We start from the raw sequence: 111681 nt of genomic DNA, 5'->3' as shown, positions 1-111681 counted from the left end.
GTCGCGCAGCGTGCCGGTCTTGATGTGCGCGTTGCCGAGCACGCCGGCGTTGGTCAGGCGGTTCTTCATCGTGCCGTCGATGCCGGCGATCGGCAGCGAATCGATAAACGCCTGCGCGACGGGGCTCGCGTTCGCGGCCTGCAGCAGCGCGGCGAGCGACTGCGCGCTCACGTGCTCCTCGCGCGACAGGCCCGAGCCGTTCTCGAGATCGAGGTCGGGCATCGCGATTCCGCTCTTCTGCAGGAACGCGTGAATCGCGCGGCTCGACTGCTCGGGGCTCGCGGGCGGCTTGCCGGCGGCCGCGCCGATCGTCAGGAACAGGTTGCGCGCCATCACGTTGTTGCTGAACTTGTTGATGTCGTAGACGATGCTGCCGAGCACGGGGCTGTGATGGACGGCGAGCGGGCGCGCGGCGGTCGGTACCTTGCCTTCGCTGACGGGGCCCGCGATCGTCCCGCCGTCCTGCTGCCACAGCGCGAGGAAGCCGCGCGCGAAGAACGTCGTGTGATCGAGGATCGCGAGGTTGGTCGTGTGCGCACCGCAGCGCAGCGGATAGTCGCCGGCGAACGACGCGGTCATGATCCCGCCGCCGGCCGACAGCGTCGGGCGCGCGGCAGCGGCAGCCGCGCCGCACGACCCGGTGCCTTCGTACAGCTGATTGTCGATCGACAGGTTCGCGAGCGGCGGCAGCACGTCGACGGCGATCTTGCCGTCGTCGCCCGGCGTGACCGTGAACGACACGGCCTTGAACGCATACAACAGCGGATCGGGGCCGACGTTGTACGGTGCGCTCGCATCATCGTCGAACGACGGCAGGTCGCGCGTCGACGCGGCGAAATAGCTCTTGTCGAGCACGAGCCCGCCGGCCACGCGCTTGACGCCGGCCTTGCGGATCTTGTCGACGAGGTCGATCAGTTCCTCCGGTACGAGCTTCGGATCGCCGGTGCCCTTGATGTACAGGTTGCCCTGCAGCGTGCCGTCCGGATCGACCGGGCCGTCCGCGTACGCGGTCGTGCGCCAGCGGTAGTCGGGGCCGAGGATCGACAGGCCCGAGAAGGTCGTGACGAGCTTCATCGTCGACGCCGGCATCATCGGTCGGTTCGCATTCCATGCGATCAGCGGCTCGGGGTCGCCGACGCGCTCGACGACGACGCTCATCGCCGATGCCGGCACCTTCGCGCGCTGCAGCGCGACGAGTACGGACGCCGGCAGGCCGGCCGCCCGCGCGGCGGGCGACACGACGGCGGTCTTGCGCGCTTCCTTGTGGGGCTTCTTGCGGGCCTGCGCGGACGGCGCGAACGCAAGGGCCGTGCAGGTGGCGACGACGGCGGCCGCGCGCAGGAACGGGCGGGCGCGGGGGGCGAACCGGGCGGAAAGATCGGAAATCGGCATGGGCGAATACGGGAAAAGCACGGGATTCGGGCAGGGCGCGCGCGGCGCCGGAGCGCACATTGTAGAGACAAGTGCGCACACGCCCCTTGCAATCCGCCTTTCTGTTGCATTGCACGGGGCGCACGCGTTTCGCGGCGCTACAATGGTCGCCATGTTTCACTCGCCCGATGGGTTCCAGCTCCGATGCGGATTCTGCTTGTTGAAGACGATCGAATGATTGCCGAGGGCGTACGCAAGGCGTTGCGCGCCGACGGCTTCGCAGTCGACTGGGTGCAGGACGGCGACGCCGCGCTCACGGCGCTCGGCGGCGAGACGTACGACCTTTTGCTGCTCGACCTCGGCCTGCCGAAGCGCGACGGCATCGACGTGCTGCGCACTTTGCGCGCGCGCGGGCTGTCGTTGCCGGTGCTGATCGTCACCGCGCGCGACGCGGTGGCCGATCGCGTGAAGGGGCTCGACGCGGGCGCCGACGACTACCTCGTCAAGCCGTTCGACCTCGACGAACTGGGCGCGCGGATGCGCGCGCTGATCCGCCGCCAGGCGGGGCGCAGCGAGTCGCTGATCCGTCACGGCGCGCTGACGCTCGATCCCGCGTCGCATCAGGTGACGCTCGACGGCGCGCCCGTCGCGCTGTCCGCGCGCGAGTTCGCGCTGCTCGAGGCGCTGCTCGCGCGGCCCGGCGCGGTGCTGTCGAAGAGCCAGCTCGAGGAAAAGATGTACGGCTGGGGCGAGGAGATCGGCAGCAACACGGTCGAGGTCTACATCCACGCGCTGCGCAAGAAGCTCGGCTCGGACCTGATCCGCAACGTGCGCGGGCTCGGCTACATGGTCGTCAAGGAAAGCTGACGCGTGAGGTCGATTCGTCATCAATTGCTGATCTGGCTGCTCGCGATCGTCGTCGCGGGCGTGGGCGCCGCGGGCTGGCTCATCTATCGGCAGGCGCTCGCCGAGGCGAACGAGCTGTTCGACTACCAGCTGCAGGAAATTGCCGCGGCGCTGCCGTCCGAGCCGTTTTCGCAGGTGTTCGGTTCGCGCACCAACGGCGACGAAGGCATCGTGATCCAGATCTGGAACCGCAACGGCGTGCTGATGTACTTCTCGCATCCGCGTGCGCCGATCGCGCCGCGCGCGGAGCTCGGCTTCTCGACCGAGCGCACCGATCGCGGCGAATGGCGTGTGTACGGCGCGATCGTCGGCGACAACGTCGTGCAGCTCGCGCAGCCGCTGTCGGTGCGCAACCGGCTCGCCGCGAACGTGGCGCTGCGCACGCTGTGGCCGCTGATCGTGCTGCTGCCGTTCCTCGGCGCGGCGGTCTGGGTGATCGTCGGGCGCGGGCTCGCGCCGCTCGGCCGCGTGACGCGCGCGGTCGAGGCGCGTCGGCCGGAAGCGCTCGATCCGTTGCCCGATGCGCGTCTGCCGCTCGAGGTGCAGCCGCTCGTGCGTGCGCTGAACGGGCTGCTCGCGCGGCTGTCGGCGGCGCTCGACACGCAGAAGGCCTTCGTCGCCGATGCCGCGCACGAACTGCGCACGCCGCTCGCGGCCGTGCAGATCCAGGCGCAGCTCGTCGCGCGCGCGAAGGACGACACGTCGCGCCGCGAGGCGGTCGCCGATCTGCAGGCCGGCGTCACGCGCGCGACGCGCCTCGCCGAGCAGTTGCTCGCGCTGGCGCGCGCCGAACCGGACGGCGCGACGATGCGCGAGCCGGTCGATCTGCAGGCGCTGCTCGTCGAATGCGTGGCCGCGCATGCGCCGCTCGCGCAACGGCACAGCATCGATCTCGGCTTCGAGGAGAGCAGCGCGGCGACCGTCGTCGCGGATGTCGGCGCGTTGCGCGTGATGTTCGGCAACCTGCTCGACAACGCGGTGAAGTACACGCCGGACGGCGGCCGCATCGACGTGTCGCTGACTCGCGACGCGGCCGGCCGCGTGTGCGTGCAGATCGGCGACAGCGGCCCCGGCATCCCGGCCGACGAGCGCGAGCGCGTGTTCGACCGCTTCTACCGCGACAGCTCCGCGCGGGCGCGCGCCGACGTGTCGGGCAGCGGGCTCGGGCTGGCGATCGTCAAGCGCGTCGCGGCGCAGCAGGGCGCGACGGTGACGCTCGGCGACGCGGCCGCGGGCGGCCTGCTCGTGAGCGTCGTGTTCCGCGACGCCGAGATGCCGGCGCAGGTGCCGCAGGCATCCGAATCCGTATGACGAACGGCGCCGGCGGTGGCCTAAGCCCCGTTTAAGGTCGATTAAGCCTCCTTTAAGTCAGGGTCGTTACGCTGCGTCCTAACAAAGAGGAGGTCCTACGATGAACACCCGATTCCTTGCGCGCGGCGCCGTCGCGGTCGCCGTGGCGGCTGCCCTGTCCGCCGGCTATGTCGCAGGCACCCGCCGTGCCGATCCGCAGATCATCACGCCCGCGCAGGCCGCCGCGCTGATGCCGGCCGAGGCCGCGGCGAAGACCGGCATTCCCGATTTCTCCGGGCTGGTCGAAACCTACGGCCCGGCGGTCGTGAACATCAGCGCGAAGCACGTCGTGAAGCAGGTGTCGCGGCGCGTGCCGCAGCCGCAGCTGCCGATGGATCCGAGCGATCCGTTCTACCAGTTCTTCAAGCACTTCTACGGCCAGATGCCGGGCATGGGCGGCGACACGCAGCCGGACGACCAGCCGAGCGCGAGCCTCGGTTCGGGATTCATCGTCAGCGCGGACGGGTACATCCTCACCAACGCGCACGTGATCGACGGCGCGAACGTCGTCACGGTCAAGCTGACCGACAAGCGCGAGTACAAGGCGAAGGTCGTCGGCGCCGACAAGCAGTCCGACGTCGCGGTGCTGAAGATCGACGCGAGCGGCCTGCCGACCGTGAAGATCGGCGATCCGGCACAGAGCAAGGTCGGCCAGTGGGTCGTCGCGATCGGTTCGCCGTACGGCTTCGACAACACGGTCACGTCCGGCATCATCAGCGCGAAATCGCGCTCGCTGCCCGACGAGAACTACACGCCGTTCATCCAGACCGACGTGCCCGTGAACCCCGGCAACTCGGGCGGCCCGCTGTTCAACCTGCAGGGCGAGGTGATCGGCATCAACTCGATGATCTATTCGCAGACGGGCGGCTTCCAGGGCCTGTCGTTCGCGATCCCGATCAACGAGGCGATCAAGGTCAAGGACGAGCTCGTGAAGACGGGCCACGTGAGCCGCGGCCGCCTCGGCGTCGCCGTGCAGGGGCTGAACCAGACGCTCGCGAGCTCGTTCGGGCTGCAGAAGCCGGACGGCGCGCTCGTCAGCTCGGTGGACCCGAACGGCCCGGCCGCGAAAGCGGGCTTGCAGCCGGGCGACGTGATTCTCGCGGTCAACGGCTCGCCGGTTGCCGATTCCACGTCGCTGCCCGCGCAGATCGCGAACCTGAAGCCGGGCTCGAAGGCCGATCTGCAGGTGTGGCGCGACAAGTCGAAGAAGTCGATCAGCGTGACGCTCGGCGCGATGTCCGACGCGAAGCTGGCCTCGAACGACGGCGGCCCCGTCGAGCAGGGGCGCCTCGGCGTCGCGGTGCGTCCGCTCACGCCGCAGGAGCGCAGCGCCACCAGCCTGTCGCACGGGCTGATCGTGCAGCAGGCCGGCGGTCCGGCAGCCAGCGCGGGCATCCAGCCCGGCGACGTGATCCTCGCGGTGAACGGCCGCCCGGTCACGAGCCCCGAGCAGTTGCGCGACGCGGTCAAGGGAGCGGGCAACAGTCTTGCTCTCCTGATCCAGCGCGATAATGCACAGATCTTCGTGCCGGTCGACCTGAGCTGACCGGCGGCCGCTGCGGGCCGGCTTCGCCGGCCTTGGCGGGCGCTGCCGGCGTTCGGCCCGTGGTGCTGTGTTCCGACCCGAAAAGGAGGGAGCCATGCAATATCTACGCAACGTGTCCCGATTTGCCGCCGCCGCGGCGCTGGCCGCCGGCTTCGCCGTCGCCGCGCCCGGCGCGTACGCGCAATCGGACGGCTTGCCCGCGGCGAGCCAGCAGGGCGATGTCAGCTACGTGTCGGGTGGCATCGGCAAGGATCAATCGACGGCATTCGAGCAGAGCGAAGCGGCGTGGCCGCTCGCACTGCGCTTCACCGGCAAGGGTGGCGAATTCCTGGCCGACGTCCATGTGCGGATCGTCGACGGCAAGGGCACCGAGTTGCTGACGACGGATGCGCGCGGGCCGTACATGCTCGTGAAGCTGCCGCCTGGGCGCTACACCGTGCACGCGTCGTACCAGGGCAGCGACGAATCGCGCGCGGTCACGGTCGGTGCGAAGGGCGGGGCGAAGGCCGCATTCCAGTGGAGTGCGCAGTAGCGTATCGCGCGGGCGCGGCCAGACCGCGCAATCGGAGGCGGTTTCGCCCATAATGAGAGCCACGGCACCTGTGCCGTGGCTTTTTCGTTTCGTGCGCCCGGCTTGCCCGCCGGGGCCGCCGTCCGGAGGAGAAACGATGTCCGACGCTGCCGACCCTCGCCTCGAGATCGTGCCGAACCGCCACCGCGTGCGCGTGATCCATCGCGGCATCACGTATGCCGATTCGCACGGCGCGCTGACCGTGCGCGAAACGGGCCTGCCGGACATCCATTACCTGCCGCGCGGCGACGTCAACATGCACCGGCTCGTGAAGTCGAGCGTCACGACGGATTGTCCGGTGAGGGGCCGTGCGGTGTATTTCAACCTGCAGACGGAAGACGGCGTGATCGAGAACGCCGCATGGAGTTACGAGGCACCGGGGGAGACCGCGTCCGCGCTGGCGCACTACGTCGCCTTCGATGTCGCGCGGGTCGACAGTCTCATCGAGACGTCCTGATGCGGCGCGCGTTCATCGGGGAGGCATCATGGAACTGAACGACACGTTACGCGTACCGCTCGCGCCGGCCGTCGTGCGGGAAGCCCTCGAGGATCTCGCGTTGCTGCGGGCGAGCTTCGACCATTGCGAATCCTTCGTGAAGCACGCGCACGGCGAATTCGCGCTGACCATCACGGTGCCGCTCGGCCCGCTGCGTGCGCGCTACGACGTGCGTGCGCATTCGGCGAGCGAGCAGGGCGACGCGGAAGGCCAGCCGCGCCGCGTGCTCAACTTCAAGGCGCGGGCCGACGGCCTCGGCGCGCTGCGTGGGCAGGTCGAGCTGGTGCTGCGGCCGGACGATGACGACGCGGCCGCGACGCGCATCGAATACGTCGTGTGGGCGAAGGCGAGCGGGCCGCTCGCCGAACTGCCGGCACGGCAGATCGAGAATGCGCTGCACGCGTGGACCGACGATTTCTTCCGGGAATTCTGCGCGGTCGTGCAGGCGAAGCACGGTCTCGTGCCGAACCGCGCGCGTTCGAGCCCGCAGCGTCGCCAGCATGTGTTCCTGCGGCCCGCGTCGCTGGTGGCCGCGGCGAAGCGTCCGCTGCCGCCGCACCTCGGCGACGCGCTGAGCGGCCGCGTCGCGAGCGCCGTGCATCATCGCGAATCCGGCCCGCTGCCCGTCTGGGCGTGGGCGGCGATCGTCGTGTTCGTCGCGCTGCTGCTGTATGCGGCGCGCTGGATCAACGGCGTCTGAGCGGCCGGCGGCCACCGCCATACGCGGTCGAGCGCCGGCGGCGCGGCGGCCATTAGCGCCGCGCATCGGGCGCGGCGCCGCGAAATTCCCTCCGATAGGCCGACGGCGACGTGCCGAGCGCGCCCGCGAAATGCTGGCGCAGCGACACGCTCGAGCCGTAACCGGCCGCCTGTGCGATGGCGTCGATCGATTGTCCCGTCGTTTCCAGCAGATGCTGCGCGCGCGCGAGCCGCTCGGCCTGCAGCCACGCGGTGACGGTCGCGCCGGTCGCCTGGCGGAAGTGGCGCGTGAATGTGCGCCGGCTCATCAGCACGCGCTGGGCGAGCGAATCCACGCTGTGCGCGATGTCCAGATGCGCGCGTACCCAGTCGAGCAGGCCGGCGAGCCGCTCATCGCGCGGATGGGCGGCAACCGGCTGCGGTACGTATTGCGCCTGTCCGCCCTGGCGGTGCGGCGGGATCACGAGACGGCGTGCGATCCGGTTCGCGGCGTCCGAGCCGAAGCGCCGCCGCACGACGTGCAGGCAGCAGTCGAGCCCCGCGGCCGTGCCGGCCGACGTCATCAGGTTGCCGTCGTCGACGTACAGCACGTCGGGGTCGAGCTTCACGCGCGGAAAGCGCTGCGCGAAGTCGTCGGCCCACGCCCAGTGCGTCGTGGCCGGGCGCCCGTCGAGCAGCCCGGCCGCGGCGAGCACGTACGCGCCGAGGCACAGGCCGACGACCTGCGCGCCGCGCGCGGCGGCCGCGCGGACCGCATCGACCAGCACGTCAGGCGGTGCTTCGTCGGGGTCGCGCCATGCCGGGACGATGACGATGTCCGCGTCGTCGAGCGCCTCGAGCCCGTACGGCGCGGTGATCGTGAAGCCGCCCGTCGTCGACAGCGGGCCGCGCTCGGCCGAGCACACGCGGAACTCGAACGCGGGCATCGCGGCCGCGTCGCGTTCCTTGCCGAACACGACGGACGGCACCGACAGGTGAAACGGGCTGATGCCGTCGTACGCGATCACGGCGACGACGGTCGGAGCAGGGGCAACGGACGACGCGGCGGCGCGCATGGCGGGCTCCGGAAGGGTGATGGCCCGATTCTATCGAAGAATGGCTATCGGGCCACTGTCCGTCAGCGCGATGCGATCCGACAATGCATCGCATCGCGCTGCTGGCCGCCCCGTTCCGGAGCGGGGCGGCGCCGCCGAAACCGGAGCCTGCCATGTCGAATGCCCAATTGACTTCCGCTTCCCGCCGTGCGCTGATCGTGATCGATGTCCAGAACGAATACGTGACGGGCAACCTGCCGATCGAATATCCGCCCGTCGACGCATCGCTGGCGAACATCGGCCGCGCGATCGACGCCGCGCACGCGGCCGGCGTGCCCGTGATCGTCGTCCAGCACGTCGCGCCGGCGGGCGCGCCGATCTTCGCGCCGGGCACGGACGGCGTCGCGCTGCATCCGGTCGTCGCCGACCGGCCGTATGCGCACCTGATCGTGAAGGCGCAGGCCAGTTCGTTCGCCGGCACCGATCTCGCCGCATGGCTCGACGCGCGCGGCATCGACACGCTCGCGGTCGCCGGCTACATGACGCACAACTGCAATGCGTCGACGGTCTATCACGCGGCGCACGCGGGGCTCGCCGTCGAGTATCTGGCGGACGCGACCGGTGCGTTGCCGTACGAGAACGAAGCGGGCGCGGCGAGCGCCGAAGAGATTCACCGCGCGTACACGGTGGTGTTTCAGTCGAATTTCGCGGCCGTGATGTCGACCGATTCATGGATCGCGGGACTCGGCGGCGCGGCGATGCCGGCGCGCGATTCGGTGGCCGCGTCGAACCGGCGGGCCCGCGCGCAACGCGCGAAGGCGGCCTGAGCGAATCGGGGAGGGCAGGGGGCGACCGGGCGGAGCGGCGCTGCCGCCCGCGCGTGGCCGGATCGACCGGCCGGTCGCGATGCCACGGTGCGCGGCGCGCCGGCGGAGGGGCCGCCGGTCAGTCGTTCGTCTTCAGCATCGCCGGGCTGTAACGCATCATGTCGAAGCAGCCGTCGACGAGCTGTTCCGCATGCTGCTCGGCGTCGATCTCGTCGGGCAGCATCAGCATGTCACGCACGAAACCGCTGACGAGCGTGTGCAGCATCAGCGTCGCACGCCATGTGTCGAGCCGCTCGGGCAGCAGCTTGAGCCGCACGGCGCCCGCGAGATCGGCATCGATCGCGTGCAGCGCCTCGCTCATCCCCGCGCGGTTGCGCTGCAGCAGCGGCTCCATGTCCGCGACGTACTCGCACTTCATGAACAGGATGCTGAACACGCGCCGCAACTGCGAGTCGCGCTGCACGCCGAGCAGGCACCAGATCAGGATCCTGCGGATTTTCTCCAGCGGATTGCCGCCGGGCGCATCGAGCGGCATCCGCTTGAGTTCGTCGATCGGCAGGAACACACGGTCGAACATCGCGTCGAACAGCTCGCTCTTGTTCGCGAAATGCCAGTAGATCGCACCGCGCGTCACGCCTGCGTGCTGGGCGATGTCCGCGAGTGAAGTGTGCGACACGCCCTTCTCGAAGAACACGTGTTCGGCGGCGTCGAGAATGCGGTTGCGCGTCTCGAGCGCCTCCTCCTTGGTGCGTCTGACCATGTGCAGGCCTGAATGAATCGATCGTAGATGAATATAGGGTCCGTAACCCTCGTCGTCGCTGTGCGGACGGGCTATGCTTGCGACTGGTAATAATTCGTAAGACCTAGCGGTTGGCGAAGGGCGAGCGGGCTTTTTACATACATTCGTGAATGTATATACAATACCACCCTACGATCGAATGACCAAAGTGGCAATCAGTTAATATCCCACTCTGCTGATTCCCGCCAAAGTACCAGTCCGCAGTTCGCGGCATCTCGTCGGCATGGAGGTCTCGTGCCGACTTGCTGTATCCAGCAGTCCAGTAATTCAGGTGTTCGATCTGCGCCGCGAGGCGCATCCGTGTTGCGCTCCCGTCGGGTGCTGCACTTATTCCATTGGTTACACACAGAGGTCGCTCCATGCGCGTCGAACGGGTTCCATACCGCTTGATCACTGTCGCGGCAGCCGCGGTTTTCCTGGCTGCATGCGGAAAAAAAGAATCGGCACCGCCGCCGCAAACGCCGGAAGTCGGCGTCGTCACCGTCCAGCCGCAAGCCGTGCCCATCTTCAGCGAACTGCCGGGCCGTACCAGCGCATTCCTCGTCGCGCAGGTGCGCGCGCGGGTCGACGGCATCGTGCTGCGCCGTGAATTCACCGAAGGCACCGACGTCAAGGCTGGCCAACGTCTCTACAAGATCGATCCGGCGCCGTACATCGCGGCATTGAACAGCGCGAAGGCGACGCTCGCGAAGGCGCAGGCGAACCTCGTCACGCAGAACGCACTGGTCGCGCGCTACAAGGTGCTCGTGGCCGCGAACGCGGTCAGCAAGCAGGACTACGACAACGCGGTGGCCACGCAGGGGCAGGCCGCGGCGGACGTCGCGGCCGGCAAGGCGGCGGTCGATACCGCACAGATCAACCTCGGCTACACGGACGTGGTCTCGCCGATCACGGGCCGCGTCGGCATTTCGCAAGTGACGCCGGGCGCCTACGTGCAGGCGAGCCAGGCGACGCTGATGTCGACGGTGCAGCAGCTCGACCCCGTGTACGTGGACCTCACGCAATCGAGCCTCGAGGGGCTGAAGCTGCGCCAGGACGTGCAGAGCGGCCGCCTGAAGACGAGCGGTCCGGGCGCGGCGAAGGTGTCGCTGATCCTCGAGGACGGCAAGACGTATTCGGAAGCCGGCAAGCTGCAGTTCTCCGACGTGACGGTCGACCAGGCAACCGGCTCGGTGACGATCCGCGCGGTCTTCCCGAACCCGGGCCGCGTGCTGCTGCCGGGGATGTTCGTGCGCGCGCGGATCGAGGAAGGCGTGAACGAGAACGCGTTCCTGGTGCCGCAGATCGGCGTCACGCATGACCAGAAGGGCCAGGCGATCGCGATGGTGGTGAACGCGAGCAACAAGGTCGAGCCGCGTCAACTGAAGACGTCGGGCATGCGCGGCCAGGACTGGATCGTCGAAGGCGGTCTGCAGGCGGGCGATCACGTGATCGTGCAGGGCGTCGAGAAGGTGCGTCCGGGCGCGACCGTGAAGTCGGTGGAGGCACAACTCGCACCGGCGGCCGGCGCCGCATCGGGTGTCGCCGCTGCCACCGCCGCGCCGGCTGCCGCCGGTTCCGGCGCCGCCGCCGCGTCCGGTGCCGCCGCATCGGGCGCCGCGCCGGCGAGTGCTGCCGCTGCTTCGAGCGCGCAATAACAGGGAGCCTGTTTCATGGCAAAGTTTTTTATCGATCGCCCGATCTTCGCGTGGGTGATCGCCATCATCCTGATGCTGGCTGGGGTCGCGGCGATCTTCACGCTGCCGATCGCGCAGTATCCGACGATCGCGCCGCCATCGATCCAGATCACCGCGAACTACCCGGGCGCTTCCGCGAAGACGGTGGAAGACACGGTGACGCAGGTGATCGAGCAGCAGATGAGCGGTCTCGACAACTTCCTGTACATGTCGTCGACCAGTGACGACTCGGGCAACGCGACGATCACGCTGACGTTCGCGCCGGGCACCAACGCCGACATCGCGCAGGTCCAGGTGCAGAACAAGCTGTCGCTCGCGACGCCGGTTCTGCCGCAGGTCGTGCAGCAGCTCGGCCTGTCGGTGACGAAGTCGAGCAGCAGCTTCCTGCTGGTGCTCGCCTTCAACTCCGAAGACGGCAGCATGAACAAGTACGACCTCGCGAACTTCGTGGCGTCGCACGTGAAGGATCCGATCAGCCGGCTGAACGGCGTCGGCACCGTCACGCTGTTCGGCTCGCAGTACGCGATGCGGATCTGGCTCGACCCGACCCGCCTGACGAACTACGGCCTCACGCCGGTCGACGTGAGCTCGGCGATCACCGCGCAGAACGTGCAGATCGCGGGCGGCCAGATCGGCGGCACGCCGGCCAAGCCGGGCACCGTGCTGCAGGCGACGATCACCGAATCGACGCTGCTGCAGACGCCCGAGCAGTTCGGCAACATCCTGCTGAAGGTCAACCAGGACGGCTCGCAGGTTCGCCTGAAGGACGTCGCGCAGATCGGCCTCGGCGGCGAAAACTACAACTTCGACACGAAGTACAACGGTCAGCCGACCGCGGCACTCGGTATCCAGCTCGCGACCAACGCGAACGCGCTCGCGACCGCGAAAGCCGTGCGCGCGAAGATCGACGAGCTCGCACCGTTCTTCCCGCACGGCCTCGTCGTGAAGTATCCGTACGACACGACCCCGTTCGTGAAGCTGTCGATCGAGGAAGTGGTCAAGACGCTGCTCGAAGGTATCGTGCTCGTGTTCCTCGTGATGTATCTGTTCCTGCAGAACCTGCGGGCGACGATCATCCCGACGATCGCGGTGCCGGTGGTGCTGCTCGGCACGTTCGCGATCATGTCGCTGGTGGGCTTCTCGATCAACACGCTGTCGATGTTCGGCCTCGTGCTCGCGATCGGCCTGCTGGTCGACGATGCGATCGTGGTGGTCGAGAACGTCGAGCGCGTGATGGCGGAAGAGGGCCTGTCACCGAAGGAGGCGACCCGCAAGGCGATGGGCCAGATCACCGGCGCACTCGTCGGCGTGGCGCTGGTGCTGTCGGCGGTGTTCGTGCCGGTCGCGTTCTCCGGCGGTTCGGTCGGCGCGATCTATCGTCAGTTCTCGCTGACGATCGTGTCGGCGATGGTGCTGTCGGTGCTGGTCGCGTTGATTCTGACGCCCGCGCTGTGCGCGACGATCCTCAAGCCGATCCCGCAAGGGCATCACGAAGAGAAGAAGGGCTTCTTCGGCTGGTTCAACCGCACGTTCAACAACAGCCGCGACAAGTACCACGTCGGCGTGCACCACGTGATCAAGCGTTCGGGCCGCTGGCTCATCATCTACCTGGTCGTGATCGTCGCGGTCGGCCTGCTGTTCGTGCGCCTGCCGAAGTCGTTCCTGCCGGATGAAGACCAGGGCCTGATGTTCGTGATCGTGCAGACGCCGTCGGGCTCGACGCAGGAAACGACCGCGAAGACGCTCGCGAACATTTCCGACTACCTGCTGAAGGACGAGAAGGAAATCGTCGAATCGGCGTTCACGGTCAACGGCTTCAGCTTCGCGGGCCGCGGCCAGAACTCCGGTCTCGTGTTCGTGAAGCTGAAGGACTACTCGCAGCGTCAGCATGCGAACCAGAAGGTCCAGGCGCTGATCGGCCGGATGTTCGGTCGCTACGCCGGCTACAAGGACGCGATCGTGATCCCGTTCAACCCGCCGTCGATTCCCGAACTCGGTACGGCCGCGGGCTTCGACTTCGAGCTGACGGACAACGCCGGTCTCGGCCACGACGCGCTGATGGCCGCGCGTAACCAGCTGCTCGGGATGGCCTCGAAGGATCCGACGCTGCAGGGCGTGCGCCCGAACGGCCTGAACGACACGCCGCAGTACAAGGTCGACATCGACCGCGAGAAGGCGAATGCGCTCGGCGTGACGGCGGAGGCGATCGACCAGACGTTCTCGATCGCGTGGGCGTCGAAGTACGTGAACAACTTCCTCGATACCGACGGCCGGATCAAGAAGGTGTACGTGCAGGCCGACGCGCCGTTCCGGATGACGCCGGAGGACATGAACATCTGGTACGTGCGCAACGGGTCGGGCGGGATGGTGCCGTTCAGCGCGTTCGCAACCGGCCACTGGACGTACGGTTCGCCGAAGCTTGAGCGCTACAACGGCGTCTCGGCGATGGAAATCCAGGGTCAGGCCGCGCCGGGCAAGTCGACCGGCCAGGCGATGACCGCGATGGAAGGGCTCGCGAAGAAGCTGCCGGTCGGTATCGGCTATTCGTGGACCGGCCTGTCGTTCCAGGAAATCCAGTCGGGTTCGCAGGCGCCGATCCTGTATGCGATCTCGATCCTCGTCGTGTTCCTGTGTCTGGCGGCGCTGTATGAAAGCTGGTCGATCCCGTTCTCGGTGATCATGGTGGTGCCGCTCGGCGTGATCGGCGCACTGCTCGCGGCGACGATGCGCGGCCTCGAGAACGACGTGTTCTTCCAGGTCGGCCTGCTGACCACCGTGGGCTTGTCCGCGAAGAACGCGATTCTGATCGTGGAGTTCGCGCGCGAACTGCAGATGACGGAGAAGATGGGGCCGATCGAGGCCGCGCTGGAAGCAGCGCGTCTGCGGCTGCGTCCGATCCTGATGACGTCGCTCGCGTTCATTCTCGGCGTGATGCCGCTCGCGATCAGCAACGGCGCGGGTTCGGCGAGCCAGCACGCGATCGGCACGGGCGTGATCGGCGGGATGATCACGGCGACGTTCCTCGCGATCTTCATGATCCCGATGTTCTTCGTGAAGATCCGCGCGATCTTCAGCGGCGAGAAGGAAGACGTCGACCAGGCGCTGCGTCTGGCTCAGGAGCACTCGCACCACGAAGAGAAGCCGGGCAACGGCGACGAAGGCAACAAGGGACAGTGATGATGCAAAAACACGCTTTGACTGCAATCGCGGTCGCGCTCTTTGCCACGGGCTGCACGATGGCGCCGCATTACACGCGGCCCGACGCGCCCGTCGCGCAGGCGTACCCGGCCGGCGGCGTCTATGCGACGCAGCCGGGCGCTGCCGGCGCGCGCAGCGCGAACGGCCAGGCGGCGACCGCCATCGGCTGGCGCGAATTCTTCGTCGATCCGCGCCTGCAGCGGCTCATCGAGATCGCGCTGAAGAACAACCGCGACCTGCGCGTGTCGGTGCTGAACATCGAGGCGGCGCGCGCGCAGTACCAGATCACGCGCGCGGGCCTGTTCCCGACGCTCGACGGCACGGGCACGGGCAGCATCCAGCGCGTGCCGCAGGGCCTGTCGCAGACCGGGGCGCCGTATATCTCGCGCGCCTACAACGTCGGCGTTTCCGCGTCGTGGGAACTCGACCTGTTCGGTCGCGTGCAGAGCCTGAAGGACCAGGCGCTCGCGCAGTATCTGTCGACGTCGTATGCGCGGCAGGCGACCGAGATCTCGCTCGTGTCGCAGGTCGCGGACCAGTATCTGACGCTGCTGTCCACCGACGACCTGCTGCAGGTCACGGAGAACACGCTGAAGACGGCACAGGCGTCGTACGACCTCACGAAGCTGCAGTTCGACAACGGCACGGGCTCCGAGCTCGAGCTGCGTCAGGCGCAGACGGTCGTCGAGACGGCGCTCGCGAACCAGCAGGCGCAGGCGCGTGCGCGTGCGCAGGCGCTGAACGGGCTGGTGCTGTTGATCGGCGAGCCGCTGCCGGACGACCTGCCGCCCGGCATGCCGCTCGACGCGCAGAACTTGCTGACGGACGTGCCGGCCGGTCTGCCTTCCGACCTGCTGACGCGTCGTCCGGACGTGATGCAGGCCGAGCAGACGCTGCTGGCCGCGAACGCGAACATCGGCGCGGCACGCGCTGCGTTCTTCCCGCGCATCTCGCTGACGGGCGCGTTCGGCACCGGCAGCCCGACGCTCGGCGGCCTGTTCAAGGCCGGCACGGCGGCGTGGTCGTTCGCGCCGCAGATCACGATGCCGATCTTCGAAGGCGGGCAGAACATCGCGAACCTGAACCTCGCGAACGTGCAGAAGCGCATCGAGATCGCCAACTACGAGAAGGCGATCCAGTCGGCGTTCCGCGAAGTGTCGGACGGGCTGGCTGCACGCGGCACGTACGATCAGCAGATCGCCGCGCTCGAGCGCAACGAGCACGCGCAGCAGCGACGCTTCGACCTGTCGGACCTGCGCTACAAGAACGGTGTCGACAGCTATCTGTCGGTGCTGACCGCGCAGACCGACCTGTACTCGGCGCAGCAGTCGCTGATCAGCGCACGTCTGGCACGCTGGACGAACCTGGTCACGCTGTACCGCGCATTGGGCGGCGGCTGGATCCAGCGCGCCGGCGAGACGCCGCGTGCGCCGGACGAAACCGTCGACTACGACAAGGCGGCCGCACCGGCGCCTGCGTCGGCAGCGGCGACGAACGGGTAAGCACGAAGGCGGGCAGGGGCGGGCGACCGCTCCGGTTCGCTGAGGTCGCGGTCTCCGGGATGCGACGACGCCACGGACGAAAGTCCGTGGCGTTTTTTTTTGCGACCGGTTTGGGTAAGCAGCGATCGCGGATCGTCATCGCCGGCGCCGCCGGCACCACCGCTATCGTCGCCCAATCACTCGCCACAAAGCAAAACGCCACGGCAAGCCGTGGCGTTTTTCCTCTCCCGTATCGCGCCATGCCCTGGCGCATCCGGGTCGGATCGATCAGTGATGCGCGTCGGCCGGGCGTCCGTCGAAGTCGTGCCCTGCGCGGCGGATTTCGCAACGTGCATCCTTCTCGCCCTTCACGCCGTTGAACACGATGTTCAGGATCACGGCGGAGGCGGACGCAAGCAGGATGCCGCTGTGCAGGATCGGTGCGAGCGCGGGCGGCAGCTTCGAGAAGAAGTGCGGTGACACGACCGGCACGAGGCCCATCCCGACGCTCACGGCGACGATGAACAGGTTGTGCGAGTTGTTCACGAAGTCGACCTTCGACAGCACCTTGATGCCGTTCGCGGCCACCATCCCGAACATCACGATGCCCGCGCCGCCGAGCACGAACGGCGGCACCGAGGCGACGACCTGCGCCATCTTCGGGAACAGGCCGAGCAGCACCAGGATCACGCCGCCCGTCGCGCAGACGTACCGGCTCTTCACGCCCGTCACGCCGATCAGGCCGACGTTCTGCGAGAACGACGTATGCGGAAACGAGTTGAAGATGCCGCCGATCAGCGTGCCGAGACCATCGACGCGCAGGCCGCGCACGAGGCGCTCCTGGTTGACCGGGCGATCGACCATGTCGCCGACCGCGAGGAACATGCCGGTCGATTCGATGAACGTGACGAACATCACCGTGACCATCGTCGCGATCGACAGCGGGTCGAAGTGCGGCAGGCCGAAGTGGAACGGCATCACGAAGCCGACCCACGGTGCGTGCGCGACGCCGTCGGTATTCACGCGGCCGATCGCGAACGCGATCACGAAGCCGGCGACGATGCCGAGCAGCACCGAGATGTTCGCGAGGAAGCCGCGGCCGAACTTGTTGATCAGCAGGATCAGCGTGAGCACGAGCAGCGACAGGCCGAGGTAGACGGGGCTGCCGTATTCCGGATTGCCGACGCCGCCCGCTGCCCAGTTGATCCCGACTTCCATCAGCGACAGCCCGATCACCGCGATCACGGTGCCGACGACGACCGGCGGGAAGAACCGCAACAGCTTGCCGATCATCGGCGCGAGCACGATGCCGATGATGCCGGCCGCGATGGTCGAGCCGAAGATGTCGAGAATGCCGAGGCCGGGGTTGGTGCCGATCGCGATCATCGGGCCGACGGCCGCGAACGTGCAGCCCATGATGACGGGCAGGCGGATCCCGAAGATCCACAGGCCGAGCGTCTGGATCAGCGTGGCGATGCCGCACGAAAACAGATCGGCGCTGATCAGGAACGCGATCTGGTCTTTCGGCAGCTTCAGCGCGCCGCCGACGATAAGCGGCACGGCGACGGCGCCGGCGTACATGACGAGGACGTGCTGGAGACCAAGCGTTACAAGCTTGCCGGTCGGCAGCACCTCATCGCACGGATGGACCGTGTTCGATTGCATCTGTCTCACTCCATGATCTTGTTTTCGGGGTGATACGAAGTTATGCGGAATGGAACATCGCAACAAGAGCGCTGGGTTCTATTCCGTTCTTTGCTGGTTCGATATGCCATTTCGGCATGAAACAGGGTGTCGATCATCGGGAAACGCCGCTGGAGTGAGGTTCCCCGGTTTTATAGCCCTTCAAAATAGTGCAGGCCCCCATGTCAAATATCGGCGGCTTTATGGTGTGTATCGCGACCGCGGCATAGTGGAAAAAACGACCGGCGGAAAATCGCGCCGGGTTAACCCGCTGGCGGCCGTTTTGGCACGCCATGTGCAGCCGGGTGAAACCGGTCGTGCGCGGCTTCGTTCTATCGCGTCGCCAGCGCATCAAAATCGCCGCGCAAATCGGGCTGCATGTCGCGATCCCGCTATCATCGATATCCGTTTATTCGAATACGCCAACCCGTCATGCGCCTGCTCGGAATCGACCTCGGTACCGGCTCCGTCAAACTCGTCACGCTCGATGCCGATGGCGTCGAGCGCGCGGTTGCGAGCGAACCCTATGCGTTGTCGTCGCCGCAGCCCGGCTGGGCTGAAATCACCCCCGACGTGTGGTGGCAGGCGCTCGTGCGCGCCGCTGCGCGATTGCCGGCCGACGAGCGCGCGCAGGTCGCGGCGATCGGCTTCTCCGGCCAGATGCACGGCGTCGTGCTGATCGATGCGGCCGGGCAGCCGGTGCGGCCCGCGCTGTTGTGGCCCGATACGCGCGCGGCGCGCGAAGCGGACGCGGCCGACTGGCCGGGCGCGCCGAATCCCGTCGCGCCCGGCATGGCGGGCCCCCTGTTGCGCTGGGTGGCCGCACACGAACCGCAGGCGTGGCGGGACGCACGCTGGGCCGTGCAGCCGAAAGACTGGCTGCGCGTCGCGCTGGGCGGCGAGGTCGCGGCCGATCCGAGCGACGCATGCGCGACCGCGCTCGCGACGCCGGACGGCGCCTGGGATACGGCGCTGATCGACACGCTCGGCTTGCCCGTCGACCGGTTCGCACCGGTGCGGGCGTCGGGTGCGCGCTGCGGCGTGCTCGATGCGAAGGCGGCGGCGGCACTCGGGCTGCCGGCCGGCGTGCCGCTCGCGACGGGGGCGGCCGATACCGCGTGCGCGGCGCTCGGCAGCGGGCTCGTCGCGGCCGGCGACGCGCTGCTGACCACCGGCAGCGGCGGTCAGATCGTCGTGCTCGCGGATGCGTTGCCGCCCGCACGGCGCGGGCTGCACCGTTATCGCACGGCGGCCGGCGGCGGCTATTACACGATGGCCGCGATGCAGAACGTCGGGCTCGCGCTCGAAGCCGTGCGCGGCTGGCTCGGCTATTCGGGCTGGCCGGATGCGTACGACGACGCATTCGCGCAGTCGGCGTCGGCGCGGCTCTGCTTCTTGCCGTACCTGACGGGCGAGCGTTCGCCGTGGATGAATCCCGACGCGCGCGGCGGCTGGCTCGGTCTCGGCCTCGGCGACACGCGCGGCGCGATGATGCGCGCCGCGTTCGAGGGCGTCGCGTTCGCGTTGCGCGCGGGGCTCGATGCGATCCGCGATGCGAATCGGGCCGATCCGGTGACGACGTTGCGCCTCGCCGGTGGCGGCTCGGTCGATCCGCGCTGGCGCCAGTTGCTCGCGGATGCGCTCGGCGCGTCGCTCGACGCGGTCGATTGCCCGAATGCCGCGACGCGCGGTGCCGCGCTGCTCGCGGGCGTCGCGATCGGACACTGGCGCGACGACGCGCTGCGCACGCTGGCGCCGACCGCGTCGCCGGTCGCCGCGCCGCACGACGATCGCGCGCTGGCCGCACGCCATGCGCGTTTCGTCGATCTGTATGCGCGAACGGATGCGTGGTTCACGACCGGCGTTTAAACTCGGGCACGTGTCCTGTCGCGACAGCGGTGACGCGTCGCGGCAAGCCGGCGGCTGTTTCCCGCACGCGACGGGCGGCGGGATCGGGGATCATGACGGGCCCGCCACGGGATCGCCGTGTCGCGCGGCGCGGCTCGACCTGATCACGCACGCGCTGCCGCTCGAGACGCTCCACGGCGCCGCCGACCCGATGAAGAAGGGCGAATCGATTCGCCCGATCGTGCTGTATTGAACGGAAGGGAACCCCATGCTCGAACTCGTTTCTTCGCATGCTTGCCACGGTGGCGAGCAACGCTTCTATCGCCACGATTCGAAGGCGATCGGTCTGCCGATGAAGTTCTCGGTGTATCTGCCGCCGCAAGCGGCGCACGGCCGCGTATCGGCGCTGTTCTATCTCGCGGGGCTCACGTGCACCGAGGAGACGTTTGCGATCAAGAGCGGCGCGCAGCAGTACGCGGCGCAGCACGGCCTCGCGCTCGTGATGCCCGATACGAGCCCGCGCGGCGCGGGCGTGCCGGGCGAGGCCGATGCGTGGGATTTCGGCGTCGGCGCGGGCTTCTATGTCGACGCGACGCAAGCGCCGTGGTCGACGCATTACCGGATGGAGTCGTACGTGACGGGCGAGCTGCGCGAGCTCGTCGCGGCCGAGCTGCCGATCGACGGCGCGCGGCTCGGGATCTTCGGCCACTCGATGGGCGGGCACGGCGCGCTGACGCTCGCGCTGCGTCACCCCGACTTGTACCGGTCGGTGTCGGCGTTCGCGCCGATTGCCGCGCCGACGCGTTGCCCGTGGGGCGAAAAGGCGTTCTCGGGGTACCTCGGCGATGATCGCGAAGCGTGGAAGCAGCACGACGCGAGCGAACTCGTCGCGCGCGCCGATGCGCCGAAGTTCGCGGACGGCATCCTCGTCGATCAGGGCTTGGCCGACCAGTTCCTCGCGAACCAGCTGAACCCCGACGTCTTCGAAGCCGCGTGCGCGAAGGCCGGCCAGCCGCTGACGCTGCGCCGCCATGCGGGCTACGACCACGGTTACTACTTCATCTCGACGTTCATTGCCGATCACGTCGCGCATCATGCGCGGGTGTTGTCACGTTAGTGCGGCGAACCGGCCACGCTATCCCGCATCAGCGAGTGGCGTGGCGCTTCGACTTTCGCAGCAGGTGCAAGGCGAGCCATGTCGCCGGTATCACCATCGCAAGCGCTATCAGCAAATGCACGACGATGACGAGATCATCGCCCGCCTCGCCGTCCCAGAACCCGGGAACATGCGTGAAGAGCCAAGCCCACGCGCGATCGGGTATCGGTAGTGCGAACGACGCGTGAGTGAGGCATAGCCTCGCAAGCGACACGGATGCCACGAGTACCCACGCGGTGACTGCGGCTCGGTACACGATTCGCTTCATTTGACGGTAATCGTGCCGTATGCCCGCACGGAGGAGCCCGGGATCGGAATGGGCTTCTGCGCGGTCAGCAAGTCTTTCAGTCGCGCGTAATCGATCGTCGATTCGATGGTCACGCATCCCCTGCTGATTCCCCGCACGCCTTTTGGGTGAAGGCGAAAACTTCCGCGTCGGACGTCGTCGCAAAGTACGTAATCGTCGATGTTGTCGTCGGCGGCGTAGAGCGCAAACCAGTCTCTCTTGTCGCTGAAGAGTTCTCGCAGCGGGCCCAGCATGCCGCCGGTTGGCCGATCGACGATGTAGTAGCGGCCTGGCGGAATGGCGCCTTCACCGACGAGGCACGACGACGAGCGGCGATTGCGGTGACGCGCGCTGCCCGAAAAGGCTGGAAAGGACATGGCGCCGCATTGCAGACGACTCATGTCCTGATCGCTCAGATCGAATGTGCATTCGAGCATGGCAGGTATGGCTCAGCCGGAGTGGGGGCTGAACATCCTGCCATGGTCGATGTGGCGCGCGCGATCGGATTGGTCCGAAAATATCGGGTGCGCCGACAGGCACGGTTGCGAGGCATGCCGGGAACCAGCTGAACGTCATGTGCGTCGCCGCAACAGGCTCGCGCCATACACGAGCGCGGACAGTGCTGTGATCCAGAAGCTCGTCGGCCAGTCGGTGTGATACGCGAGCGCGATCCCGGCCCACGCTTCGAACAGCGCGAACAGCGCGGCGAGCAGCACGCCGGTCGACAGCCGCGTCGACACGTTCTGCGCGGCCGCGGCCGGCCCGACCAGCAGCGTGAACACGAGCAGCACGCCGACGATCTGCGTCGCCGCGGCCACCGCGAGCGCGCATACCGCGAGGAACAGCATCGACACCGTGCGCAGCGACACGCCCTTCGCTTCGGCCAGTTCGGGCTGCAGCGACGCGAACAGCAGCGGCCGCGCGATCAGCGCGAGCGCGACGAGGCTCACCGCGCCGATGCCGGCCAGCACCGCGAGCGTGTCGTGGTTGACCGCGAGCACGTTGCCGAACAGCAGTGCGGTGACCTGCGTCGCGAACGACGTGTAGAAGTGCAGGAACAGCAGGCCGAACCCGAGCGCGCCCGACAGGATCACGCCGATCGCGACGTCGCGGCCCGCGAGCCGTTCGCCGAGCGCGCCCATGCCGATACCGGCCGCGAGCGTGAAGCCGACCATCCCCCAGATCGGCGAGATGCCGAGCAGCACCGCGCCCGTCGCGCCGGTGAAGCCGACGTGCGACAGCGCGTGGCCGGCGAAGGTTTGTCCGCGCAGCACCAGGAAGTAGCCGACGATGCCCGCGAGCACCGCGACGATTCCCGACGCGGCGAACGCGTTGATCATGAAGTCGTATTCAAACATCGTGCGAATGCCCCGGATGAGCGTGTCCGTGGTGATGATGGTCGTGGCCGCCGCCACCGCCGTGCGAGTGGCCGTCGTCGTCCTCGTGTTCGTGATCGTGCTTTTCGATTTCGACGTCGCCCGACATCACGAAGATCTTGCCGTTCACGCGCATCACGTCGATCGGCGAGCCGTAGAGCCGCGACAGCACGGGCTTGGTGATGACCTCGTCGACGGTGCCGAGCGCCGCGACGCCGTTGCCGAGATACAGCACGCGGTCGAGCGCGTTCAGGAGCGGATTCAATTCATGCGCGGAAAACAGCACGGTGATGCCGAGTTCGCGCTGCACCTTGCGCACGAGTTCGACGACGCCGCGCTGGTGGTTCGGGTCGAGGCTGATCAGCGGTTCGTCGAGCAGCAGCAGCTTCGGGTTGCCGAGCAGGCACTGCGCCAGCAGCAGGCGCTGCCGCTCGCCGCCCGACAGCTCCGACAGCGGCCGGCGCGCGAGCGTCCGGCCGCCGACGAGGTCGAGCACGCGGTCGACGTCACGCCGCGTCGCGGCGTTCGTGTGCGGCAGCCCCCAGCGGTGGCCGTCGGCGGCCATCGCGACGAAGTCGTAGCCGCGCATCCGGCGATTTGCGAGGCCGCTCCTGATCTGCGGCATGTAGCCGATCGACGCGTTGCCGCGCGCGACCGGCACGCCGCCGACCGACAGCGTGCCGCCGGCGACGGGCACGAGACCGAGCACGGCGCGCATCAGCGTCGTCTTGCCGGCGCCGTTCGGCCCGAGCACGCCGACGAATTCGCCGGGCTCGATCGAGAAACTCACGTCGCGAAGGATCGTGCGTCCGCCCAGTTCGAGCGTGACGCGATCGAGTGCGAGTGCGTGGGGAGTGTCGGTCATGGCGTTGCGTAAGTCATTTCTTGCTGGCGGCCAGCGCGGCGGCGAGCGCGTCGAGCTGGCCGGCCATCCATTGCTGGAAGGTCTTGCCGGCCGGCTGCGTCTCGGTGACGCTCACGCCCGGCACGCCGCTGTCGCGCGCGATCTTCAGCAGGCGCTTGGTCATCGGCGCTTCGGCCTGGCTGTTGTAGATCAGCACGCGCACCTGCTTCTTGCGCAGGTCGTTCTCGAACGCGGCGACGTCCTGCGCGCTGGCTTCGGTGTCGTTCATCGTCGCGAGCTGGAAGCGCTGGTTGCGCATGTCGAGGCCGATCGCGTCGGACATGTAGCCGAACACCGGCTCGGTGGCCGTCACCGGCACGCCCTTGTATTGCGCGCGCAGCGCGGCGACCTTGTCGTCGACGGGCTTCAGCGACGCGACGAACTTCTGCAGGTTCGCGTCGTAGTCGGCCTTGTTCGCCGGATCGGCGCGGCCCAGCTCGGCCGCGATCGCGCGCGCGGCGGCCGGCATGGTCGCCGGGTCGTACCACAGGTGCGGGTTGTCGCCGGCCTTCTTGCCGACGAGATCCGCGACGACGATCGTCGCGCGCTTCGCCTGCTTCGACGCGCCGAGCAGCTTGCCCATCCACGGATCGTAGTCCGCGCCGTTGTAGATCACGACCTGCGCGTGCTGCAGCGCGCGCGCGGTCTTCGGGCTCGCTTCGAACAGGTGCGGATCCTGATCGGGATTGCTGAGGATGCTGGTCACCGCGACGTGGCGGCCGCCGATCTGCGATGCGACGTCGCCATAGAAATTCTCGGCGGCGACCACGTTGACGGTCGCGGCCTGCGCGAAGGCGGGTGCGGCGATCGACAGCGCGGCGGCCGCGGCGGCGAACAGACGGGCAAGCGGCAGGGCGCGCCGCGGCGCGCGCTTCAGGGCAATGGACATGAAACTCCTCGTTGGAAGGGGCGGCGCGTGCGCCGCGCGTGTGCGGTGTCAGCGTTGCGCGGGCTTGCCCTTGCAGTGCCCGCACAGGCCGTTCAGCTCGACGACCTGGTGGTGGACTTCGAACCCGTGCGCGGGCGCGCTCGCGGACAGCTGTTTCGCGAGGTCGCTGCCCGGAATCTCGACGGTCTCGCCGCACGAGTCGCAGATCAGGAACTGGCCTTCGTGCGGCACGCCGATCTCGCAGCACGCGAAGAACGCGTTCTTCGATTCGATCCGGTGGATGAAGCCGTGCTCGACGAGGAAATCCAGCGCGCGATAGACGGTCGTCGGCGGCACGCGGCCGCGCTGCGGCTCGAGCTCGGCGAGCAGGTCGTACGCGCCGATCGGGCGCTGCGCGGCCAGCACGCGTTCGTAGACCTGGCGGCGCAGCGGCGTCCACGCGAGCCCGTGCTCGGCGGCGAATGCGTCGGCCCGGGACAGCCGGGCGTCGATGGGCGATGAGGTGGCCATGGCGTGAAGCAGGCAATGAAACGAAGTATCGCGATGATATAACGTATCTTCTCGTCGTGCAGCCCGAATTCCGCCCCGCGCACCGGCTCCGTCCCCTTCATCGCCATTTCAGCCGCGCCGCACCCAGCGCGCCGCGCCTTGCCGCGCGCGGTTCCCCACGCGACGCGCGGCGCGATCGTGCCGCAGCGCATCATCGAAAGCCGCCGTGCCGCCTTGACAGCGTGAATCGCGTATCCGATCATTCGACCAACAACAGAGCAATTGATCGGTCGGCGAGCGTTCGCTCACCTCGCTGCCTTCGCACAGCAGAACGAACCGGAGACAACCAGTGAGACTGGAAGACAAGGTCGCGATCCTGACGGGCGCGGCAAGCGGCATCGGCGAAGCGGTCGCGCAACGCTATCTGGACGAGGGCGCGCGCTGCGTGCTGGTCGACGTGAAGCCCGCGGGCGGTTCGCTCGCACGGCTGATCGAGGCGAACTCCGGCCGCGCGGTGGCCGTCACCGCGGACGTCACGCGCCGCGACGATATCGAGCGCATCGTCGCGACCGCCGTCGAGCGCTTCGGCGGCGTCGACATCCTGTTCAACAACGCGGCGCTGTTCGACATGCGCCCGATCCTCGACGAATCCTGGGACGTGTTCGACCGGCTGTTCGCGGTCAACGTGAAAGGGCTGTTCTTCCTGATGCAGGCCGTCGCGCAGCGGATGGTCGAGCAGGGCCGCGGCGGCAAGATCGTCAACATGTCGTCGCAGGCGGGGCGTCGCGGCGAGGCGCTCGTTTCGCACTACTGCGCGACCAAGGCCGCGGTGATCAGCTACACGCAGTCGGCCGCGCTCGCGCTCGCGCCGCACCGGATCAACGTGAACGGCATCGCGCCGGGCGTGGTCGACACGCCGATGTGGGAGCAGGTCGATGCGCTGTTCGCGCGCTACGAGAACCGGCCGCTCGGCGAGAAGAAGCGGCTCGTGGGCGAAGCCGTGCCGCTCGGCCGGATGGGCGTGCCGGGCGACCTGACCGGCGCCGCGCTGTTCCTCGCGTCGGCCGACGCCGACTACATCACCGCCCAGACGCTGAACGTCGACGGCGGCAACTGGATGAGCTGACATGGCGCCGCTCGCACGCGCAACCCGGGCGACCGCGCCGCGCGCGGCCGCCGCCGCACGAGGGCACGCATGATGGCCGAGATCGTCGTCGCCGGCGAACTGCTGGCCGAATTCGTCGCCGCCGAGCGCGGCCAGGGCTTCGACACGCCGGGCCTGTTCGCGGGGCCGTTTCCGAGCGGCGCGCCGGCGATCTTCGCCGACCAGGCCGCGCGGCTCGGCGCGCGCGTCGCGTATGCGGGCTGCGTCGGGCGCGATGCGTTCGGCGACGCGATCGTCGCGCGGCTCGAGCACGACGGCGTCGACGTCGCGCGCATTCGTCGTGTCGCGCGTCCCACCGGCACCGCGTTCGTCGCGTATCGCGACGACGGCTCGCGCAGCTTCGTGTTCAGCTTGTCGACCAGCGCGGCCGCGTGCGTCGATGCATCCGACGTCGACACCGCGATGTTCGACGGCTGCCGCTACTTCCACGTGATGGGCTCGTCGCTGACGAGCGAATCGGCGATCGCGGCGGTCCAGCGCGGCGTGATCGAAGCGGCGCGCGTCGGCGCGAAGGTGTCGTTCGACCCGAACGTGCGGCCCGAGATGCTCAGCTTCCGTCCGATGCGCGCGGCGCTCGACACGATGCTCGCCGCGTGCCATCTGTTTCTGCCGAGCGAGGCCGACCTGCCGTTCTTCTGCGGGCCGCAGCCGGCCGAGCGCGCGATCGCGGGGCTGCTCGCGACGCATCCGCTGCTCGAGCGCGTCGTGCTCAAGCGCGGCGCGGCCGGCAGCGCCGCGTTCGACCGTGCGAGCCGTGTGGACGTGCCGGCCTGGCCGGTCGACGAAGTCGATCCGACCGGCGCCGGCGACTGTTTCGGCGGCACGTTGGTCGCAAGCCTCGTCGCCGGCCTGCCGATCGACGTCGCGCTGCGCCGCGCGAACGCGGCCGGCGCGATCGCGGTCACGCGGCGCGGCCCGATGGAGGGCAACAGTAGCGCGACGGAAATCGACCGCTTCCTGACCGAACGAGGTGTCGCATGTCCGGCCTGACCCCCGTCGCCGAACGCCCGCGCAACGCGCACGCCGACACCGTGCTGCGGATGATCTTCGACGCGAACCGCGCGGATGCCCAGCGCGGCATCTATTCGGTCTGCAGCGCGCACCGGCTCGTGCTGGAGGCCGCGTGCGAGGCCGCGCGCGCGGACGGCTCGCCGCTCCTGATCGAGGCGACCTGCAACCAGGTGAACCATCTCGGCGGCTACACGGGCATGACGCCCGCCGATTTCCGGCGCGACGTCGATGCGATTGCGCAGCGCTGCGGGCTCGCGCCGTCGGCGCTGGTGCTCGGCGGCGACCATCTGGGCCCGAACCCGTGGCGGCACCGCCGCGCGGCCGATGCGATGCGCGAAGCGGCCGCGATGGTCGCCGCATACGTCGAAGCCGGTTTCGAGAAGATCCACCTCGACGCGAGCATGGCGTGCGCGGACGATCCGGCGCGGCTCGACGACCGGACCATCGCCGCCCGCGCGGCCGAGCTGTGCCGCGCGGCCGAAGACGCGGCGGCGCGCGCCGGCGTCGCGCCCGTGTACGTGATCGGCACCGAGGTGCCGACGCCGGGCGGCGAAGTGGCTGGCGGCACGGGCGGCGATGCGATCGCGCGGATCGCGGTCACGCGCAGCGACAGCATCGCCGCGACGCTGGACGCGCATCGCGGCGCATTCGCGGCGGCCGGGCTCGACGACGCATGGACGCGCGTGGTCGCGATCGTCGCGCAGCCGGGCGTCGATTTCGACGATCGCCACGTGCTCGACTACGACAGCGCGAAGGCCGCGTCGCTCGGCGCGAGCATCCTGCGCACGCCGCGCCTCGTGTTCGAAGCGCATTCGACCGACTACCAGACCGAAGGCGCGCTCGCCGCGCTCGTGCGCGACCACTTCGCGGTGCTGAAGGTCGGGCCCGCGCTGACCTTCGCGTTGCGCGAGGCGCTGTTCGCGCTCACCTTCATCGAGGACGCGCTGATCGACGACGTCGCGCAGCGCTCGCGGTTGCGCGACGTCGTCGACGCCGCGATGCGCGCGCAGCCCGAGCACTGGGCGCCGTATTACCGCGGCGACGAAACCGAGCAGCGGCTCGCGCGCCAGTTCAGCTACAGCGACCGGATCCGCTATTACTGGCTGCAGCCGGCCGTCGCGGCGGCGGTCGAGCAGTTGTTCGACAACCTTGCGCGGCAGCCCGTGCCCGAGACGCTCGTCGCGCAGTGGCTGCCGGACGTGTACGCCGCGTGCCGCGCGGGCGGCCTTGCGAGAGAGCCGCGCGCATGGGTGCGCCACCGGATACGCGACGTGATCGCGCACTATGCGCGCGCGTGCGGGATGCAGCGGCCGGCGTGACGGGCCGCGAAGGAAGCGAGGCAATACGAAACGCGCAATACGCAACACGCAACACCGACGACAGTTCGAACAATCACAGGAGACATGCCATGCAACGAAAGATGCTCGATGCCGCCGCACGCTGCTTCGCCGGAGCCGCGCTCGCGACGGCCGCGTGCGCGGCGTCCGCCGGCACGCTGACGATCGCGACGCTGAACAACCCGGACATGATCGAGTTGAAGAAGCTGTCGCCGGCGTTCGAGAAGGCGAACCCGGACATCAAGCTGAACTGGGTGATCCTCGAGGAAAACGTGCTGCGCCAGCGCGCGACGACCGACATCACGACCGGCAGCGGCCAGTTCGACGTGATGGCGATCGGCACGTACGAGACGCCGCAGTGGGGCAAGCGCGGCTGGCTCGCGCCGATGACGGGCCTGCCCGCCGACTACGACCTGAACGACATCGTGAAGACGGCGCGCGACAGCCTGTCGTACAACGGCCAGCTGTATGCGCTGCCGTTCTACGTCGAAAGCTCGATGACGTTCTACCGCAAGGACCTGTTCGCGGCGAAGGGGCTGAAGATGCCCGACCAGCCGACCTACGACCAGATCGCCGAATTCGCGGACAAGCTCACCGACAAGGCGAAGGGCACCTACGGCATCTGCCTGCGCGGCAAGGCCGGGTGGGGCGAGAACATGGCGTACGTGTCGACGGTCGTGAACACGTTCGGCGGGCGCTGGTTCGACGAGAACTGGAACGCGCAGCTGACGTCGCCGGAATGGAAGAAGGCGATCAATTTCTACGTGAACCTGCTGAAGAAAGACGGCCCGCCGGGAGCAAGCTCGAACGGCTTCAACGAGAATCTGACCCTGACCGCATCGGGCAAGTGCGCGATGTGGATCGATGCGACGGTCGCGGCCGGGATGCTCTATAACAAACAGCAGTCGCAGGTCGCCGACAAGATCGGCTTCGCGGCCGCGCCGGTCGCCGCCACGCCGAAGGGCTCGCACTGGCTGTGGGCATGGGCGCTGGCCGTGCCGAAGACGTCGAAGCAGCAGGACGCCGCGCGCAAGTTCATCGCGTGGGCGACGTCGAAGCAGTACATCGAGATGGCCGGCAAGGACGAAGGCTGGGCGTCGGTGCCGCCGGGCACGCGCGCGTCGACCTACCAGCGCCCCGAGTACAAGGCCGCCGCGCCGTTCTCGGACTTCGTGCTGAAGGCGATCGAGACGGCCGACCCGAACGATCCGTCGCTGAAGAAGGTGCCGTACACGGGCGTGCAGTATGTCGGGATTCCTGAATTCCAGTCGTTCGGCACGGTGGTCGGACAGGCGATCGCGGGTGCGGTGGCCGGCCAGATGACGGTCGACCAGGCGCTCGCCGCCGGGCAGGCCGCCGCCGATCGCGCGGTGCGTCAGGCCGGCTACAAGAAGTAACGCGGCCCGCACCGTGCGCGCCGCCGCGCACGGTGCACGTCGCCGAAGCAGACAGGCCGGGCGGCCGTTCGCGCCCGCGCCTCAACCGGAGGGACTCCGATCATGCGTCATTTGCGTCTTCCCCTGAGCCACGCGCCGTCGGTCGGCGACGCGTCGTCGCCGCCGGGCGCGCCGCGCCGCGCGCGCGGCGGCGCCAGCTGGCTCGTGTCGCCGTCCGTCGCGGTGCTGCTGCTGTGGATGTCGATCCCGCTCGCGATGACGATCTGGTATTCGTTCTCGCGCTACAACCTGCTGAACCCGGACGTGAAAGGCTTTGCCGGGTTCGACAACTACCGCTTCCTCGCGACCGATCCGTCGTTCCTGCCCGCGATCTGGCACACGCTCGTGCTGATCGGCGCGGTGCTCGCGATCACCGTGGTCGGCGGCGTGCTGATGGCCGTGCTGTTCGACCGCAAGTTCTACGGGCAGGGCGTGGCGCGCCTGCTCGTGATCGCGCCGTTCTTCGTGATGCCGACGGTCGCCGCGCTGATCTGGAAGAACATGATCCTGCATCCGGTGTACGGGCTCGTCGCGAACGCGATGCGCGCGCTCGGGATGACGCCGATCGACTGGTTCGCCGACTACCCGCTCACCGCCGTGATCATCATCGTCGCGTGGCAGTGGCTGCCGTTCGCGTTCCTGATCCTGTTCACCGCGATCCAGTCGCTCGACCAGGAGCAGAAGGAAGCCGCGCGCATCGACGGCGCGGGCGCGATCGCGATGTTCTTCTACATCACGCTGCCGCACCTGAAGCGCGCGATCGCCGTGGTCGTGATGATGGAGACGATCTTCCTGCTGTCGATCTTCGCGGAGATCTACACGACGACGGGCGGCGGCCCCGGCAACGCGACGACCAACCTGTCGTACCTGATCTATGCGCTCGGCCTGCAGCAGTTCGACGTCGGCCTCGCATCCGCGGGCGGGATCATCGCCGTCGTGGTCGCGAACGTCGTGTCGTTCTTCCTGGTGCGGATGCTCGCGCGCAACCTGAAGGGGGAGTACGAGAAATGAGCGACCTGACTTTCGAAGGCCGGCGCGCGCCGGCCGCGTTCGCCCTCGTGCGGCGTGCGCTGCCCGGCGCGCTCGCGTGGCTGCTCGCGCTGCTGCTGTTCTTCCCGATCTTCTGGATGGCGATCACCGCGTTCAAGACCGAGCAGCAGGCGTACGCGTCATCGCTGTTCTTCATGCCGACGCTCGACAGCTTCCGCGAGGTGTTCGCGCGCAGCAACTACTTCGCGTTCGCGTGGAATTCGGTGCTGATCTCGGCCGGCGTCACCGTGATTTCGCTGCTGCTCGCCGTGCCTGCGGCTTATGCAATGGCGTTCTTCCCGAACCACCGCACGCAGAAGGTGCTGCTGTGGATGCTGTCGACCAAGATGATGCCGTCGGTCGGCGTGCTCGTGCCGATCTACCTGCTGTGGAAGAACGCGGGGCTGCTCGATACCGTGTCGGGCCTCGTGATCGTGTACACGCTGATCAACCTGCCGATCGCGGTCTGGATGACCTTCACGTATTTCAACGAGATCCCGAAGGACATCCTCGAAGCCGGGCGCATCGACGGCGCGTCGACGTGGCAGGAGATCGTCTATCTGCTGATGCCGATGGCGCTGCCGGGTCTCGCGTCCACCGCGCTCCTGCTCGTGATCCTGTCGTGGAACGAGGCGTTCTGGAGCATCAACCTGTCGAGCTCGAACGCCGCGCCGCTGACCGTGTTCATCGCGTCGTACTCGAGCCCCGAGGGGCTGTTCTGGGCGAAGCTGTCTGCGGCTTCCCTGCTGGCCGTCGCGCCGATCCTGATCGTCGGCTGGCTGTCGCAGAAGCAGCTCGTGCGCGGGCTCACGTTCGGGGCGGTCAAATGAGCGCGGCCGGCGAAGGCGCGGGCGGAAAAGGCGCGGTCGGCCACGGGATGAACGTGCTGATCTGCGATTGCGACGGCGTGCTGATCGACAGCGAGGCCGTCGCCGCCGACGTGATCGTGCGCGAGCTGGACGCGCGCTGGCCGGGCGTCGACGCGCGGCCGGCGGTGATGCCGCTGCTCGGGCTGCGCATCGAGCGCGTGCTGGCCGGCGCGAGCGAGGCGGTCGGCCGCACGCTGACGGCGGGCGACGTCGACGCGATCCGCCGCGCGGTCGAGGCGGCGGCGGTCAACGCGCCGATGGTCGCCGGCATCGATACGGCACTCGCCGCGATCGGTCTGACGACGGCATGCGCGAGCAACAGCTACCGCGCATACGTCGAGGCGGCGCTCACCCGCACCGGCCTCGCGCGTTTCTTCGGCGACCGGCTGTTCTGCGCGGACGCCGTCGCCAGGCCGAAGCCCGCGCCCGACGTGTATCTCGCGGCCGCACGCGCACTCGGCGCGGTGCCCGCGCAATGCCTCGTCGTCGAGGACAGCGTGACCGGCATCACCGCGGCCGCCGCGGCCGGCATGACCGTGCTCGGCTTCATCGGTGGCGGGCATGCGTCGGCCGCGCAGATTGACGCGCTGCGCGGGATCGGCGCGCGTCACGTATTCGACGACATGCACGAGCTGCCCGGCTACGTCGCGCGCTGGCAGGCGACCGGCACCGTGCTGCCGAATTAGTACCACGAACGATTGCGCCGCATCGAATGCGGCGCATCACGAACGAACGGAGACAGATCATGGCAAGCGTGCTCCTGCGCAACATCGCGAAGCGCTACGACGACACCGAAGTGCTGCGCAACGTGAACCTCGACATCGCCGACGGCGAATTCGTCGTGTTCGTCGGGCCGAGCGGCTGCGGCAAATCCACGCTGATGCGGATGATCGCCGGGCTCGAGGACATCTCGAGCGGCGACCTGCTGATCGACGGCGCGAAGGTCAACGACGTGCCGAGCGCGAAGCGCGGCATCGCGATGGTGTTCCAGTCGTATGCGCTGTACCCGCACATGACGCTGTACGACAACATGGCGTTCGGCCTGAAGCTGGCCGGCGCGAAGAAGCCCGAGATCGACCAGGCGGTGAAGCAGGCCGCGAAGATCCTGCACATCGATCACCTGCTCGACCGCAAGCCGAAGCAGCTGTCGGGCGGCCAGCGGCAGCGCGTCGCGATCGGCCGCGCGATCACGCGCAAGCCGAAGGTGTTCCTGTTCGACGAGCCGTTGTCGAACCTCGACGCGGCGCTGCGCGTGAAGATGCGGCTGGAATTCGCGCGGCTGCACGACGAGCTGAAGACGACGATGATCTACGTGACGCACGACCAGGTCGAGGCGATGACGCTCGCCGACAAGATCGTCGTGCTGTCGGGCGGCGCGGTGCAGCAGGTCGGCACGCCGAACGCGCTGTACCACGCGCCGGCCAACCAGTTCGTCGCGGGCTTCATCGGCTCGCCGAAGATGAATTTCCTGACGGGCACGGTCGAGTCGACCGATGCGACCGGCGTGCTGGTGCGCTTCGGCAGCGGCGAGACGCAGCGCGTCGCGGTCGACGCGGCCGGGTTGCAGCGCGGCGCGGCGGTGACCGTCGGCGTGCGGCCCGAGCATCTGATGGTGGCGCAGGCGGCAACCGGCGTCGCCGCGCGGACGATGGCCGTCGAATCGCTCGGCGATGCCGCGTATCTGTACGCGGAGTCGGCCGTCGCGCCGGACGGGCTGATCGCGCGGATTCCGCCGCTCGACACGTACCGCACCGGCGAGGCGCTGCACGTGCATGCGCAGGCCGAGCACTGCCACCTGTTCGACGAACACGGGCAGGCGTTGCGCCGGCTGAGCCCGCACGCGAAGGCGGCGTGACGGCCGGGCGCGGTCAGATGCGCAGGTGCGCGACCATGTAATCGACGAAGGCGCGCAGTTTCGGCGTCGGATGTCGCCCTGACGGCCACAGGACGTAGATCGGCGTGCGGCTCGCGACGTATTCGTCGAGCACTGCATGCAGCGTGCCGTCGTCGAGCGCGTCGCGCACGAAGAATTCGGGCAGGCACGCGATGCCGAGCCCGCGCTGGGCGAAGCACAGGCGGGTCTCGGCATTGTTGCTGACCATCGAGACGGGCACCACCGGCGGCGTGCCCGAGCGCGACGCGCGCAACGGCCAGGTCTCGAGCTTGCCGCTGCTCGGGAAACGGTAGTGCAGGCAGCGATGCCGAGCGAGATCGGCCGGCGTGCGCGGCGCGCCGTGCCGTTCGAGATAGCCGGGCGACGCGACGAGGTGCTGCCGGAAATGGCCGAGCAGCCGCGACGACAGTCGCGAATCCGTCGGCCGGCCGGTGCGCAGCACCGCGTCGAAGCCTTCGTCGACGACGTCGACGAGGCGGTCGCTGAAATCGATGTCGAGTTCGATTTCCGGATACGCGGCCATGAAATCGGCGAGCAGCGGCAGCAGCAGCGTGCCGATCGTCGGCAGGCTCACGCGCAAGCGCCCGCGCGGCGCTTCGGCGCTGTGCGTCAGTTCCTGCTCGGCCGCGTCGATCTCGGCGATCACGCGCCGACAGCGTTCCAGGAAGCGCGTGCCTTCCGCGGTCAGCGTGATGCTGCGTGTGCTGCGGTGGAAGAGCCGCACGTTCAGCCGGGCCTCGAGCCGCGCGATGCGCTTGCCGATCGCGGACGCCGACAACCCGAGCGCGCGGCCGGCCGCGACGAAACTGCGCGTTTCCGCGACCTGGACGAACACGACGAAACCGCCAAGATTTTCCATGCAGGTTCCCGATTGCGGACATCGACGTCCGGAGTGTCCGGAACTCTAACCCGGTTTTTCTTATTGCGCTGGTTCCCTACGATGGGCGTTCCTTCTCTCTTCGAGGTCACGCCATGTCATCCCTGCCTGTCTCCGCTCGCCGCGCCGAACCGGACACCGCGCTGCCCGAGCGCCTCGATGCCGCGCTCGACCGCGCGCTGGCCGACGCGCGCGTGGTCGGCGCGGTCGTGCTGGTCGCCCGCGACGGCGAGCTTCGCTACGCGCGCGCGGCCGGTCTCGCCGATCGCGAGGCCGGCACGCCGATGCGGGAGGACACGCTGTTCCGGCTCGCGTCGGTATCGAAGCCGATCGTGACGGCCGCCGCGATGCGGCTGGTCGCGGCGGCACGCATCGAACTCGACGAGCCGGTCGCGCGCTGGCTACCCGCGTTCCGGCCGACGCTGGCCGACGGCACGCCGGCCGACATCACGTTGCGTCATCTGCTGTCGCATACGGCCGGGCTCGGCTATCGCTTCCTCGAAGCCGACACCGACGGCCCGTATGCGCGTGCCGGCGTGTCCGACGGGATGGACCGCGCGGACCTGTCGCTCGCGGAGAACGTGCGGCGCATCGCAGGCGTGCCGCTGCGGTTCGCGCCCGGCACGTCGTGGGATTACTCGCTCGCGACCGACGTGGTCGGCGCGCTGATCGAGGCGGTCGACGGCAGGCCGCTCGCCGACGCCGTGGCCGCGCTCGTCACGACGCCGCTCGGGATGACGGACACCGCGTTCTTCTCACGCGATGCGGCGCGCTTCGCGACGCCGTACGTGAGCACGCCGGGCGCGCCGCGGCGGATGGCCGACGACGATCTCGCGCCGGTGTACGACGGCACGGTCGGCATCCGCTTCGCGCCGGCGCGCGCGTTCGACGCGGCCGCGTGGCCGTCGGGCGGCGCGGGGATGGTCGGCACCGCGCGCGACTGCCTGACGCTGCTCGAGACGTTGCGCACCGGCCGCGACGGCTGGCTCGCGCGCCGCTGGATCGACGAGATGGCGCGTGTGCAGCCGGGCGCGCAGGACCTGCCGGACGCGCCGGGATTCGGCTTCGGGCTGGGTTTTTCGGTGCTGCGCGATCCGGCGGCCGCGCAGTCGCCGGAGTCGGTCGGCACGTGGCGCTGGGGCGGTGCGTACGGGCACGCGTGGTTCGTCGATCGCGCGGCCGGGCTGACGGTCGTCGCGCTGACCAATACGTTGTACGAAGGGATGCACGGGCGTTTCGTCACCGACGTGCGCGATGCGGTGTACGGCGTCGACCAACGGAGCGCGACATGAGCGAGTGCGTAGCCGTTTCCGATCGCGTGTCCGACCGCATCGCCGACCCGGCGTCCGGATTGTCCGCGCCGGCGCGCGAAGGCTTGCCGGTCGCGAACCTGCTGGCGCTTGCGACCGCCGGGTTCATCACGATCCTCACCGAAGCGTTGCCGGCGGGCCTCCTCCCGTTGATGAGCGTCGACCTGCGCGCGACCGAGGCGCTGATCGGCCAGCTCGTGACCGTCTATGCGCTCGGCTCGATCGTCGCGGCGATTCCGCTCGTCGCCGCGACGCGCGCGATGCGCAGACGCCGGCTGCTGCTCGCGGCGCTCGCCGGGTTCGTCGTGTCGAACGCGCTGACGGCCGCGTCGCCGTACTACGCGCTCACGCTCGCCGCGCGCTTCGTCGCGGGCATGTCGGCCGGGCTGCTGTGGGCGCTGCTGGCGGGCTACGCGAGCCGGATGGTCGACGCATCATTGCGCGGCCGTGCGATCGCGGTCGCGATGCTCGGCGCGCCGGTCGCGATGTCGATCGGCATTCCGGCCGGCACCGCGCTCGGCGCGATGTTCGGCTGGCGCGTCGCGTTCGCGGGCATCACGGTCGCGGCGCTCGCGCTGATCGGCTGGATCCGGCTGCGCGTGCCCGACTTTCCGGGGCAGCAGGCCGGCGCGCGCGCGCCGGTGCGCCGCGTGTTCGCGCTGCCCGGCGTGCGGCCGGTGCTGGTCGTGATGTTCGCGTACGTGCTTGCGCACAACATGCTGTACACGTACGTCGCGCCGTTCCTCGCGGGCGTGCGGATGGGCGCGCAGGTCGATGCGGTGCTGTTCGTGTTCGGCGTCGCGTCGCTGGTCGGCATCGCGCTGACGGGCGCATGGATCGGCGCCGCGCAGCGGCGGCTGACGCTCGCGAGCATCGCGCTGTTCGCGCTTGCGGCGGCGATGCTCGGCGCCGGGTCCGGCATGACGATCGTGTATGCGGGCGTCGCGCTGTGGGGGCTCGCGTTCGGCGGCGCGCCGACACTGTTCCAGACGGCTGCCGCGAACGCGGCGGGCGACGCGGCCGATGTCGCGCAGTCGATGCTCGTGACGGTGTGGAATCTGGCGATCGCGGGCGGCGGCATCGCGGGCGGGATGCTGCTCGGCGCGACGGGTGCGGGGGCGATTCCGTGGGTGCTCGTCGCGCTGCTGGCGGCGGCGTGGATCGGTGCGTGGCGCGCGCGCCGGCACGCGTTTCCGGCGCCGCGCGCGGCCGCGTGAGCGTGCGGCGGCGTCAGGCCGCCTTCGCCTCGAGTGCCGCGCGCGCGCAGGTCTCGTCGGTGACGAGCCCCGACAGCCAGCCGCCGCGCAGCGCGGCGATCACGGCGTCGCGCTTCTTCGGGCCGCCCGCGAACGCGATCGTCGGGCGCTTCGGCGGCGCGTCGAGCGCGACGCTCGTCACGCGCGCGCTGGTCGACACGTCGACCAGCTTGCCCTGCGCATCGATCGGCACGCCGAGCAGTTCGGCCACCGCGCCGAGCGCGGTCATCTCGTCGCGTTCCTGTTCGGTGATGAAGCCGTCCTCGTAGAGCGGGCAGTGCGGGCCGATATTACCGATCCCGACGAACGCGACGTCGGCCTGCGCCGACAGCGCGTCGACGATCCGGTACAGCCGGTGATTGCACCATTGCGCGCGCTCGGCGTCGCTGTCGGCGAACAGCGGCGCGGGCAGCAGGAAGTGCTTGCCGCCGGTTTTCTCGGAGATGTACTGCGCGACGTCGTAGCGGTTCGACGAGCCGTCGGCCGCGATCGCGCCGACCATCGACACGAGCCGGTGCTGCGGCCGCTCGATCTGCGCGATCTGCGCGACCGCGGCCTTCAGCGTCCGGCCGCTGCTGACGGCGATCACCATCGGTCGCGTCTCGTTCAGGTAGCGCTCCATCACCTGCGCGCCGGCGACCGCGAGCTTGCGGTCGATCGCTTCGGGCGCATCGGCGTCGACGGGCACGACTTCGCACATCGCGAGCCCGTAGCGCTTCGACAGCTGCGCGCCGAGGTCGAGACAATCGGCGAGCTGATGATCGACGCGCACGCGGATCAGATTCTTCTCGACCGCGAACGCGACGAGGCGCTGCGCGACCGGGCGCGACACCTGCAGCTTCTCGGCGATTTCGTTCTGCGTGTCGCCCGCGACGTAGTAGAGCCACGCGGCGCGCGTGGCGAGATCGAGTTTTTCTGAGGACTTGGACACGATAGCGGTTCGGTTCGGATCGGGGTCGGCCGTCGGGCGGCGCAACGGCATCCACTGTAACGCATGCCGGATGCGCGGCCGCCGGCCGCTGCGCGTCGCCGCTTACGCGAGCCGCGCGCGCGACGGTTCGTAAAGCGGGCGCACGTGGCGATACAGCGCGCGGAATGCGTCGAGGCGCTCGCGCAGCAGCGCATGACGGCCGGCGTCCGGCGCGTATTCGGCGCGCACCGGCGGCTTGGTCAGCACGGCATGCGGATCGCCGCCGACGGCGAGCCAGCCCAGGCGCGCGGCGCCGAGCGCCGCACCGGTTTCGCCGCCGCCGTGCCGGCATGTGCGCACGTTCAGCGCATCGGCGATCAGCTGCGCCCAGAACGCGCTGCGCGCGCCGCCGCCGATCAGCGACAGGCGGTCGGTTTCGACGCCGGCCGCATGCAGCGCGTCGAGGCCGTCCGCGAGGCCGAGCGTCACGCCTTCGAGCACCGCGTAGCCGAGGTGCGCGCGTTCGGTCGCGTGCGTCATCCCGAAGAACACGCCCTGCGCGTAAGGATCGTTGTGCGGCGTGCGTTCGCCGGACAGGTACGGCAGGAACAGCGGCGCCGTCGCGAGCGCGTCCGCGTCGAGCGCCTCGATTTCGGCGAGCAGCGCCGGCTCGTCCGTGCCCGTCAGCTTGCAGACCCAGCGCAGGCAGCTCGCGGCCGACAGCACGACGCTCATCAGTTGCCAGCGATCGGGAATCGCATGGCAGAACGCATGCACGGCCGATGCGGAGTTCGGCATGAAGCGGTCGCCGACCACGCTCAGCACGCCGGACGTGCCGAGCGACACGAAGCCGTCGCCCGCGTGGATCGCGCCGATGCCGAGCGCGCTGGTCGCGTTGTCGCCGCCGCCGCCCGCCACCACGACGGCCTCCGACAGCCCGAGCTCGCGCGCGAGATCCGCGCGCAGCGTGCCGGACGGCGCGTTGCCTTCGACGATGCGCGGCATCTGCGCCCGCGTCATGTCGCACGCGGCGAGCAGCGCGTCGGACCAGTCGCGGCGCGCGACGTCGAGCCACAGCGTGCCGGCCGCGTCGGACGGGTCGGACACCTTCGCGCCGGTGAGACGGAAACGCAGGTAGTCCTTCGGCATCAGCACGCACGCGGTCGCCGCGAACACGTCGGGCTCGTGCTTCGCGACCCACAGCAGTTTCGGCGCGGTGAAGCCGGGCATCGCCAGGTTGCCGGCGAGCGCGTGCAGATCGGGGGCGCGTTCGGTGAGCAGCGCGCATTCGTCGGCGCTGCGCATGTCGTTCCACAGGATCGCGGGGCGCAGCACGCGGTCGTCGCGGCCGAGCAGCACCGCGCCGTGCATCTGGCCCGACAGGCCGATCCCGCGCACCTGCGCGAATGCGTGCGGATGCCGCTCGCGCAGCGCCGCGAGCGCGGCGAGCGTGCCGCGCCACCAGTCGTCCGGATGCTGTTCCGCCCAGCGCGGGTGCGGCCGCGACACGCTGAACGGCGTGCCCGCGGTGCCGACCACCGTGCCGTCCGGGGCAAGCAGCAGCACCTTCACTTCCGAGGTGCCGAGGTCGATGCCGAGATACATGAGCGATCCGTTCCGTCAGTGAGGAGCCGCTACTTTAGCCGCACGCATGCGCACCTGCCAACGCAGGTTCGCCCGGATGCGCGGCCGCTCGCGGCGGCCGGTTGCGAGGCTGCCGGCCGTCGCGCGTCAGCGCTGCGCGAGCCATGCGTCGACGCGTGCGAGCCCGGCGCGCAGCGCGTCGAACAGCGCCGCGTTGCCGGCGAGCGAGCCCCACAGCGCGCGGCTCGCGCACAGCGCGACGACCGGGTCGTCGGCTTCGACGATCGCGCGCGCGGCGCCGTCGTCCATCACGCCGTCCTGGTACGCATACGGCAGCAAGCCGCGCGCCCAGCGTTCGAGAAAGCGCAGGAACAGCGCCGGCAACACGGCGGTGGCGACCGGCGCCGCGCCGCGTGTGAGCGATTCGGCGAGCGTCGGCGCGATGAAGCCGGGAATCTTCGAGAAGCCGTCGGCCGCGACGCGCTGGTTCGTGTCGAGCACGTACGGGTTGCCGAAGCGTTCGAGCACGACGTCGCGGTAGCGTTCGAGATCGAGCGGGCTCGGGCTGAGACACGGGATCACGTCCTGAGTCACGTAGTCGTGCGCGAACCGGCGGATCGCCGCGTCGTGCGTGCCCTCGTGGATGTACGTGTAGCCCGCGAGCGTGCCGGCCCACGCGATGCAGCTGTGCGTCGCGTTGAGGATGCGGATCTTCGCTTCCTCGTACGGGTGCACGTCGTCGACCAGCTCCGCGCCGGCCAGCTCCCAGCGCGGCCGGCCGGCCGCGAAGCGGTCCTCGATCACCCACTGGATGAACGATTCGCCCATCACCGGGCATGCGTCGTCGACGCCGGTGGCCGCGCGCACGCGTTCGCGCACGTCGGCGGTCGGGCGTGGCGTGATGCGGTCGACCATCGCGCTCGGCGTCGCGACGTTCGCATCGAACCACGCGAGCAGGCCGTCCTCGCCGCGCCGTTCGAGGAATTCGCGCATGCCCGCGCGAAAGCGCGCGCCGTTGTTGCGCAGGTTGTCGCAGCTCTGCAGCGTGAGCGGGCCCGCGCCGCGCTTCACGCGCTCGGCGAGCAGCGCCGCGAGCGCGCCGTACAGCGTCGTGCGCGCGCCCTGCAGGTCGGCCGCGAGATCGGCGTTCGCGAGGTCGAGCCGGTTGTGTTCGTCGAGGTAGTAGCCGCCTTCGGTCACGGTGAACGACACGATCCGGCAGGCCGGGTCGGCGCCGGCGTCGATCAGCGCGGCGAGGTCGATCGACCACGGCAGCACGCGCGAGATCGCGCGGACCGTCTCGTATGCGCGCTCGCCCTGCGGCGTGACGGTTTCGAGCGTGTACGCGCCGTGTTGCGCGGCGAGCGCGTCCATCGTCGCGCGCATGTCGTCGCGGATGTTGCCGACGGTCAGCGACCAGTGTTCGTCGGCCGGCACGGCCGCGTTCACGCGATGCAGATACCACGCCTGGTGCGCGCGGTGGAACGAGCCCGCGCCGATGTGCAGCAGCACGGGCGCGCGGGCGGAGGACGATTCGCTCATCCGGTGTCTCCTGTTCGTGCCAGTCTTTCCAGTCGAATACGATCATTTGCTCTTTATGTGAGCGAATGATCGTATTCGGGCGAACGAAAGTCAAGGCGGGGACACGGCATTTCGATGGTGCGCTGCGGCGGCGCGCGCGGCGGCGCGAATGCGGGGCGCGAAGGGGGGCGGTGTCAGCGACCTTCGCGCGTGAGCGCGACGAGTTCGTCGAGCAGCTTGCCGGCCGGCCCCGGCAGGATCCCGTGGCGGCGCCGGAACGCGGTGAGCGTGCGCACCGCGACGACCTCGCGCACCGGCAGCGTGTCGATCGTGCCGGCGCGCTGTTCGGCGCCGTACATCGGTTCGGCCATCCAGCTCAGGAAGCCGGCATGCGCGACGAGGCTCTTCAGTGTCGTGACCGAGCGCGTCTCGACCGCGATATCGGGAAGGGCAAGCCCGTGCGCGTCGAAAGTCGCGCGCATGTGGTCGAACGGCGCGGTGCCGCGCGGCGGAATCGCCCAGCGCGCGTGCAGCGTATCGGCGAGCGTCGGTGCGCGGCCGAGCGCGCGCAGCGGATGGTGCGGCGCCGCAACGATATGGCTGCGATCCTCCCAGCGGCACTCCGGAATCGCGACGATCTCGTCGGTGTCGGGCCCGTGCGCGGACAGCGCGAGATCGATCTCGTGCTTGTTCAGGCCTTCCGCGAGCCGGTCCCACACGCCTTCGAGAATCTCGACACGCAGGTTCGGCCAGCGGTCGAGCACGCGGCCGACCGCGATCGGCAGCACGAGGCTCGCGATGCTGCCCACCGTGCCGACCTTGATCGTGCCCTTCGCGAAGCCGCGCATCGCGTCCAGCTCCTCGCGCGCGTGCTCGGCCTCGTGCTGCAGCAGCGTCGCGTGCGGCAGCAGTGCCTCGCCGAATGCCGTCAACTGCACGCCTTTCGAATGGCGCTCGAACAGCGGCGCGCCGACCTGATCCTCGAGCCGCTTCAGGATCCGGCTCAGCGCCGGCTGGGTCACGTGCAGCGCGTCGGCCGCGCGGCCGAGGCTGCCGCACGCGACGATGGTCGTGAATGCCCGCAATTGTCGGAGATCGAAAGTCATGCCGAACCGTAATGGCTTTTCGCAAAAAATACAGTATCCGCGAATGACTCGCGCTTCGATACTGTGGAAACCGCCAAGCCACCAAGGAGACGCCCGAGCATGTCCGGCACCCCGTCCCATTCCGCCGCACCGGCCGCCCCGATCACCGTTCGCGATGCCGTCATCGACCTGTTTCGCCAGTTCGGCATCGATCGCGTGTTCGGCAATCCCGGCTCGACCGAGCTGCCGATGTTCCGCGATTTCCCCGCCGATTTCCGCTACGTGCTCGGCCTGCAGGAGGCCGTCGTGGTCGGCATGGCGGACGGTCATGCGCAGGCCACCGGCAACGCGGCGGTCGTCAACCTGCATTCGGCGGCCGGCGTCGGCAACGCGATGGGCAACCTGTTCACGGCGTTCAGGAACCGCACGCCGCTGATCGTCACCGCGGGCCAGCAGGCGCGCGCGATCCTGCCGTTCGATCCGTTTCTCGGCGCGACGCAGGCCGCCGAGCTGCCGAAGCCGTACGTGAAATGGAGCATCGAGCCGGCGCGCGCGCAGGACGTGCCGGCCGCGATCGCGCGGGCATACCGGATCGCGATGCAGGAGCCGCGCGGGCCGGTGTTCGTGTCGATCCCGGTCGACGACTGGGACCAGCCGGCCGAGCTGCTGCCGCGCCGCGACGTGAGCAGCGTCGTGCGGCCCGATCCCGATGCGCTCGCGCGGCTCGGCGACGCGCTCGATGCGGCGCGGCGTCCCGCGCTGGTGGTCGGCGCGGCCGTCGATCGGGCCGGTGCGTGGGACGACGTCGTGCGGCTCGCCGAGCGGCACCGGGCCAGCGTGTACGTCGCGCCGATGTCGGGGCGCTGCAGCTTTCCCGAAGACCATCCGCTGTTCGCCGGCTTCCTGCCCGCGATCCGCGAGAAGATCGTCGCGCGGCTCGACGGGCACGACCTCGTGTTCGCGTTCGGCGCGCCCGCGTTCACCTATCACATCGACGGCAGCGGCCCGCACGTGCCGCCGGGCGCCACGCTCGTGCAGCTCGTCGACGATCCCGGCACCGCCGCATGGACGCCGTCGGGCGACGCGGTCGTCGGCAACCTGCGGCTCGCGGCACGCGACCTGCTGGCGCGGCCGGCGCCGCCCGAGCGACCGATGCCCGCGCCGCGGCCGCCGCGCCCGCGCGCCGAAGCGCCGGCCGCCGGCGAGCGGATGTCGGTGGCATTCGCGCTGCAGACGCTCGCCGACGTGCGCGACGCGCACGACATCGTCGTCGAGGAAGCGCCGAGCGCGCGGCCGGTGATGCAGGCGCACCTGCCGTTCACACGCAGCGGCACGTTCTACACGATGGACAGCGGCGGGCTCGGCTACGGGATGCCGGCCGCGGTCGGCGTCGCGCTCGCGCGGCCGGGGCGGCGCGTGATCGGGCTGATCGGCGACGGGTCGAGCCTCTATTCGATCCAGGCATTGTGGAGCGCCGCGCAGCTGAAGCTGCCGATCACGTTCGTGATCCTGAACAATCGGCGCTACGCGGCGCTGCAGGATTTCGCGCCCGTGTTCGGCTTCGGCCCCGACGACCCGGTGCAGGGCACCGATCTGCCCGATCTGGATTTCGTCGCGCTCGCGCAGGGGATGGGGTGCCGCGGCATCCGCGTCGCCGATGCCGCGCGCCTGCACGACACGCTGACCGATGCGCTGCGGGCCGATACGCCCGTCGTCATCGACGTCGAGGTTGCCTGACGCGCGTTGCGCGTCGTTCCGGAGAATCCATGCAAACCGTATCGATGCTGATCGGCGGCGAACGCCGCCATTCGTCCAGCGGCGCGACCTTCATGCGCCGCAACCCGCTCGACGGCGAAGTCGCGTCGGCCGCGCCCGCGGGCACGGTCGACGATGCGCGCGCGGCGGCCGACGCGGCCGCTCGCGCATTTCCCGAATGGGCCGCGCTCGGCCCCGGCGCGCGCCGCGCGCTGCTGCTGAAGGCTGCCGCCGCGCTCGAAGCGAAGCACGAGCAGTTCGTCGCCGCGATGGCGGCCGAAACCGGCGCGTCGGCGCTGTGGGCAGGCTTCAACGTGCACCTTGCCGCCAGCGGGCTCGTCGAGGCCGCGTCGCTGACCACGCAGGTCGGCGGCGAGCTGATCCCGTCCGACGTGCCCGGTTCGCTCGCGATGGGCGTACGGCAGCCGGCCGGCGTGGTGCTCGGCATCGCGCCGTGGAACGCGCCGGTGATCCTCGCGACGCGTGCGCTCGCGCTGCCGCTCGCTTGCGGCAACACGGTCGTGCTGAAGGGCTCCGAGCTGTGCCCCGTCACGCACGGGCTGATCGTCGAGGCCCTGCAGGAGGCCGGGCTGCCGCCGGGCGTCGTCAACTTCGTGACGAACGCGCCCGAGGATGCGGGCGCCGTCGTCGACGCGTTGATCGCCCATCCGGCCGTGCGCCGCGTGAATTTCACCGGCTCGACGCGCGTCGGGCGGATCGTCGCCGAAGCGTGCGCGCGTCATCTGAAGCCGTCGGTGCTCGAACTCGGCGGCAAGGCGCCGTTCGTCGTGCTCGACGATGCGGATCTCGATGCGGCGGTCGCGGCGGCCGCATTCGGCGCATTCGCGAATTCAGGGCAGATCTGCATGTCGACCGAGCGGATCGTCGTCGACGCGTCGATCGCCGATGCATTCGTCGCGAAGCTTGCCGCCAAGGCCGCGTCGCTGCCGCTCGGCGATCCGCGCCAAGGGCCGGTCGTGCTCGGTTCGCTGATCGACATGAAGGCCGTCGAGCGCTGCAACGCGCTGATCGACGATGCGCTCGCGCACGGCGCGACGCTGTTGTGCGGCGGCAAGTCGGACAGCACGCTGTTCCCGGCGACGCTGCTCGATCACGTGACGCCCGCGATGCGGATCTACGCGGAGGAATCGTTCGGGCCGGTGAAGGGCATCGTGCGGGTCGATGGCGAGGCGGCCGCGATCCGCTGCGCGAACGACAACGCATTCGGGCTGGCGTCGGCCGTGTTCAGCCGCGACGTCGCCCGCGCGATGCGGGTCGCGGCGAGCATCGAATCGGGCATCTGCCACGTGAACGGCCCGACCGTGCACGACGAGGCGCAAATGCCGTTCGGCGGCGTGAAGGACAGCGGCTTCGGCCACTTCGGCGGCAAGGCCGGCATCGCCGCGTTCACGGACCTGCGCTGGATCACGGTGCAGACCGCGCCGCGCCAGTATCCGTTCTGAGAGGCCGCCGACGATGAAGATTGCGATTCTCGGCGCCGGTGCGATGGGCTCGCTGTTCGGCGCGCTGCTGGCCGAGCACGGCGAGGCGGTCACGCTGATCGACGTGAACGATGCGCATCTCGATGCGATCCGCCGCGACGGGCTGCGCATCGACGACGATCGCGGCGAACGCCGCATCCGCGCGCTGCAGGCCGTCCGGCCGGAAACGGCGAATGCGCAAGCAAGCGCGTCGCCCGACGACCCGTTCGATCTGCTGATCGTTTTTACGAAATCGCTGCACACGCGTGCGGCGCTCGACGGCGTGCGCGCATTGCTGACGTCGCGTACGTACGTGCTGACGCTGCAGAACGGCCTCGGCAACGTCGAGACGCTGAACGCGTTCGTGCCGCTCGAGCGGATTCTGGTCGGCGTCACGACGTGGCCGGCCGACTTCGCCGGCGCCGGGCACGTGCGCTCGCACGGTGCCGGCGCGATCCGCATGATGACGGCCGATGGCGCGGCGCGCCCGTTCGCGGCGGCCGTGGCCGACGCGCTGTCGCGTGCCGGGCTCGCGTGTTCGCTCGATGCCGACGTGTGGGCCGCGATCTGGGAAAAGGTCGCGTTCAACGCAGCGCTCAACACGCTGTGCGCGGCGACGGGCTGCACGGTCGACCAGCTCGGCCGTGAACCCGACGGCCCACGGCTCGCGCTGGCGATCGCGGCGGAGACGGCCGCCGTCGCGCGCGCGAAAGGCATCGCGGTGGACGGCGAGCGCATCGCGCGCAACGTCGAGCATGCGATCCACGCGCATCGCGGCCATCGGCCGTCGATGCTGCAGGACGTGCTCGCGGGCCGCCGCACCGAGATCGACGCGATCAGCGGCAAGGTCGTCGCGGCCGCGCGCGAGACGGGTATCGCGGTGCCGCATACCGATACGCTGCTCGCGCTCGTCAGGCTGATCGACGCGCGGCGCGACTGAGCAACACGCCGGCGGCGGGCTCGCGCCGCATGCAGGCGATGTCGCCGGATCGGATTGGATTGGACGAGACGGGGGCCGGCGCCGATGCACGGATGCCGACCGCCCGTGCAACACGAGATCCGGGCACGCGCAAGCGCCAGCCCGGGCAACTGGAGACGCCATGAAAGTCATCGAATGCTGTTGTCTTGCCGCGCGCCGTGCGCGCACGTTGCCGCCGACGCGTGGCGCACGGGAGGTCGCATGAGCACGCGCGACGGATTGCAGCCGCCCCCGGTCGACATCGGCGCGACGCTCGACGACGGACCGTTCACGACGATGCAGCGCTGCGTGGTGCTGCTCGCCGCACTCGCGATCGTGCTCGACGGCTTCGACGGGCAGTTGATCGGTTTCGCGATTCCCGTGCTGATCCGCGAATGGGGGATCACGCGCGGCGCGTTCGCGCCGGCGGTGGCCGCCGGGCTGATCGGGATGGGCATCGGCAGCGCGTGCGCGGGCATCGTCGCGGACCGTTTCGGGCGCCGCCAGGCCGTGATCGGCAGCGTGTTCCTGTTCGGCATCGCGACCTGCGCGATCGGCTTCGCGCCGGATGTCGCGACGATCGCGATGCTGCGCTTTTGCGCGGGGCTCGGGATCGGTGGCGCGCTGCCGACGGCCACGACGATGACGGCCGAATACACGCCCGCGCGGCGCCGCACGATGATGGTGACGGCGACGATCGTCTGCGTGCCGCTCGGCGGCATGCTGGCCGGGCTGTTCGCGCACGAAGTGCTGCCGCGCTACGGCTGGCGCGGGCTGTTCTTTGCCGGCGGCGCGCTGCCGCTCGTGCTCGGCTTCGTGCTCGTGCGCGCGTTGCCCGAATCGCCGCGCTTCCTGGCGCGCCGCCCCGCGCGCTGGCCGGAACTCGGCGCGCTGCTCGCGCGCATGCAGCGGCCGGTCGCGCCCGGCACCGCGTTCACCGATCTGCGCGATGCACGCGCGCCCGGCGCACGAGGCGGGTTCGGCGCGCTGTTCGCCGGCGGCCAGGCGCGCGACACGATCGCGCTGTGGTGCGCGTTCTTCATGTGCCTGCTCGCCGTGTATGCGGCGTTCAGCTGGCTGCCGACGATGCTCGCCGCGAGCGGGCTGAGCGTGTCGGTCGCGGGCACCGGGCTCACCGCGTACAACCTCGGCGGCGTGATCGGCGCGCTACTGTGCGCGTGGGCGATCGCGCATGCGGGTTCGCGCTGGCCGCTCGCGCTGTGCAGCATCGGCGGCGCGGCGAGCGCGGTGTGGCTGATGGGTGTCGACGCCGGGCGCCACACGGGCTGGCTGATCGTCGGGCTCGGCGTGCACGGGTTGTTCGTCAACGCGGTGCAGTCGACGATGTATGCGCTGTGCGCGTACATCTATCCGACGGCGGTGCGCGCGACCGGCACCGCGAGCGCGCTCGCGTTCGGCCGGCTCGGCGCGATCCTCAGCGCGTTCGCGGGCGCAATGGTGATCACCGCGGGCGGTGCGACGGCGTATCTGACGATGCTGGCCGCGGCGATGAGTGTGGTGTGCGTCGCGCTGCTCGCGATGCGGCGGCACATTCCGCGGCTTACGCGCGAACGCGCGTTGCCGCGCGACGGGGAGGAACTGGCCCGCACGTCGTCGTGACGCGCGGGCGCATGATGCACGAGCGCGTTACAGCGTGGTGCGCACGTGCCAGAGCTCGGGGAACAGCACGACGTCGAGCATCTTGCGCAGATACGGCGCGCCGCTCGTGCCGCCGGTGCCCTGCTTGAAGCCGATGATGCGCTCGACGGTCGTCACGTGACGGAAGCGCCACTGGCGGAACGCGTCCTCGAGATCGACGAGCTCCTCGGCCATTTCGTAGAGCTCCCAGTGCTGCTGCGGGTGACGATAGACCTCGAGCCACGCGGCTTCGACGGTTTCGTCGTGCCGCATCGGCTGCGTCCAGTCGCGCTCGAGCCGCTCGGGTGCGATCGGGAAACCGCGCCGCGCGAGCAGGCGCACGACCTCGTCATAGAACGACGGCGCCTCGAGCGTCGCGCGCACCTGTTCGAGGATGTCGGGCCGGTGCGCATGCGGCTGCAGCATCTGCACGTTCTTGTTGCCGAGCAGGAATTCGAGCTGCCGGTACTGATACGACTGGAAGCCCGACGACTGGCCGAGGTACGGCCGCATCGCCGAATACTCGGACGGCGTCATCGTCGACAGCACGTTCCACGCCTGCACGAGCTGCTCGAGAATGCGCGACACGCGCGCGAGCATCTTGAACGCGGGCGGCAGCGCGTCGCCGCGCACCGCGTCGAGCGCGCCGCGCAATTCGAACAGCGCAAGCTTCATCCACAGCTCGCTCGTCTGATGCTGGATGATGAACAGCATCTCGTTGTGATCGGGCGACAGCGGATGCTGCGCGTCGAGGATCGAATTCAGCGACAGGTAGTCGCCGTAGCTCATCGACTTCGAGAAATCGAGCTGCGCGTTGTGCCAGCCGGCTTCGCCCGAGGCATCGCCCGGCACGTGCGGTGCTTCGTGTGCCGGTTGGGTCGCGCGTGCGCCCGAGAACGGGCAGCCCGCCGGCGCGTCGTCGCCGGGTGGCTGCATATGACCAGAATTCACGACTCTCTCCAGAATTGAATGACGGGGGCGCGGCGCGCAATCCGCATGTCATCGCGGCGCGCGCCGGGCAAAAAGCCGGTCAGGTCACCGCGCCGCGCTCGGCGAACTCGGGTGCCTTCCACGCATCGGTGGCCAGGATGTCGCGCAGCGTCTCGACGGCATCCCACACGTCGACGAAGCGCGTATAGAGCGGCGTGAAGCCGAAGCGCAGCACATACGGCTCGCGGTAGTCGCCGATCACGCCGCGTGCGATCAGCGCCTGCATCACCTCGTAGCCGTGCGGATGCTCGAAGCTCGCCTGCGAGCCGCGCTGGTGATGCGCGCGCGGCGTGACGAGCTTCAGCGACAGGCCCGCGCAGCGTGCCTCGACGAGCGCGATGAACGCATCGGTCAGCGCGAGCGACTTGCGGCGGATCGCGTGCATGTCGGTCTGCAGGAACACGTCGAGCCCGCACTCGACCATCGACATCGACACCATCGGCTGCGTGCCGCAGAGGAAGCGCGCGATGCCCGGATCGGGCGCGAAGTCCGGCTGCATCGCGAACGGCGCGCGATGGCCCCACCAGCCCGACAGCGGTTGCGAGAAGTGCGCGTGATGACGGTGCGGCACCCACACGAATGCGGGCGAACCGGGGCCGCCGTTCAGATACTTGTACGTGCAGCCGACCGCGCCGTCCGCACGCGCGCCGTTCAGGTCGACCGGCACCGCGCCGGCCGAATGCGCGAGATCCCACAGCATCAGCGCGCCCGCGTCGTGCACGAGCTGCGTGACGGCCGGCATGTCGTGCATGTAGCCGGTGCGGTAGTTCACGTGCGTGATCATCGCGACGGCCGTGTCCGCGCCGAGCGCGTCGGGCAGGTCCGCCGGATCGTCGATCAGGCGCAACTCATAGCCGCCGCCGAGCTGTTCGATCAGCCCTTGCGCGATGTACAGGTCGGTCGGGAAGTTCGAGCGCTCCGACACGATCACGCGGCGTTCCGGCGCGCGCTCGGCCTGGTGGCGCAGCATCGCCGACAGCAGCTTGAACAGGTTGATCGAGATGGTGTCGGTCACGACGGTCTCGCCGGGCGCGCCGCCGATCAGCGTCGCGAGCTTGTCGCCGAGGCGGCGCGGCAGCGCGAACCAGCCGGCGGTGTTCCAGCTGCGGATCAGGCCTTCGCCCCATTCGGCGCCGATCACCTGTTGCGCGCGGGCGGCCGACGCGCGCGGCTGCGCGCCGAGCGAGTTGCCGTCGAGATAGATCACGCCGTCGGGCAGCGCGAACTGGTCGCGCAGCGGGGCGAGCGGGTCGTCGCGGTCGAGGGCGAGCGCGTCTTCACGGGTCTTGATCATGATGTCGGGTCAGTGGTTCTCGGGTCAGTGGTTCGGTGAATCAGGAGGATCGGCCGGGCAGCGCGCGCAGCACCGCACGCACGGGGCTCGCGTCGAGCGTCGCGAACTTCAGCGGCAGCGCGATCAGTTCATAGTCGCCGGGCGGCACGTCGTCGAGCACGATCCCTTCGAGGATCGCCATCCGGTGCGCGCGCACGCGGCGATGCGCATCCATGGTCTTCGATTCCTGCGGGTCGAGCGACGGCGTGTCGATGCCGATCAGCTTCACGCCGCGCGCGGCGAGCAGGTCGACGGTTTCGGGCGCGACCGCGCAGAAGCCGCTGTCCCATTGCTCGACGCTGGCGCGCGCATAGGTGCGCAGCAGCACGCGCGGCGGCACGCCGTCCAGCGCGGCGTCGATGTCGGCCGGGCGCACGACCGGCGACGCGCCGATGCAGTGGATCACGCGGCATGGGCCGAGATAGGTGTCGAGCGGCACCGCGCCGATCGGTGCGCCGTCGGCGTCGTAGTGGAGCGGCGCGTCGCAGTGCGCGCCCGTGTGCGGCGACAGCGTCAGGCGCGCGACGTTGACCGGCGAGCCGGCCTCCATCCGCCAGACGCGTTCGACGGAAACCGGCGTGTCGCCCGGCCACACGGGGGTGGCGGGGCTGACGGGCGGCGAGATGTCCCAGAGTGTGTCCATGGCATGACGAAGCGGTGAATCGATGCTTCGAATGATAGGTGGACGCTCGCAGAAAGTGCTTGCGAAATAAACATGGACAATCCGCCCGATTGGCAGATAATTCGACTCAGAGGGAAAACGGGGACCAAAAATGCACGCGATCACGCTCGATGCCACCGACTGCCGGATTCTGGCGGTATTGCAGGAGGAGGGCAGAATCAGCAATCTCGACCTGGCGGAACGGATCTCGCTTTCGCCGTCCGCCTGTCTGCGCCGGATGCGCCTGCTCGAGGAGCAGGGCGTGATCGAGCACTATCGCGCGTGCCTGAGCCGCGAGAAGCTCGGCTTCGAGCTCGAGGCGTTCGTGCAGGTGTCGATGCGCAACGAAGAGAATCAATGGCACGAGCGCTTCGCGGAAGCGCTGCGCGAATGGCCGGAGGTGGTCGGCGCGTTCGTCGTGACGGGCGAGAGCCACTACCTGTTGCGGGTGCTCGCGCACAACCTCAAGCACTACTCGGATTTCGTGCTGAACCGGCTCTACAAGGCGCCGGGCGTGATGGACATCCGTTCGAACATCGTGCTGCAGACGCTGAAGGACGAAGCGGGCGCGCCGGTCGGGCTGGCGCGCATGGGGGCGATCAAAGCGGTGTGAGGCCGTGGAAGCCGCCGCCGTGGAACACGAGCGGCGCCGCGGCATCCGACGCGGCCCGCACGCCGCAGCGTTCCACTTCGCCGACGAAGATCACGTGGTCGCCTTCGTCGTAGCGGCTGCGGTTGTGGCATTCGAACCACGCGAGCGCGCCGTCGAGCACCGGCATGCCCGAGTTGCCGGCCGCGTGCGCGATCCCTTCGAAGCGGTCGCCCTTGTAGGTCGAGAAGCGCTTGCACAGGTCGAGTTGCGACGCCGCGAGTACGTTCACCACGTAATGGCTGTTGTTGCGGAACACCGGGGTCGACGCCGATTTGTGCGCGAGGCTCCACAGCACGAGCGGCGGGTCGAGCGACACCGAGTTGAACGAGCTCGCGGTGATGCCGATCAGTTGCCCGGACGGCGCACGCGTCGTGATGACCGTGACGCCGGTCGCGAACTGCCCGAGCGCCTGGCGAAAGGCGGCCGAGTCGAAATCCGGCGGGGTGGCGTGGTTCATCGGGCGGCCATCCGGAACGAAACGGACGGGCGCGGCGCGCGGCGGATGCAACGGGCGCAGCGGACGAAAGGCGACAAGGCCAGGGCGGTCGGTTGGGAAGTGGTGCGCATGGCCCGATTTTAGCGGAATCGCGACCGCCGGACCCGTGCGGACGGCGCATCGCGGGGCGAGCGTGAGGTAGCGAACACTGTCGCGCGACGCCGACGCCGTGCTGGAACGGTCGTTTTCGCGCCTTTCGTTGCGCGTCACGAGGCCGCTCCCCGAGCCGCGCGCTAGGCCGTCGCCGCCAGCCCGAGCGACAGCGCACCCGTCAGGATCAGGCTGGACGCCCACACCGCATCGAGATTGAACCAGCTCCGCGCGACGAACTTCAGCCCGAGATAGCGGTACACGAGCCACGCGAGCACGCCGCCTGCGCCGATCATCGCGGCCGCGTGCACGGCCGCGACGACGAGCGCCATCCCGAGATGCGCATCGACGAGCGTGGCCGCCGCGCGATGGCCGGCGTCCCGGTCGAGCCCGCAGAGCCCGAGGTAAATCGGCACCAGCATCAGCCCCGCGCCGTGCGCGAGCGCAACCGCGAACGACCACAGGCCGAGCCGCGCGGGCGGAATCCGCGCGAGCGCACGCGGATGCCGCCGCCGGATCAGCAGCACCACGCCGAAGCCGATCACGAGCGCGCTCGCGCCGATCCGGATCGCCGACTGCCACGCAAGCAGCGCGGCAAGCAGCCCGAACGGCAGCATCACCATGAATACCGCGAGCGCGTGGCCGAGCGCGAGATAGCCGAGCGCGGCGACGAGCGCGCCATCGCGGCGCGTCATCAGCGCGTTCGACACCGCGAGCGGCCAGCCCATCGCCGGATTGAGCCCGTGATAGACGCCGCTCGCGAGCACGGCCGCCCACAGCGCGAGCGGCGCGGAGAGGCCTGTGCTCAACGCTTGACCGACGGATAGCAGAACGAGTCGGTCGAGCAGTCGCCGCCTTCGAGCCGGATCTGGTGCGCGCGATAGCCGTCGGGGAACTCGACCCAATAGTCGTCGGCGAGCGTCAGCCCGCCGTCCGGCCCCGCATGCGCGAGCACCTGCGCGGCCGGCACGCCGTCCGGATAGAACTGGTCGTCCCACGTCGAGTAGAGCGAGTTGGTCCAGTACACGCGGCGGCCGTCGCGGCTGATTTCCACCATCTGCGGGCCGCCGGCGAACGCGCGGCCGTTCGTGTGCGGCGCGCGGCGCACGATCCCGCCGATACGCACCGACCCCGCGAGCACCGGGTGATGCGGATCCGACACGTCGTACTGGCGCATCTCGCCGGTGCCCCAGCACGACACGTACAGGAAGCGGTCGTCGAGCGACAGGTCGATGTCCGTCACGAGCGGCGGCACCGCGCCGAAACTCTTGAGCAGCGGCGGCAGTTCGTCGGCCGCGGCCGGTTCGGGCGGAATCGTCGCCGTCTTCTTCACATGAAACTGGCCGTCCTCGCGCCACCAGGTCCAGATCGATCCTTCGAGAGTGGTCGTGTCGACCACGACGCCGACGAAACCGTATTCGCGTACCGGATCGTGCGCGGGCCGCACCTCGAGCGCCATCTGGTGATGCGCGCCGAGATCGATCGTCTGCACGTTGCGCCGGGCGCGCAGGTCCCAGAAGTGCAGCCGGTGGCCGTAGCGGTTCGCGAGCAGGTCTTCCGGCACGATGCCGTTCTCGAATTGCGGCGGCAGCGCCCATTCGCTCGACACCATGTAGTCGCGCGGCAGGTTCCACCAGAAGTCGTAATGCTTGTCCTGCGGGCCACGGTCGATCTCCCAGCGGCCGAGCACGTCGAACGTCTCGCAGTCCATGATGAAGATGCCGGGCGCGCCGTCGGTGCCGTCCTTGCCCGCACCGCCGAGCGTGCTCACGTAAATGCCTTCGGGGCCGCAATGAACCGTATGCGGCCGCGAATAGCCGGTCTTCGCGAACACCTCCTCGGGCTCGATGATCTTGTGGATGCGCGCCTGCGTCGGGTGCGGCTTCGTGTCGATCACGTAGATCCGCGACGAACGCAGGCCCGGGATGATCAGGAAGCGGCGCTCGAGGAATGCGTGGCCGGTCAGCGGCGACAGCGACGACGAACACGCATTCCAGCCGAAGTGGTGGAATTCGTCGCCGGTGTTCGGCATCGTCACCGTGTGCACGATCTTGCCGTAGGTCGCCGAGCCGGGTTTCACGTCGATCACGGCGAGCGCGTCGGGTCTGGAAAAATCGGGGCTCAGCAACAACGTATAGGCAAATTCCTCCGCCGGCGCCTGCATCGCAAGTTCCGGCGAAGCGTGAAATGTCGGGTCAGGCCGCATGCTCATCGTAGTGCCTCTTTCGGTCGAATCGGATCACGGGCGCACGGACGTTCGCTGCGAACGTGCGGGTCGAACGGGTTGCGTGACGGGAACGCACTGGCGGCCTCGCGCGATTGGAGGACGCGCCGCGCGGTACATCAGGTCGGGAAAGGAGGGAAAGGCGGTGCGCCGGATCGCCGCGCACGCAGCGCAACGGGCGCACGGCGGCGCGAGGGCGCGGGCGCGGTGAAAGCGCCGGCGGTCGGGCCCGCGATGCGGGCGAATTCTGCTGAGGTGTGCATATCGATGTTCCGGCGGATGATGTTGGCATCAGGACGGGCATGCATCGGACGCTGCGCGCCGCCGGACGGTGTGCCGTCACGGCGAAGCGTGCCTAAGTGTAGACGAGAAACGCGCGGCCGGTGGTGCGCGGCACGCATGCGGTTCTGCCGGATTCGCGCACGAGTGAGATACTTGAACGCTGCCGCTGCGCACCGGGCAACCGGGCCGCAGCCGGGCAGCGGCGATATGGACCGGCGATGCCGGCGCGCGCCCGCGTGCCGGCCGTCGTCATCAACGAGGTAATGATTTCATGGTGAACGAGATGCTTGAAACCGCGACTGTTGGCGGCGGGTGCTTCTGGTGCACGGAGGCCGTGTTTCTCGACGTCGACGGCGTGACGGCCGTCCAGTCGGGCTACGCGGGCGGCCATACGCGCAATCCCGGCTATCGCGACGTATGCGACGGCGATACCGGCCACGCGGAGGTCGTGAACGTGACGTTCGATCCGGCGCGCATCGGTTATCGCGAGATCCTCGAGATCTTCTTCGCGACGCACGATCCGACCCAGTTGAACCGCCAGGGCAACGACGTCGGCACGCAATACCGTTCGGTCGTGTTCACGCATTCGGACGCGCAGCGCGACGTCGCGCTCGACGTGATCCGCGAACTGGAGCGCGAGCAGGTGTTCGGGCAGCCGATCGTCACGCAGGTCGTGCCGCTCGACGACAACTACTGGCCGGCCGAGGACTATCACCAGAACTATTACGCGCGCAATCCGGGACAGGGCTACTGCTCGGTCGTGATCGGGCCGAAGCTCGCGAAATTCCGCCAGAAGTTCTCGCACCGGCTGAAGTCGCTGCGCGGCGCGTAATCGGTTTGCCGGCGCGGTTCGCCGGCGCGCAAACGGCGCCCGCGCCCGCGATGCTTACGCCGCCTCGCTGCGCCAGTGCGCGCACGCGGCGGCGATCTCGCGCGCGAGTGCGAGGCACGACAGCGGCGCGGAGCCTTCCGCCTTGTTGTTGATCGTGATGATCACGGGCTGTCCGGCCAGCGCGTAGCGCGCGGCCAGCTCGGCGAGCGCCGAGCGCGTGGCCGGATCCTCGTCGACGAGCTTGTCGAACGGCTCGTATTTCGCTTTGGCCTGTTCGTACTTGAAGCCGCCATGCAGGCTCCAGCGCACGATCAGCGGGCCCGGCGCATCGCCGTCGAGCAGCGCGAGCGCGGCTGCCTGGCGCAGCGGGTCGGGCATCCGCGCATGCAGGCCGACGCAGTAGCGCACGCCGAGCGCCGCGAGCGCGCGGATGAAGCGCGGCGTGAGCAGGCTCGCGTCGCGGATCTCGATTGCGTAGCGCGTGCCGTCGGCGTCCGGCGGCAGCGTCGGCAGCGCCGCGAAGAACGCCGACAGCCGGTCGATCAGCGCGGCCGGTTCGGCGAGCAGTTGATCGGGCATCGGAGAAAACTGGAACACCAGCACGCCGGCCTTCCTGCCGAGCCCTTCGAGGCACGGCTGCACGAATTCGCGAGTGGCGAGCTGCGCGTAGAGAAAGGTCGGATTCGGGCCCGACGGCTCGCCGCGCCGGCCGCGCACGACCGCATCGGTGACGGACGCCGGCGCCTTCACGACGAAGCGGAAGTCGTCCGGCACCTGTTGCGCGTAGCGCAGGTAGTCGGCCACCGACAGCGGCCCGTAGAACGACCGGTCGAGGCTCACGCTCTTCAGCAGCGGATGTGCGCCGTACGCCTCGAGCCCCTCGCGAGACAGCTTCGTCTGCGCGAAATCGCCGTCGTAGACGATGCCGTCCCAGCCGGGGAAATACCACGACGACGTGCCGAGCCGCACGTTCGGCGGCAGCGCGGCCGCGGCGGCGGCGACTTCCGCGGAAACCGGTGCGGGCGGCACGCCGCGCCGACGCCGGGCCTTCTTCGGCGGCGCGGCCGGCGGCGGTTCGTCCCACAGCATGCCGGAGGCGGGCGGCGGTTCCGGTTCCTGGTCGGCGGGAAGGCGGGGCGATGCACGGCCGGCGCGTGCGGGCGACTTTGCCGGTCGCGCGGTGTCGTGTTCGTCAGGCGTCGCGCGATCGCCTACGCCTGCCGGGTTGTCGTCGTGCGCGGGCGCGGACGCGCGTGCGTCGTCGGGCGACGCGCCGAACAGGTCGAACTGCCCGTCGGCGTGCGACTCGTCCGGTTCGTCGCGCTGCTGTCGTTGCGGCGGCGTGCTGCGCCGCGTCCTGCCGTCACCCATGCATGCCCAGCGTGAAGTGCCGCCTAGCGCGGCAGCGTGTGTTCGTACATGTAGCGCCGCGACCACGGCAGCGTTTTCGCGCTGCGTCCGGCCTTGCGGCACACGATCTGGAAGATCGACACGTCGTCGTGCTCGAACGCATACGCGCAACCGGCGAGATACACGCGCCAGATGCGGAATTTTTCGTCGTCGACGAGCGTGCGCGCCTCTTCCGCCTTCGCCTCGAAGTTCTCGGTCCAGATTTCGAGCGTGCGCGCATAGTGCCGCCGCAGGCTTTCGACGTCAATCGCCTCGAGCCCGCCGCGCTGCGCCGCTTCGAGCGCGAGGCTGATGTGCGGCAGCTCGCCGTCCGGGAACACGTAGCGATCGATGAATTCGCCGCCGCCGAGCGCCGTTTCGCCGCTTTCCGCGTCGGTCGACGTGATTCCGTGGTTCATCGCGATGCCGTCGTCGGTGAGCAGATCGTGCACGCGCGAGAAATAGAGCGGCAGGTTCTTGCGGCCGACGTGCTCGAACATCCCGACGCTCGTGATGCGGTCGAACTGTCCCTCGATCTCGCGGTAGTCCTGCAGGCGGATCTCGATCTTGTCCTCGAGCCCGGCGGCTTTCACGCGCGCGGTCGCGAGATCGAACTGGTTCTGCGACAGCGTCACGCCCAGGCACGTCGCGCCGAACTTCTGCGCGGCGCGCAGCACGAGCGCGCCCCAGCCGCAGCCGATGTCGAGCAGGCGCTGGCCGGGCTCGAGCTGGATCTTGGTCAGGATATGGTCGATCTTCTTGATCTGGGCGGTCGAAAGATCCTCGTCGCCGTTCTCGAAGTACGCGCACGAATACACCATGTTTTCGTCCAGCCACAGCTGGTAGAACGCGTTCGAGACGTCGTAGTGATACTGGATCGCCTTCCTGTCGGTGTTTTTCGTGTGATTGAAGTAGCGCTTCACGCGCGCGAGCTTGCTTGCGCTGGTGACCGTGCTGCGCGCGAGCGAGTAGCTGATGTTGATGATGTCCGACAGCCTGCCCTCGATGTCGATCTTGCCCTTCACGTACGCCTCGCCGAGATTGTCGAGGCTCGGTTCGAGCAGCAGCGGCAACGCCGACGCGCTGTTGACCTTCAGCGTGACCTGCGGCGCGCTGAAGGTGCCGAAATCGAGTTGATCGCCGTTCCACAGCACGAGTCGCGCCGGTATGTTCGCTTTCGCCCGTACTTCGTCCGCCCACTGTGCCAGCTTCTTTTCCCAGAACATTTGGATTCTCCGTTTGTTCGTTGAATCGAATACAGCCAAGTATCTTGACCGGCGCCCATGCCTTGCGACGCGGGCGCCCGGATGCAACACGAGACACGGCCGGCGCGCGCCGGCACTGCGGCAGCCGCGCTTACGGCGACAGGCGCGAGATCGTCCAGCCCGACCCTGCCGCGGCGTCGCGCGTATAGAGCAGGCGGTCGTGCAGCCGCGACGGGCGGCCCTGCCAGAATTCGATCGCGTCGGGCACGACGCGGTAACCGCCCCAGTGCGGCGGGCGCGGCGGGTTCTCGCCGTAGCGTTCGGTCACGGCCTTTTCGCGCGCTTCGAGCGTCGCGCGGCTGTCGATCACGGCACTCTGCTCGGACGCCCACGCGCCGATGCGCGAGCCGAGCGGGCGCGACGCGAAATAGCGGTCGCTTTCGTCGGCGCTGGTTTTCTCGATCCGGCCTTCGATGCGCACCTGGCGCTCGAGCTCGATCCAGTAGAACAGCAGCGCCGCATGCGGATTGGCGGCGAGATCGCGGCCCTTGCGGCTTTCGTAATTGGTAAAGAAGACGAACCCGCGTTCGTCGACACCCTTGATGAGCACGATTCGGGCCGACGGCCGGCCGTCGTCGCCGACGGTGGCGAGCGTCATCGTGTTGGGCTCGGGGAGCTTGGCGGCGAGCGCCTCCTTGAACCAGCGATCGAACTGGGCGAAGGGGTTGGGGGCGGCATCGGCTTCGTCGAGCGAAGCACGCGAATAATTGATGCGGAGATCGGCGAGAGTCGTCATGTTATGCAAACGCTTCAATCTGGGGCCAGTATAGCGAACGCGCGAGAATCGTGCGTGCACAGGGACGCGTGTCGGCGGGGAGTTCAGGCAAAATAGAGGGCTGCACGACTTACGTTTTCCTTGCTGCCATGTCCGCTGCCGACACTGCCCCGCACAGTTCCTCTGATCTTACCCCGAGCCCGACAATCCAGCTTGACGTGGATCGCGAGCGCCGCTTCGGCGGCATCGCGCGCTTGTACGGCGCCCCCGCGCTCGCCGCGTTCGAACGCGCGCACGTCGCCGTGATCGGCATCGGCGGCGTCGGGTCGTGGACGGCCGAGGCGCTCGCGCGCAGCGCGATCGGCACGCTGACGCTGATCGACCTCGACAACGTCGCGGAAAGCAACACGAACCGGCAGATCCATGCGCTCGACGGCAATTACGGCAAGCCGAAGGTCGACGCGATGGCCGAGCGGATCGCGCTGATCGATCCCGCGTGCCGTGTGAACCGGATCGAGGATTTCGCGGAACCCGACAACTTCGACGCGCTGCTCGGCGGCGGCTTCGACTACGTGGTCGACGCGATCGACAGCGTGCGCACGAAGGTCGCGCTGATCGCGTGGTGCGTCGCAAAAGGGCAGCCGCTCGTCACGGTCGGCGGCGCGGGCGGGCAACTTGACCCGACGCGCATCCGCATCGATGATCTCGCGCTGACGATCCAGGATCCGCTGCTGTCGAAGGTGCGCGCGCAGTTGCGCAAGCAGCACGGCTTTCCGCGCGGGCCGAAGGCGCGTTTCAAGGTGAGCGCCGTGTATTCGGACGAGCCGCTGATCTATCCGGAAGCGGCCGCGTGCGACATCGAGGACGGCGCGGAGCCGTCTGCCGCCGCGCATGTCGCGGGGCTCAACTGCGCGGGGTTCGGTTCGAGCGTATGCGTGACCGCAAGCTTCGGCTTCGCGGCCGCCGCGCATGCGCTGCGGGCAGTCGCGGCGCGCGCCGCGGGCTGATCGGCGAGCAGATCGACACGCAGAGGAATGTCGCGGCGCGGCAGATCCGCCGTGCCGCGACAAGGCGATTCGGCCAGGCCATCGCGGCCCGGCCGGTCGTTCGTCAGTTGAGCGCCATGCTCAGCTTGCGCCGCCATGCGGCGACGAGTTCGGGGCGATCGCCCGCCAGCTCGAACACCGAGATCATCGTGCGGCGGCCGAGGTCGTCGCCATACGCGCGGTCGCGCAACACGATTTCCAGCAACTGCTCGAGCGCGCCTTCGTATGCGCGTCGCGCGATCAGGCTCTGCGCGAGGTCGAAGCGTGCGTCGAGATCGGCGGGATTCGCCGCGATGCGCGCTTCGAGCGCGTCGGTCGGCGGCAGGTCTGCCGTCGCGTCGAGCGCATCGAAACGGGTCTTGATCGCCTGGTAGCGCGGATCGCCGCTCTGTATCGTCTGCGGCGACAGGCGCTCGGCCTCGGCGCGCGCGGCGTCCACCTGGTTGTTCGCGAGCAGCAGTTCGACCAGGTCGAGCCGTGCGTCGTCGAAGCCGGGGTTCAGCGCGAGCGCCGCTTCGAGGTGGGTCAGCGCATCGTCGTAGCGCGATTCGGCGATCGCGTCTTGCGCGGCGCGGCGCTCGGCTTCGTCGGGCGCCGGCAGCAGCCGGTCGAGGAACGCGCGCAACTGGCCTTCCGGCAGCACGCCGATGAACTGGTCGACGGGACGCCCGTCGGCGAACGCGATCACGTGCGGGATGCTGCGCGTCTGGAAGTGCGCGGCGAGTTCCTGGTTTTCGTCGACGTTCACCTTCACGAGCTTCCAGCGGCCTTCGTAGTCGGCTTCGAGCTTTTCGAGCAGCGGACCGAGCGTCTTGCAGGGGCCGCACCACGGCGCCCAGAAGTCGACCAGCACGGGCGTGTCCAGCGACGCCTCGATGACGTCTTTCTCGAAAGTGGCAAGCGTGGTGTCCATGTCGTTCTCTTCCGTTCGAATGTCGTCAGGATGGGGGCAGCGTGCCCCTTTTTCAACGCGGCTTCGATTCGGGCAGCGGAATCCACTCGGTTTCGCCGGGCACCTTGCCCATTTCCTGGTTCGTCCACGCCTGTTTCGCGCGCTCGATCGCGTCGCGGCTGCTGGCGACGAAGTTCCATTCGATGAAGCGCTCGCCGTCGATCTTCGCGCCGCCCAGCAGCATCGCGCGCGCGCCGCCGCCGCTTGCGAGCGTGACGGTGGCGCCGGGCGCGAGCACGGCCATCTGTTCGGCCGGCACCGGTGTGCCGTCGATCGAGAGGTCGCCGTCGACCACGTAGACCGCGCGCTCCTCGTGCGACGCGTCGAGTTCGAGGCGGCCGCCGGCCGCGAATTCGGCGGCCACGTACAGCGTGCGCGAGAACGCCGTGACGGGCGAGCGCAGGCCGAACGCGTCGCCGGCGATCACCGTCAGCGACACGCCGTTCTCGTCGCGCTTGGGCAGCGTGTCGGCCGCATGGTGCTCGAACGACGGCTCGGCGGTCTCGTGGGCGACGGGCAGCGCGACCCAGGTCTGGATCCCGTGCACCGTGTGGCCGCTCGCGCGCTGAGCGTCGGGCGTGCGCTCCGAATGGACGATGCCGCGACCGGCCGTCATCCAGTTCACGTCGCCCGGCACGATCTCCTGCAGCGAGCCGAGGCTGTCGCGGTGCAGGATCGCGCCGTCGAACAGATAGGTGACGGTGGCGAGTCCGATGTGCGGGTGCGGGCGCACGTCGAGCCCGGTGCCGGCCGGCAGCGTCGCGGGCCCCATGTGATCGAAGAAGATGAACGGACCGACGAGGCGCGCGGCGAGCGCGGGCAGCGTGCGGCGCACCTGCAGGTTGCCGATGTCGCGAACATGCGGCTTGAGCAGGGCTTTGATCGAATCGGTCATGGCGGGCCTCGTGGGCAACGGCTGGAATGCCGGTCATTGTACTGGCGGCGCGGTGGCGACGTGCGTGGCGGGGCGCGGGCGCAATGTTTTCCCCCCGCGATGCGGACGTGCGGGCACGCGTCGTGTGGCCGCCATGTCGTTGCCCGTCGCCGATTCCATGCACGCCGCGCGGGTATCGGGCCGCACGGCGAAATTGGGTAGACTGAGCGGCTTCAGGAAACCATCCGACAATTGAGGAGACGCCGATGATGGCCCCGAAGGACTTGCTGCTCGCGCTGGTCGTGATCCTGGCGTGGGGCGTGAACTTCGTCGTGATCAAGGTCGGCTTGCACGGCATGCCGCCGATGCTGCTCGGCGCGCTGCGCTTCACGCTCGCGGCGGTGCCCGCGGTGTTCTTCGTGCGCCGGCCGCAGATTCCGTGGCGGATGCTGATCCTGTACGGCGCGACGATCCAGCTCGGCCAGTTCGCGTTCCTGTTCACCGGCATGTATGTCGGCATGCCGGCCGGCCTCGCGTCGCTCGTGCTGCAGTCGCAGGCATTTTTCACGCTCGTGTTCGCGATGGTGTTTCTGGGCGAGCGGTTGCGCGTGCAGAACCTGATCGGGCTCGCGATCGCCGCGGGCGGGCTCGTGGTGATCGCGGCGCAGGGCGGCCGCGCGATGACGCTCGCGGGCTTCCTGCTGACCATCTGCTCGGCCGCGATGTGGGCGTTCGGCAATATCGTCACGAAGAAGGTCGGCAAGGCCAATCTGGTGTCGCTCGTCGTGTGGGCGAGCCTCGTGCCGCCCGTGCCGTTCTTCCTGCTGTCGCTCTGGTTCGAGGGGCCGCAGCGGATCGGCGCCGCGCTGGCCGGGCTCGACGGCGCGTCGATCTTCGCGGTCGTCTATCTCGCGTTCGTCGCGACGCTCGTCGGCTACGGCCTGTGGAGCCGCCTGATGTCGCGCTATCCGGCCGCGCAGGTCGCGCAGTTCTCGCTGCTGGTGCCGGTCGTCGGGCTGGCGTCGTCGGCGCTGCTGCTCGACGAGCATCTGACGGACGCGCAGCTGATCGGCGCCGCGCTCGTGATGGGCGGGCTCGCGGTGAACGTGTTCGGCGGAAAGCTGGTGCGCCGCTTCGCGACGTCGTGACGCGCCGGCACGCAGCGCGTGCCGGCGGCGGGGAAGGGCGGCCGGTCAGGCCATCCGGTTCTTCGCGAGCGGCGGATTCGCGGCGAAGTAACGCTTGATGCCGCGGAAGATCGCGTCGGCCATCTCGTCGCGATAGCTGTCGTCGTTGAGCCGGCGTTCTTCGTCAGGGTTGCTGATGAACGCGGTCTCGACGAGGATCGACGGAATGTCGGGCGCCTTCAGCACCGCGAACCCGGCCTGCTCGACCGAGCCCTTGTGCAGCTTGTTGATGCCGCCGACTTCCTTCAGCACGTAGTTGCCGTAGCGCAGCGAATCGCGGATCTGCGCGGTCGTCGACATGTCGAACAGCGCGCGGCTGACTGCCGCGTCCTGTGTCTTGATGTTGATGCCGCCGATCAGGTCGGACGAGTTCTCCTTGTTCGCGAGCCAGCGTGCCGCGGCGCTCGACGCGCCGTGATCGGACAGCGCGAACACCGACGAGCCGCGCGCGGACGGTGTCGTGAATGCATCCGCGTGGATCGACACGAACAGGTCGGCGCCGACGCGGCGCGCCTTCTGCACGCGCACGTTCAGCGGCACGAAGAAATCCGCGTCGCGCGTCATCATCGCGCGCATGTTCGGCGCGCCGTCGATCTTCGCGCGCAGCTTCTTCGCGATGTCGAGCGCGATGTGTTTTTCGTACGTGCCGCCGCCGCCGATCGCGCCCGGATCCTCGCCGCCGTGGCCCGGATCGATCGCGACCGTCAGCAGGCGCACGGTGCCGCCCTTGCCCGATTTCGGCGCGGTGAACTTGTAGGTGTCGCCGTCGTCTTCGCTGTCGTCGCGGCGTGCGATGACGGGCGGCGGCTTGACGGCCGGCTTCGCGGGCGCCGAAGGTGTCGCGGCGGCCGGCGGCGTGCGCGGGGTGGTCGGCGTGTTCTGCGCGAAGCGCTGGAAGAATGCGTCGCTGTTGTCGCCCGCGGCGGGCGGCGGCGCGGCGGGGCCCGCGAGCGTGGTCGGCGGCTGCACCTGCTGCGCGCGCGCGCTGTCGTTGAGCGCCTGCTCCTTGCGTTCCGTCTGCGCGATCAGGTCCGTCAGCGGATCGGGCGCGACGGCCGGATACAGGTCGAACACGAGCCGGTACTTGTAGGTGCCGACCGGCGGCAGCGTGAACACCTGCGGCTTCACCGAGCCTTTCAGGTCGAACACCATCCGCACGACGTGCGGTTGATACTGGCCGACACGCACCGACTGGATCTGCGGATCGTTCGGCGCGATCTTCGACACGAGGTCGCGCAGCGCCTGGTCGAGATCGAGTCCGTTCAGGTCGACGACGAGCCGGTCGGGACCCTGCAACAGCTGTTGGCTATTCTGCAGCGGCTGGTCGGATTCGATCGTGACGCGCGTGTAATCGCGCGCGGGCCACACGCGCACGCCGAGCACCGACGATGCGTGCGCGAGCCGCGGCGCGGCGAGACCGAGCACCAGCGTCGACGCGCCCGCGCGCAGGATCTGACGGCGCCGCCAGTTGTGCGTCGCGGTGGCCGCCGATTCGATCGAGCGGAACGGTTTGATCAACATCTTTCGAGACATGCCTTTCCTGAAGCGCTGAACGCCCGGACGGTGAGGGCGCGGCCGTCGCCATCCACGTCGAGCGAGAAAACCAGATCGGGCACGCCGAGCAGGGTGCCCGCCTGTTGCGGCCATTCGACGAGGCAGATCGCGCTGGAATTGAAATATTCGCGAAAGCCGGCGTCGGACCATTCGGCCGGATCGTTGAATCGATACAGATCGAAGTGATAGACCTCAAGTTCCCCATCGTCGCGTGCGAATGCGTATGGTTCGACGAGCGTGTAAGTCGGGCTGCGCACGCGCCCGTGGTGGCCGAGGCCGCGCAGGATCGCGCGCACGAGGGTCGTTTTGCCCGCGCCGAGGTCGCCGATCAGTTGGATCTGCAACCCGTCGAACGCGTGTGCATGGGCGAGTTCGCTGCATGCCGCGTCGAGCGCGTGCGCGAAGCGGGTGCCGAAGGCCTCGGTCGCCGCTTCGTCGGCGAGTGCGATCACGCGCTCCGCGAGCGGGACGGGCAGCGTGTCGGCATGAGGCGTATGGGGCGTGGCTGGCATTCTCGTAAAATAGTGCGATGAACCGATTACCGGAACTCGCCGCATCCGACAGACCTTCGACACGTGCCGAAGGCGCGACGCCATGCGCGCTCGATGATGCGACGTTGACAGCGCTCGCCGCGCGCATCAGGGCGTGGGGGCGCGAATTGGGTTTCGGGGCGATCGGCATCAGCGATACCGATCTCTCGGATGCCGAAGCGGGCCTCGCCGCCTGGCTGGAAGCCGGGTACCACGGCGAAATGGATTATATGGCGAAACACGGGATGAAACGCGCGCGGCCGGCCGAACTTGTGGCCGGTACGCGACGCGTGATCTCGGCGCGACTCGCCTATCTGCCGGCCGAAACGCTCGCCGCCGACGCACCCGATGCGTCATCCGGGGCGCTCGTGCCGCACGACTGGCGCGCACGCGAGCGCGCGCGTCTCGACGATCCGCAGGCGGCCGTCGTGTCGATCTACGCGCGCGGCCGCGACTATCACAAGGTGCTGCGCAACCGGCTTCAGACGCTCGCGGAGCGCATCGAGCGCGAGATCGGCGCATTCGGCTACCGCGTGTTCACCGATTCGGCGCCGGTGCTCGAGGTCGAGCTCGCGCAGAAGGCCGGCGTCGGCTGGCGCGGCAAGCACACGTTGTTGCTGCAGCGCGACGCGGGGTCGCTGTTCTTTCTCGGCGAGATCTACGTCGACGTGCCGTTGCCGACCGACGCGCAAACCGCGCCCGACGTCGCGCCCGAGACGCCCGGCGCGCATTGCGGCAGTTGCACGCGCTGCATCGGCGCGTGCCCGACCGGCGCGATCGTCGAACCGTATCGCGTCGACGCGCGTCGTTGCATTTCCTACCTGACGATCGAACTGAAAGGCAGCATTCCGGAGCCGCTGCGGCCGATGATCGGCAATCGCGTATACGGCTGCGACGACTGCCAGCTCGTGTGCCCGTGGAACAAGTTCGCGCAGGCCGCGCCCGTCGCCGATTTCGACGTGCGGCACGGGCTCGACCGCGCGACGCTCGTCGAGCTGTTCGGCTGGGATGCCGACGCGTTCGACACGCGGATGCAGGGCAGCGCGATCCGGCGCATCGGATACGAAAGCTGGCTGCGCAATCTGGCGGTCGGCCTCGGCAATGCGTTGCGCGCACCGGCCGACCGGCTCGCGCCCGAAGCGCGCGACGCGATCGTCGCCGCGTTGCGTGCACGGGCCGACGATCCGTCGCCGGTCGTGCGCGAGCATGTCGAATGGGCGCTGCGTGCCGCATGAAGGCGGCGTAAAGTGTCGTCGGCGCGCGGCGGTGCCGCGCGTTTCACCGGTGAGGAGAAGCTCATGTTCAACGCAGTCATCGACGCACCGTTCGGCAAGGTCGGCGTTCGCACCGATGCCGCGGTGGTGCGCGAGATCGTCTATCTGCCCGAGTCGGTCAAATCGGTCGATCCGGACTCGCCGCTCGCGCAGCGCGCGGTCGAGCAGATCGAACGGTATTTCGAGCGCGCGTCGGCGCGTTTCGACCTGCCGCTCGCCGACGTCGGCAGTGCTTTCCAGCATCGCGTGTGGAACGTGATCAGCGACATTCCGCCGGGCACGGTGCTGACCTACGGGCAGGTCGCGAAGCGGATCGGCAGCGCGCCGCGCGCGGTCGGCCAGGCGTGCGGCGCGAACTATTTCCCGCTCGTGATTCCGTGCCATCGCGTCGTGGCGGCAGGCGGCCTCGGCGGCTTCGCGAACCACGACGACAATGGCTATTACCAGAAAGTGAAGCGCTGGCTGCTGGCGCACGAAGGCGTGCCGTACTGATGAGTGAACCCTTGCTTTCCCCCGATTCCGACTCCGCGCCCGACGCCAATGGCGACGAGGCCGCGGCTTCGCCCGCGCTGCTCGCGAGCCGCGCGTCGATCGACGTGTTCTGCGACGCGCTGTGGCTCGAGCACGGGCTCGCGCGCAACACGCTCGACGCGTACCGGCGCGATCTGATGCTGTTTTCGCAATGGCTGGCCGCGACGCACGACGCGTCGCTCGACTCGGTCGACGAAGCGATGGTGACCGGCTACATCGCCGCGCGCAGCGACGGCAAGGCGACGTCGTCGAACCGGCGGCTGTCGGTGTTCCGTCGCTATTACGGCTGGGCCGTACGCGAGCATCGCGCGAGCGCGGACCCGACGCTGCGGATCACGTCGGCGAAACAGGCCGCGCGGTTTCCGTCGACGCTGTCCGAGGCGCAGGTCGAAGCGCTGCTCGGCGCGCCCGACATCGGCACGCCGCTCGGCCTGCGCGATCGCACGATGCTGGAGCTGATGTACGCGAGCGGGCTGCGCGTGAGCGAACTCGTCACGCTGAAGACCGTCGAGGTCGGGCTCAACGAGGGCGTCGTGCGGGTGATGGGCAAGGGCTCGAAGGAACGGCTCGTGCCGTTCGGCGAAGTCGCGCACGGCTGGATCGAGCGCTACCTGCGCGACGCGCGGCCCGCGCTGCTCGGCGCGCGCGCAGCCGACGCGCTGTTCGTGACCGGACGCGGAGACGGGATGACGCGCCAGCAGTTCTGGAACATCATCAAGCGCCACGCGCAGCAGGCCGACGTGCGCGCGCATCTGTCGCCGCATACGCTGCGGCACGCATTCGCGACGCATCTGCTGAACCACGGCGCCGACCTGCGCGTCGTGCAGTTGCTGCTCGGCCACAGCGACATCTCGACCACGCAGATCTACACGCACGTCGCGCGCGAGCGGCTGAAGACGCTGCACGCGCAGCACCACCCGCGCGGCTAGCGCGGCGCGCGTCGGCCACGCGCGGGATGGGGCCCGCGCCCGCGCGTCACGCGAGTTCGCGCAGCTTGTGCTTCAGCACCTTGCCCGTCGATGCGGCCGGCAGCGCATCGAGCACGCGGATGCGCGCGGGGCGCTTGTAAGGCGCGAGCCGTTCCGCGCACCACGCCTGCAGCGCGGCCTCGGTCGCGGTCGCGCCCGGCACCAGTTCGACGAATGCGAGCACTTCCTCGTTGCCCTCGACCGCGCGGCCGACGACGGCCGCCTGCACGACGTCCGGGTGCGCGTTCAGCACCTGTTCGACTTCGACCGGATACACGTTGAAGCCCGAGCGGATGATCAGCTCCTTGCTGCGGCCCGCGATCGTCACCGAGCCGTCGGCTTCCTGGCGCGCGAGATCGCCGGTGCTCAGCCAGCCGTCAGGCGACACGGCCGCGCGCGTGGCCTCCGCGTTGCGGTAGTAGCCGAGCATCACGTTCGGCCCGCGCACGCGGATTTCACCCACTTCGCCCTGCGGCACGTCGGCGCCGTCCGGCGCGACGATCCGCATCTCGACGCCCGGGATCGGCATGCCGACCGAGCAGTCGGCACGCGGCGCGTCGAGCGGCGTCTGCGTGATCGTCGGGCTGCTCTCGGTCATTCCGTAGCCGTTGTGCAGCGGCACGCCGTACACGCGCTCGACGCGCGCCTTCAGGTCGGCGTCGAGCGGCGAGCCGCCCGAATACGCGAAACGCAGCCGCGGCGCGCGCCACGCGTGCGCGTGCGTGTGCAGGTGCTCGAGCAGCTTCGCGTGCATCGCGGGCACGCCCTGGAAGATCGTCACGCCTTCGTCGGCAAGCGCGACGCGCACGGCCTCCGGCGAGAAGCGCGGCGCGAGCCGCAGCGTCGCGCCCGCGTACAGGCTGCCGAGGCAGACCGACGCGAGCCCGTACACGTGCGACACGGGCAGCACCGTGTAGACGATGTCGTCCGGCGACACGCGGCGCAGCGCGCTCGACGTCGCCGCGATGAACAGCAGGTTGCGGTGCGACAGCATCACGCCTTTCGGCGAACCCGTCGTGCCGGTCGTGTAGATCAGCGCCGCGCATTGCGCGGCGCCATCGGCCGCCACCGGTTCGTCGGGCGCGCTCGGGTCGATGCGGTACGACCACGCGCCGATGTCGACCGGCAGCGCGTCGGCCGGCGTCGCGTCGTGGCGCGCCGCGTGTGCGCGCGCATCGGGCGATGCCTCCGTCGCGAACGCGATCAGCTTCGGCCGCGCATGCGCGGCGATCGCGTCGAGTTCGCCGGCCGACAGCCGCGCGTTCGACACGAGCGCCCATGCGTCGACGCGCGCCGCCGCGAACAGCAGCACGATCTGCGCGATGCTGTTTTCCGCGACGATCATCACGCGATCGCCGCCGTGCACGCCGAGGCGCGCGAGCCGCTCGGCAGCCGCATCGACCGCTCGCGACAGCTCGCCGTACGACAGGCGGCGCGCATCCTCGATCAGCGCCGGATGCGCGGGCGCTTGCGCGGCCCAGCGGGCGGGCACGTCGGCGATGCGCTCGGGCAAGGCGGCGAGCAACGCCGGGACGTCGAGCGGCGCGGATGAACGGACAGGCGAGGACATGGCGTCTCCAGAAGAAGGGCCGGGCGGCGGCGCGGCAAGTTTTGCGAACGATCGTGCCATGACGGCGGGCGCGCCACAATCGGCCAATCGGGCAATAGCACTTCGCGATGTGCGCAATGATGATGGACGGGCGCGCCGCGGCGACGGGTGCTCGCCCGGGACACCGGTGCAAAAGGGCCGCGAGTATACCGCCGGTGCGCGGCATGCCGCCCCGAACACGGGAAGGTGCGGTCGTGTGTCGACGCCCGCCCGGCGGTCGTTCGCCATTAAAATGCCGCCATGAGCAAATCCAGACACGTGTCCGAGACACCCGCGACCCAGCTGCTGCGCCGCCACGGCGTTGCCTTCGGCGAGCATCCGTACGATTACGTCGAGCACGGCGGCACCGGCGAGTCGGCGCGCCAGCTCGGCGTCGACGAACACAGCGTCGTGAAGACGCTCGTGATGGAGGACGAGCACGCGAAGCCGCTGATCGTGCTGATGCACGGCGACCGCACGGTGTCGACCAAGAACCTCGCGCGGCAGATCGGCGCGAAGCGCGTCGAGCCGTGCAAGCCCGACGTCGCGAACCGCCATTCCGGCTATCTGGTCGGCGGCACGTCGCCGTTCGGCACGCGCAAGACGATGCCCGTGTACGTCGAGTCGACCATCCTCGAATTGCCGACGATCTACCTGAACGGCGGCCGCCGCGGCTATCTCGTCAGCCTCGCGCCGACGGTGCTCACGACGCTGCTCGGCGCGACGCCCGTGCAGTGCGCGAGCGTCGACTGAGGGTTTCACCTTCGTGGCAGGCCGTGCTCGTTCGGTAGAATGAGCGCCGTTTCGGCCGGTCGGCCCGCACGGCCGGCCGCCGCAACCGGCCGGCATGCCGTGCCCGGCCGCCCCTTCACCGATACGTTGAAAGAAGAGTTCTCCGCATGCAGATCCTGCTCGCCGCACTTGTTGCCTACCTGATCGGTTCGGTGTCGTTCGCCGTCGTCGTCAGCGCCGCGATGGGCCTGGCCGATCCCCGTTCGTACGGGTCGAAGAATCCCGGCGCGACCAATGTGCTGCGCAGCGGCAACAAGAAGGCCGCGATCCTGACGCTCGTCGGTGACGCGTTCAAGGGCTGGCTCGCCGTCTGGCTCGCGCGGCACTTCGGGCTGTCCGACGTCGCCGTCGCGTGGGTCGCGATCGCCGTGTTCATCGGCCACCTGTATCCGGTGTTCTTCCGCTTCCAGGGCGGCAAGGGCGTCGCGACCGCGGCTGGCGTGCTGCTCGCCGTGCATCCGGTGCTCGGCCTGGCGACCGCGCTGACCTGGTTGATCGTCGCGTTCTTCTTCCGCTATTCGTCGCTCGCGGCGCTGGTGGCGGCCGTGTTCGCACCGGTGTTCGACGTGTTCCTGTTCGGCACCGGCCACAACCCGGTCGCGTGGGCCGTGCTCGCGATGAGCGTGCTGCTCGTGTGGCGCCACCGCGGCAACATCTCGAAGCTGCTGGCGGGGCAGGAAAGCCGGATCGGCGACAAGAAGAAAGCTGCGTCCGACGACGGCGCGCAGGACGGCGGGAAGGTCTGAGGAAGGGGATGACTGCTGCCGCCCGCCGGGGCGCCCTGCGTGCGGGGCCCGGCGGCGCGGCATGACCGGTCGACGGCGTCGATCAGTCGCGGAAGTTGTTGAAGTCGAGCGGGGTGTCGGTCACGTCCTTGCGCAGCATCGCGATCACGCTTTGCAGGTCGTCGCGCTTCGTGCCGGCCACGCGCACCGCGTCGCCCTGGATGCTCGCCTGCACCTTGATCTTGCTGTCTTTCACGAGCCTGACGATCTTCTTCGCGAGGTCGCCCGTCACGCCCTTCTTCACGGTGACGATCTGCTTGACCTTGTCGCCGCCGATCTTCTCGACCTTGCCGTAGTCGAGGAAGCGCACGTCGACGTTGCGCTTCGCGAGCTTGTTGATCAGCACGTCCTTGACCTGGCCGAGCTTGAAATCGTCGTCGGCGAACAGCGTCAGCTCGCGCTCCTTCTGCTCGACGCGCGCGTCGGAGCCCTTGAAGTCGAAGCGCGTCGAAATTTCCTTGTTCGACTGCTCGATGGCGTTCTTCACTTCGATCATGTTCGCTTCGGAAACGACGTCGAACGATGGCATGGCATTCTCCCTTGAGATGCGGGCGCCCGGCTCGCGCGCGGGCACTCGCTATAATTGCGGACTGTTTGCCATTTTACCGATGCCCCTCCGTTTGCCCAAGGCCGGCCGTGAGCCCGCCCGGCGGACGTGACCGCGAATGCCGATGCCTCCTGACGATTCCGCCCTGTCGCTGCTCCCCGACCATCCGCTTGCCGCGCACAATACGTTCGGCATCGCCGCGAAGGCGCGCTTTGCCGCGCGTATCACGCAGGCGGCGCAGTTCGAGGCGCTGCACCGCGACCCGCGCGTCGCGTCGCTGCCGCAGCTCGTGCTCGGCGGCGGCAGCAACGTCGTGTTCACGCGCGATTTCGACGGCGTCGTGCTGCTCGACGAGATCGCCGGCCGCCGCGTCGTGCGCGAGGACGACGACGCATGGTACGTCGAGGCCGGCGGCGGCGAGATCTGGCACGCGTTCGTCGCGTGGACGCTCGAGCACGGGATGCCTGGCCTCGAGAACCTTGCGCTGATTCCGGGCACCGTCGGCGCCGCGCCGATCCAGAACATCGGCGCGTACGGCCTCGAGATGAAGACGTATTTCGATTCGCTGGTCGCCGTCGAGCTCGCGACGGGGCGCAGCGAGCACTTCGACGCCGCGCGCTGCGCGTTCGGCTATCGCGACAGCTTCTTCAAGCGGGAAGGGCGCGGCCGCTTCGCAATCGTGGCGGTGACGTTCCGGCTGCCCAAGCGCTGGACGCCGCGGCTCGGCTACGCCGATGTCACGCGCGAGCTCGACGCGCGCGGCATCGCGCCGGACGCGGCAACGCCGCGCGACGTGTTCGACGCGGTCGTCGCGATCCGCCGCGCGAAGCTGCCCGATCCGCTCGTGCTCGGCAACGCGGGCAGTTTCTTCAAGAATCCGGTGATCGACGCCGCGCAGTTCGACGCGCTGCGCGCGCGCGTGCCCGAAGTGGTGTCGTATCCGCAGCCGGACGGGCAGGTCAAGCTCGCGGCCGGCTGGCTGATCGACCGCTGCGGCTGGAAGGGGCGCTCGCTCGGCGCGGCGGCCGTGCACGACCGGCAGGCGCTCGTGCTGGTGAATCGCGGCGGCGCGACGGGCGCCGAGGTCCTCGCGCTGGCGCGCGCGATCCAGGACGACGTGCGCGAGCGGTTCGGCGTCGAGCTCGAACCCGAGCCGGTGTGCCTGTAACGCGGCGCTTCGTACCGCGCATTTCATTCGCTCTCGCCGCGTACAAACAAAAAGCGCCGATCGACGATCGGCGCTTTTTTTCGCATGCCGCCCGATGCCGGCGGCGCGCGGGTGCTGCGATCAGTGCTTGAGGCGGCCGAGCAGCAGGAACTCCATCAGCGCCTTCTGCACGTGCAGGCGGTTTTCCGCCTCGTCCCACACGACGCTCTGCGGGCCGTCGATCACGCCGGCCGTCACTTCCTCGCCGCGGTGCGCGGGCAGGCAGTGCATGAAGAGTGCGTCCGCGTTTGCATGGCCCATCATTTCCTCGTCGACGCACCAGTCGGCAAATGCCTGCTTGCGCGCTTCGTTCTCGGCTTCGAAGCCCATGCTCGTCCACACGTCGGTCGTCACGAGATCGGCGCCCTTGCACGCTTCGTTCGGATCGTCGAACACCTCGTAGAACGGCGCGCTGCCCGGCGACACGAGCTTCATGTCGAGCGCGTAGCCCGGCGGCGTCGACAGGCGCAGCTTGAAGCCCAGGATCTGCGCGGCTTCGATCCACGTGTACAGCATGTTGTTCGCATCGCCGACCCAAGCGACCGTCTTGCCGGCGATCGGGCCTCGGTGCTCGTAGTACGTGAAGATGTCGGCGAGCACCTGGCACGGGTGGTATTCGTTGGTCAGGCCGTTGATCACCGGCACGCGGGAGTTTTCCGCGAAGCGCGTGATCACGTCCTGCTCGAACGTGCGGATCATGATGATGTCGACCATCCGCGAGATGACCTGCGCGGAATCCTCGACCGGCTCGCCGCGGCCGAGCTGCGTGTCGCGCGTGCTCATGAACACCGCGTGGCCGCCGAGCTGGAAGATGCCGGCTTCGAACGACAGGCGCGTGCGCGTCGAGCTCTTCTCGAAGATCATCGCGAGCGTGCGGTCGTGCAGCGGGTGATAGGTCTCGTAGTTCTTGAACTTGCGCTTCAGGATACCCGTGCGTTCGAGCACGTACTCGTAGTCTTCCAGCGAGAAATCCTTGAACTGCAGGTAGTGACGAATGGTTTTGGCGGTCATGAAACGAAATACGGCGGGTCTGAACCGGCAGCGGGGCCGGACGGCGCCGCCGTCGGGTGTGGATAACTCAAAGCAGCATAAAGGATTTTCTGTGCTTTGACGAGCCGCGCCGAAAACCGGGGCGGGATCGTCGCGCGCACGGGAGGATGCCGGAAGAGGGGCCGCGAGACGACGCGCGATGTCGCGCTGCGGTATAATCCAAAAGTTTTCTCCAGCCCGGCAGGCAAGGCTCTTCGCGCTCTGCCGGACACAAGCCATGCGCTGCACAAATCCGGTGCGGCGCGCCGGCGGCACGCAGCGACGTCCTGTTTTCGGGATATCGGAGCGCATGTGTCGCCGTCCACTCCAGCTTTGTGTTCGCGTATCCAGGCGCCGTCGCCTGGACATCGCCGGGCCGTCACTTGGGTAACCACATGGCTGAAACCCCTCCGACCGAATTCTTCATCCAGGGCATCACGAAAGACGGGAAAAAGTTTCGCCCGAGCGACTGGTCGGAGCGTCTGGCCGGCGTGATGGCCTGTTTCGGGCCGGGCGCGAGCGGGCCGAACGCGCGCCTGAAATATTCGCTGTACGTGCGCCCGACGATGCTCGGCGACCTGAAATGCGTGATCCTCGATTCCCGGCTGCGCGACATCGAGCCAATGGCGTTCGATTTCGTGCTGAACTTCGCGAAAGACAACAACCTCGTCGTCACCGAGGCGTGCGAGTTGCCGGACTACAACGAGAAGAAGTGAGTTGGGCGGGCGAGGGAGCATCCCGCGCCCGCGTCTGACGGTCGCCCGGCGCGATGCGCAGGCGACGCACGACAAAAAGCCCGCCTAGGCGGGCTTTTTTGCGATCGCAGGAAACAGGAACGCCCGCGAGAGCGGGCGCACCGGATTTACGCTGCTGCCTGCAGACCCTTGACGGCTGCGGCGAGGCGGCTCTTGCTGCGAGCGGCCTTGTTCTTGTGAACGATCTTCTTGTCGGCGATCGTGTCGATCGTCTTCACGGCAGCCTTGAACAGCTCGGCAGCCTTTGCCTGGTCGCCGGCTTCAACAGCCTTGCGAACCGACTTGATCGCGGTACGGAATTTCGAGCGCAGCGCCGAGTTGTGCGAATTTGCCTTCGCGGCTTGGCGGGCGCGCTTGCGTGCTTGTGCGGAGTTAGCCATGACGGTTCCTTATCCTGTCCTGTTTCCAGAGCTTGGAGCCTGACGGCCAAGCGCTGCTTTTCGATCCGTCCCCTGAGAACGATTGCCCAGGGGCGCATAAAAAACGGTGATTTTAACCGAGGCCGAGACATGAAAACGACAGGCGCCGTGCATGTAACAGGCTCAGAAACCGGCGATTATAGCAACAAAATCAAGCGCGTGGCAAGGTCAACGTGACGTCGGCCGGACGGGGGCGCCGGCGACATGGGCCCTTTTCGGCATCCGTCCGTGCCGGGACACGCAACGTCCGTATAATAAGCGCCCCATGAATCTATTCCGAGCCCTGCTGACGGTCAGCGGCTTCACGCTGCTGTCGCGCGTGACCGGACTGGCCCGCGAGACGCTGATCGCCCGTGCGTTCGGCGCCAGTCAATACACCGACGCGTTCTACGTCGCTTTCCGCATTCCGAACCTGCTGCGCCGCCTGTCCGCCGAAGGCGCGTTCTCGCAGGCGTTCGTGCCGATCCTGGCCGAGTTCAAGAACCAGCAGGGACACGATGCGACCAAGGCGCTCGTCGACGCGATGTCGACCGTGCTCGCCTGGGCGCTCGCCGTGCTGTCGGTCCTCGGGATCGCCGGCGCGTCGTGGGTCGTGTTCGCGGTCGCGTCCGGCCTGCATACCGACGGGCAGGCGTTCCCGCTCGCGGTCACGATGACGCGGATCATGTTCCCGTACATCGTGTTCATCTCGCTGACGACGCTCGCGTCCGGCGTGCTGAATACCTACAAGAGCTTCTCGCTGCCGGCGTTCGCGCCGGTGCTGCTCAACGTCGCGTTCATCGCCGCGGCCGTGTTCGTCGCGCCGCACCTGAAGGTGCCGGTCTACGCGCTCGCATGGGCCGTCATCGTGGGCGGCGTGCTGCAGTTCATCGTGCAGCTGCCGGGGCTGAAGAAGATCGACATGGTGCCGCTGATCGGCCTCAACCCGGTGCGCGCGCTGCGTCATCCCGGCGTGAAGCGCGTGCTCGCGAAGATGGTGCCCGCGACGTTCGCGGTGTCGGTCGCGCAACTGTCGCTGATCATCAACACCAACATCGCGTCGCGGCTCGGGCAGGGCGCCGTGTCGTGGATCAACTACGCCGACCGCCTGATGGAATTCCCGACCGCGCTGCTCGGGGTCGCGCTCGGCACGATCCTGCTGCCGAGCCTGTCGAAGGCGCACGTCGACGCCGATTCGCACGAGTATTCGGCACTGCTCGACTGGGGGCTGCGCGTCACGTTCCTGCTCGCGGCGCCGAGCGCGCTCGCGCTGTTCTTCTTCGCGACGCCGCTTACCGCGACGCTGTTCAACTACGGCAAGTTCGACGCGCATACGGTCACGATGGTCGCACGCGCACTCGCGACCTACGGGATCGGCCTCGTCGGCATCATCCTGATCAAGATCCTCGCGCCGGGCTTCTACGCGAAGCAGGACATCAAGACGCCCGTGAAGATCGCGATCGGCGTGCTGATCGTCACGCAGATCTCGAACTACGTGTTCGTGCCGCTGATCGGCCATGCGGGCCTCACGCTGAGCATCGGCGTCGGCGCATGCCTGAACTCGCTGCTGCTGTTCCTCGGGCTGCGCAAGCGCGGCATCTACCAGCCGTCGCCGGGCTGGCTGCGCTTCTTCATGCAACTGATCGGCGCGGCGCTCGTGCTCGCGGGCCTGATGCACTGGTGCGCGATCAGCTTCGACTGGACCGGCATGCGCGCGCAGCCGCTCGATCGCATCGCGCTGATGGCGGCATGCCTGGTGCTGTTCGCTGCACTATATTTCGGTATGTTGTGGGTGATGGGCTTCAAATACGCTTACTTCAGAAGGCGCGCCAAGTGACGACCGCAATGACCCGCGTCCTCGACTATTTCAGCACGCTCGTGGCGGACGACGACAGTCTGCCCGTCACGGAAACCGCGCTGTCGCTCGCACAGGACGCGTATCCCGACCTCGACCTGCAGGGCACGCTGGCCGAAATCGACATGCTGGCCGCGCGGCTGCGCCGCCGGCTCGCCGACGATGCGGACCTGAAGGACCGCGTCGCCGCGCTGAACGAGTTCTTCTTCCGCGAACTCGGCTTCGCGTGCAATCACAACGATTACTACGACCCCGATAACAGCCACCTGAACGCGGTGCTGAAGCGGCGACGCGGGATTCCGATCTCGCTGTCGGTGCTGTACCTGGAGCTCGCCGAGCAGATCGGCGTGCCGGCGCGCGGCGTGTCGTTTCCCGGCCACTTCCTGCTGCGCGTGACGCTGCCGGACGGCGACCTGATCATCGATCCGACCAACGGTCATTCGCTGTCCGAAGCCGAGATGGTCGAGATGCTCGAGCCGTACGTCGCGCGTGCGGCGGGCGCGGTCGACAGCGCGTTGCGCGCGCTGCTGCAGCCGGCCACGAGCCGCGAGATCATCGCGCGGATGCTGCGCAACCTGAAGACGATCTACCTGCAGACGGAACGCTGGCAGCGGCTGCTTGCCGTGCAGCAGCGGCTCGTGATCCTGCTGCCGGAACAGCTCGACGAGGTGCGCGACCGCGGCTTCGCCTATGCGCGGCTCGACTATCTGCGCCCGGCGCTCGAGGATCTCGAGCAGTATCTCGGCGAGCGGCCCGATGCGGACGACGCGACCGTCGTCGAATCGCAGGTGACCGAGTTGCGGCAGCGGATGCAGCGCGACGACGAGGACTGAGCCGTCGCGGTAGCGCCGAAACGCCGAACGTGAAAACGCCCGCATCGCGGGCGTTTTTCATTTGCAATTGCGAGGCCCTTACTTCGGCTGCATCCGGATCGCGCCGTCGAGGCGAATCACTTCGCCGTTGAGCATCGGGTTTTCGACGATCTGGCGCACCAGCATCGCGTATTCGTCCGGTTTGCCGAGCCGCGGCGGGAACGGCACCATCGCGCCGAGCGCGTCCTGCACGTCCTTCGGTATGCCGAGCAGCATCGGCGTCTCGAACAGCCCGGGCGCGATCGTCATCACGCGGATGCCGCTGCGCGACAGGTCGCGTGCGATCGGCAACGTCATGCCCGCGACGCCGGCCTTCGACGCCGCGTACGCGGCCTGGCCGATCTGTCCGTCGTAGGCCGCGACCGACGCGGTGCTGACGATCACGCCGCGCTCGCCGCCGTCGTTCGGCGCGGTTGCGGCCATCGCAGCGGCCGCGAGCCGGATCATGTTGAAGGTGCCGACCAGGTTCACGTTGATCGTTTTCGCGAATACGTCGAGCGGATGCGCGCCGTCCTTGCCGACAGTTTTCGCGGCGGGCGCGATGCCCGCGCAGTTCACGAGGCCGCGCAGCGTGCCCGCGCGCGTCGCGGCGTCGACGGCCGCCTGCGCATCGGCCTCGCTCGACACGTCGCAGCGCACGAACAGGCCGCCCAGCTCGGTCGCGAGCGCCGTGCCGGCCGCCTCGTTCAGGTCGGCGAGCACGACCTTGCCGCCGGCCTGCGCGAGCATGCGGGCCGTTCCGGCGCCGAGGCCCGATGCGCCGCCCGTGATCAGAAAGACGTTGCCGCGAATCTCCATCACTGTCTCCTTGGTGTTGGGTCCGATGCCGGTCGATCGGAGGAAAGGCCGGTGCGCCGGTCCACACGGCGCATGCGTTCGATCGATTGTACGGGGCGCCGTCGCGCACCGGCCAGTGCGGCACGGTCGTGCGAACCCAGGTCAGACGAAACGGCGGCAGCAGACGAAAAAAAAGCCGCCCGGAAGGGCGGCTTGCGGTGCACGACGCTGTGCTTACTTCAGTGCGTCGAACGCACGCTCGCGGATTTCATCGACGCTGCCGAGGCCCGAGATCTTGCGATACTGCGGGGCCTTCAGGCCGTTTTCCTCGCCGCGCTGCGCCCAGTCGCCGTAGTACTTGATGAGCGGCTTGGTCTGCGCTTCGTACACTTCCAAACGCTTCTTGACGGTTTCTTCCTTGTCGTCGTCGCGCTGGATCAGCGGTTCGCCCGTCACGTCGTCCACGCCCTCGACCTTCGGCGGGTTGAACTTGACGTGGTACGTGCGGCCCGACGCCGGGTGCGTGCGGCGGCCGCTCATGCGCTCGATGATCTCCGAGAACGGGACGTCGATTTCGAGCACGTAATCGATCGCGACGCCGGCGTCCTTCATCGCGTCAGCCTGCGCGATCGTGCGCGGGAAGCCATCGAACAGATAGCCGTTCGCACAATCGGCTTCCTTCAGGCGCTCCTTCACGAGACCGATGATCAGGTCGTCCGTCACGAGCTTGCCTTCGTCCATGAAGCGCTTCGCCTCGATGCCGAGCGGCGTGCCGGCCTTGACGGCCGCGCGCAGCATGTCGCCCGTCGAGATTTGCGGGATGCCGAACTTTTCCTTGATGAAGTTTGCCTGGGTGCCCTTTCCCGCGCCGGGCGCGCCCAACAGGATCAAACGCATGGTGATATCTCCAGTATGTAGATTCGTATGGCGAGACGCAAAAGCGTCGGCGACAGCGTGCGCGGGGCTTGCCTTGCGCGCGGCGGACCGGTCTGATGCGGCGCGTCGGCGAAAAGCGACGCGCGGCTGCCGGGGCGGGCCGTGGCGGGGTCAAGCGAGGACGCGCGGGTCGCGGACGGCTCGCACAATCGCCTGATTATGCCACGGGTTATTTTGAACCCGGCCGAAAAAGGGCCTGCACGCGTGCGAGATCGGCCGGCGTGTCGATGCCGGCTTCGGGCGCATGTTCGGTGATCAGCACCGCGATGCGCTCGCCGTGCCACATCGCGCGCAGCTGTTCGAGCTGCTCGGCCTGCTCGATCGGCGCCTGTGCAAGCGACGGATAGGTGCGCAGAAAACGCGCGCGATACGCGTAGAGGCCGATGTGACGATGGACCGGAAAGGCCGGTGCCGGCATGGCCGCGACGTCGGGCCAGTGCGGCTGGTACGCATCGCGGCTCCACGGAATCGGCGCGCGCGAGAAGTACATCGCGACGTTGCGCGCGTCGAGCGCGACCTTCACGATGTTCGGGTTGAACACGTCGGCGGCGGCGTGGATCGGGTGCGCCGCGGTCGCGATCGCGCAGTCCGGATGCGCGGCGAGGTGCGACGCTACGTCGCGCACGAGTGCCGGGTCGATCAGCGGTTCGTCGCCCTGCACGTTGACGACGACGGTGTCGTCGCTCCACCCGAACGTCGCGGCGACTTCGGCGAGCCGGTCGGTGCCCGACGGATGGTCGGCGCGCGTCAGCACCGCTTCGAAACCGTGCTCGCGGGCCGCGTCGAGCACGCTCTGCGCGTCGGACGCGACGAGCACCTGCTGCGCGCCCGCTTCGCGCGCACGCTCGGCGACGCGGACGACCATCGGCTTGCCGCCGAGATCGGCGAGCGGCTTGTTCGGCAGACGCGTCGACGCGAGCCGGGCAGGAATGACGGCGATGAAGGGCTGCGGATGAGTCATCGGGGCTGGGCGGTGAGAAGAGCGGGGCGGGCGGCGCGTCGAAGGCAGGCCGCCCGGGGCAGGGGCCGGCACGCGGCCGCGGCGAACCGCGGCCGGGCGCCGGTGCAGCGCCGAGGCGTCAGCTGCCGGCCGGGCCGGCGGGGTCGACCGGCGTGCCTTCGACGGTCTGGCGTGCTTCGTCGACGAGCATCACGGGGATGCCGTCGCGGATCGGGTAGGCGAGCTTGTCCGCGTTGCAGATCAGCTCCTGCGCGGCGCGGTCATAGTGGAGCGGGCCTTTGCAGATAGGGCACACAAGGATTTCAAGCAGGCGAGCGTCCACGGAGTTTCTCCACAACGAGGGCAATGAGGCGAGGATCGAGCGCGGCTTCGACGGGGACGACCCACAGCCGAGCGTCGCGCCAGGAAGCGCCCAATTTTACTGCATCCTTCTCGGTGATCAGGATCGCATCGACCGCGTCGTCGACGAACGGATTGTCGGCGAACGCGTAGTGGTCGGGCAGCGCGCGCGTCGCCGGTGCGAGGCCGGCCGCGCGCAGCGTCGCGAAGAAGCGTTCCGGCGCGCCGATGCCGGCCGCGGCGAGCACGCGCTCGTTCGCGAATTGAGACAGCGGGCGGCGCAGCGCCGGCTGGTCGAGGTGCCACGCGGCGCCCGGCGTGAGCGCGAGCGCATAGGTGTCGGGCCACGGCGGCAGCGCGCCGCTGTACGGATCGTTGACGAGCGTCGCGTCGCGGTGGCGCGACAGCGGCTCGCGCAGCGGCCCGGCCGGCAGCAGGAAGCCGTTGCCGCCGAGCCGGTGGTCGAACACGACGAGCTCGACCGTGCGGGCGAGACGGTAGTGCTGGAGGCCGTCGTCGCTGACGATCACGTCGACGTCCGGGTGCGCGGCGCGCAGCGCCTGCGCGGCCGCGACGCGGTCGGGGCACACCCACACCGGCGCGCCGGTGCGGCGCGCGATCAGCAGCGGCTCGTCGCCGGCCGCGCTCGCGCGCGATGCGGGCGTGACCGCGGTGGGGGCCTTCACGTTCGCGCCGTAGCCGCGCGACACGATGCCCGGCGTGAACCCGGCCGCGCGCAACGCGTCGACGAGCGCGATCACGGTCGGCGTCTTGCCGGTGCCGCCGACGGTCACGTTGCCGACCACGACGACGGGCACGCCGACGTCGACTGGTTGCTTCCAGCCCTGCGCGTAGGCCGTGCGGCGCAGCGCCGCGCACAGGCCGAACACGCACGCGAACGGCGTGAGCGCCCAGGCGAGGGCGCCGCGTCGCTGCCATTCGCGCGTGAGGCGTGCTTCGAGCCGCGCGAGCGGGCCGCCGGGCGCGCTCATCGGGCCGGATGCGGCGCGTCGTGCACCGCGGCGTGGGACGGATTCATCAAGACGGATTCTCCGTTGGGCGGCGCATGCCGCAAGGTCTTCGGAAGGCGGCACTCTAGCGCGCCGCACGCGGGCGCGGCAAGCGCGGCCGGGCGACGCATCAGATGGGGGCAGATCGGAGCGGGTTGTGGATAACTCTGTGAAAAACTCCCCGCCCATCCGCGTCAAACGCCCGCCGGATGGACTTCGAATCGGCGTCGAACAAAACTGTAAGGTTTAAAAATATATAAAAATCAACGCGTTACGCGGAATTGTCTGGTTTTTTTCGCGGTTTTCAAGCGTTTTTGGCGGACGATTGCCAGAGTGTGGACACCTTCCGCGTGTTGCAGTGCGCGCGGCCGGCGCTGGACGCCGCGCGCGTGTCGGACTATCGTGTCGCCGCCAGCATTCATCCGACCGCCCATGCTTTCCGACTCCCCTTTTTCCGCTCCCGGCGCCACGCGCGGCGGCGACGAAGTGATTCCCGTTTCGGCGCTCAATCGCGCGATTTCGACGATGCTCGAGCGCTCGTTTCCGCTGCTGTGGATCTCGGGCGAAGTGTCGAATTTCACGCGTGCTGCGAGCGGCCACTGGTATTTTTCGATCAAGGACCAGCAGGCGCAGATGCGCTGCGTGATGTTCCGCGGTCGCGCGCAGTACGCGGAATTCACGCCGCGCGAAGGCGACCGGATCGAGGTGCGCGCGGTCGTCACGATGTACGAGCCGCGCGGCGAAGTGCAGCTCAACGTCGAGGCCGTGCGGCGCACGGGCCAAGGGCGCTTGTACGAGGCGTTCCTGCGGCTGAAGGCGCAGCTCGAGGCCGAAGGGCTGTTCGCAGCCGAGCGCAAGCGGCCGCTGCCGGCGCACCCGCGCGCGATCGGCATCGTCACGTCGCTGCAGGCCGCCGCGCTGCGCGACGTGCTGACCACGCTCGCGCGCCGCGCGCCGCACATTCCGGTGATCGTCTATCCGGCGCCCGTGCAGGGTGCCGGTTCCGCCGAAAAGCTCGTCGCGGCCGTGCAGACCGCGAATGCGCGGCGCGAGGTCGACGTGCTGCTCGTCTGTCGCGGAGGCGGGTCGATCGAGGATCTGTGGTCGTTCAACGACGAAGCGCTCGCACGAGCGATCGCGGCGAGCGAACTGCCGGTCGTCAGCGGCGTCGGCCACGAAACCGATTTCACGATCGCGGACTTCGCGGCCGACCTGCGCGCGCCGACGCCGACCGGCGCGGCCGAGCTCGCGAGTCCGCAGCGCGCGTTGCTGTTGCGCGAGGTTGCCGACCGTCAGCGCGCGCTTGCGCGCAGCCTGGAACGCGGGCTCGAGCAGCGTGCGCAGCAGCTCGACTGGCTCGCGCGCCGGCTGGTCAGCCCGGCCGAACGGCTGCAGCGGCAACGCACGCACGTCGAACAGCTGGCGGTGCGGCTCGCGTCGGCGGCGTCGCGGCCGGTGCGCGACGCGCGCGCGCGTTTCGCGCTCGCGCAATTGCGCTGGCAGCGCGCGCGGCCCGACCCGGCGCAGGCGCGTCAGGTGCTCGCCGGGCTGTCTCAACGTCTCGCGGTGGCGCTGCAGCGCCGTCACGAGCGCGATACCGCGCGCGTGTCGGCCTGCGCGGCGCGGCTCGAGGTGCTGAGCCCGCAGCGCACGCTCGAGCGCGGCTATGCGGCGCTGATCGACACGCAGACCGGTCGCGCGGTGCGCGCGCCGAGCGCGCTGAAGCCGCAGCGCCGACTCACCGTGCATCTTGCGGAAGGCTCGGCCGACGTGTCGCTCGCCGACGTGCAGCCGCGGCTGACCGACACGATGTGACGACGGCGGCGTAAGCGAAACGAAGGTCGCGCGCCCGGCGGTCCGGATATACCGGTCGCCGGACGCGGGAACGGATGCTGCGCATCGTCGTCTCGTCCTGCCGGATGAAGCGCCAGCGGCGATTTTCTGCATACCGCGGATAAATGCCCGTGAGTTTGCGGGGATATTCGGACTCGCCTACAATCGGACGCTCGGCAGCATTCAACACAGCCTCCCTACATACTCAACGAAGGAATCGCCATGGCTCATACGCTCCCGCCGCTCCCGTACGCTGAAGACGCACTCGCGCCGACCATCTCGAAAGAGACGATCGAGTACCACTACGGCAAGCATCACCAGGCATATGTGACGAACCTGAACAATCTGATCCCGGGCACGGAATTCGAAAACCTGTCGCTGGAAGAGATCGTGAAGAAGTCGTCGGGCGGCATCTTCAACAACGCCGCGCAAATCTGGAACCACACGTTCTTCTGGAACAGCCTGTCGCCGAACGGCGGCGGCGCACCGTCGGGCGCGCTGGGCGACGCGATCAACGCGAAGTGGGGTTCGTACGACGCATTCAAGGAAGCGTTCACGAAGGCCGCGGTCGGCACGTTCGGTTCGGGCTGGGCATGGCTCGTGAAGAAGGCCGACGGTTCGCTCGACATCGTGTCGACGAGCAACGCCGCCACGCCGCTGACGACGGCCGACAAGCCGCTGCTGACGATCGACGTGTGGGAACACGCGTACTACATCGACTACCGCAACGCACGTCCGAAGTTCGTCGAAGCGTTCTGGAACATCGTGAACTGGGACTTCGCAGCGAAGAACTTCGCGTAAGTCCGGGCATCCTGCGCGCCTCCGCGGCGCGCGGCACACCCCAAAAAAAGCCCTCGTCACGAGGGCTTTTTTGCTTTCGGCGGACGTGAGTCGACGCGCGGCATTCGCCCGATCAGACGATCATCCCCGACAACCAGCCGAGCGCCGCGCTCGCGATCACGACGGCCCACGGCGGCACGCGCCAGAACACGAGCGCGACGAATGCGACGAGCGCGGCCGCGAAGTCGCGCGGCGACACGATCGTGTCGCTCCACACCGGGTGATAGAGCGCGGCGAGCAGCAGCCCGACGACCGCCGCGTTCACGCCCGCGAGCGCGGCCTGCATGTGCGTGCTGCGGCGCAGGCGTTCCCAGAACGGCGCCGTGCCCGCGACGAGCAGGAACGACGGCGCGAAGATCGACACCAGCGCGATCGTCCCGCCGAGCCAGCCGTTCGGCGCGTCGCGCAGCGATGCACCGAGGAAGGCCGAGAACGTGAAGAGCGGCCCCGGCACGGCCTGCGCGACGCCATAGCCGGCGAGAAATGCCGAATCGCCGATCCAGCCCGGCGCGACGACGGCCGCTTGCAGCAGCGGCAGCACCACGTGGCCGCCGCCGAACACCAGCGCGCCGGTGCGGAAGAATGCGTCGACGACGGCGAGCGTGTGCGAGCGCAGCGTGCTCGCCGCGACCGGCAGCACGACGATCAGCGCGGCGAACAGCATGAGCCACAGCACGCCCGCGCGGTGCGACACGTGCAGCGGCAACGGATCGTGGGCGCCGAGCTCGGGCTGCGGCAACAGCATGAGACCGGCGGCGCCGGCCGCGACGATCACGACCACCTGCAGCCACGCGGCCGGGACGAGCAGCGCGATGCAGGCCGCGATCGCCATCAGCGTGACGCGGCGCGCATCCGGGCACAGCGTGCGCGCCATGCCCCACACCGCCTGCGCAATCACCGCGACCGACACGATGCGCAACCCGTGCAACGCGCCTGCCGCGACCGGCATGCCCGTCGCGTGGACGCCGAGCGCGAACAGCATCATCAGCAGCGCGGACGGCAGCGTGAAGCCGAGCCATGCGGCGAACATCCCCGCATAGCCCGCGCGCGACAGGCCGATCGCCATCCCGACCTGGCTGCTCGCCGGCCCCGGCAGGAACTGGCACAGGCCGACGAGATCCGCATAGGCGCGCTCGGTCAGCCAGCCGCGCCGCGTGACGAACGCGTCGCGGAAGTAGCCGAGATGCGCGACGGGGCCGCCGAACGACGTGAGGCCGAGCCGCAGGAACGCGACGAATACGGGCCACGCATGGCGGGACGGAGTGGTGACGGTGGACGTGTTCAAGAGCGGATGCGGGGAGGGCGAACGAGCCGCCACGATAGCGCAATGCGATGACGGCGGGAATGCGGCGTGGCGGCGATTGCGCGGCGTCGTCGGGGTGCGGTCAGTGCGTACCGTCGGACAGGCCGCTCGCGCGGCGCAGCGCGTCGACGTCGACGAGTTCGATTTCGCCGACATGCAGCCGCACGATGCCGTCGGCCTGCAGCGCCTTCAACAGCTGGTTGGTGGTTTGCCGCGTGAGCGACAGCATCGCCGCGAGCTTTTCCTGCGACAGCCGGATGCGCGTGCGGCCGGCGCTGATTCCGCCGTAGCCGTCGGCGATCATCAGCAGCCGCGCGGCAAGCCGCTGCGCGGCCGGCATCACGCTCATCGATTCGACGGTCAGGAAGCTCAGCCGGAGCTTTTGCGCCATCAACAGCGCGAGCTGCCGCCAGTATTGCGGCGTCGCGTCGAGCATCGCGAGCAGCGCGGCCTGCGGGACGTGCAGCAGCAGCGTGTCGTCGAGCGCGATTGCGTCGTGCGTGCGCGGCTGGCCGTCGAACAGCGCGATCTCGCCGAACCATGTGACGGGTTCGGCGACCGTCAGCAGCGCTTCCTTGCCCTGCGGATCGACCGCGCCTATGGTGAGGGAACCGGCCAGCACCGCATACAGCCCGCACGGCGGGTCGCCGCGGCGGAACAGCGCCTGGCCGGCCGGCAGGTGCCGCAACGCGGCGCGGGCGAGCAACGCCTCGCGCAACGCGGGCGGCAGCGCGGCGAACCACGGGTGCGCTTCGAGCTGCGGCAGGTACGGGGCGAGCGGCGAGGGCATGGACACGCGATGTCGGGTAGCTGACAGAGGTTGTCGGGCGTGACGCGCATCATAGCGCCCAATGATCGTTCAGGAGACACCATGAAGACGCTCGAGGATCACCTTTCCCAGTATGCGGCCTACCATCGCGACGCGCGCAACATCGCGACGCATCTGGTCGGCATTCCGATGATCGTGTTCGCGGTCGAGGTGCTGCTGTCACGGCCGGCGGTCGGCGTGCTGGCGGGCGTCGCGCTGTCGCCGGCGCTGCTGCTTGCGGTGGCGTTCGCGGTGTTCTACCTGCGTCTCGACCTGCGCTTCGGCTTGGTGATGACCGCGCTGTTCGCGCTCGGCCTGTGGGCCGCGCAGACGCTCGCATTGCTGCCGACCGCGCAATGGCTCGGGATCGGCATCGGCGCGTTCGTGGTCGGCTGGATCGTGCAGTTCGTCGGGCACTGGTTCGAGGGGCGCAAGCCCGCGTTCGTCGACGACCTGGTCGGCCTGATGGTCGGGCCGCTGTTCGTCGTCGCCGAAGTCGCGTTCTTCGCGGGCCTGCGCGGCGACGTGCGCCGCGAAGTCGAGCGGCGCGCGGGCCCGGTTCACGGCGGCGTGCACTCGCATGTCTGACACGCCGGCCGCGCCGGTCTGCGGGTTCGGCGCATGCTCGACCGATCCGGCCGGCAAAGCCGCCAGGGCCGCCGCGCGGCTCGTGCTCGCCGCACAGGACCCCGCGCCACACCACGCGCGATGCGCAGCGGCTAAGATGCGGGATGCGTCGCACGACAGGACGCGTACGCGGAGCAATCGCCATGGTGGATCGCCCGACTCTCGATGCCTACGACGCCCATGCCGCGCAATACGCGCAGGACTGGCTCGACCAGGCCGCCCCCGATGACATGTATGCGCTGCTCGAGCAGTATTTCTCGCCGGGGCCGACCGCCGACGTCGGCTGCGGCGCGGGGCGCGACACTGCGTGGCTCGCGTCGCAAGGATTCGACGTGCGCGGCTACGATGCGAGCGCGGCGCTGCTCGCCGAGGCACGCTTGCGTCACCCGTCGCTGACGTTCGAACTGGCCGCGCTGCCGGCGCTCGCGGGCGTGCCGTCCGGCGCGTTTCGAAACGTGTTGTGCGAGACGGTCGTCATGCATCTCGAGCAGGCCGATGCCGCCGCGGCGGCCGCGCGGCTGGCCGCGCTGCTGATGCCCGGCGGCACGTTGTACCTGAGCTGGCGGGTGGCCGGCAACGGCGCGTTGCGCGACGAGCGCGGCCGCTTGTACACACCGCTCGATTCGGCGCGCATGCACGCGGCGCTCGGCCCCGGCATGCACGTAATCGACGAGCACGAGGTGGTCAGCGCGTCGTCCGGCAAGCGCGTGCATCGGCTGATCGCGCGCCGGGACGACGCCATCGATGACGCCGCATGAGCGCGGCGCGCGAACTCATTCGCGGTTGAGCGCCGCTTCCCAGTTGATGTCGACGCACAGCACCTGCATGCCGGTCGCGGCCGGCGCGGCGATCGATGCGGTCACGCACAGGTGCGCTTCGTTGATCGACAGGTACGGCGGCGTCAGATGCACGCGGCCCGGCGCGCGCATCGCGTGGATGAAGTAGGGGCGGCGCTCCCAGCTCGCGCCTTCCGAATGCAGCAGCGGCCGGAAGCGTTTCGCCCGCTGCGATACGCTGCCGCGCGCGAGCACGTTGTCGCCGATCTGGCGGCCCGATGCGTCGAGCAGGAAGCAGCGCGCGGTTTCCGGCAATCCCAGCACGGCGCCGGCGGCGTCGATCAGCGATTCGCCCGCGACGAGCTTCCGGCTCGCTTCCTCCAGCGCGGCGACATACGGCGCGAGGCGTTCGGCCTGCGTGCGCTCGCGTTGCGCGACGCGCAGCCGCAACGCGGCCGACAGCGTATCCATGCAGCCCGCGGCGGCCTGCGGTTGCACGGGGTCGACGCTCGGCCCCGCGAAGTACTGCCCTTGCACGAAATCGACATCGCATTCGAGCGCGATCAGCGCGTCGCGCTCGGTCGAGAGCCCGCCCATCAGCACGAGCTGGCCGGATTCGTGCAGCAGCGACACGAGCCCCGGCAGCACACGCTCGAGATGCGAGTGTTCGCTCGCCTGGGCGAGGATCCCGCGGTCGAGCGTGACGATGTCGGGATGCAGGTGCCACACGCGGTCGATGTTCGAATGTTTCGCGCCGAAGCCGCCGAGCGCGATCAGGAAGCCGGCCTTGCGCAGGCCGTCGACGATCGCCGCATAGCGCGGCGTCTCGCCGCCTGCCTGCTCGGGCACTTCGAGCACCACGCGATGCGGCGGCAGGCCGAGCGCCTTCAGGTTCGCGAGCAGTGCGTCGCCGTAGACGGTGTCCATCAGCGCGGCCGGATGCAGGCTCAGGAAGAGCCATTCGTCGTGACTGTCGAACGCGTGGAAGTTGCCGAGATGCAGCGATTCGGCGAGCCGGCCGAGCTCGAGCAGGTCGCCGCGCCGCGCCGCCTGCGTGAACACCTCGTGCGACGCGACCTGGCGGCTGTCCTCGTCGTGCGCGCGCAGCGACGCGTGATAGCCGATCGCGCGGCGGTGCGACACCGAGAAAACGGGCTGGAACACGCTGAACACGGTGTACGCACCGTACAGCACGGTGCGCCGCTTGCCGTCGTCGCCGGCGACGGGGCGGGGCGGCTGAAAGCCGGGTGGATCGATGTCGATCATGCTCATGATGTCGGCCGAAGGAAGACTGCCAGTTTACCTACAGAATAGGCGAGCAAGAAGCATGCACGGCATCGGGCCCCGTGCGGACGCCCCGTCGCGGTCGCCGGGTGCCGCGCGGCGCAGCCATGCTGCACCGACATGGTGCGCGGCGCGCCGTCGTGGGGTTTCCCGGCACGACGCGCGTCGTGCGTCACGCGCGCTCGGACGGATCGGTCTTGTGCTGCGCGCGGGCGCGGATCTCGGGCGCGAGCTGCGCGAAGATCCACGCGGACGCGGCCGTGATGATCCCGACGCAGATGAAGGTCGCGTGGAACGCCGGCAGCGTGTTGCTCGGCGTCACCGTGCGCAGCATTCCGGTGAAGGTGGCGAGCAGCGCGCCCGCGACCGTGACGCCGAGGCTCATCGACAGCATCTGCACGAGCGAGAACAGGCTGTTGCCGCTGCTCGCGCCGCCGGTGCCGAGATCCTTCAGCGTCAGCGTGTTCATCGCGGTGAACTGCATCGAGTTGAAACCGCCGAACAGCGCGAGATGGACGACCTTCACCCACACGGGCACCGTGTCGCGCATCAGCGCGAAGCTCGCCATCATCACGCCGACCATGATCGTGTTCACGAGCAGTACCTTGCGGTAGCCGTGCTGCGTGATCAGCCGCGTGATGATCCGCTTCGAGAACATCCCGGCCGCCGCGACCGGCAGCATCATCAGCCCGGCCTCGAATGCCGAATAGCCGAGGCTCACCTGCAGCAGCAGCGGGATCAGGTACGGCATCGCGCCGCTGCCGATCCGCGCGAACAGGTTGCCGAGCAGGCCCACGCTGAACGTGTGGATCTTGAACAGCTCGAGCGAGAAGATCGGCTGCGGCGCGCGCACCGCGTACAGCCCATACGCGACGAAGCACGCGAGGCTCAGGATCAGCAGCACGAGCACGGCCGCGTGCTGCATGCCGAGATCGGCGAGCCCGTCGAGCGACAGCGAGATCGCGACCATCCCGATCGTCAGCAGCAGATAGCCCTTCAGGTCGAAGCGGCCGACGGCCGGGTTGCGCGCGTCGGGCATCGAGTAGAAGGTCGCGACGCAGCCGGCGACGCCGACCGGCACGTTGATCAGGAAGATCCAGTGCCACGACGCGATCTTCACGAGCCAGCCGCCGAGCGTCGGCCCGATCAGCGGACCGATCAGCCCGGGGACCGCGACGAACGACAACGCGGCCAGGTAGCGTTCGGCAGGGAACGTGCGCAGCACGGCGAGCCGCCCGACCGGCAACAGCATCGCGCCGCCCACCCCCTGCACGACGCGGAACACGACGAGCTGCGACAGCGTATGGGCGTTCGCGCACAGCAACGAACCGAGCGAGAACACCAGGATCGCGCTGAAGAACACGCGCCGCGTGCCGAACGTGTCGGCGAGCCAGCCCGAGACGGGAATCATCACCGCCATCGTCAGCGAGTATGCGATCACGACCGACTGCATCCGCAACGGCGATTCGCCGAGGCTCGCGGCCATCGACGGCAGCGCCGTGTTGACGATCGTCGCATCGAGCGTCTGCATGAAGAAGCCGGTCGCAACGAGCCAGAGCATCACGGTGAGGTTCTTTTCGCCGGGGGCGGCGGCGGGCGGGCGTTGGAACATGGGGACGGACCGAGGGCGCGGGACAGCCGCCATTGTAGGCAAAGCCGCCGTCACACGCAGGATCGGCAACGCGTGCGCCGGACGCCCGTCCGTGAACCGGCCGGTACAGTTCAGCCGAAAGTGTCTGCAGGCGTATCTGTCCGTGTGTTGCCGCTGTCCGAAATACTGGTGTCATCGAACCCACGCGACCCGGAGGCGGCCATGCGAGAACTGCGACTCTACGAGATGGACGGCAACGAGCCGGCCGCGCGGTGGCGGATCGTCGATCGCACCGCGCTGCAGGTCGCGGACGGCGATCTGTGGGTGACGATCGAGGGCCGGCCCGACGATCACTGGCTGCGCGCCGGCGAGACGCTGGCGCTGCTGCCCGGCATGCGCGTATGGATCAGCGCGGCGGCGGGCGGCGCGGTGTTCGCGTTCGGCCCGCAGGCGGCGCCGGCCCCGCAGGCCGCGCCGATCGCGTGGCGACGGTTCGCCGCCGCGTGGCGCGGCGGCCGTGGTCAGGCAGCCGCGTCGCTGCCGATGTAGCGCGCGCGGGGCCGGATCAGCTTGCCGTCCGCATATTGTTCGAGCGCGTGCGCGATCCAGCCCGCGGTGCGGCCGGCCGCGAACAGCGTGAACGCGGCGCCGTCCGGCAGCGCGAGCGTGCGTTCCAGCACCGCGAGCGCGAAATCGATCGACGGTCGCAGGCCGGTCGCGGCCTCGACACGCGCGGCGAGCGCACGGGCCATGCGTAGCGGCGTCCGGTCGGGCAGCATCGCGTGCAGCGCGTCGAGCAACGCGCGGGCGCGCGGGTCACCGTCGGGATAGAGCGGGTGCGCGAAACCGGACAGCGCGGTGCGCGCACCGTCCGCCCGTTCGTCGTGCGCGACGCGCAGCGCGAGGTAGCGGTCGAGGTCGGCGGCGCGCGCCGCTTCGTCGAGCAGCGCGCCCGCGCGGAACGTCTCGCCGCCGTGGCGTGGGCCCGACAGCGCCGCGAGCCCGCCCGCGATCGCACCGAACAGGTGAGTGCCGGTCGACGCGATGCAGCGCACCGCAAAGGTCGACGGGTTCAGTTCATGATCGGCGCACAGCACGAGCGCGCGGCGCAGCAGGTCGGCTTCGTCGCGTCGCCGCAGCCGCCACGCCGCGGCGAGCTGCCGATGCACGGGGGCGTCGCCCGGCGCGATGCCGGCCAGCGCGGCCGTCGTCACGCGCAGCAGCAGCGTGGCCGCGTCGAACTGCGCGTCGCGCCCCTGCGCCCACAGGCGCGGCAGCGACGCGGCCGCGGCGGGGAGCAGCACCAGCGTGCGCTCGAGCGGCGCGAGATGTGCCCAGCGGCGAGCCCAGTCGTCCCACTGCGCGGTGTCGAATCCGGTCGACGCGAGCGATGCCGCGCCAAGCCGCGCGGGCGGACAATCCCACAGCAGTGCGGCCGTTTCCTCGAGCGTCGCGTCGTTCGCGAGTGCGATCGCATCGGCGCCGCGATAGTGCAGGCGGCCGTCGGCGATCTGCGTGATCCGCGATTCGAGCACGGGCACGCCCCAGTCGAGCGAGCGTTCGGCGACGCCGCCCGCGCGTTTCGCATCGGCGCGGCGGCGTGCGAGCAGGCGCACCTCGTCCGCGTCGTAGCGGCGGCGCTTGCTCGCGCCGTCGGGCAGCGAGCGCAGCAGGCCGCGGCTCACATACGCGTAAAGGGTGCTCACGCTGACACCGAGGATGCCGGCGGCTTCCGGCGCGCTGAGGGACGTCATGCCGATCGCTCCTGTCGGGGCGCATGAAGCGCGGCCCGGCTACAACTATTCGTTATGCATTGATTCGCGCAATCAAGATTGATCGCGCCCGTCGCGAATTCTAGACTCGAATCCGTCTCCTCAACGGTTCGCTTCCACCATGACACCCGAACTCGCATTGACCCGCTTGTGGCAACTCGCGCACGGCGAACCCGGCGCGCTGGCCCGCGCGGCCGTGACGGGGCAGGACCCGACGCTGCCGTCGACGTTCCACGTCGGCACGCTCGCCGCGGCGACGATCGCGGCAGCCGGGCTCGCGGCGGCGGAATGCCACCGGCTGCGCACGGGCATCGCGCAGCGCGTCGACGTATCGATGCGCGACGCGCTCGTCGCATTCCGGAGCGAACGCTACCTGCGCGTGGACGACGGCCTGCCGCCCGAGCCGCGCCATCCGGTGACGGGCTTCTACGACACGCGCGACGGACGCTGGATCCAGCTGCATGCAAACTTTCCGCATCACCTGCACGGGATTCTCGACGTGCTCGGCTGCGGCCCGCAGCGTGACGACGTTGCCGCCGCGATCCGCACATGGGACGGCGCGGCGCTCGATACCGCGCTGGCCGAGGCCGGCCTGTGCGCGGCATTGATCAGAACCCCTGACGAATGGGTGGCGCACGACCAGGCACGCGCGCTCGCGTCGCTGCCGTTGTTCGAGATCGAGCGGATCGGCGACGCGCCCGTCGAGGCGATCGGCCGCGGCGAGCCCGACCAGCCGCTCGCGGGCGTGCGCGTGCTCGATCTCACGCGCATCATCGCGGGGCCGGTCGCGGGCCGCACGCTGGCATCGCACGGTGCGCAGACGCTGCTCGTCAACGGTCCGCACCTGCCGAACATCGCATCGCTCGTGATCGACAACGGGCGCGGCAAGCGTTCGACGTGGATCGACCTGCGCGAGGCGGCCGGCGTTGCCACGCTGCGCGAACTCGCACGCGATGCCGATGTATTCCTGCAGGCTTATCGCCCCGGCGCGCTCGCGGCGCGCGGGTTCTCTCCGCAGGCGCTGGCGGAATTGCGGCCCGGCATCGTGTGCGTGTCGGTATCCGCGTACGGGCATGCGGGGCCGTGGTCGATGCGGCGCGGCTTCGACAGCCTCGTGCAGTCGGCGAGCGGTATCGCCTGGCACGAGCAGCATGCCGCGCACGCGGATCGCCCGCGCCATCTGCCGTGCCAGGCGCTCGATCATGCGACGGGCTATCTCGCGGCGTTCGGCGCGATGATCGCGCTCGCGCGCCGTGCGACGGAAGGCGGGAGCTGGCACGTGCGGCTGTCGCTCGCGCAGACGGGGCGCTGGCTGCAATCGTTCGGCACGGTGCCGGACGGCCTGCATGCACCGGATTTCACGTTCGACGACGTGCGCGACCGGATCGACCGGACCGCTTCGCCGTTCGGCGTGATCGATGCCGTGCGTCCGGCCGAACGCCTGTCGGCGACGCCGCCGCGATTCACGCGGCCGCCCGTGCCGCTCGGCACGGACGAAGCGCGCTGGCGATGAGCGCGGGCGGCGCCGCGCGCATTACTTGCGCAGCTCGACGACGAAGTCGTAGTAGTCGTTGCGGCAGTAGGTATCGGTGAGCTCGATCGCGCGCTGGTCGGCCGTATAGCCGATTCGCGTGATCAGCAGCAGCGCGTCGTGCGGCGCGATGCCCATCTGCTGCGCGATCTCGTCGGTCGCGTTGACCGCGCGGAAATGCTGCAGCGCGCGCACGATCGGCGTGCCGCGTGCTTCGAGATAGCTGTACAGCGACCCGCCGATCGCTTGCGGATCGGGAATCAGCGTGGCGGGAAACGTCGAGTTCTCGACGGCCATCACGATGCCGTCGGCGAGGCGCAGGCGTTTCAGCCGTGTAACCGACGCGGCCGGCGACAGGCCGAGCTGGATGACTTCGTCGCGGTTCGCCGGCTGAATCTCGCGTTCGAGCCACTGCGAGCTCGGCTTGAAGCCACGGCGCTCGAGCATCTCGCTGAAGCTCGACAGCCGCGACAGCGGATCCTCGTAGCGCGGCTGGATGAAGTTGCCGGCGCCTTGCGTGCGGCGGATCAAGCCCTGCTCGACGAGCAGCGCGATCGCCTTGCGCGCGGTGATGCGCGACACGCCGAGCGCTTCGGACAGCACGCGTTCGGACGGCAGCGCCTCGCCGGCCGCCCAGCGATTGTCGTGGATCGCGTCGCCGAGCTTGCGGGCGAGCTGCAGGTAGAGCGGCGTATCGTTCTCGGGGTCGGGGCGCAGGTCCTGCCAGCGGTCGTCCGTGGGTGCCTTCATGGAATGGGTATCGATCAGATTGCCGGCCATTCTAAGTCATCATGCGGCGCCGTTATATCCGGTTTTTGCCGTGCAGCAGGTGGACGCCGCACCGATTGACTACACTGATGCGTCGTATTCGATGCTACGGCCGCGGGTGCGCGGCCACCAATCCGCAGCGAGGAGCGCATGACAGACACGATCGCCACGGTCGTCCTGCCGGACGGCGAGACCATTCCGAAGCTCGGCCTGGGCACATGGGAAATGGGCGAGCGGCCCGCGCGTCGCGCGGACGAGATCGCCGCATTGCGCGAAGGTATCGCGCTCGGGATGACGCTGGTCGATACCGCGGAGATGTACGGCGACGGCGCGACCGAGGTGCTCGTCGGGGAGGCGCTGACCGGATTGCGCGACGGCGTGTTCCTTGTCAGCAAGGTGTATCCGCATCATGCGAGCCGGCGGGGCGTCGTCGCCGCGTGCGAAGCGAGCCTCAAGCGTTTGCGTACCGACCGTCTCGACCTGTACCTGCTGCACTGGCGTGGTTCGGTGCCGCTCGAGGAGACGGTCGAAGGATTCGAGGCGCTGCGGCGTGCGGGCAAGATCCGCCATTGGGGTGTCAGCAACTTCGATACGGCCGACATGGCGGAACTCGTCGACGAGGCGGGCGGCGGCGCGTGCGCGACCAACCAGATCCTCTACAACGTCGCGCGGCGCGGCCCGGAATTCGATCTGCTGCCATGGCTCGCCAAGCACCGGATGCCGGCGATGGCATACAGCCCGGTCGATCACGGGCGGCTGCCGAAGCGTTCGCCGCTCGACGAGATCGCGCGGCAACGCGGTGTGTCGGTGATGCGCGTCGCGCTTGCCTGGGTGCTCGCGCGGCCGGGTGTATTCGCGATCCCGAAGGCATCGCGGATCGAACATGTCCGCGACAATCGCGCGGCGCTCGATCTCGTGTTGAGCGATGACGAGCGCGCGCAACTCGACGGCTATTTCCGTCCGCCGCGCAGCAAGCGCGCGCTCGAAATGCTCTGACCGTAGCGGGTCAGGCGATGCGTCGATCAGTGGCCATGGCCACCGGCCGATCCGCCGTTGCCGCCGGCGCCGCCATTGCCGTTCCCGACACCGTTGGCACCGCCGTTGCCGGCGCCGCCGCTCCCGTTGCCATTACCGTTGCCGCCGCCGTTGCCGTGGCCACCGTTGCCGCTGCCGCCGCCGGTGCCGCTGCCGCCACCATTGCCGTGACCGCCGTTGCCACCGCCGGCACCGCCGCTGCCGCCGCTGCCGCCGCTGCCGCCGCTGCCGCCGCTGCCGCCGCTGCCGCTGCCGCCGCCGTTGCCGGTGCCGCCACCATTACCGTGACCGCCGTTGCCGCCGGTACCGCCGCTGCCGCCGCCACCGTTGCCACCGCCGCTGCCACCGCCGGTACCGCCACCATTGCCGTGACCGCCGTTGCCACCGCCGGTACCGCCGCTGCCGCCGCCACCGCCGCCACCGTTGCCACCGTTGCCACCGCCGCTGCCACCGCCGCTGCCACCGCCGCTGCCACCGCCGGTACCGCCACCATTGCCGTGACCGCCGTTGCCACCGCCGGTACCGCCACCGCTGCCGCTGCCGCTGCCGCCGCCGCCGCCGCCGCCGCCGCCGCCGCTGCCGCTGCCGCCGCCGCCGCCGCCGCCGCCGCCGCCGTTGCCGCTGCCGCTGCCGCCACCATTACCGTGACCACCACCGCCGCCGCCGCTACCGCCGCTGCCGCCGCCGTTACCACCGCCCCCATGCCCACCCGAGGAGCCGCCGCCCGAGGAGCCGCCGCCCGAGGAGCCACCGCCCGAGGAGCCACCACCCGAGGAGCCGCCACCCGAGGAGCCACCACCCGAGGAACCGCCACCCGAGGAACCACCACCCGAGGAACCACCACCCGAGGAGCCACCACCCGAGGAACCACCACCCGAGGAGCCACCACCCGAGGAGCCGCCCCCTGAGGAGCCACCACCCGAGGAGCCACCACCCGAGGAACCACCACCCGAGGAGCCACCACCCGAGGAGCCGCCCCCTGAGGAGCCACCACCCGAGGAACCGCCACCCGAGGAACCGCCACCCGAGGAACCGCCACCCGAGGAACCACCACCCGAGGAGCCGCCACCCGAGGAGCCGCCACCCGAGGAACCGCCACCCGAAGTGCCGTTACCCGAGGTCCCGCCGCCTTTACCCCCGTTGCCCGATGCACCGCCGCTACGACCTGTTCCGCTCGTACCACCGGATGTCGCCCCGATCGATCCACCGACGCCCGCAGGCCCGACGGCGCCGCTTCCGCCATTCCCGCTGTTCCCCGGACTGCTACCGCCAGAGGTACTTCCGGCACCGCTGCCCACAGCGCCGCGGCCGGCATATATGTGTACCGCGCAAGCAGCCGGACCGGCGGCGCAGGACGCCGAGTCCTCGGCGAGCATCATGACGGGGTCTGCGCTGGCGGTCGGGTCGGACGCGACGTCGGGCATCGAGTCCTGAGCAATCGCGTAAGAACAGCAGCACGCAAACGCGGCTGCGGCCAGCAGGGTCGTGCGATAGCACCGTCCCGCCGTGCGGGACCGTTGATTCGTTCTGCTCATTATTGATCTCCCCGATGCGCGCGATGCCTCGTCACGCGCGACCATCAACGTGTGATGCAGGGGACCAGCAACGATGCATTGTCGTATCGGCGGCCGATGCGTGTCGGACTGGCGTCAGAGGCCAGCCGGGAACACGAATCGGCCCGCGGGCCCGCCGTGCGAATCCCTAACTGCGAGATTCGTGCCAACGGCCGGCCATGTCCGTGGCGCAAGGCGCGCATGTATCGCGTGACAGCGCGTGATACGCCGTCGTGAGCTTTTTGTTTCCGAAATGAAACGTCTGACTAGTTCTATCGCGCCGTCGTGTCGGCAGCGCGCGGCCAGCGGTGGCAGAGGATCGACGCGATCCAGGCGACGAGAAACAGCGCGACGATGCCGTAACCGATCGCGCCGAAGCGCGCGCCAAGCGCGTCGAGCACATCGCGTACGGGGCCCGTCAGCGACAGCTTGTCGGCGAGCAGGCCGGCGGCTTCGATCCCGCCGACCGCCAGTGCGACGGCCGCCGACAGCAGCGTGATGCTCGCGTTATAGAGCAGCTTGCGCCGCGGATCGTCCATCGCCCAGCCGTACGCATGGATCATCAGCACATTGTCGGTCGAGTCGATCAGCGTCATGCCGGCCGCGAACAGCGCGGGAAACAGCATGACCGAATGGATCGGCAGCGCGTGGCTCGCCTGCGTGGCCGCGATCGCGAGCAACGCGATTTCTGTTGCAGTATCGAAACCGAGGCCGAACAGCACGCCGACCGGATACATGTGCCAGCTTCTCGACACGAACCGGAACAGCGGACGCAGCAGCCGCGATACGATGCCGCTCGCGCGATGCGTGTGCGCGGCGCCGGGAGCCGCGTCCGGTGCGCCGCGATAGCGCCGCCACACGTCGCGCAGGATCGCCAGGTTCATGCACGCGAGCACGAGCAGGAAGGTCGCGGACACCGCCGTGCCGATCGTGCCGCCGATCTCGCGGAATGCGTCGAAGCGGTCGCGCAGCGCGAACGCGCTCAGCGCGATGCCGAGCGTCGCGACGACCACGATCGTCGAGTGGCCGAGCGAGAAGAACAGGCCGACCGTCACCGGACGCTGGCCGTCCTGCATCAGCTTGCGCGTCGCGACGTCGATCGCGGCGATGTGATCGGCGTCGACCGCATGACGCAGCCCGAGCCCGTACGCGATCGCCGCGGTGCCCAGCAGCAGCGGATGGTCGTGCAGCACCGCGAGCGCCCACAGCCAGACGGCGACATTTGCGGCGATGAGGCCGGCATACAGCATCAGCAGTCGGCGCAGGGCAGGGGTGGGCGGCATCGGGCTGGTTCCATCGGACGAATCGCGATGCATTGTGGCATGCGCAAAAATGGCCTGGCGTGCCGATCAAAAACGGCGTCGGGGCGTCGGCCACCCAGCCGTGCTGCGTCGGACGGACGAAAAAAAGCCCGTCCGGAACCGGACGGGCCTGAGGTCTGCGCGCAGCAGGGCGCGCACCCCGCGCTTACTTCACTTTCGCGTTGATCACGCCTTCCGACACGTTCGCCGGCGTTTCCGCGTACTGCTTGAACTCCATCGTGTACGTCGCACGACCTTGCGTCGCCGAGCGCAGCGACGTCGAATAGCCGAACATCTCGGCAAGCGGCACCTCGGCGCGCACCAGCTTGCCGCCGCCGCCCGCGATGTCCTCCATCCCCTGCACGATGCCGCGCCGGCTCGACAGGTCGCCCATCACGTTGCCCATGAAGTCCTCGGGCGTCTCGACCTCGACCGCCATCATCGGCTCGAGCAGCACCGGCTTCGCGCGGCGCATCGCTTCCTTGAACGCCATCGAGCCGGCCATCCGGAACGCGTTTTCGTTCGAGTCGACGTCGTGGTACGAGCCGAACGTCAGGTGCACCTTCACGTCGACGACCGGGTAGCCCGCGAGCACGCCGCTCTTCAGCGTTTCGATGATGCCCTTGTCGACGGCCGGGATGAATTCGCGCGGAATCACGCCGCCCTTGATCTCGTCGAGGAACTCGTAGCCCTTGCCGGGGTTCGGCTCCAGCGTGATCACCGCATGCCCGTACTGGCCGCGCCCGCCCGACTGCTTGACGAACTTGCCTTCGACATCGGCCGCCGTCGTGCGCACCGTCTCGCGATACGCGACCTGCGGCTTGCCGACCGTCGCCTCGACGCCGAACTCGCGCTTCATCCGGTCGACCAGGATTTCGAGGTGCAGCTCGCCCATCCCCGAGATGATCGTCTGGCCGGATTCCTCGTCGGTCTGCACGCGGAACGACGGATCTTCCTGCGCGAGACGGTTCAGCGCGAGGCCCATCTTTTCCTGGTCGGCCTTCGTCTTCGGCTCGACCGCCTGCGAGATCACCGGCTCCGGGAATTCCATCTTCTCGAGGATGATCGGCTTGGCCGGATCGCACAGCGTGTCGCCCGTCGTCGCTTCCTTCAGGCCGACCGCCGCCGCGATGTCGCCCGCGCGCACTTCCTTGATTTCCTTGCGCTCGTTCGCGTGCATCTGCAGGATCCGGCCGAGCCGCTCCTTCTTGTCCTTCGTCGCGTTCAGGACCGTGTCGCCCGATTCGACGACGCCCGAGTACACGCGGAAGAAGATCAGCTGGCCGACGAACGGGTCGGTCATGATCTTGAACGCGAGCGACGAGAACGGCTCGTCGTCGCTCGGATGACGTTCCGCCGGCTTCTCCGGATCGTGGAAGTCGTGGCCGAGGATCGCGGGCACGTCGACCGGCGACGGCAGGTAGTCGATCACCGCGTCGAGCATCGCCTGCACGCCCTTGTTCTTGAACGCGCTGCCGCACAGCATCGGCACGATCTCGTTCGCGATCGTGCGCTGGCGCAGCGCGGCCTTGATCTCGTCCTCGGTCAGCGATTCATGGTCGTGCAGGTACTTCTCGAGCAGTTCCTCGCTGGCTTCCGCGGCGGCTTCGACCATCTTCTCGCGCCATTCGTGCGCGAGCTCGACGAGATTCGACGGGATGTCCTCGTACGTGAATTTCACGCCCTGGCTTTCGTCGTCCCAGACGATCGCCTTCATCTTCACGAGATCGACGACGCCCTGGAAATGATCTTCCGCGCCGATCGGAATCTGGATCGGCACGGCGACGCCCTTCAGGCGCTCGCCGATCTGGCGCTGCACGCGGAAGAAGTCCGCGCCGACGCGGTCCATCTTGTTGACGAACGCGATGCGCGGCACCTTGTACTTGTTCGCCTGGCGCCACACGGTCTCGGATTGCGGCTGCACGCCGCCGACCGAGTCGTAGACCATGCACGCACCGTCGAGCACGCGCATCGAGCGCTCGACCTCGATCGTGAAGTCGACGTGCCCGGGGGTGTCGATGATGTTGATCCGGTGTTCCGGATAGTTGCCGGCCATGCCCTTCCAGAAGGCCGTGGTCGCGGCCGACGTGATCGTGATGCCGCGTTCCTGCTCCTGCTCCATCCAGTCCATCGTGGCCGCGCCGTCGTGCACTTCACCGATCTTGTGGCTCACGCCGGTGTAAAACAGGATGCGCTCGGTCGTCGTGGTCTTGCCGGCATCGATGTGAGCACTGATCCCGATATTGCGATAGCGCTCGATGGGGGTTTTGCGGGGCACGTGAACCTCCTGGTGGTTCGGATCGTAAGCGGGCCGGCTGCACCGGCCCGGGCTGGAACTAGCGAGATTTAAAGCATAGCGCTTGTCCGTGGCTTTTGCAGATGCGGGCAGCATTGGCCGAATCAAGGCGCGCGTCGGCGTCGGCCGGCGAAAAAAAAACCGGCGCCCAACACAAGAATGGGCGGCCGGCTTCGGTCGACGTGCGGCGGCGCCGCGGCAATGGCCGTTACTGGGCCTTGGGCAGGCCTTCGAGCTTCATGCCCGGCTTGATGCCCTTCGCCGCGAACCAGCCCTTGCTCATTTCGAGCGCATAGACGCCGTTGTTGCGCGGGCAGTGGTTGTCGGTCGTCTCGGCCTTCATCTCGTCGATGTCGGTGATCGTGCCGTCCGCGCGGATGAACGCGATCGACAGCGGGATCAGCGTGTTCTTCATCCAGAAGCAGTGCACGGCGTTCTCGTTGAACACGAACAGCATGCCTTCGTTCGGCGCGAGCTGCGACCGGTACATCAGCCCCTGTTCGCGGTCGGCGTCGTTCGCGGCGACGGCCGCGTCGATCACGTACATGCCGGCGCGCAGCTTCGCGCGCGGGAACTCGCTCGGCTGCTTGGCGCCGGGCGGCATCTGCGCGTGGGCGGTCTGCATGCCGAGCGCGAGGACGGCGAGCGCGGCGGGAAACACGGCGGCGCGCGCAAGGCGGCCGAGCGACGAGCGCAGGGAGAATCGCACAGCAGGGCTCCTATCGGGAAAACGAGACCCGCATGGTACGCGAAGCGCGCCGGCGGGCACAAAAAAGAAAAAGGCAGATCGCCTCGCGGTGATCTGCCTTTCAACGCCGTAAGAACGGCAAGACTGCGTGTTCTTGACTGCGTTATTACAGCTTGCTTACTTAGTTCGAAGCAGCTGCCGGTGCTTCGGCTTCGCTAGCTGCCTTCTTGGCTGCGTGGTGCTTCTTAGCAGCGTGGTGCTTCTTGTGCGTTGCCTTCTTAGCCGGTGCCGAAGCAGCTTCTGCCGGAGCAGCAGCAGCCGGAGCGGCCGGAGCCGAAGCTTGTGCGAAAGCAGCCGTTGCGAAGAGGCCAGCGACCAGAGCAGCGATCAGTTTGTTCATGTTGTGTTCCTCAGCTTTAGTTAATTAACCAAATGACCCGGCAATAGGAGTCATGTCGTCTAACGGTGCCATCCACCTTTCGGTTGACAGACGCTTCGAGAAATTTCTCATTGCGCTGCGGGCGCCGAATCGTATTCGATGAAAACGTCGCTTTCGTGACGCAAACACGGATTCGGCTGCCAATGCCGGATAGCTAAGGTTGGCATCTGCGTGGTTTAACGCGCGATCTTCGCAGGCGGTTGACGAAAAAGATGACGAAAAATTCACGCGACCGGAATGCGTCATTCAGCGCGTGCAAAACCGTCCCATGGGGCGCGCGGCGGCAGCGCGATTGTTTCGCCCGGTGCAATGCCGAGCGCGAATATGTCGAGCGCGCCAATGCCGACGCGCACGAGACGCAACGTCGGGAAACCGATCGCGGCGGTCATGCGCCGCACCTGCCGATTCTTGCCTTCGGTGATCGCGAGTTCGATCCACGTGGTCGGGATCGCGGCGCGATAGCGGATCGGCGGATTGCGCGGCCACAGCGTGTCGGGCGGTTCGATGAATTCGGCGCGGCACGGGCGCGTCACGTAGTCGCCGAGATCGACGCCGCGCGCGAGCGCCTTCAGGTCGGCCGGGCCCGGCGCGCCGTCGACCTGCGCCCAGTAGCGCTTGACGAGCTTGTGGCGCGGCTCGGCGATGCGCGCCTGCAGCGCGCCGTCGTCGGTGAGCAGCAGCAGGCCCTCGCTGTCCGCGTCGAGCCGGCCGGCCGGGTAGACGCCGGGTGCTTTCACCCAGTCGCCGAGCGACGGCCGCGTCTCGTGCGCGGAAAACTGGCAAATCGTGCCGAACGGCTTGTTGAGGGCGATCAGGGTCATGTCGAGGCGCCCGCCCGACGTGCCGCGGGAAGCGGGACGGGCGGTCTATGGCAAATGGCGGAATCTTAATGCATAATACGGAACGGCAAGTCCTCTGTCTTATATAAGACATAAGGGAAGACTTGATACGCAGCGTCGCGCTTCGTGCCGCCGGCCCCGGTTGGGGCGCTAGAATAGCGCTCGCTGTTGCCGTCACGAGGGTGGCAGGGCCACCTCGCCGCGCGCGCAGTTTCGACCAGCATCACCTGCTCAGCCACGTCACTGGAGTCGATCATGCCGTATCAGCACATCAAGGTTCCGGAGGGCGGTGACAAGATCACCGTCAACAAGGACTTCTCGCTCAACGTTTCCGATCAGCCGATCATTCCCTATATCGAAGGCGACGGTACGGGCTTCGACATCACGCCGGTGATGATCAAGGTCGTCGACGCGGCGGTCGCGCATGCCTACAAGGGCAAGCGCAAGATCCACTGGATGGAGATCTTCGCGGGCGAGAAGGCGACGAAGGTGTACGGTCCGGACGTGTGGCTGCCGGACGAAACGCTGCAGGTGCTGAAGGAATACGTGGTGTCGATCAAGGGGCCGCTCACGACCCCGGTCGGCGGCGGCATCCGTTCGCTGAACGTCGCGCTGCGCCAGGAACTCGACCTCTACGTGTGCCTGCGCCCGGTCCAGTATTTCAAGGGCGTGCCGTCGCCGGTGCGCGAGCCGCAAAAGATCGACATGGTGATCTTCCGCGAGAACTCGGAAGACATCTACGCAGGCATCGAATGGGCCGCGGGCTCCGAGCAGGCGAAGAAGGTCATCAAGTTCCTGCAGGAAGAAATGGGCGTGAAGAAGATCCGCTTCCCGGAAACCTCGGGGATCGGCGTCAAACCCGTGTCGACGGAAGGCACCGAGCGTCTCGTGCGCAAGGCGATCCAGTATGCGATCGACAACGATCGCAAGTCGGTCACGCTGGTGCACAAGGGCAACATCATGAAGTTCACGGAAGGCCTGTTCCGTGACGCCGGCTACGCGCTCGCGCAGAAGGAGTTCGGCGGCGAGCTGATCGACGGCGGCCCGTGGATGCGCGTGAAGAACCCGAAGACGGGCAACGAGATCGTCATCAAGGATTCGATCGCCGACGCGTTCCTGCAGCAGATCCTGCTGCGCCCGGCCGAATACGACGTGATCGCGACGCTGAACCTGAACGGCGACTACATCTCCGACGCGCTGGCCGCTCAGGTCGGCGGCATCGGGATCGCGCCGGGCGCGAACCTGTCGGATTCGGTCGCGATGTTCGAGGCGACCCACGGCACGGCGCCGAAGTACGCGGGCAAGGATTACGTGAACCCCGGTTCCGAGATCCTGTCGGCGGAAATGATGCTGCGCCACCTCGGCTGGACGGAAGCGGCCGATACGATCATCGCCGCGATGGAGAAGTCGATCCTGCAGAAGCGCGTCACGTACGACTTCGCGCGCCTGATGGAAGGCGCGACGCAGGTGTCGTGCTCCGGCTTCGGCGAAGTGCTGATCGAGAACATGTAAGTCCCGTTCCGGGGCAGGCCGGCGGACCGCCGGCAGCCCCGGCGCCTACTGCCGGCGCCGGGGCATTTCATGAACGGCAGGTTTGTTGGCAGGGCGGTCCGGCATGCGGGCCGCGGCGCCGCGATGCGGCCCGCACGCCCTGCAAGGTAGAACATGACGGCCCTCGCAACACCACCGTCCGGCTAGCCGGCACGCCCCTTTCGCGATCGACCCGGTCGCTCCCCGCCGATTACCGTCGGCGCTCCTCAGTCCCAAATTTTCACGTAGCAACGCATCGACCATGTCCACTTCGCCCAAGATCATCTATACCCTCACCGACGAAGCGCCGGCGCTCGCGACCTATTCGCTGCTGCCGATCGTCAAGGCCTTCACGCGCTCGTCGGGCGTCGCCGTCGAAACGCGCGACATCTCGCTCGCCGGCCGCATCATCGCGGCATTCGCCGACGTCCTGCCGCCGGAGCAGAAGGGTTCCGACGATCTGGCCGAACTGGGCCAGCTCACGCTGAAGCCGGAAGCGAACATCATCAAGCTGCCGAACATCAGCGCATCGGTGCCGCAGCTCAAGGCCGCGATCGCCGAATTGCAGGCGCAGGGCTACAAGCTGCCGGCGTACCCGGAAGAGCCGTCGACCGACGAAGAGAAGGCCGTCAAGGCCCGCTACGACAAGATCAAGGGCAGCGCGGTGAACCCGGTGCTGCGCGAAGGCAACTCCGACCGTCGCGCGCCGCTGTCGGTCAAGAACTACGCACGCAAGCACCCGCACAAGATGGGCGCATGGAAGGCGACGTCGAAGGCGCACGTCGCGCACATGAGCGAAGGCGACTTCTACGGCAGCGAGAAGTCGGCGCTGATCGCCGATGCCGGCAGCGTGAAGATCGAACTCACGACGGCCGACGGCGTGAAGAAGGTGCTGAAGGAAAAGACGGCCGTGAAGGCCGGTGAAGTCATCGATGCATCGGTGATGAGCCGCAAGGCGCTGCGCAGCTTCATCGAAGCGCAGATCGCCGACGCGAAGGCGCAGGACGTGCTGTTCTCGGTGCACCTGAAGGCGACCATGATGAAGGTCTCGGACCCGATCCTGTTCGGTCACTTCGTGTCGGTGTTCTACCGCGACGCGCTCGCGAAGCACGCGGACGTGCTGGCGCAGGCCGGCTTCAACCCGAACAACGGCATCGGCGACCTGTACGCGCGCCTGAAGGACCTGCCGGCCGACACGCGCGAAGCGATCGAAGCCGACGTCAAGGCCGAATACGCAGCGCGTCCGCGCCTCGCGATGGTCAACTCGGACAAGGGCATCACGAACCTGCACGTGCCGAGCGACGTGATCGTCGACGCATCGATGCCGGCGATGATCCGTGAGTCGGGCTGCATGTGGGGCCCGGACGGCGAACTGTACGACGCGAAGGCCGTGATTCCGGACCGCTGCTACGCGGGTGTCTACCAGGCCGTGATCGAGGACTGCAAGCAGCACGGCGCATTCGACCCGGTCACGATGGGCAGCGTGCCGAACGTCGGCCTGATGGCGCAGGCAGCCGAGGAATACGGTTCGCACGACAAGACGTTCCAGATCCCGGCCGACGGCGTCGTGCGCGTCACGGACGACGCCGGCAACGTGCTGCTCGAGCACGCGGTCGAGTCGGGCGACATCTGGCGCATGTGCCAGACGAAGGACGCGCCGGTGCAGGACTGGGTCAAGCTCGCGGTGAACCGCGCCCGCGCGACCGGCGCGCCGGCCGTGTTCTGGCTCGATCCGGCACGTGCGCACGACGCGCAGATCATCGCGAAGGTCGAACGCTACCTGAAGGATCACGACACGAACGGCCTCGACATCCGCATCATGACGCCGGAAGACGCCACGCGCTTCTCGCTCGAGCGCATCCGCGCGGGCAAGGACACGATCTCGGTCACGGGCAACGTGCTGCGCGACTACCTGACCGACCTGTTCCCGATCATGGAACTCGGCACCAGCGCGAAGATGCTGTCGATCGTGCCGCTGATGGCCGGCGGCGGGATGTTCGAAACGGGCGCGGGCGGCTCGGCGCCGAAGCACGTGCAGCAGTTCGTCGAGGAAGGCTTCCTGCGCTGGGATTCGCTCGGCGAATTCCTCGCGCTGGCCGCGTCGCTCGAACATCTCGGCAACGCGTATCAGAACCCGAAGGCGCTCGTGCTCGCGAAGACGCTCGACCAGGCGACCGGCAAGTTCCTGGACGAGAACAAATCGCCGGCGCGCAAGGTCGGCGGCCTCGACAACCGCGGCAGCCACTTCTATCTGTGCCTCTACTGGGCGCAGGCGCTGGCCGAGCAGACCGAGGACGCCGCGCTGAAGGCGCAGTTCGAAGGCGTCGCGAAGGCGCTGTCCGACAACGAGGCGCGCATCCTGGAAGAACTGTCGGCGGCGCAGGGCAGCGCGCAGGCGATCGGCGGCTACTACCGTCCGAACGTCGAGCTGACGAGCCGGGCGATGCGTCCGAGCGCAACGCTGAACGGCATCGTCGACGCAGTCGCCTGACGCGGGCCGCGCTCCCGCGCGCGCCACGGCAGCGGCGGCGGCACCAGCCGATGCGGCGGGCCTGGCGGCTCGCCGTTCCGCCGAACATGAAAACGCCCCGGTCACCCGGGGCGTTTTTCGTTGCCGGCGTGCCATTCAGACGTGCACGATTTCCCACTCGGCGATTTCGTGCGGCACTTCGAGCGTGGCCGTATCCAGTTCGGACAGTTGCTCGCAGTCGCCGCGGGAGATGTGGTCGGCCGCCACTTCCGGGCACGAGAACGCGCCGAGCAGGGCGTTGCCGAACGTCGCTTCCCAGCCGCCGTTACCCGGCAGGATGTAGAACGACCCGAGCGCTGAACCAAAGCGAAATCCCTTCATTTCCGTTCTCCCTTTCTGATCACAAGCGATTCTGTTGTGCCGCCCGCCGGTTCGTCCGGCCGTGGCCCGTCTGGCTGCTTGCGCCGGATTCCGTATCGACCGTCGTGGCGAAGCGTCAGTGCATGGGACAAAGTCTACGTCCGGGGCCGCGCCCGATGGCGCGCGTAGAGCGCTTTCTCGAAACAAAAATTCTTCCGTAAAAACAGTGGTTTATTTCGCGCGTTTTGTATTGCGGAACGTTTTTTGGCATCGCGAAACAACCAATTTGTGCCGTGCACCACGAATTTTTATAACGCAGGGACTTGTTCCGCATCGTGAAAAATTGGCGGGTTCGCATATGGGTGGCGCCAGGCAAGCCGATCGCGGGATGAGCGGCAGGGACGAATCGTCTCGACGGGGCGTGGCGAAAGCGGGCGGCGCCGATTGCGGTGAGGTGCCGCAGGACCTGGCGAAGATCGAAAACGCTCGATGATCCGAGTCCGGTCCGTTCGTCCGACCGGCCGCGCGCTGCGTCGTATCGACGCTCGCTCGCCGTCGCCGCGCCTCGCCCGGGGGCTGCGGTTATGATGACGCGGGCATCAGGATTCGCGTCGCGCACGAGCGCTTCTTCGTGCCGGCCGGCGCGAGCGTCGCGACGGCCGCGCGACGCAGCACGAATAACGAGGAACGATTGATGATACGGAGAACCTTCCTGTCGCGCGCCATCGGCGTTGCGGCGGCATCGCTGTTTGCGCGCACCGCCTGGGCGCAGCATGCCGGTCATACGGGCATGGCCGGCATGGATCAGATGGACGACATGCCGGGTATGTCGGGCATGTCAGGGATGGCAGACCACGCGCAGCACGCGAAACCGGCGCCGGCCGCGCTCGCGGCGGCCGATGCGCTGCCGTCCGGCGCGCCGCTCGCGTCGCTGCGCACGCTCGCGAACGAAAGCCGCGAGCCCGGCACGTTTCGCGCGACGCTGGTCGCCCAGCCGGTTGCGCGTCCGATGCTGCGCGGTGCGCGTCCGACGACGTTCTGGCAATTCGGCGCGGGCACGCAAGGGCCGGTGGTCGGGCCGCTGATCGACGTGCGCGAGGGCGACACGGTCGAAATCCGCTTCGTGAACAAGCTGCCGCAGCCGTCGACGATCCACTGGCACGGCCTGCCGGTGCCGCCCGACCAGGACGGCAACCCGTCGGATCCCGTCGCGCCGGGCGCATCGCGCGTGTATCGCTTCACGCTGCCGAAGGGGAGCGCCGGCACCTACTGGTATCACCCGCACCCGCACATGATGACCGCCGAGCAGGTGTTCCGCGGGCTGGCGGGCCCGTTCGTCGTGCGTGCCGCCGACGATCCGCTCGCCGGCTGGCCCGAGCGCAACCTGTTCGTGTCCGACCTGAAGCTCGCGCGCGACGGCACGATTGCGCCGAACGACATGATGGACTGGATGAACGGCCGCGAAGGTCAGTTCGTGCTGGTCAACGGTGCGCGCCGGCCGCGGATCGACGTCGCGGGCGACGAGCGCTGGCGCGTGTGGAACGCGTGCAGCGCGCGCTACCTGCGCGTTGCGTTCGACGACGGCCGAGCGTTCGAGCAGGTCGGCACCGACGGCGGGCTGTTCGATGCGCCGCGCCGCGTGACGTCGCTGGTGCTCGCGCCGGGCGAGCGCGCGGAACTGCTGGTGCGCGCGGGCGATCGCGCGTCACGCGCGGTGCTGCAGGTGGCCGAATACGACCGCCGCAAGATGGCGATGTCGCACGACGGCGGCCACGGCAGTCTGCCGCCCGATCCGGCGCTGCCGCTCGCCGACGTCACGTTCGTGCCGGCCGCCGCCCGTGCGCTGCCGGCCACGCTGCGCGCGGTGCCTGCCCTCGGCGAACCGGTTGCGCACAAGGAGGTCGCGTTCGGCGAGGAGATGGACATGGACGCGATGATGAACAGCCCGGCGCATGGCCGCCCGGCCGGGATGCGCTTCACGATCAACGGCGCGACCTACGCGCCGCACCGTGCGACGCTGACGAGCCGCCGCGGCGACGTCGAGCGGTGGGCGATTCGCAACGCCACCGACATGGATCACCCGTTCCATTTGCACGGCACGCAATTCCAGGTGATCGAGCGCGCATCGGACGGCACGCGCTCGAGCGAACCGTTCCGCGCGTGGCGCGACACCGTGAACGTGCGCAGCGGCGAGACCGTGACGATGCTCGTCAGGCAGGACATGCCCGGCGAGCGCATGTTTCACTGCCATATTCTCGAACACGAGGATCTCGGCATGATGGGCACGCTGAAGGTCGTGTAACGAGTATTGAATATGTTTCACGCGTATGACGGCATTCGATCTGCGCGTGAGACAAGACAATACATGTTCAATTATCGGGATTGAACGAAAAGGCCGGCCAATCGAATTAACGCGTGGCCGGCCTGAAAAAAAGAAACCCGGCGCAATGCCGGGTTTCTTCGTCTGATATCCGGTGCCTTTACGCGGCCTGGATGTTCGACGCTTGCTTGCCCTTCGGCCCTTGAACGACCTCGAAGCTAACCTTCTGGCCTTCCTTCAGGGTCTTGAAGCCCTGCATGTTGATGGCCGAGAAGTGCGCAAACAGATCTTCACCGCCCTCGTCGGGAGTGATGAAACCGAAGCCCTTCGCGTCGTTGAACCACTTAACGATACCAGTTGCCATTTTCCTACTTCCCCTGTCACACAGTCGCTGCTACTTACCACGAGCACGCTCGAAAAGCTAAACGACCGGAAAATACAGCCGTTCCCCCCTCACAAGCTCACCTTCGGCCTCTTTCATTTCGCCAACCGACGAGTTGAAAAAAGTGCCAGCTTGATTGTTGGCGCTCTTTATTTGAGTGTCAAGCGGAATTTTTAGACGGTTAGAGGGCCGTTGTAAAGAACCCATTTTCAGGGTTTTTCCGGCTTTGCTTTGCAGCATGCCGCCGAGCGCGCGGACTTGAAAAGTCGCATAATCGGCTCATATACCAGGCTCGAGTGACACGCGATCGAGTCGTCCCGGCTTGTGGGATACTGGATGCGGATGCGACGGTCCGGTGCGGTTTCCCCCTGACGGTTCGTGTTCCGCGCCACGCGTGAAAGCCGGCACCGCAGCCGGCTTTCGTATGGCACGAAGACGATCGCGAGTCGTCGGGAACCAGGGAGGGCGCCGGCCGGTCGGTCGGGTAATGGCAGGATTGCGGGCCTGTCCGAGTTGTTTAGAATGGGTGTATGGCGATTATCCCGGACAAGCAGGACAGCACCGTCCTGGAACGCAAGCAGCAGAAGCTCAAGCCGCCTTCGATGTACAAGGTGGTGCTGCTGAACGACGACTTCACGCCGATGGAGTTCGTCGTGATGGTCGTACAGGAGTATTTCAAGAAGGATCGCGAGACGGCCACGCAGATCATGCTGAAGGTCCATCGTGAAGGGCGAGGGGTTTGTGGGGTCTATACGCGGGACATCGCGTCGACCAAGGTTGAGCAAGTCGTTACCCATGCGCGGCAGGCCGGGCATCCGCTGCAGTGCGTGATGGAGGAAGCATGATTGCCCAGGAATTGGAAGTCAGCCTGCACATGGCGTTCATGGAAGCACGCCAGGCGCGCCATGAGTTCATTACGGTCGAGCATCTGCTGCTGGCCCTGCTGGATAATCCGACGGCAGCCGAGGTGTTGCGCGCGTGTGCGGCCAACATCGAGGACTTGCGTCAGAACCTGCGCAATTTCATCCACGACAACACACCTACCGTCCCGGGCACCGACGATGTCGATACCCAGCCGACGCTCGGTTTCCAGCGCGTGATCCAGCGCGCGATCATGCACGTCCAGTCGACGTCGAACGGCAAGAAGGAAGTCACCGGCGCGAACGTGCTGGTCGCGATCTTCGGCGAGAAGGACTCGCACGCCGTCTATTACCTGCAGCAGCAGGGCGTCACGCGCCTGGACGTGGTGAACTTCATTTCGCACGGCATCGCGAAGACGAACGGCGGCGAAGCCGCGAAGTCGGCCGACGCGAACGCGGAAAGCGAAGACGCGAACGCGCAAAAGGAAACCCCGCTCGCGCAGTTCACGCAGAACCTGAACCAGATGGCGAAGGACGGCCGCATCGATCCGCTGATCGGTCGCGAGCCGGAAGTCGAGCGCGTCGTGCAGGTGCTGTGCCGCCGCCGCAAGAACAATCCGCTGCTCGTCGGCGAAGCCGGCGTCGGCAAGACCGCGATCGCCGAAGGGCTCGCCTATCGCATCACGCGCGGCGAAGTGCCGGACATCCTCGCGAACGCACAGGTGTATTCGCTCGACATGGGCGCGCTGCTCGCGGGCACCAAGTATCGCGGCGACTTCGAGCAGCGTCTGAAGACGGTGCTGAAGGAGCTGAAGGAACGGCCGCACGCGATCCTGTTCATCGACGAAATTCACACGCTGATCGGCGCGGGCGCCGCTTCGGGGGGCACGCTCGACGCATCGAACCTGCTGAAGCCGGCGCTGTCGTCGGGCACGCTCAAGTGCATCGGCGCGACCACGTTCACCGAATATCGCGGCATCTTCGAAAAGGACGCGGCGCTGTCGCGGCGCTTCCAGAAGGTCGACGTGACGGAGCCGACCGTCGAGCAGACGGTCGCGATCCTGCGCGGGCTGAAGTC

At 68.6% G+C, this 111681-nt stretch carries 103 protein-coding genes (2 of these 103 running past the window's edge); 53 read left to right on the top strand and 50 right to left on the bottom strand.

The genetic code is table 11. The features are described from left to right. On the bottom strand, positions 1-1392 hold the 5' portion of the coding sequence (dacB, locus tag WS49_RS11425) for a D-alanyl-D-alanine carboxypeptidase/D-alanyl-D-alanine endopeptidase (protein WP_059527970.1). 141 nt of this gene lie to the left of the window's left edge; 1392 of the gene's 1533 nt are visible here — the first part of the coding sequence; its start codon is at positions 1390-1392; the stop codon falls past the left edge of the window. 183 nt (positions 1393-1575) lie between these two features. Here dacB and WS49_RS11420 point away from each other — a divergent pair, with 183 nt between their 5' ends. From WS49_RS11420 to WS49_RS11395, 6 genes are all read left to right on the top strand, one after another. Then, entirely contained in the window at positions 1576-2238 is a 663-nt protein-coding gene (locus WS49_RS11420) for a response regulator (protein ID WP_040141750.1), read from the top strand. Positions 2239-2241: 3 nt separating this feature from the next. Then, positions 2242-3588 carry an ATP-binding protein gene (locus WS49_RS11415; RefSeq protein ID WP_059527967.1) on the top strand — a complete coding sequence of 449 codons (1347 nt, stop codon included), beginning with the start codon at positions 2242-2244 and terminating at the stop codon, positions 3586-3588. Positions 3589-3688: 100 nt separating this feature from the next. Next, a complete protein-coding gene (locus WS49_RS11410; RefSeq protein ID WP_059527965.1) occupies positions 3689-5173 on the top strand; it encodes a DegQ family serine endoprotease in 1485 nt (494 codons plus the stop codon). A 94-nt stretch (positions 5174-5267) separates the two neighbouring features. Beyond that, complete coding sequence (locus WS49_RS11405) at positions 5268-5705, top strand: carboxypeptidase-like regulatory domain-containing protein (protein ID WP_059527962.1); 438 nt, start codon at positions 5268-5270, stop codon at positions 5703-5705. Positions 5706-5841: 136 nt separating this feature from the next. Continuing rightward, entirely contained in the window at positions 5842-6201 is a 360-nt protein-coding gene (locus WS49_RS11400) for a DUF427 domain-containing protein (protein WP_059527959.1), read from the top strand. A 28-nt stretch (positions 6202-6229) separates the two neighbouring features. Then, entirely contained in the window at positions 6230-6940 is a 711-nt protein-coding gene (locus tag WS49_RS11395; protein WP_059527956.1) for a CoxG family protein, read from the top strand. Between the two features lie 52 nt (positions 6941-6992). Here the strand turns inward: WS49_RS11395 and WS49_RS11390 are convergent, their stop codons facing one another. Then, positions 6993-7994, bottom strand: a complete 1002-nt coding sequence (locus WS49_RS11390; protein WP_059527954.1) for a helix-turn-helix domain-containing protein — start codon at positions 7992-7994, stop codon at positions 6993-6995. A 152-nt stretch (positions 7995-8146) separates the two neighbouring features. On the opposite strand from WS49_RS11390, the gene WS49_RS11385 reads away from it, so the two are divergent. Further along, positions 8147-8800: a cysteine hydrolase family protein gene (locus tag WS49_RS11385; RefSeq protein ID WP_059528330.1), complete on the top strand. Its 654-nt coding sequence runs from the start codon at positions 8147-8149 to the stop codon at positions 8798-8800. A gap of 118 nt (positions 8801-8918) precedes the next feature. On the opposite strand, the gene WS49_RS11380 is transcribed toward WS49_RS11385, so the two are convergent. Then, positions 8919-9560, bottom strand: a complete 642-nt coding sequence (locus WS49_RS11380; RefSeq protein WP_059527951.1) for a TetR family transcriptional regulator — start codon at positions 9558-9560, stop codon at positions 8919-8921. 398 nt (positions 9561-9958) lie between these two features. On the opposite strand from WS49_RS11380, the gene WS49_RS11375 reads away from it, so the two are divergent. From WS49_RS11375 to WS49_RS11365, 3 genes are read left to right on the top strand one after another with little or no spacing between them, the layout of a single operon-like run. Continuing rightward, a complete protein-coding gene (locus tag WS49_RS11375) occupies positions 9959-11236 on the top strand; it encodes an efflux RND transporter periplasmic adaptor subunit (protein WP_059527948.1) in 1278 nt (425 codons plus the stop codon). 15 nt (positions 11237-11251) lie between these two features. Beyond that, entirely contained in the window at positions 11252-14452 is a 3201-nt protein-coding gene (bpeB, locus tag WS49_RS11370; protein WP_059527945.1) for an efflux RND transporter permease BpeB, read from the top strand. Further along, positions 14452-15975 carry an efflux transporter outer membrane subunit gene (locus WS49_RS11365; RefSeq protein WP_059527941.1) on the top strand — a complete coding sequence of 508 codons (1524 nt, stop codon included), beginning with the start codon at positions 14452-14454 and terminating at the stop codon, positions 15973-15975. Before bpeB ends, WS49_RS11365 begins: the two co-directional genes overlap by 1 nt. 267 nt (positions 15976-16242) lie before the next feature. Here WS49_RS11365 and WS49_RS11360 read toward each other — a convergent pair whose 3' ends face one another. After that, on the bottom strand, positions 16243-17619 hold the full coding sequence (locus WS49_RS11360; protein ID WP_059527937.1) for a nucleobase:cation symporter-2 family protein: 1377 nt from the start codon (positions 17617-17619) through the stop codon (positions 16243-16245). Positions 17620-18069: 450 nt separating this feature from the next. Here WS49_RS11360 and WS49_RS11355 point away from each other — a divergent pair, with 450 nt between their 5' ends. The 3 genes from WS49_RS11355 to fghA are packed head-to-tail and all read left to right on the top strand — an operon-like array spanning position 18070 to position 20602. Continuing rightward, positions 18070-19506, top strand: a complete 1437-nt coding sequence (locus tag WS49_RS11355) for a xylulokinase (RefSeq protein WP_059527934.1) — start codon at positions 18070-18072, stop codon at positions 19504-19506. Between the two features lie 10 nt (positions 19507-19516). Continuing rightward, the gene (locus tag WS49_RS11350; RefSeq protein ID WP_059527931.1) at positions 19517-19738 is read left to right on the top strand and encodes a hypothetical protein; all 222 of its coding nucleotides are present in this window, start codon (positions 19517-19519) and stop codon (positions 19736-19738) included. A gap of 15 nt (positions 19739-19753) precedes the next feature. Then, complete coding sequence (fghA, locus tag WS49_RS11345; RefSeq protein ID WP_059527927.1) at positions 19754-20602, top strand: S-formylglutathione hydrolase; 849 nt, start codon at positions 19754-19756, stop codon at positions 20600-20602. A gap of 303 nt (positions 20603-20905) precedes the next feature. Here the strand turns inward: fghA and WS49_RS11335 are convergent, their stop codons facing one another. The 5 genes from WS49_RS11335 to WS49_RS11315 all read right to left on the bottom strand — a co-directional run bounded on the left by WS49_RS11335 (position 20906) and on the right by WS49_RS11315 (position 24606). Then, a complete protein-coding gene (locus tag WS49_RS11335; protein WP_059527921.1) occupies positions 20906-21364 on the bottom strand; it encodes a DUF2778 domain-containing protein in 459 nt (152 codons plus the stop codon). 135 nt (positions 21365-21499) lie between these two features. Beyond that, positions 21500-22285 (bottom strand): metal ABC transporter permease, encoded by a 786-nt coding sequence (locus WS49_RS11330; protein ID WP_059527918.1) that lies wholly within the window; start codon positions 22283-22285, stop codon positions 21500-21502. After that, complete coding sequence (locus tag WS49_RS11325; RefSeq protein ID WP_059527914.1) at positions 22278-23168, bottom strand: ABC transporter ATP-binding protein; 891 nt, start codon at positions 23166-23168, stop codon at positions 22278-22280. Before WS49_RS11325 ends, WS49_RS11330 begins: the two co-directional genes overlap by 8 nt. Positions 23169-23181: 13 nt before the next feature. Beyond that, the gene (locus tag WS49_RS11320) at positions 23182-24096 is read right to left on the bottom strand and encodes a metal ABC transporter solute-binding protein, Zn/Mn family (protein WP_059527911.1); all 915 of its coding nucleotides are present in this window, start codon (positions 24094-24096) and stop codon (positions 23182-23184) included. 48 nt (positions 24097-24144) lie between these two features. Continuing rightward, positions 24145-24606: a Fur family transcriptional regulator gene (locus tag WS49_RS11315; protein ID WP_059527909.1), complete on the bottom strand. Its 462-nt coding sequence runs from the start codon at positions 24604-24606 to the stop codon at positions 24145-24147. A gap of 328 nt (positions 24607-24934) precedes the next feature. Here WS49_RS11315 and WS49_RS11310 point away from each other — a divergent pair, with 328 nt between their 5' ends. The 8 genes from WS49_RS11310 (at position 24935) to WS49_RS11275 (ending at position 33287) form a co-directional block, all read left to right on the top strand. After that, a complete protein-coding gene (locus WS49_RS11310) occupies positions 24935-25711 on the top strand; it encodes an L-iditol 2-dehydrogenase (protein WP_059527907.1) in 777 nt (258 codons plus the stop codon). 72 nt (positions 25712-25783) lie between these two features. Further along, entirely contained in the window at positions 25784-26740 is a 957-nt protein-coding gene (locus WS49_RS11305) for a sugar kinase (protein WP_059528328.1), read from the top strand. After that, positions 26728-28080, top strand: coding sequence for a D-tagatose-bisphosphate aldolase, class II, non-catalytic subunit (locus WS49_RS11300; RefSeq protein ID WP_059527904.1), 1353 nt, complete (start codon positions 26728-26730; stop codon positions 28078-28080). Before WS49_RS11305 ends, WS49_RS11300 begins: the two co-directional genes overlap by 13 nt. Positions 28081-28169: 89 nt before the next feature. After that, entirely contained in the window at positions 28170-29495 is a 1326-nt protein-coding gene (locus tag WS49_RS11295; RefSeq protein ID WP_059527901.1) for an ABC transporter substrate-binding protein, read from the top strand. Between the two features lie 102 nt (positions 29496-29597). Next, positions 29598-30545, top strand: coding sequence for a carbohydrate ABC transporter permease (locus tag WS49_RS11290; RefSeq protein WP_059527898.1), 948 nt, complete (start codon positions 29598-29600; stop codon positions 30543-30545). Beyond that, positions 30542-31393 (top strand): carbohydrate ABC transporter permease, encoded by an 852-nt coding sequence (locus WS49_RS11285; RefSeq protein ID WP_059527895.1) that lies wholly within the window; start codon positions 30542-30544, stop codon positions 31391-31393. The genes WS49_RS11290 and WS49_RS11285 overlap by 4 nt, the downstream gene beginning before the upstream one ends. Further along, complete coding sequence (locus WS49_RS11280; protein ID WP_059527892.1) at positions 31390-32118, top strand: HAD family hydrolase; 729 nt, start codon at positions 31390-31392, stop codon at positions 32116-32118. The genes WS49_RS11285 and WS49_RS11280 overlap by 4 nt, the downstream gene beginning before the upstream one ends. Before the next feature lie 59 nt (positions 32119-32177). After that, positions 32178-33287 carry an ABC transporter ATP-binding protein gene (locus WS49_RS11275; protein WP_059528326.1) on the top strand — a complete coding sequence of 370 codons (1110 nt, stop codon included), beginning with the start codon at positions 32178-32180 and terminating at the stop codon, positions 33285-33287. A gap of 13 nt (positions 33288-33300) precedes the next feature. On the opposite strand, the gene WS49_RS11270 is transcribed toward WS49_RS11275, so the two are convergent. After that, positions 33301-34185, bottom strand: coding sequence for a LysR family transcriptional regulator (locus WS49_RS11270; RefSeq protein ID WP_059527889.1), 885 nt, complete (start codon positions 34183-34185; stop codon positions 33301-33303). A 113-nt stretch (positions 34186-34298) separates the two neighbouring features. Here WS49_RS11270 and WS49_RS11265 point away from each other — a divergent pair, with 113 nt between their 5' ends. Continuing rightward, on the top strand, positions 34299-35495 hold the full coding sequence (locus tag WS49_RS11265) for a serine hydrolase domain-containing protein (RefSeq protein ID WP_059527885.1): 1197 nt from the start codon (positions 34299-34301) through the stop codon (positions 35493-35495). Next, a complete protein-coding gene (locus WS49_RS11260) occupies positions 35492-36730 on the top strand; it encodes an MFS transporter (RefSeq protein WP_059527882.1) in 1239 nt (412 codons plus the stop codon). Before WS49_RS11265 ends, WS49_RS11260 begins: the two co-directional genes overlap by 4 nt. 13 nt (positions 36731-36743) lie before the next feature. On the opposite strand, the gene WS49_RS11255 is transcribed toward WS49_RS11260, so the two are convergent. The 4 genes from WS49_RS11255 to WS49_RS11240 form a co-directional block, all read right to left on the bottom strand. Next, the gene (locus tag WS49_RS11255; RefSeq protein ID WP_175911239.1) at positions 36744-37751 is read right to left on the bottom strand and encodes a sugar-binding transcriptional regulator; all 1008 of its coding nucleotides are present in this window, start codon (positions 37749-37751) and stop codon (positions 36744-36746) included. A 51-nt stretch (positions 37752-37802) separates the two neighbouring features. Next, positions 37803-39284 carry a xylulokinase gene (gene xylB, locus WS49_RS11250; RefSeq protein WP_059527879.1) on the bottom strand — a complete coding sequence of 494 codons (1482 nt, stop codon included), beginning with the start codon at positions 39282-39284 and terminating at the stop codon, positions 37803-37805. A gap of 126 nt (positions 39285-39410) precedes the next feature. Further along, entirely contained in the window at positions 39411-40805 is a 1395-nt protein-coding gene (gene dalD, locus WS49_RS11245) for a D-arabinitol 4-dehydrogenase (RefSeq protein WP_059527876.1), read from the bottom strand. A gap of 173 nt (positions 40806-40978) precedes the next feature. Then, complete coding sequence (locus WS49_RS11240) at positions 40979-41890, bottom strand: LysR family transcriptional regulator (RefSeq protein ID WP_059527874.1); 912 nt, start codon at positions 41888-41890, stop codon at positions 40979-40981. A gap of 99 nt (positions 41891-41989) precedes the next feature. On the opposite strand from WS49_RS11240, the gene mdlC reads away from it, so the two are divergent. The 4 genes from mdlC to WS49_RS11220 all read left to right on the top strand — a co-directional run bounded on the left by mdlC (position 41990) and on the right by WS49_RS11220 (position 47683). Further along, complete coding sequence (mdlC, locus tag WS49_RS11235) at positions 41990-43606, top strand: benzoylformate decarboxylase (RefSeq protein WP_059527872.1); 1617 nt, start codon at positions 41990-41992, stop codon at positions 43604-43606. Positions 43607-43635: 29 nt separating this feature from the next. Continuing rightward, complete coding sequence (locus WS49_RS11230; protein ID WP_059527869.1) at positions 43636-45087, top strand: aldehyde dehydrogenase family protein; 1452 nt, start codon at positions 43636-43638, stop codon at positions 45085-45087. Between the two features lie 13 nt (positions 45088-45100). Further along, the gene (locus WS49_RS11225) at positions 45101-46045 is read left to right on the top strand and encodes a ketopantoate reductase family protein (protein ID WP_059527866.1); all 945 of its coding nucleotides are present in this window, start codon (positions 45101-45103) and stop codon (positions 46043-46045) included. A gap of 240 nt (positions 46046-46285) precedes the next feature. After that, positions 46286-47683: an MFS transporter gene (locus tag WS49_RS11220; RefSeq protein ID WP_059528323.1), complete on the top strand. Its 1398-nt coding sequence runs from the start codon at positions 46286-46288 to the stop codon at positions 47681-47683. Positions 47684-47710: 27 nt separating this feature from the next. Here WS49_RS11220 and kynA read toward each other — a convergent pair whose 3' ends face one another. From kynA to kynB, 3 genes are all read right to left on the bottom strand, one after another. Beyond that, entirely contained in the window at positions 47711-48637 is a 927-nt protein-coding gene (kynA, locus tag WS49_RS11215) for a tryptophan 2,3-dioxygenase (RefSeq protein WP_059527863.1), read from the bottom strand. A 94-nt stretch (positions 48638-48731) separates the two neighbouring features. Then, positions 48732-49985 carry a kynureninase gene (gene kynU / locus WS49_RS11210; protein WP_059527860.1) on the bottom strand — a complete coding sequence of 418 codons (1254 nt, stop codon included), beginning with the start codon at positions 49983-49985 and terminating at the stop codon, positions 48732-48734. 40 nt (positions 49986-50025) lie between these two features. Next, positions 50026-50667 (bottom strand): arylformamidase, encoded by a 642-nt coding sequence (gene kynB, locus WS49_RS11205; RefSeq protein ID WP_059527857.1) that lies wholly within the window; start codon positions 50665-50667, stop codon positions 50026-50028. Positions 50668-50797: 130 nt separating this feature from the next. Between kynB and WS49_RS11200 the strand changes: the two genes are divergently transcribed. Continuing rightward, positions 50798-51298: an Lrp/AsnC family transcriptional regulator gene (locus tag WS49_RS11200; RefSeq protein ID WP_044844460.1), complete on the top strand. Its 501-nt coding sequence runs from the start codon at positions 50798-50800 to the stop codon at positions 51296-51298. On the opposite strand, the gene WS49_RS11195 is transcribed toward WS49_RS11200, so the two are convergent. From WS49_RS11195 to WS49_RS11185, 3 genes are all read right to left on the bottom strand, one after another. Continuing rightward, on the bottom strand, positions 51285-51794 hold the full coding sequence (locus tag WS49_RS11195) for a flavin reductase family protein (protein ID WP_059465659.1): 510 nt from the start codon (positions 51792-51794) through the stop codon (positions 51285-51287). The two genes, WS49_RS11200 and WS49_RS11195, sit on opposite strands and share 14 nt — an antisense overlap. Positions 51795-52066: 272 nt before the next feature. Next, on the bottom strand, positions 52067-52732 hold the full coding sequence (locus tag WS49_RS11190) for a hypothetical protein (protein WP_059527854.1): 666 nt from the start codon (positions 52730-52732) through the stop codon (positions 52067-52069). Continuing rightward, positions 52729-54135, bottom strand: coding sequence for a selenium-binding protein SBP56-related protein (locus WS49_RS11185; RefSeq protein ID WP_059527851.1), 1407 nt, complete (start codon positions 54133-54135; stop codon positions 52729-52731). Before WS49_RS11185 ends, WS49_RS11190 begins: the two co-directional genes overlap by 4 nt. 565 nt (positions 54136-54700) lie before the next feature. Here WS49_RS11185 and msrA point away from each other — a divergent pair. Further along, complete coding sequence (msrA, locus tag WS49_RS11180) at positions 54701-55261, top strand: peptide-methionine (S)-S-oxide reductase MsrA (protein WP_059527848.1); 561 nt, start codon at positions 54701-54703, stop codon at positions 55259-55261. Between the two features lie 54 nt (positions 55262-55315). Here msrA and WS49_RS11175 read toward each other — a convergent pair whose 3' ends face one another. The 3 genes from WS49_RS11175 to pdxH form a co-directional block, all read right to left on the bottom strand. Then, the gene (locus WS49_RS11175; protein WP_059527845.1) at positions 55316-56632 is read right to left on the bottom strand and encodes a DUF72 domain-containing protein; all 1317 of its coding nucleotides are present in this window, start codon (positions 56630-56632) and stop codon (positions 55316-55318) included. A gap of 23 nt (positions 56633-56655) precedes the next feature. Then, positions 56656-57876: an SAM-dependent methyltransferase gene (locus WS49_RS11170; RefSeq protein WP_059527843.1), complete on the bottom strand. Its 1221-nt coding sequence runs from the start codon at positions 57874-57876 to the stop codon at positions 56656-56658. A gap of 130 nt (positions 57877-58006) precedes the next feature. Beyond that, positions 58007-58651, bottom strand: a complete 645-nt coding sequence (gene pdxH, locus WS49_RS11165) for a pyridoxamine 5'-phosphate oxidase (protein WP_059527840.1) — start codon at positions 58649-58651, stop codon at positions 58007-58009. Between the two features lie 128 nt (positions 58652-58779). Here pdxH and tcdA point away from each other — a divergent pair, with 128 nt between their 5' ends. Beyond that, complete coding sequence (gene tcdA / locus WS49_RS11160; protein ID WP_059527837.1) at positions 58780-59637, top strand: tRNA cyclic N6-threonylcarbamoyladenosine(37) synthase TcdA; 858 nt, start codon at positions 58780-58782, stop codon at positions 59635-59637. A 103-nt stretch (positions 59638-59740) separates the two neighbouring features. Here tcdA and trxA read toward each other — a convergent pair whose 3' ends face one another. Next, entirely contained in the window at positions 59741-60589 is an 849-nt protein-coding gene (trxA, locus tag WS49_RS11155; protein ID WP_059527834.1) for a thioredoxin, read from the bottom strand. Positions 60590-60641: 52 nt separating this feature from the next. Then, entirely contained in the window at positions 60642-61523 is an 882-nt protein-coding gene (locus WS49_RS11150) for a pirin family protein (RefSeq protein ID WP_059527832.1), read from the bottom strand. Positions 61524-61771: 248 nt separating this feature from the next. On the opposite strand from WS49_RS11150, the gene WS49_RS11145 reads away from it, so the two are divergent. Further along, complete coding sequence (locus tag WS49_RS11145; protein WP_179949149.1) at positions 61772-62650, top strand: EamA family transporter; 879 nt, start codon at positions 61772-61774, stop codon at positions 62648-62650. A gap of 45 nt (positions 62651-62695) precedes the next feature. Here the strand turns inward: WS49_RS11145 and WS49_RS11140 are convergent, their stop codons facing one another. Next, entirely contained in the window at positions 62696-64222 is a 1527-nt protein-coding gene (locus tag WS49_RS11140; protein WP_059527826.1) for an N-acetylmuramoyl-L-alanine amidase, read from the bottom strand. Beyond that, positions 64204-64755 (bottom strand): tRNA (adenosine(37)-N6)-threonylcarbamoyltransferase complex ATPase subunit type 1 TsaE, encoded by a 552-nt coding sequence (tsaE, locus tag WS49_RS11135; protein ID WP_059527823.1) that lies wholly within the window; start codon positions 64753-64755, stop codon positions 64204-64206. Before tsaE ends, WS49_RS11140 begins: the two co-directional genes overlap by 19 nt. Positions 64756-64772: 17 nt before the next feature. On the opposite strand from tsaE, the gene queG reads away from it, so the two are divergent. The 3 genes from queG to xerD all read left to right on the top strand — a co-directional run bounded on the left by queG (position 64773) and on the right by xerD (position 67507). Then, positions 64773-66008, top strand: a complete 1236-nt coding sequence (queG, locus tag WS49_RS11130) for a tRNA epoxyqueuosine(34) reductase QueG (protein ID WP_059527820.1) — start codon at positions 64773-64775, stop codon at positions 66006-66008. 63 nt (positions 66009-66071) lie between these two features. Beyond that, positions 66072-66539: a methylated-DNA--[protein]-cysteine S-methyltransferase gene (locus WS49_RS11125; RefSeq protein WP_059528321.1), complete on the top strand. Its 468-nt coding sequence runs from the start codon at positions 66072-66074 to the stop codon at positions 66537-66539. Further along, positions 66539-67507, top strand: coding sequence for a site-specific tyrosine recombinase XerD (gene xerD, locus WS49_RS11120; protein WP_059527817.1), 969 nt, complete (start codon positions 66539-66541; stop codon positions 67505-67507). The genes WS49_RS11125 and xerD overlap by 1 nt, the downstream gene beginning before the upstream one ends. 46 nt (positions 67508-67553) lie before the next feature. Here the strand turns inward: xerD and WS49_RS11115 are convergent, their stop codons facing one another. Beyond that, positions 67554-69116, bottom strand: coding sequence for a class I adenylate-forming enzyme family protein (locus WS49_RS11115; RefSeq protein WP_059527814.1), 1563 nt, complete (start codon positions 69114-69116; stop codon positions 67554-67556). A 279-nt stretch (positions 69117-69395) separates the two neighbouring features. On the opposite strand from WS49_RS11115, the gene ybaK reads away from it, so the two are divergent. Both ybaK and plsY read left to right on the top strand, forming a co-directional pair. Then, entirely contained in the window at positions 69396-69887 is a 492-nt protein-coding gene (gene ybaK / locus WS49_RS11110; protein ID WP_059527812.1) for a Cys-tRNA(Pro) deacylase, read from the top strand. Positions 69888-70033: 146 nt separating this feature from the next. Further along, a complete protein-coding gene (gene plsY / locus WS49_RS11105; RefSeq protein WP_059527809.1) occupies positions 70034-70672 on the top strand; it encodes a glycerol-3-phosphate 1-O-acyltransferase PlsY in 639 nt (212 codons plus the stop codon). Between the two features lie 82 nt (positions 70673-70754). On the opposite strand, the gene WS49_RS11100 is transcribed toward plsY, so the two are convergent. Continuing rightward, on the bottom strand, positions 70755-71240 hold the full coding sequence (locus WS49_RS11100) for a YajQ family cyclic di-GMP-binding protein (protein ID WP_006762345.1): 486 nt from the start codon (positions 71238-71240) through the stop codon (positions 70755-70757). Between the two features lie 136 nt (positions 71241-71376). Here WS49_RS11100 and murB point away from each other — a divergent pair, with 136 nt between their 5' ends. Continuing rightward, positions 71377-72426 carry a UDP-N-acetylmuramate dehydrogenase gene (gene murB / locus WS49_RS11095; protein WP_059527807.1) on the top strand — a complete coding sequence of 350 codons (1050 nt, stop codon included), beginning with the start codon at positions 71377-71379 and terminating at the stop codon, positions 72424-72426. 120 nt (positions 72427-72546) lie between these two features. Here the strand turns inward: murB and argF are convergent, their stop codons facing one another. Continuing rightward, the gene (argF, locus tag WS49_RS11090) at positions 72547-73476 is read right to left on the bottom strand and encodes an ornithine carbamoyltransferase (protein ID WP_059527804.1); all 930 of its coding nucleotides are present in this window, start codon (positions 73474-73476) and stop codon (positions 72547-72549) included. A 413-nt stretch (positions 73477-73889) separates the two neighbouring features. Here argF and WS49_RS11085 point away from each other — a divergent pair, with 413 nt between their 5' ends. Next, positions 73890-74210: a DUF3579 domain-containing protein gene (locus WS49_RS11085; RefSeq protein WP_006762342.1), complete on the top strand. Its 321-nt coding sequence runs from the start codon at positions 73890-73892 to the stop codon at positions 74208-74210. Positions 74211-74356: 146 nt separating this feature from the next. On the opposite strand, the gene rpsT is transcribed toward WS49_RS11085, so the two are convergent. Further along, positions 74357-74629, bottom strand: a complete 273-nt coding sequence (gene rpsT / locus WS49_RS11080; protein ID WP_006482211.1) for a 30S ribosomal protein S20 — start codon at positions 74627-74629, stop codon at positions 74357-74359. A 304-nt stretch (positions 74630-74933) separates the two neighbouring features. Between rpsT and murJ the strand changes: the two genes are divergently transcribed. Then, positions 74934-76484 (top strand): murein biosynthesis integral membrane protein MurJ, encoded by a 1551-nt coding sequence (gene murJ / locus WS49_RS11075; RefSeq protein ID WP_059527801.1) that lies wholly within the window; start codon positions 74934-74936, stop codon positions 76482-76484. A gap of 8 nt (positions 76485-76492) precedes the next feature. Next, positions 76493-77335, top strand: coding sequence for a SirB1 family protein (locus tag WS49_RS11070; protein WP_059528320.1), 843 nt, complete (start codon positions 76493-76495; stop codon positions 77333-77335). 78 nt (positions 77336-77413) lie between these two features. Here WS49_RS11070 and WS49_RS11065 read toward each other — a convergent pair whose 3' ends face one another. From WS49_RS11065 to lpxK, 5 genes are all read right to left on the bottom strand, one after another. Next, the gene (locus tag WS49_RS11065; protein ID WP_059527798.1) at positions 77414-78172 is read right to left on the bottom strand and encodes an SDR family NAD(P)-dependent oxidoreductase; all 759 of its coding nucleotides are present in this window, start codon (positions 78170-78172) and stop codon (positions 77414-77416) included. Positions 78173-78385: 213 nt separating this feature from the next. After that, positions 78386-79048 carry an adenylate kinase gene (adk, locus tag WS49_RS11060; protein WP_059527795.1) on the bottom strand — a complete coding sequence of 221 codons (663 nt, stop codon included), beginning with the start codon at positions 79046-79048 and terminating at the stop codon, positions 78386-78388. 208 nt (positions 79049-79256) lie between these two features. After that, positions 79257-80048, bottom strand: coding sequence for a 3-deoxy-manno-octulosonate cytidylyltransferase (kdsB, locus tag WS49_RS11055; RefSeq protein WP_059527793.1), 792 nt, complete (start codon positions 80046-80048; stop codon positions 79257-79259). Positions 80049-80166: 118 nt separating this feature from the next. Continuing rightward, a complete protein-coding gene (locus WS49_RS11050; protein WP_006750935.1) occupies positions 80167-80370 on the bottom strand; it encodes a Trm112 family protein in 204 nt (67 codons plus the stop codon). Next, a complete protein-coding gene (gene lpxK, locus WS49_RS11045) occupies positions 80351-81379 on the bottom strand; it encodes a tetraacyldisaccharide 4'-kinase (RefSeq protein ID WP_059527790.1) in 1029 nt (342 codons plus the stop codon). The genes WS49_RS11050 and lpxK overlap by 20 nt, the downstream gene beginning before the upstream one ends. 450 nt (positions 81380-81829) lie before the next feature. Here lpxK and xseA point away from each other — a divergent pair, with 450 nt between their 5' ends. Continuing rightward, complete coding sequence (gene xseA, locus WS49_RS11040) at positions 81830-83212, top strand: exodeoxyribonuclease VII large subunit (RefSeq protein WP_059527787.1); 1383 nt, start codon at positions 81830-81832, stop codon at positions 83210-83212. Between the two features lie 240 nt (positions 83213-83452). Beyond that, positions 83453-84031 (top strand): superoxide dismutase [Fe], encoded by a 579-nt coding sequence (sodB, locus tag WS49_RS11035; RefSeq protein WP_044848579.1) that lies wholly within the window; start codon positions 83453-83455, stop codon positions 84029-84031. A 112-nt stretch (positions 84032-84143) separates the two neighbouring features. On the opposite strand, the gene chrA is transcribed toward sodB, so the two are convergent. Further along, complete coding sequence (gene chrA / locus WS49_RS11030; protein WP_059527784.1) at positions 84144-85355, bottom strand: chromate efflux transporter; 1212 nt, start codon at positions 85353-85355, stop codon at positions 84144-84146. Between the two features lie 100 nt (positions 85356-85455). Further along, positions 85456-86163 carry a Crp/Fnr family transcriptional regulator gene (locus WS49_RS11025; RefSeq protein WP_059527781.1) on the bottom strand — a complete coding sequence of 236 codons (708 nt, stop codon included), beginning with the start codon at positions 86161-86163 and terminating at the stop codon, positions 85456-85458. A gap of 81 nt (positions 86164-86244) precedes the next feature. On the opposite strand from WS49_RS11025, the gene WS49_RS11020 reads away from it, so the two are divergent. Further along, a complete protein-coding gene (locus WS49_RS11020; RefSeq protein ID WP_059527779.1) occupies positions 86245-86769 on the top strand; it encodes an Mpo1 family 2-hydroxy fatty acid dioxygenase in 525 nt (174 codons plus the stop codon). A gap of 182 nt (positions 86770-86951) precedes the next feature. Beyond that, on the top strand, positions 86952-87566 hold the full coding sequence (locus WS49_RS11015) for a class I SAM-dependent methyltransferase (RefSeq protein ID WP_059527776.1): 615 nt from the start codon (positions 86952-86954) through the stop codon (positions 87564-87566). Positions 87567-87581: 15 nt separating this feature from the next. On the opposite strand, the gene WS49_RS11010 is transcribed toward WS49_RS11015, so the two are convergent. Together WS49_RS11010 and mdtD are read right to left on the bottom strand one after the other, a co-directional pair. Continuing rightward, a complete protein-coding gene (locus WS49_RS11010) occupies positions 87582-88856 on the bottom strand; it encodes an EAL domain-containing protein (protein WP_059527773.1) in 1275 nt (424 codons plus the stop codon). Positions 88857-89040: 184 nt separating this feature from the next. After that, positions 89041-90480, bottom strand: coding sequence for a multidrug transporter subunit MdtD (mdtD, locus tag WS49_RS11005; protein ID WP_059527770.1), 1440 nt, complete (start codon positions 90478-90480; stop codon positions 89041-89043). Positions 90481-90681: 201 nt separating this feature from the next. On the opposite strand from mdtD, the gene WS49_RS11000 reads away from it, so the two are divergent. After that, positions 90682-91008, top strand: a complete 327-nt coding sequence (locus WS49_RS11000) for a DUF2917 domain-containing protein (RefSeq protein WP_059527766.1) — start codon at positions 90682-90684, stop codon at positions 91006-91008. On the opposite strand, the gene WS49_RS10995 is transcribed toward WS49_RS11000, so the two are convergent. Beyond that, positions 90981-92213 (bottom strand): citrate/2-methylcitrate synthase, encoded by a 1233-nt coding sequence (locus WS49_RS10995; RefSeq protein WP_059527762.1) that lies wholly within the window; start codon positions 92211-92213, stop codon positions 90981-90983. The genes WS49_RS11000 and WS49_RS10995 overlap by 28 nt on opposite strands. 139 nt (positions 92214-92352) lie before the next feature. On the opposite strand from WS49_RS10995, the gene WS49_RS10990 reads away from it, so the two are divergent. Next, entirely contained in the window at positions 92353-93744 is a 1392-nt protein-coding gene (locus tag WS49_RS10990; RefSeq protein WP_059527759.1) for a CoA transferase, read from the top strand. 21 nt (positions 93745-93765) lie between these two features. Here the strand turns inward: WS49_RS10990 and WS49_RS10985 are convergent, their stop codons facing one another. Next, positions 93766-94512 (bottom strand): GntR family transcriptional regulator, encoded by a 747-nt coding sequence (locus WS49_RS10985; RefSeq protein WP_059528318.1) that lies wholly within the window; start codon positions 94510-94512, stop codon positions 93766-93768. 168 nt (positions 94513-94680) lie between these two features. On the opposite strand from WS49_RS10985, the gene WS49_RS10980 reads away from it, so the two are divergent. Both WS49_RS10980 and WS49_RS36490 read left to right on the top strand, forming a co-directional pair. Beyond that, positions 94681-95526: an aldo/keto reductase gene (locus WS49_RS10980; RefSeq protein WP_059527756.1), complete on the top strand. Its 846-nt coding sequence runs from the start codon at positions 94681-94683 to the stop codon at positions 95524-95526. A gap of 35 nt (positions 95527-95561) precedes the next feature. Then, positions 95562-96473, top strand: coding sequence for a hypothetical protein (locus WS49_RS36490; protein WP_059527753.1), 912 nt, complete (start codon positions 95562-95564; stop codon positions 96471-96473). Positions 96474-97390: 917 nt separating this feature from the next. Here WS49_RS36490 and WS49_RS10970 read toward each other — a convergent pair. The 5 genes from WS49_RS10970 to WS49_RS10955 all read right to left on the bottom strand — a co-directional run bounded on the left by WS49_RS10970 (position 97391) and on the right by WS49_RS10955 (position 102663). After that, positions 97391-98401 carry a HoxN/HupN/NixA family nickel/cobalt transporter gene (locus WS49_RS10970; RefSeq protein WP_059527750.1) on the bottom strand — a complete coding sequence of 337 codons (1011 nt, stop codon included), beginning with the start codon at positions 98399-98401 and terminating at the stop codon, positions 97391-97393. A 184-nt stretch (positions 98402-98585) separates the two neighbouring features. Continuing rightward, complete coding sequence (gene fusA, locus WS49_RS10965; RefSeq protein ID WP_059527747.1) at positions 98586-100697, bottom strand: elongation factor G; 2112 nt, start codon at positions 100695-100697, stop codon at positions 98586-98588. A 226-nt stretch (positions 100698-100923) separates the two neighbouring features. After that, the gene (locus WS49_RS10960; protein WP_059465624.1) at positions 100924-101424 is read right to left on the bottom strand and encodes a DUF192 domain-containing protein; all 501 of its coding nucleotides are present in this window, start codon (positions 101422-101424) and stop codon (positions 100924-100926) included. A gap of 160 nt (positions 101425-101584) precedes the next feature. Further along, positions 101585-101803: a hypothetical protein gene (locus WS49_RS33390; protein ID WP_072444916.1), complete on the bottom strand. Its 219-nt coding sequence runs from the start codon at positions 101801-101803 to the stop codon at positions 101585-101587. 281 nt (positions 101804-102084) lie between these two features. After that, positions 102085-102663, bottom strand: coding sequence for a pseudouridine synthase (locus tag WS49_RS10955; RefSeq protein ID WP_059527744.1), 579 nt, complete (start codon positions 102661-102663; stop codon positions 102085-102087). 273 nt (positions 102664-102936) lie between these two features. Between WS49_RS10955 and icd the strand changes: the two genes are divergently transcribed. Together icd and WS49_RS10940 are read left to right on the top strand one after the other, a co-directional pair. Continuing rightward, entirely contained in the window at positions 102937-104193 is a 1257-nt protein-coding gene (icd, locus tag WS49_RS10945) for an NADP-dependent isocitrate dehydrogenase (protein ID WP_044845581.1), read from the top strand. 280 nt (positions 104194-104473) lie between these two features. Then, complete coding sequence (locus WS49_RS10940) at positions 104474-106702, top strand: NADP-dependent isocitrate dehydrogenase (protein ID WP_059527741.1); 2229 nt, start codon at positions 104474-104476, stop codon at positions 106700-106702. 135 nt (positions 106703-106837) lie between these two features. Here the strand turns inward: WS49_RS10940 and WS49_RS10935 are convergent, their stop codons facing one another. After that, on the bottom strand, positions 106838-107062 hold the full coding sequence (locus WS49_RS10935; protein WP_006490888.1) for a hypothetical protein: 225 nt from the start codon (positions 107060-107062) through the stop codon (positions 106838-106840). A 673-nt stretch (positions 107063-107735) separates the two neighbouring features. Here WS49_RS10935 and WS49_RS10930 point away from each other — a divergent pair. Beyond that, positions 107736-109343 carry a multicopper oxidase family protein gene (locus WS49_RS10930; RefSeq protein ID WP_059528315.1) on the top strand — a complete coding sequence of 536 codons (1608 nt, stop codon included), beginning with the start codon at positions 107736-107738 and terminating at the stop codon, positions 109341-109343. Between the two features lie 178 nt (positions 109344-109521). On the opposite strand, the gene WS49_RS10925 is transcribed toward WS49_RS10930, so the two are convergent. Next, complete coding sequence (locus WS49_RS10925) at positions 109522-109725, bottom strand: cold-shock protein (protein WP_004196460.1); 204 nt, start codon at positions 109723-109725, stop codon at positions 109522-109524. Between the two features lie 57 nt (positions 109726-109782). Then, positions 109783-109983: a hypothetical protein gene (locus WS49_RS34955; RefSeq protein ID WP_156437253.1), complete on the bottom strand. Its 201-nt coding sequence runs from the start codon at positions 109981-109983 to the stop codon at positions 109783-109785. A gap of 290 nt (positions 109984-110273) precedes the next feature. On the opposite strand from WS49_RS34955, the gene clpS reads away from it, so the two are divergent. Beyond that, positions 110274-110588 (top strand): ATP-dependent Clp protease adapter ClpS, encoded by a 315-nt coding sequence (gene clpS, locus WS49_RS10920; RefSeq protein ID WP_006398529.1) that lies wholly within the window; start codon positions 110274-110276, stop codon positions 110586-110588. Continuing rightward, positions 110585-111681, top strand: partial view of an ATP-dependent Clp protease ATP-binding subunit ClpA gene (clpA, locus tag WS49_RS10915; protein WP_059527738.1) — the beginning only. It continues 1204 nt past the right edge of the window; only the first 1097 of its 2301 coding nucleotides appear in the window; it begins with the start codon at positions 110585-110587; its stop codon lies beyond the right edge, outside the window. The genes clpS and clpA overlap by 4 nt, the downstream gene beginning before the upstream one ends.

Origin of the sequence: Burkholderia sp. RF7-non_BP4 (assembly GCF_001521935.1) — a bacterium.
In the GTDB taxonomy this organism is placed as follows: domain Bacteria; phylum Pseudomonadota; class Gammaproteobacteria; order Burkholderiales; family Burkholderiaceae; genus Burkholderia; species Burkholderia diffusa.
This window is presented reverse-complemented; position numbering and strand designations above follow the sequence as displayed.

Excerpts from the sequence above, each read along its gene's own strand:
- WS49_RS11175 (WP_059527845.1), bottom strand. The coding sequence starts at position 56,632 with ATGGGTGACGGCAGGACGCGGCGCAGCACGCCGCCGCAACGACAGCAG.
- WS49_RS11065 (WP_059527798.1), bottom strand. The coding sequence starts at position 78,172 with ATGGAGATTCGCGGCAACGTCTTTCTGATCACGGGCGGCGCATCGGGC.
- kynU (WP_059527860.1), bottom strand. The coding sequence starts at position 49,985 with ATGATCAAGACCCGTGAAGACGCGCTCGCCCTCGACCGCGACGACCCG.
- WS49_RS11360 (WP_059527937.1), bottom strand. The coding sequence starts at position 17,619 with ATGCAATCGAACACGGTCCATCCGTGCGATGAGGTGCTGCCGACCGGC.
- WS49_RS11400 (WP_059527959.1), top strand. The coding sequence starts at position 5,842 with ATGTCCGACGCTGCCGACCCTCGCCTCGAGATCGTGCCGAACCGCCAC.
- WS49_RS11125 (WP_059528321.1), top strand. The coding sequence starts at position 66,072 with ATGTTCAACGCAGTCATCGACGCACCGTTCGGCAAGGTCGGCGTTCGC.
- WS49_RS11100 (WP_006762345.1), bottom strand. The coding sequence starts at position 71,240 with ATGCCATCGTTCGACGTCGTTTCCGAAGCGAACATGATCGAAGTGAAG.
- WS49_RS11145 (WP_179949149.1), top strand. The coding sequence starts at position 61,772 with ATGGCCCCGAAGGACTTGCTGCTCGCGCTGGTCGTGATCCTGGCGTGG.
- WS49_RS11240 (WP_059527874.1), bottom strand. The coding sequence starts at position 41,890 with ATGACTTTCGATCTCCGACAATTGCGGGCATTCACGACCATCGTCGCG.
- WS49_RS10985 (WP_059528318.1), bottom strand. The coding sequence starts at position 94,512 with ATGAAGGCACCCACGGACGACCGCTGGCAGGACCTGCGCCCCGACCCC.
- WS49_RS11265 (WP_059527885.1), top strand. The coding sequence starts at position 34,299 with ATGTCATCCCTGCCTGTCTCCGCTCGCCGCGCCGAACCGGACACCGCG.
- WS49_RS11365 (WP_059527941.1), top strand. The coding sequence starts at position 14,452 with ATGATGCAAAAACACGCTTTGACTGCAATCGCGGTCGCGCTCTTTGCC.
- rpsT (WP_006482211.1), bottom strand. The coding sequence starts at position 74,629 with ATGGCTAACTCCGCACAAGCACGCAAGCGCGCCCGCCAAGCCGCGAAG.
- xerD (WP_059527817.1), top strand. The coding sequence starts at position 66,539 with ATGAGTGAACCCTTGCTTTCCCCCGATTCCGACTCCGCGCCCGACGCC.
- WS49_RS10935 (WP_006490888.1), bottom strand. The coding sequence starts at position 107,062 with ATGAAGGGATTTCGCTTTGGTTCAGCGCTCGGGTCGTTCTACATCCTG.
- WS49_RS11275 (WP_059528326.1), top strand. The coding sequence starts at position 32,178 with ATGGCAAGCGTGCTCCTGCGCAACATCGCGAAGCGCTACGACGACACC.
- queG (WP_059527820.1), top strand. The coding sequence starts at position 64,773 with ATGAACCGATTACCGGAACTCGCCGCATCCGACAGACCTTCGACACGT.
- WS49_RS11085 (WP_006762342.1), top strand. The coding sequence starts at position 73,890 with ATGGCTGAAACCCCTCCGACCGAATTCTTCATCCAGGGCATCACGAAA.
- WS49_RS11420 (WP_040141750.1), top strand. The coding sequence starts at position 1,576 with ATGCGGATTCTGCTTGTTGAAGACGATCGAATGATTGCCGAGGGCGTA.
- WS49_RS11000 (WP_059527766.1), top strand. The coding sequence starts at position 90,682 with ATGCGAGAACTGCGACTCTACGAGATGGACGGCAACGAGCCGGCCGCG.
- WS49_RS11010 (WP_059527773.1), bottom strand. The coding sequence starts at position 88,856 with ATGAGCATGATCGACATCGATCCACCCGGCTTTCAGCCGCCCCGCCCC.
- tsaE (WP_059527823.1), bottom strand. The coding sequence starts at position 64,755 with ATGCCAGCCACGCCCCATACGCCTCATGCCGACACGCTGCCCGTCCCG.
- WS49_RS11315 (WP_059527909.1), bottom strand. The coding sequence starts at position 24,606 with ATGGCCACCTCATCGCCCATCGACGCCCGGCTGTCCCGGGCCGACGCA.
- murJ (WP_059527801.1), top strand. The coding sequence starts at position 74,934 with ATGAATCTATTCCGAGCCCTGCTGACGGTCAGCGGCTTCACGCTGCTG.
- WS49_RS11270 (WP_059527889.1), bottom strand. The coding sequence starts at position 34,185 with ATGGAAAATCTTGGCGGTTTCGTCGTGTTCGTCCAGGTCGCGGAAACG.
- WS49_RS11385 (WP_059528330.1), top strand. The coding sequence starts at position 8,147 with ATGTCGAATGCCCAATTGACTTCCGCTTCCCGCCGTGCGCTGATCGTG.
- WS49_RS36490 (WP_059527753.1), top strand. The coding sequence starts at position 95,562 with ATGGCCACCGGCCGATCCGCCGTTGCCGCCGGCGCCGCCATTGCCGTT.
- WS49_RS10990 (WP_059527759.1), top strand. The coding sequence starts at position 92,353 with ATGACACCCGAACTCGCATTGACCCGCTTGTGGCAACTCGCGCACGGC.
- kynA (WP_059527863.1), bottom strand. The coding sequence starts at position 48,637 with ATGCAGCCACCCGGCGACGACGCGCCGGCGGGCTGCCCGTTCTCGGGC.
- WS49_RS11330 (WP_059527918.1), bottom strand. The coding sequence starts at position 22,285 with ATGTTTGAATACGACTTCATGATCAACGCGTTCGCCGCGTCGGGAATC.
- WS49_RS11195 (WP_059465659.1), bottom strand. The coding sequence starts at position 51,794 with ATGAACCACGCCACCCCGCCGGATTTCGACTCGGCCGCCTTTCGCCAG.
- WS49_RS11185 (WP_059527851.1), bottom strand. The coding sequence starts at position 54,135 with ATGAGCATGCGGCCTGACCCGACATTTCACGCTTCGCCGGAACTTGCG.
- WS49_RS10980 (WP_059527756.1), top strand. The coding sequence starts at position 94,681 with ATGACAGACACGATCGCCACGGTCGTCCTGCCGGACGGCGAGACCATT.
- WS49_RS11325 (WP_059527914.1), bottom strand. The coding sequence starts at position 23,168 with ATGACCGACACTCCCCACGCACTCGCACTCGATCGCGTCACGCTCGAA.
- WS49_RS11170 (WP_059527843.1), bottom strand. The coding sequence starts at position 57,876 with ATGTTCTGGGAAAAGAAGCTGGCACAGTGGGCGGACGAAGTACGGGCG.
- adk (WP_059527795.1), bottom strand. The coding sequence starts at position 79,048 with ATGCGTTTGATCCTGTTGGGCGCGCCCGGCGCGGGAAAGGGCACCCAG.
- WS49_RS11280 (WP_059527892.1), top strand. The coding sequence starts at position 31,390 with ATGAGCGCGGCCGGCGAAGGCGCGGGCGGAAAAGGCGCGGTCGGCCAC.
- WS49_RS10940 (WP_059527741.1), top strand. The coding sequence starts at position 104,474 with ATGTCCACTTCGCCCAAGATCATCTATACCCTCACCGACGAAGCGCCG.
- kdsB (WP_059527793.1), bottom strand. The coding sequence starts at position 80,048 with ATGACTCATCCGCAGCCCTTCATCGCCGTCATTCCTGCCCGGCTCGCG.
- ybaK (WP_059527812.1), top strand. The coding sequence starts at position 69,396 with ATGAGCAAATCCAGACACGTGTCCGAGACACCCGCGACCCAGCTGCTG.
- trxA (WP_059527834.1), bottom strand. The coding sequence starts at position 60,589 with ATGGACACCACGCTTGCCACTTTCGAGAAAGACGTCATCGAGGCGTCG.
- plsY (WP_059527809.1), top strand. The coding sequence starts at position 70,034 with ATGCAGATCCTGCTCGCCGCACTTGTTGCCTACCTGATCGGTTCGGTG.
- pdxH (WP_059527840.1), bottom strand. The coding sequence starts at position 58,651 with ATGACGACTCTCGCCGATCTCCGCATCAATTATTCGCGTGCTTCGCTC.
- WS49_RS33390 (WP_072444916.1), bottom strand. The coding sequence starts at position 101,803 with ATGAACAAACTGATCGCTGCTCTGGTCGCTGGCCTCTTCGCAACGGCT.
- kynB (WP_059527857.1), bottom strand. The coding sequence starts at position 50,667 with ATGGACACACTCTGGGACATCTCGCCGCCCGTCAGCCCCGCCACCCCC.
- icd (WP_044845581.1), top strand. The coding sequence starts at position 102,937 with ATGCCGTATCAGCACATCAAGGTTCCGGAGGGCGGTGACAAGATCACC.
- mdlC (WP_059527872.1), top strand. The coding sequence starts at position 41,990 with ATGTCCGGCACCCCGTCCCATTCCGCCGCACCGGCCGCCCCGATCACC.
- WS49_RS11015 (WP_059527776.1), top strand. The coding sequence starts at position 86,952 with ATGGTGGATCGCCCGACTCTCGATGCCTACGACGCCCATGCCGCGCAA.
- WS49_RS11150 (WP_059527832.1), bottom strand. The coding sequence starts at position 61,523 with ATGACCGATTCGATCAAAGCCCTGCTCAAGCCGCATGTTCGCGACATC.
- dalD (WP_059527876.1), bottom strand. The coding sequence starts at position 40,805 with ATGAGCGAATCGTCCTCCGCCCGCGCGCCCGTGCTGCTGCACATCGGC.
- msrA (WP_059527848.1), top strand. The coding sequence starts at position 54,701 with ATGGTGAACGAGATGCTTGAAACCGCGACTGTTGGCGGCGGGTGCTTC.
- WS49_RS11020 (WP_059527779.1), top strand. The coding sequence starts at position 86,245 with ATGAAGACGCTCGAGGATCACCTTTCCCAGTATGCGGCCTACCATCGC.
- argF (WP_059527804.1), bottom strand. The coding sequence starts at position 73,476 with ATGACCGCCAAAACCATTCGTCACTACCTGCAGTTCAAGGATTTCTCG.
- WS49_RS11295 (WP_059527901.1), top strand. The coding sequence starts at position 28,170 with ATGCAACGAAAGATGCTCGATGCCGCCGCACGCTGCTTCGCCGGAGCC.
- WS49_RS11225 (WP_059527866.1), top strand. The coding sequence starts at position 45,101 with ATGAAGATTGCGATTCTCGGCGCCGGTGCGATGGGCTCGCTGTTCGGC.
- WS49_RS11200 (WP_044844460.1), top strand. The coding sequence starts at position 50,798 with ATGCACGCGATCACGCTCGATGCCACCGACTGCCGGATTCTGGCGGTA.
- sodB (WP_044848579.1), top strand. The coding sequence starts at position 83,453 with ATGGCTCATACGCTCCCGCCGCTCCCGTACGCTGAAGACGCACTCGCG.
- WS49_RS11300 (WP_059527904.1), top strand. The coding sequence starts at position 26,728 with ATGTCCGGCCTGACCCCCGTCGCCGAACGCCCGCGCAACGCGCACGCC.
- WS49_RS11380 (WP_059527951.1), bottom strand. The coding sequence starts at position 9,560 with ATGGTCAGACGCACCAAGGAGGAGGCGCTCGAGACGCGCAACCGCATT.
- WS49_RS10955 (WP_059527744.1), bottom strand. The coding sequence starts at position 102,663 with ATGACCCTGATCGCCCTCAACAAGCCGTTCGGCACGATTTGCCAGTTT.
- WS49_RS11405 (WP_059527962.1), top strand. The coding sequence starts at position 5,268 with ATGCAATATCTACGCAACGTGTCCCGATTTGCCGCCGCCGCGGCGCTG.
- WS49_RS11025 (WP_059527781.1), bottom strand. The coding sequence starts at position 86,163 with ATGCCCTCGCCGCTCGCCCCGTACCTGCCGCAGCTCGAAGCGCACCCG.
- WS49_RS11285 (WP_059527895.1), top strand. The coding sequence starts at position 30,542 with ATGAGCGACCTGACTTTCGAAGGCCGGCGCGCGCCGGCCGCGTTCGCC.
- mdtD (WP_059527770.1), bottom strand. The coding sequence starts at position 90,480 with ATGTTCCAACGCCCGCCCGCCGCCGCCCCCGGCGAAAAGAACCTCACC.
- fghA (WP_059527927.1), top strand. The coding sequence starts at position 19,754 with ATGCTCGAACTCGTTTCTTCGCATGCTTGCCACGGTGGCGAGCAACGC.
- WS49_RS11255 (WP_175911239.1), bottom strand. The coding sequence starts at position 37,751 with ATGCCGTTGCGCCGCCCGACGGCCGACCCCGATCCGAACCGAACCGCT.
- lpxK (WP_059527790.1), bottom strand. The coding sequence starts at position 81,379 with ATGAGCGCGCCCGGCGGCCCGCTCGCGCGGCTCGAAGCACGCCTCACG.
- WS49_RS11305 (WP_059528328.1), top strand. The coding sequence starts at position 25,784 with ATGGCCGAGATCGTCGTCGCCGGCGAACTGCTGGCCGAATTCGTCGCC.
- WS49_RS11395 (WP_059527956.1), top strand. The coding sequence starts at position 6,230 with ATGGAACTGAACGACACGTTACGCGTACCGCTCGCGCCGGCCGTCGTG.
- WS49_RS10925 (WP_004196460.1), bottom strand. The coding sequence starts at position 109,725 with ATGGCAACTGGTATCGTTAAGTGGTTCAACGACGCGAAGGGCTTCGGT.
- WS49_RS11375 (WP_059527948.1), top strand. The coding sequence starts at position 9,959 with ATGCGCGTCGAACGGGTTCCATACCGCTTGATCACTGTCGCGGCAGCC.
- clpS (WP_006398529.1), top strand. The coding sequence starts at position 110,274 with ATGGCGATTATCCCGGACAAGCAGGACAGCACCGTCCTGGAACGCAAG.
- WS49_RS11410 (WP_059527965.1), top strand. The coding sequence starts at position 3,689 with ATGAACACCCGATTCCTTGCGCGCGGCGCCGTCGCGGTCGCCGTGGCG.
- WS49_RS10970 (WP_059527750.1), bottom strand. The coding sequence starts at position 98,401 with ATGCCGCCCACCCCTGCCCTGCGCCGACTGCTGATGCTGTATGCCGGC.
- WS49_RS11140 (WP_059527826.1), bottom strand. The coding sequence starts at position 64,222 with ATGTCTCGAAAGATGTTGATCAAACCGTTCCGCTCGATCGAATCGGCG.
- bpeB (WP_059527945.1), top strand. The coding sequence starts at position 11,252 with ATGGCAAAGTTTTTTATCGATCGCCCGATCTTCGCGTGGGTGATCGCC.
- WS49_RS10995 (WP_059527762.1), bottom strand. The coding sequence starts at position 92,213 with ATGACGTCCCTCAGCGCGCCGGAAGCCGCCGGCATCCTCGGTGTCAGC.
- WS49_RS11290 (WP_059527898.1), top strand. The coding sequence starts at position 29,598 with ATGCGTCATTTGCGTCTTCCCCTGAGCCACGCGCCGTCGGTCGGCGAC.
- WS49_RS10930 (WP_059528315.1), top strand. The coding sequence starts at position 107,736 with ATGATACGGAGAACCTTCCTGTCGCGCGCCATCGGCGTTGCGGCGGCA.
- xylB (WP_059527879.1), bottom strand. The coding sequence starts at position 39,284 with ATGTATCTCGGCATCGACCTCGGCACCTCGGAAGTGAAGGTGCTGCTG.
- WS49_RS11355 (WP_059527934.1), top strand. The coding sequence starts at position 18,070 with ATGCGCCTGCTCGGAATCGACCTCGGTACCGGCTCCGTCAAACTCGTC.
- WS49_RS11390 (WP_059527954.1), bottom strand. The coding sequence starts at position 7,994 with ATGCGCGCCGCCGCGTCGTCCGTTGCCCCTGCTCCGACCGTCGTCGCC.
- tcdA (WP_059527837.1), top strand. The coding sequence starts at position 58,780 with ATGTCCGCTGCCGACACTGCCCCGCACAGTTCCTCTGATCTTACCCCG.
- WS49_RS11335 (WP_059527921.1), bottom strand. The coding sequence starts at position 21,364 with ATGCTCGAATGCACATTCGATCTGAGCGATCAGGACATGAGTCGTCTG.
- WS49_RS11220 (WP_059528323.1), top strand. The coding sequence starts at position 46,286 with ATGAGCACGCGCGACGGATTGCAGCCGCCCCCGGTCGACATCGGCGCG.
- murB (WP_059527807.1), top strand. The coding sequence starts at position 71,377 with ATGCCGATGCCTCCTGACGATTCCGCCCTGTCGCTGCTCCCCGACCAT.
- WS49_RS11260 (WP_059527882.1), top strand. The coding sequence starts at position 35,492 with ATGAGCGAGTGCGTAGCCGTTTCCGATCGCGTGTCCGACCGCATCGCC.
- xseA (WP_059527787.1), top strand. The coding sequence starts at position 81,830 with ATGCTTTCCGACTCCCCTTTTTCCGCTCCCGGCGCCACGCGCGGCGGC.
- WS49_RS11230 (WP_059527869.1), top strand. The coding sequence starts at position 43,636 with ATGCAAACCGTATCGATGCTGATCGGCGGCGAACGCCGCCATTCGTCC.
- WS49_RS11115 (WP_059527814.1), bottom strand. The coding sequence starts at position 69,116 with ATGTCCTCGCCTGTCCGTTCATCCGCGCCGCTCGACGTCCCGGCGTTG.
- WS49_RS34955 (WP_156437253.1), bottom strand. The coding sequence starts at position 109,983 with ATGCTGCAAAGCAAAGCCGGAAAAACCCTGAAAATGGGTTCTTTACAA.
- WS49_RS11320 (WP_059527911.1), bottom strand. The coding sequence starts at position 24,096 with ATGTCCATTGCCCTGAAGCGCGCGCCGCGGCGCGCCCTGCCGCTTGCC.
- WS49_RS11070 (WP_059528320.1), top strand. The coding sequence starts at position 76,493 with ATGACCCGCGTCCTCGACTATTTCAGCACGCTCGTGGCGGACGACGAC.